Source organism: Cellulosimicrobium sp. G4 BAM 1002 (assembly GCF_057126935.1).
On the sequence record NZ_CP182109.1, the window covers coordinates 4,448,481 to 4,560,791 of the forward strand.

Annotated in this window: 103 protein-coding genes and 1 riboswitch (2 of these 104 running past the window's edge); of the genes, 48 read left to right on the forward strand and 55 right to left on the reverse strand. The window is 73.3% G+C overall.

Annotated elements, in window-relative coordinates:
* Positions 1-12, reverse strand: the 5' end (the start) of a protein-coding gene (locus tag ACMXGY_RS19800) for a pyridoxamine 5'-phosphate oxidase family protein (protein WP_483774681.1). Its footprint begins 576 nt before the window's first position; 12 of the gene's 588 nt are visible here — the first part of the coding sequence; its start codon is at positions 10-12; the stop codon falls past the left edge of the window.
* 100 nt (positions 13-112) lie between these two features.
* Positions 113-571 carry a hypothetical protein gene (locus ACMXGY_RS19805; RefSeq protein WP_483774682.1) on the reverse strand — a complete coding sequence of 153 codons (459 nt, stop codon included), beginning with the start codon at positions 569-571 and terminating at the stop codon, positions 113-115.
* Positions 572-693: 122 nt separating this feature from the next.
* Between ACMXGY_RS19805 and ACMXGY_RS19810 the strand changes: the two genes are divergently transcribed.
* Positions 694-1,749 (forward strand): App1 family protein, encoded by a 1,056-nt coding sequence (locus tag ACMXGY_RS19810; protein WP_483774683.1) that lies wholly within the window; start codon positions 694-696, stop codon positions 1,747-1,749.
* Positions 1,750-1,796: 47 nt separating this feature from the next.
* Positions 1,797-2,651, forward strand: a complete 855-nt coding sequence (locus ACMXGY_RS19815; RefSeq protein WP_483774684.1) for a hypothetical protein — start codon at positions 1,797-1,799, stop codon at positions 2,649-2,651.
* An 11-nt stretch (positions 2,652-2,662) separates the two neighbouring features.
* Here the strand turns inward: ACMXGY_RS19815 and ACMXGY_RS19820 are convergent, their stop codons facing one another.
* The 5 genes from ACMXGY_RS19820 to ACMXGY_RS19840 all read right to left on the reverse strand — a co-directional run bounded on the left by ACMXGY_RS19820 (position 2,663) and on the right by ACMXGY_RS19840 (position 7,435).
* Entirely contained in the window at positions 2,663-3,649 is a 987-nt protein-coding gene (locus ACMXGY_RS19820) for a hypothetical protein (RefSeq protein WP_483774685.1), read from the reverse strand.
* 237 nt (positions 3,650-3,886) lie between these two features.
* Entirely contained in the window at positions 3,887-4,333 is a 447-nt protein-coding gene (locus ACMXGY_RS19825) for a DoxX family protein (protein WP_483774686.1), read from the reverse strand.
* A gap of 67 nt (positions 4,334-4,400) precedes the next feature.
* Positions 4,401-5,063, reverse strand: coding sequence for a response regulator (locus ACMXGY_RS19830; protein ID WP_483774687.1), 663 nt, complete (start codon positions 5,061-5,063; stop codon positions 4,401-4,403).
* Entirely contained in the window at positions 5,060-6,421 is a 1,362-nt protein-coding gene (locus tag ACMXGY_RS19835) for a sensor histidine kinase (RefSeq protein ID WP_483774688.1), read from the reverse strand. Before ACMXGY_RS19835 ends, ACMXGY_RS19830 begins: the two co-directional genes overlap by 4 nt.
* 81 nt (positions 6,422-6,502) lie before the next feature.
* Complete coding sequence (locus ACMXGY_RS19840; protein ID WP_483774689.1) at positions 6,503-7,435, reverse strand: alpha/beta fold hydrolase; 933 nt, start codon at positions 7,433-7,435, stop codon at positions 6,503-6,505.
* A gap of 62 nt (positions 7,436-7,497) precedes the next feature.
* On the opposite strand from ACMXGY_RS19840, the gene ACMXGY_RS19845 reads away from it, so the two are divergent.
* On the forward strand, positions 7,498-8,160 hold the full coding sequence (locus ACMXGY_RS19845; protein ID WP_483774690.1) for a TetR/AcrR family transcriptional regulator C-terminal domain-containing protein: 663 nt from the start codon (positions 7,498-7,500) through the stop codon (positions 8,158-8,160).
* Positions 8,161-8,166: 6 nt separating this feature from the next.
* Here the strand turns inward: ACMXGY_RS19845 and ACMXGY_RS19850 are convergent, their stop codons facing one another.
* Positions 8,167-8,811, reverse strand: a complete 645-nt coding sequence (locus ACMXGY_RS19850) for a lysophospholipid acyltransferase family protein (RefSeq protein ID WP_483774691.1) — start codon at positions 8,809-8,811, stop codon at positions 8,167-8,169.
* Positions 8,812-8,964: 153 nt separating this feature from the next.
* Between ACMXGY_RS19850 and lgt the strand changes: the two genes are divergently transcribed.
* Entirely contained in the window at positions 8,965-9,912 is a 948-nt protein-coding gene (gene lgt, locus ACMXGY_RS19855) for a prolipoprotein diacylglyceryl transferase (RefSeq protein ID WP_483774692.1), read from the forward strand.
* 116 nt (positions 9,913-10,028) lie between these two features.
* Here lgt and ACMXGY_RS19860 read toward each other — a convergent pair whose 3' ends face one another.
* Entirely contained in the window at positions 10,029-11,627 is a 1,599-nt protein-coding gene (locus ACMXGY_RS19860; RefSeq protein ID WP_483774693.1) for a nucleobase:cation symporter-2 family protein, read from the reverse strand.
* Between the two features lie 130 nt (positions 11,628-11,757).
* Positions 11,758-13,116: an 8-oxoguanine deaminase gene (locus ACMXGY_RS19865; protein ID WP_483774694.1), complete on the reverse strand. Its 1,359-nt coding sequence runs from the start codon at positions 13,114-13,116 to the stop codon at positions 11,758-11,760.
* A 268-nt stretch (positions 13,117-13,384) separates the two neighbouring features.
* Here ACMXGY_RS19865 and ACMXGY_RS19870 point away from each other — a divergent pair, with 268 nt between their 5' ends.
* Positions 13,385-14,587, forward strand: coding sequence for a cation:proton antiporter (locus ACMXGY_RS19870; RefSeq protein WP_483774695.1), 1,203 nt, complete (start codon positions 13,385-13,387; stop codon positions 14,585-14,587).
* Between the two features lie 75 nt (positions 14,588-14,662).
* On the opposite strand, the gene ACMXGY_RS19875 is transcribed toward ACMXGY_RS19870, so the two are convergent.
* Positions 14,663-15,247, reverse strand: coding sequence for a TetR/AcrR family transcriptional regulator (locus ACMXGY_RS19875; RefSeq protein ID WP_483774696.1), 585 nt, complete (start codon positions 15,245-15,247; stop codon positions 14,663-14,665).
* A 103-nt stretch (positions 15,248-15,350) separates the two neighbouring features.
* Here ACMXGY_RS19875 and ACMXGY_RS19880 point away from each other — a divergent pair, with 103 nt between their 5' ends.
* Positions 15,351-16,193 (forward strand): alpha/beta fold hydrolase, encoded by an 843-nt coding sequence (locus tag ACMXGY_RS19880; protein ID WP_483774697.1) that lies wholly within the window; start codon positions 15,351-15,353, stop codon positions 16,191-16,193.
* Between the two features lie 91 nt (positions 16,194-16,284).
* On the opposite strand, the gene ACMXGY_RS19885 is transcribed toward ACMXGY_RS19880, so the two are convergent.
* On the reverse strand, positions 16,285-17,622 hold the full coding sequence (locus tag ACMXGY_RS19885; protein ID WP_483774698.1) for an NYN domain-containing protein: 1,338 nt from the start codon (positions 17,620-17,622) through the stop codon (positions 16,285-16,287).
* Between the two features lie 134 nt (positions 17,623-17,756).
* Here ACMXGY_RS19885 and ACMXGY_RS19890 point away from each other — a divergent pair, with 134 nt between their 5' ends.
* The 4 genes from ACMXGY_RS19890 to ACMXGY_RS19905 all read left to right on the forward strand — a co-directional run bounded on the left by ACMXGY_RS19890 (position 17,757) and on the right by ACMXGY_RS19905 (position 21,258).
* Positions 17,757-18,563, forward strand: coding sequence for an alpha/beta fold hydrolase (locus ACMXGY_RS19890; RefSeq protein WP_483774699.1), 807 nt, complete (start codon positions 17,757-17,759; stop codon positions 18,561-18,563).
* A gap of 188 nt (positions 18,564-18,751) precedes the next feature.
* Entirely contained in the window at positions 18,752-20,053 is a 1,302-nt protein-coding gene (locus ACMXGY_RS19895) for an MFS transporter (protein ID WP_483774700.1), read from the forward strand.
* On the forward strand, positions 20,050-20,646 hold the full coding sequence (locus ACMXGY_RS19900; protein ID WP_483774701.1) for a sugar O-acetyltransferase: 597 nt from the start codon (positions 20,050-20,052) through the stop codon (positions 20,644-20,646). The genes ACMXGY_RS19895 and ACMXGY_RS19900 overlap by 4 nt, the downstream gene beginning before the upstream one ends.
* A 3-nt stretch (positions 20,647-20,649) precedes the next feature.
* A complete protein-coding gene (locus ACMXGY_RS19905) occupies positions 20,650-21,258 on the forward strand; it encodes a TetR/AcrR family transcriptional regulator (protein WP_483774702.1) in 609 nt (202 codons plus the stop codon).
* Here ACMXGY_RS19905 and ACMXGY_RS19910 read toward each other — a convergent pair.
* From ACMXGY_RS19910 to ACMXGY_RS19920, 3 genes are all read right to left on the reverse strand, one after another.
* Complete coding sequence (locus ACMXGY_RS19910; RefSeq protein WP_483774703.1) at positions 21,224-21,808, reverse strand: GNAT family N-acetyltransferase; 585 nt, start codon at positions 21,806-21,808, stop codon at positions 21,224-21,226. The two genes, ACMXGY_RS19905 and ACMXGY_RS19910, sit on opposite strands and share 35 nt — an antisense overlap.
* A gap of 36 nt (positions 21,809-21,844) precedes the next feature.
* On the reverse strand, positions 21,845-22,528 hold the full coding sequence (locus ACMXGY_RS19915) for a hypothetical protein (RefSeq protein WP_483774704.1): 684 nt from the start codon (positions 22,526-22,528) through the stop codon (positions 21,845-21,847).
* 94 nt (positions 22,529-22,622) lie between these two features.
* Positions 22,623-25,391, reverse strand: coding sequence for an LPXTG cell wall anchor domain-containing protein (locus tag ACMXGY_RS19920; RefSeq protein WP_483774705.1), 2,769 nt, complete (start codon positions 25,389-25,391; stop codon positions 22,623-22,625).
* 197 nt (positions 25,392-25,588) lie between these two features.
* On the opposite strand from ACMXGY_RS19920, the gene ACMXGY_RS19925 reads away from it, so the two are divergent.
* From ACMXGY_RS19925 to ACMXGY_RS19940, 4 genes are read left to right on the forward strand one after another with little or no spacing between them, the layout of a single operon-like run.
* Complete coding sequence (locus tag ACMXGY_RS19925) at positions 25,589-27,889, forward strand: carbon starvation CstA family protein (protein ID WP_483774706.1); 2,301 nt, start codon at positions 25,589-25,591, stop codon at positions 27,887-27,889.
* Entirely contained in the window at positions 27,886-28,188 is a 303-nt protein-coding gene (locus ACMXGY_RS19930; protein ID WP_483774707.1) for a YbdD/YjiX family protein, read from the forward strand. The genes ACMXGY_RS19925 and ACMXGY_RS19930 overlap by 4 nt, the downstream gene beginning before the upstream one ends.
* Positions 28,189-28,226: 38 nt before the next feature.
* The gene (locus tag ACMXGY_RS19935; protein WP_483774708.1) at positions 28,227-28,745 is read left to right on the forward strand and encodes a hypothetical protein; all 519 of its coding nucleotides are present in this window, start codon (positions 28,227-28,229) and stop codon (positions 28,743-28,745) included.
* A gap of 59 nt (positions 28,746-28,804) precedes the next feature.
* Positions 28,805-29,425: a hypothetical protein gene (locus ACMXGY_RS19940; protein ID WP_483774709.1), complete on the forward strand. Its 621-nt coding sequence runs from the start codon at positions 28,805-28,807 to the stop codon at positions 29,423-29,425.
* Here ACMXGY_RS19940 and ACMXGY_RS19945 read toward each other — a convergent pair.
* Positions 29,403-30,329 carry a siderophore-interacting protein gene (locus tag ACMXGY_RS19945; RefSeq protein ID WP_483774710.1) on the reverse strand — a complete coding sequence of 309 codons (927 nt, stop codon included), beginning with the start codon at positions 30,327-30,329 and terminating at the stop codon, positions 29,403-29,405. The genes ACMXGY_RS19940 and ACMXGY_RS19945 overlap by 23 nt on opposite strands.
* Entirely contained in the window at positions 30,316-31,284 is a 969-nt protein-coding gene (locus ACMXGY_RS19950; protein WP_483774711.1) for an ABC transporter substrate-binding protein, read from the reverse strand. Before ACMXGY_RS19950 ends, ACMXGY_RS19945 begins: the two co-directional genes overlap by 14 nt.
* 87 nt (positions 31,285-31,371) lie before the next feature.
* On the opposite strand from ACMXGY_RS19950, the gene ACMXGY_RS19955 reads away from it, so the two are divergent.
* The 4 genes from ACMXGY_RS19955 (at position 31,372) to ACMXGY_RS19970 (ending at position 35,547) form a co-directional block, all read left to right on the forward strand.
* On the forward strand, positions 31,372-32,586 hold the full coding sequence (locus tag ACMXGY_RS19955; protein ID WP_483774712.1) for a histidine kinase: 1,215 nt from the start codon (positions 31,372-31,374) through the stop codon (positions 32,584-32,586).
* Complete coding sequence (locus ACMXGY_RS19960; protein ID WP_483774713.1) at positions 32,583-33,470, forward strand: LytR/AlgR family response regulator transcription factor; 888 nt, start codon at positions 32,583-32,585, stop codon at positions 33,468-33,470. Before ACMXGY_RS19955 ends, ACMXGY_RS19960 begins: the two co-directional genes overlap by 4 nt.
* Positions 33,471-33,553: 83 nt before the next feature.
* Positions 33,554-34,003 carry a heavy metal transporter gene (locus ACMXGY_RS19965; RefSeq protein WP_483774714.1) on the forward strand — a complete coding sequence of 150 codons (450 nt, stop codon included), beginning with the start codon at positions 33,554-33,556 and terminating at the stop codon, positions 34,001-34,003.
* A complete protein-coding gene (locus tag ACMXGY_RS19970) occupies positions 34,000-35,547 on the forward strand; it encodes a sodium/solute symporter (RefSeq protein ID WP_483774715.1) in 1,548 nt (515 codons plus the stop codon). Before ACMXGY_RS19965 ends, ACMXGY_RS19970 begins: the two co-directional genes overlap by 4 nt.
* Positions 35,548-35,549: 2 nt before the next feature.
* Here ACMXGY_RS19970 and ACMXGY_RS19975 read toward each other — a convergent pair whose 3' ends face one another.
* Complete coding sequence (locus tag ACMXGY_RS19975; RefSeq protein ID WP_483774716.1) at positions 35,550-36,479, reverse strand: alpha/beta fold hydrolase; 930 nt, start codon at positions 36,477-36,479, stop codon at positions 35,550-35,552.
* A 120-nt stretch (positions 36,480-36,599) separates the two neighbouring features.
* A riboswitch (SAM riboswitch) is annotated at positions 36,600-36,702 on the forward strand.
* 5 nt (positions 36,703-36,707) lie between these two features.
* Between ACMXGY_RS19975 and ACMXGY_RS19980 the strand changes: the two genes are divergently transcribed.
* Together ACMXGY_RS19980 and metE are read left to right on the forward strand one after the other, a co-directional pair.
* Positions 36,708-37,769, forward strand: a complete 1,062-nt coding sequence (locus ACMXGY_RS19980) for a methylenetetrahydrofolate reductase (RefSeq protein ID WP_483774717.1) — start codon at positions 36,708-36,710, stop codon at positions 37,767-37,769.
* Positions 37,770-37,802: 33 nt separating this feature from the next.
* Positions 37,803-40,295, forward strand: a complete 2,493-nt coding sequence (gene metE / locus ACMXGY_RS19985) for a 5-methyltetrahydropteroyltriglutamate--homocysteine S-methyltransferase (RefSeq protein ID WP_483774718.1) — start codon at positions 37,803-37,805, stop codon at positions 40,293-40,295.
* Between the two features lie 106 nt (positions 40,296-40,401).
* Here metE and ACMXGY_RS19990 read toward each other — a convergent pair whose 3' ends face one another.
* Both ACMXGY_RS19990 and ACMXGY_RS19995 read right to left on the reverse strand, forming a co-directional pair.
* On the reverse strand, positions 40,402-40,653 hold the full coding sequence (locus ACMXGY_RS19990) for a hypothetical protein (protein WP_483774719.1): 252 nt from the start codon (positions 40,651-40,653) through the stop codon (positions 40,402-40,404).
* A 57-nt stretch (positions 40,654-40,710) separates the two neighbouring features.
* The gene (locus tag ACMXGY_RS19995; protein WP_483774720.1) at positions 40,711-40,959 is read right to left on the reverse strand and encodes a DUF2630 family protein; all 249 of its coding nucleotides are present in this window, start codon (positions 40,957-40,959) and stop codon (positions 40,711-40,713) included.
* 146 nt (positions 40,960-41,105) lie between these two features.
* On the opposite strand from ACMXGY_RS19995, the gene ACMXGY_RS20000 reads away from it, so the two are divergent.
* Both ACMXGY_RS20000 and ACMXGY_RS20005 read left to right on the forward strand, forming a co-directional pair.
* Positions 41,106-41,507, forward strand: coding sequence for a VOC family protein (locus tag ACMXGY_RS20000; RefSeq protein ID WP_483774721.1), 402 nt, complete (start codon positions 41,106-41,108; stop codon positions 41,505-41,507).
* Between the two features lie 613 nt (positions 41,508-42,120).
* A complete protein-coding gene (locus ACMXGY_RS20005; RefSeq protein WP_483774722.1) occupies positions 42,121-42,627 on the forward strand; it encodes an FBP domain-containing protein in 507 nt (168 codons plus the stop codon).
* Positions 42,628-42,697: 70 nt separating this feature from the next.
* Here ACMXGY_RS20005 and ACMXGY_RS20010 read toward each other — a convergent pair whose 3' ends face one another.
* Positions 42,698-44,983 (reverse strand): MMPL family transporter, encoded by a 2,286-nt coding sequence (locus ACMXGY_RS20010; protein WP_483774723.1) that lies wholly within the window; start codon positions 44,981-44,983, stop codon positions 42,698-42,700.
* A gap of 277 nt (positions 44,984-45,260) precedes the next feature.
* Positions 45,261-48,587, reverse strand: coding sequence for a 3-keto-alpha-glucoside-1,2-lyase-like domain-containing protein (locus ACMXGY_RS20015; protein ID WP_483774724.1), 3,327 nt, complete (start codon positions 48,585-48,587; stop codon positions 45,261-45,263).
* Between the two features lie 177 nt (positions 48,588-48,764).
* Here ACMXGY_RS20015 and ACMXGY_RS20020 point away from each other — a divergent pair, with 177 nt between their 5' ends.
* From ACMXGY_RS20020 to ACMXGY_RS20035, 4 genes are all read left to right on the forward strand, one after another.
* The gene (locus ACMXGY_RS20020; RefSeq protein ID WP_483774725.1) at positions 48,765-49,724 is read left to right on the forward strand and encodes a PhzF family phenazine biosynthesis protein; all 960 of its coding nucleotides are present in this window, start codon (positions 48,765-48,767) and stop codon (positions 49,722-49,724) included.
* Positions 49,725-49,849: 125 nt separating this feature from the next.
* A complete protein-coding gene (locus ACMXGY_RS20025) occupies positions 49,850-51,193 on the forward strand; it encodes an MFS transporter (protein WP_483774726.1) in 1,344 nt (447 codons plus the stop codon).
* A gap of 146 nt (positions 51,194-51,339) precedes the next feature.
* A complete protein-coding gene (locus ACMXGY_RS20030) occupies positions 51,340-52,113 on the forward strand; it encodes an LPXTG cell wall anchor domain-containing protein (RefSeq protein ID WP_483774727.1) in 774 nt (257 codons plus the stop codon).
* A 94-nt stretch (positions 52,114-52,207) separates the two neighbouring features.
* Complete coding sequence (locus ACMXGY_RS20035) at positions 52,208-53,056, forward strand: alpha/beta hydrolase (protein WP_483774728.1); 849 nt, start codon at positions 52,208-52,210, stop codon at positions 53,054-53,056.
* Between the two features lie 58 nt (positions 53,057-53,114).
* Here ACMXGY_RS20035 and ACMXGY_RS20040 read toward each other — a convergent pair whose 3' ends face one another.
* A complete protein-coding gene (locus ACMXGY_RS20040) occupies positions 53,115-54,005 on the reverse strand; it encodes a sigma-70 family RNA polymerase sigma factor (protein WP_483774729.1) in 891 nt (296 codons plus the stop codon).
* Positions 54,006-54,111: 106 nt separating this feature from the next.
* Here ACMXGY_RS20040 and ACMXGY_RS20045 point away from each other — a divergent pair, with 106 nt between their 5' ends.
* Positions 54,112-55,449, forward strand: coding sequence for an FAD-binding oxidoreductase (locus ACMXGY_RS20045; protein ID WP_483774730.1), 1,338 nt, complete (start codon positions 54,112-54,114; stop codon positions 55,447-55,449).
* 22 nt (positions 55,450-55,471) lie between these two features.
* On the opposite strand, the gene ACMXGY_RS20050 is transcribed toward ACMXGY_RS20045, so the two are convergent.
* The 10 genes from ACMXGY_RS20050 to ACMXGY_RS20095 all read right to left on the reverse strand — a co-directional run bounded on the left by ACMXGY_RS20050 (position 55,472) and on the right by ACMXGY_RS20095 (position 71,212).
* Complete coding sequence (locus ACMXGY_RS20050) at positions 55,472-56,623, reverse strand: WxL protein peptidoglycan domain-containing protein (protein WP_483774731.1); 1,152 nt, start codon at positions 56,621-56,623, stop codon at positions 55,472-55,474.
* Between the two features lie 167 nt (positions 56,624-56,790).
* Positions 56,791-58,071: a hypothetical protein gene (locus ACMXGY_RS20055; RefSeq protein WP_483774732.1), complete on the reverse strand. Its 1,281-nt coding sequence runs from the start codon at positions 58,069-58,071 to the stop codon at positions 56,791-56,793.
* A gap of 35 nt (positions 58,072-58,106) precedes the next feature.
* Positions 58,107-59,132 (reverse strand): TIM barrel protein, encoded by a 1,026-nt coding sequence (locus tag ACMXGY_RS20060; RefSeq protein WP_483774733.1) that lies wholly within the window; start codon positions 59,130-59,132, stop codon positions 58,107-58,109.
* 96 nt (positions 59,133-59,228) lie between these two features.
* Positions 59,229-62,906, reverse strand: a complete 3,678-nt coding sequence (locus ACMXGY_RS20065; RefSeq protein ID WP_483774734.1) for a PQQ-dependent sugar dehydrogenase — start codon at positions 62,904-62,906, stop codon at positions 59,229-59,231.
* Positions 62,907-63,373: 467 nt separating this feature from the next.
* Complete coding sequence (locus ACMXGY_RS20070; RefSeq protein ID WP_483774735.1) at positions 63,374-64,357, reverse strand: sugar phosphate isomerase/epimerase family protein; 984 nt, start codon at positions 64,355-64,357, stop codon at positions 63,374-63,376.
* Positions 64,358-65,291: 934 nt separating this feature from the next.
* Positions 65,292-68,294, reverse strand: coding sequence for an FAD-binding and (Fe-S)-binding domain-containing protein (locus tag ACMXGY_RS20075; RefSeq protein ID WP_483774736.1), 3,003 nt, complete (start codon positions 68,292-68,294; stop codon positions 65,292-65,294).
* Positions 68,291-69,178 carry a MurR/RpiR family transcriptional regulator gene (locus tag ACMXGY_RS20080; protein ID WP_483774737.1) on the reverse strand — a complete coding sequence of 296 codons (888 nt, stop codon included), beginning with the start codon at positions 69,176-69,178 and terminating at the stop codon, positions 68,291-68,293. Before ACMXGY_RS20080 ends, ACMXGY_RS20075 begins: the two co-directional genes overlap by 4 nt.
* Positions 69,179-70,216 (reverse strand): N-acetylglucosamine kinase, encoded by a 1,038-nt coding sequence (locus ACMXGY_RS20085; protein ID WP_483774738.1) that lies wholly within the window; start codon positions 70,214-70,216, stop codon positions 69,179-69,181.
* Between the two features lie 118 nt (positions 70,217-70,334).
* Positions 70,335-70,700 carry a nuclear transport factor 2 family protein gene (locus tag ACMXGY_RS20090; protein WP_483774739.1) on the reverse strand — a complete coding sequence of 122 codons (366 nt, stop codon included), beginning with the start codon at positions 70,698-70,700 and terminating at the stop codon, positions 70,335-70,337.
* 68 nt (positions 70,701-70,768) lie between these two features.
* Positions 70,769-71,212, reverse strand: coding sequence for a MarR family winged helix-turn-helix transcriptional regulator (locus tag ACMXGY_RS20095; RefSeq protein WP_483774740.1), 444 nt, complete (start codon positions 71,210-71,212; stop codon positions 70,769-70,771).
* 129 nt (positions 71,213-71,341) lie between these two features.
* Between ACMXGY_RS20095 and ACMXGY_RS20100 the strand changes: the two genes are divergently transcribed.
* Positions 71,342-72,166, forward strand: coding sequence for a Rossmann-fold NAD(P)-binding domain-containing protein (locus tag ACMXGY_RS20100; RefSeq protein ID WP_483774741.1), 825 nt, complete (start codon positions 71,342-71,344; stop codon positions 72,164-72,166).
* A gap of 24 nt (positions 72,167-72,190) precedes the next feature.
* Here the strand turns inward: ACMXGY_RS20100 and ACMXGY_RS20105 are convergent, their stop codons facing one another.
* Positions 72,191-72,595, reverse strand: coding sequence for a DUF2000 domain-containing protein (locus tag ACMXGY_RS20105; protein WP_483774742.1), 405 nt, complete (start codon positions 72,593-72,595; stop codon positions 72,191-72,193).
* 121 nt (positions 72,596-72,716) lie between these two features.
* Between ACMXGY_RS20105 and ACMXGY_RS20110 the strand changes: the two genes are divergently transcribed.
* Positions 72,717-73,175, forward strand: a complete 459-nt coding sequence (locus ACMXGY_RS20110) for an Lrp/AsnC family transcriptional regulator (RefSeq protein WP_483774743.1) — start codon at positions 72,717-72,719, stop codon at positions 73,173-73,175.
* Between the two features lie 57 nt (positions 73,176-73,232).
* On the opposite strand, the gene ACMXGY_RS20115 is transcribed toward ACMXGY_RS20110, so the two are convergent.
* From ACMXGY_RS20115 to ACMXGY_RS20130, 4 genes are all read right to left on the reverse strand, one after another.
* Positions 73,233-73,631 (reverse strand): nuclear transport factor 2 family protein, encoded by a 399-nt coding sequence (locus ACMXGY_RS20115; RefSeq protein ID WP_483774744.1) that lies wholly within the window; start codon positions 73,629-73,631, stop codon positions 73,233-73,235.
* Positions 73,628-74,323, reverse strand: coding sequence for a DNA alkylation repair protein (locus ACMXGY_RS20120; RefSeq protein ID WP_483774745.1), 696 nt, complete (start codon positions 74,321-74,323; stop codon positions 73,628-73,630). Before ACMXGY_RS20120 ends, ACMXGY_RS20115 begins: the two co-directional genes overlap by 4 nt.
* A 41-nt stretch (positions 74,324-74,364) precedes the next feature.
* Positions 74,365-75,159 carry an SDR family NAD(P)-dependent oxidoreductase gene (locus ACMXGY_RS20125; RefSeq protein WP_483774746.1) on the reverse strand — a complete coding sequence of 265 codons (795 nt, stop codon included), beginning with the start codon at positions 75,157-75,159 and terminating at the stop codon, positions 74,365-74,367.
* 93 nt (positions 75,160-75,252) lie between these two features.
* Positions 75,253-75,882, reverse strand: a complete 630-nt coding sequence (locus ACMXGY_RS20130; protein ID WP_483774747.1) for a DUF6993 domain-containing protein — start codon at positions 75,880-75,882, stop codon at positions 75,253-75,255.
* A 146-nt stretch (positions 75,883-76,028) separates the two neighbouring features.
* Between ACMXGY_RS20130 and ACMXGY_RS20135 the strand changes: the two genes are divergently transcribed.
* Positions 76,029-76,511 carry a glutathione peroxidase gene (locus tag ACMXGY_RS20135; protein WP_483774748.1) on the forward strand — a complete coding sequence of 161 codons (483 nt, stop codon included), beginning with the start codon at positions 76,029-76,031 and terminating at the stop codon, positions 76,509-76,511.
* A gap of 27 nt (positions 76,512-76,538) precedes the next feature.
* Here ACMXGY_RS20135 and ACMXGY_RS20140 read toward each other — a convergent pair whose 3' ends face one another.
* Positions 76,539-77,189 (reverse strand): nucleoside/nucleotide kinase family protein, encoded by a 651-nt coding sequence (locus ACMXGY_RS20140; protein ID WP_483774749.1) that lies wholly within the window; start codon positions 77,187-77,189, stop codon positions 76,539-76,541.
* 161 nt (positions 77,190-77,350) lie between these two features.
* Between ACMXGY_RS20140 and ACMXGY_RS20145 the strand changes: the two genes are divergently transcribed.
* Positions 77,351-78,580: an MFS transporter gene (locus ACMXGY_RS20145; protein ID WP_483774750.1), complete on the forward strand. Its 1,230-nt coding sequence runs from the start codon at positions 77,351-77,353 to the stop codon at positions 78,578-78,580.
* Between the two features lie 9 nt (positions 78,581-78,589).
* Positions 78,590-79,024: a VOC family protein gene (locus tag ACMXGY_RS20150; RefSeq protein ID WP_483774751.1), complete on the forward strand. Its 435-nt coding sequence runs from the start codon at positions 78,590-78,592 to the stop codon at positions 79,022-79,024.
* A 36-nt stretch (positions 79,025-79,060) separates the two neighbouring features.
* Here ACMXGY_RS20150 and ACMXGY_RS20155 read toward each other — a convergent pair whose 3' ends face one another.
* Positions 79,061-79,708 carry a FadR/GntR family transcriptional regulator gene (locus ACMXGY_RS20155; protein WP_483774752.1) on the reverse strand — a complete coding sequence of 216 codons (648 nt, stop codon included), beginning with the start codon at positions 79,706-79,708 and terminating at the stop codon, positions 79,061-79,063.
* Positions 79,709-79,782: 74 nt separating this feature from the next.
* Here ACMXGY_RS20155 and ACMXGY_RS20160 point away from each other — a divergent pair, with 74 nt between their 5' ends.
* The 3 genes from ACMXGY_RS20160 to ACMXGY_RS20170 all read left to right on the forward strand — a co-directional run bounded on the left by ACMXGY_RS20160 (position 79,783) and on the right by ACMXGY_RS20170 (position 83,611).
* On the forward strand, positions 79,783-81,027 hold the full coding sequence (locus tag ACMXGY_RS20160) for an MFS transporter (RefSeq protein WP_483774753.1): 1,245 nt from the start codon (positions 79,783-79,785) through the stop codon (positions 81,025-81,027).
* A gap of 107 nt (positions 81,028-81,134) precedes the next feature.
* On the forward strand, positions 81,135-82,346 hold the full coding sequence (locus ACMXGY_RS20165) for an AAA family ATPase (RefSeq protein ID WP_483774754.1): 1,212 nt from the start codon (positions 81,135-81,137) through the stop codon (positions 82,344-82,346).
* Entirely contained in the window at positions 82,343-83,611 is a 1,269-nt protein-coding gene (locus ACMXGY_RS20170; protein WP_483774755.1) for a tetratricopeptide repeat protein, read from the forward strand. The genes ACMXGY_RS20165 and ACMXGY_RS20170 overlap by 4 nt, the downstream gene beginning before the upstream one ends.
* 169 nt (positions 83,612-83,780) lie before the next feature.
* Here ACMXGY_RS20170 and ACMXGY_RS20175 read toward each other — a convergent pair whose 3' ends face one another.
* From ACMXGY_RS20175 to ACMXGY_RS20190, 4 genes are all read right to left on the reverse strand, one after another.
* Complete coding sequence (locus ACMXGY_RS20175; protein WP_483774756.1) at positions 83,781-85,331, reverse strand: alpha/beta hydrolase; 1,551 nt, start codon at positions 85,329-85,331, stop codon at positions 83,781-83,783.
* Between the two features lie 312 nt (positions 85,332-85,643).
* On the reverse strand, positions 85,644-89,027 hold the full coding sequence (locus ACMXGY_RS20180; RefSeq protein WP_483774757.1) for a CARDB domain-containing protein: 3,384 nt from the start codon (positions 89,025-89,027) through the stop codon (positions 85,644-85,646).
* A 378-nt stretch (positions 89,028-89,405) separates the two neighbouring features.
* Positions 89,406-90,119 carry an SDR family oxidoreductase gene (locus ACMXGY_RS20185; protein ID WP_483774758.1) on the reverse strand — a complete coding sequence of 238 codons (714 nt, stop codon included), beginning with the start codon at positions 90,117-90,119 and terminating at the stop codon, positions 89,406-89,408.
* Between the two features lie 34 nt (positions 90,120-90,153).
* Complete coding sequence (locus tag ACMXGY_RS20190) at positions 90,154-91,230, reverse strand: alkene reductase (protein WP_483774759.1); 1,077 nt, start codon at positions 91,228-91,230, stop codon at positions 90,154-90,156.
* A 163-nt stretch (positions 91,231-91,393) separates the two neighbouring features.
* On the opposite strand from ACMXGY_RS20190, the gene ACMXGY_RS20195 reads away from it, so the two are divergent.
* Positions 91,394-91,996, forward strand: coding sequence for a TetR/AcrR family transcriptional regulator (locus ACMXGY_RS20195; protein ID WP_483774760.1), 603 nt, complete (start codon positions 91,394-91,396; stop codon positions 91,994-91,996).
* A 118-nt stretch (positions 91,997-92,114) separates the two neighbouring features.
* Here the strand turns inward: ACMXGY_RS20195 and ACMXGY_RS20200 are convergent, their stop codons facing one another.
* The 6 genes from ACMXGY_RS20200 to ACMXGY_RS20225 all read right to left on the reverse strand — a co-directional run bounded on the left by ACMXGY_RS20200 (position 92,115) and on the right by ACMXGY_RS20225 (position 96,692).
* On the reverse strand, positions 92,115-92,486 hold the full coding sequence (locus tag ACMXGY_RS20200; RefSeq protein ID WP_483774761.1) for a hypothetical protein: 372 nt from the start codon (positions 92,484-92,486) through the stop codon (positions 92,115-92,117).
* 214 nt (positions 92,487-92,700) lie between these two features.
* Positions 92,701-93,561, reverse strand: a complete 861-nt coding sequence (locus ACMXGY_RS20205) for an alpha/beta fold hydrolase (RefSeq protein ID WP_483774762.1) — start codon at positions 93,559-93,561, stop codon at positions 92,701-92,703.
* Between the two features lie 53 nt (positions 93,562-93,614).
* Positions 93,615-94,610 (reverse strand): NADP-dependent oxidoreductase, encoded by a 996-nt coding sequence (locus ACMXGY_RS20210; protein ID WP_483774763.1) that lies wholly within the window; start codon positions 94,608-94,610, stop codon positions 93,615-93,617.
* Positions 94,611-94,651: 41 nt separating this feature from the next.
* The gene (locus ACMXGY_RS20215) at positions 94,652-95,521 is read right to left on the reverse strand and encodes an alpha/beta fold hydrolase (RefSeq protein WP_483774764.1); all 870 of its coding nucleotides are present in this window, start codon (positions 95,519-95,521) and stop codon (positions 94,652-94,654) included.
* Positions 95,522-95,898: 377 nt separating this feature from the next.
* On the reverse strand, positions 95,899-96,228 hold the full coding sequence (locus ACMXGY_RS20220) for a hypothetical protein (protein WP_483774765.1): 330 nt from the start codon (positions 96,226-96,228) through the stop codon (positions 95,899-95,901).
* A gap of 95 nt (positions 96,229-96,323) precedes the next feature.
* The gene (locus ACMXGY_RS20225; protein ID WP_483774766.1) at positions 96,324-96,692 is read right to left on the reverse strand and encodes a hypothetical protein; all 369 of its coding nucleotides are present in this window, start codon (positions 96,690-96,692) and stop codon (positions 96,324-96,326) included.
* Positions 96,693-96,843: 151 nt separating this feature from the next.
* On the opposite strand from ACMXGY_RS20225, the gene ACMXGY_RS20230 reads away from it, so the two are divergent.
* Together ACMXGY_RS20230 and ACMXGY_RS20235 are read left to right on the forward strand one after the other, a co-directional pair.
* Positions 96,844-98,124 (forward strand): PDDEXK nuclease domain-containing protein, encoded by a 1,281-nt coding sequence (locus ACMXGY_RS20230; protein WP_483774767.1) that lies wholly within the window; start codon positions 96,844-96,846, stop codon positions 98,122-98,124.
* A 530-nt stretch (positions 98,125-98,654) separates the two neighbouring features.
* Positions 98,655-99,464, forward strand: coding sequence for a hypothetical protein (locus tag ACMXGY_RS20235; RefSeq protein WP_483774768.1), 810 nt, complete (start codon positions 98,655-98,657; stop codon positions 99,462-99,464).
* Between the two features lie 312 nt (positions 99,465-99,776).
* Here the strand turns inward: ACMXGY_RS20235 and ACMXGY_RS20240 are convergent, their stop codons facing one another.
* A complete protein-coding gene (locus ACMXGY_RS20240; RefSeq protein ID WP_483774769.1) occupies positions 99,777-100,982 on the reverse strand; it encodes an SLC13 family permease in 1,206 nt (401 codons plus the stop codon).
* 370 nt (positions 100,983-101,352) lie between these two features.
* On the opposite strand from ACMXGY_RS20240, the gene ACMXGY_RS20245 reads away from it, so the two are divergent.
* Positions 101,353-101,517, forward strand: coding sequence for a hypothetical protein (locus ACMXGY_RS20245; protein ID WP_483774770.1), 165 nt, complete (start codon positions 101,353-101,355; stop codon positions 101,515-101,517).
* Here the strand turns inward: ACMXGY_RS20245 and ACMXGY_RS20250 are convergent.
* Both ACMXGY_RS20250 and ACMXGY_RS20255 read right to left on the reverse strand, forming a co-directional pair.
* Complete coding sequence (locus tag ACMXGY_RS20250; RefSeq protein WP_483774771.1) at positions 101,496-102,236, reverse strand: cation diffusion facilitator family transporter; 741 nt, start codon at positions 102,234-102,236, stop codon at positions 101,496-101,498. The genes ACMXGY_RS20245 and ACMXGY_RS20250 overlap by 22 nt on opposite strands.
* Positions 102,233-102,568 (reverse strand): ArsR/SmtB family transcription factor, encoded by a 336-nt coding sequence (locus ACMXGY_RS20255; RefSeq protein WP_483774772.1) that lies wholly within the window; start codon positions 102,566-102,568, stop codon positions 102,233-102,235. The genes ACMXGY_RS20250 and ACMXGY_RS20255 overlap by 4 nt, the downstream gene beginning before the upstream one ends.
* Before the next feature lie 96 nt (positions 102,569-102,664).
* On the opposite strand from ACMXGY_RS20255, the gene ACMXGY_RS20260 reads away from it, so the two are divergent.
* Together ACMXGY_RS20260 and ACMXGY_RS20265 are read left to right on the forward strand one after the other, a co-directional pair.
* Entirely contained in the window at positions 102,665-103,042 is a 378-nt protein-coding gene (locus ACMXGY_RS20260) for an ArsR/SmtB family transcription factor (protein ID WP_483774773.1), read from the forward strand.
* A gap of 5 nt (positions 103,043-103,047) precedes the next feature.
* The gene (locus ACMXGY_RS20265) at positions 103,048-104,058 is read left to right on the forward strand and encodes a cation diffusion facilitator family transporter (RefSeq protein ID WP_483776910.1); all 1,011 of its coding nucleotides are present in this window, start codon (positions 103,048-103,050) and stop codon (positions 104,056-104,058) included.
* A 15-nt stretch (positions 104,059-104,073) separates the two neighbouring features.
* On the opposite strand, the gene ACMXGY_RS20270 is transcribed toward ACMXGY_RS20265, so the two are convergent.
* The gene (locus ACMXGY_RS20270; protein WP_483774774.1) at positions 104,074-104,763 is read right to left on the reverse strand and encodes a hypothetical protein; all 690 of its coding nucleotides are present in this window, start codon (positions 104,761-104,763) and stop codon (positions 104,074-104,076) included.
* Between the two features lie 137 nt (positions 104,764-104,900).
* On the opposite strand from ACMXGY_RS20270, the gene ACMXGY_RS20275 reads away from it, so the two are divergent.
* The 6 genes from ACMXGY_RS20275 to ACMXGY_RS20300 all read left to right on the forward strand — a co-directional run bounded on the left by ACMXGY_RS20275 (position 104,901) and on the right by ACMXGY_RS20300 (position 111,425).
* Positions 104,901-106,490, forward strand: coding sequence for an ATP-dependent DNA ligase (locus ACMXGY_RS20275; RefSeq protein ID WP_483774775.1), 1,590 nt, complete (start codon positions 104,901-104,903; stop codon positions 106,488-106,490).
* A gap of 382 nt (positions 106,491-106,872) precedes the next feature.
* On the forward strand, positions 106,873-107,640 hold the full coding sequence (locus ACMXGY_RS20280) for an ABC transporter ATP-binding protein (RefSeq protein ID WP_483774776.1): 768 nt from the start codon (positions 106,873-106,875) through the stop codon (positions 107,638-107,640).
* Positions 107,637-108,530: a hypothetical protein gene (locus ACMXGY_RS20285; RefSeq protein ID WP_483774777.1), complete on the forward strand. Its 894-nt coding sequence runs from the start codon at positions 107,637-107,639 to the stop codon at positions 108,528-108,530. The genes ACMXGY_RS20280 and ACMXGY_RS20285 overlap by 4 nt, the downstream gene beginning before the upstream one ends.
* A 6-nt stretch (positions 108,531-108,536) precedes the next feature.
* Positions 108,537-109,310 carry a hypothetical protein gene (locus tag ACMXGY_RS20290; protein ID WP_483774778.1) on the forward strand — a complete coding sequence of 258 codons (774 nt, stop codon included), beginning with the start codon at positions 108,537-108,539 and terminating at the stop codon, positions 109,308-109,310.
* A gap of 16 nt (positions 109,311-109,326) precedes the next feature.
* Complete coding sequence (locus ACMXGY_RS20295; protein ID WP_483774779.1) at positions 109,327-110,733, forward strand: sensor histidine kinase; 1,407 nt, start codon at positions 109,327-109,329, stop codon at positions 110,731-110,733.
* Positions 110,730-111,425: a response regulator transcription factor gene (locus ACMXGY_RS20300; RefSeq protein WP_483774780.1), complete on the forward strand. Its 696-nt coding sequence runs from the start codon at positions 110,730-110,732 to the stop codon at positions 111,423-111,425. The genes ACMXGY_RS20295 and ACMXGY_RS20300 overlap by 4 nt, the downstream gene beginning before the upstream one ends.
* A gap of 46 nt (positions 111,426-111,471) precedes the next feature.
* Here ACMXGY_RS20300 and ACMXGY_RS20305 read toward each other — a convergent pair whose 3' ends face one another.
* Positions 111,472-112,014: a DapH/DapD/GlmU-related protein gene (locus ACMXGY_RS20305; protein WP_483774781.1), complete on the reverse strand. Its 543-nt coding sequence runs from the start codon at positions 112,012-112,014 to the stop codon at positions 111,472-111,474.
* 201 nt (positions 112,015-112,215) lie between these two features.
* Here ACMXGY_RS20305 and ACMXGY_RS20310 point away from each other — a divergent pair, with 201 nt between their 5' ends.
* Positions 112,216-112,311, forward strand: the 5' portion of a protein-coding gene (locus ACMXGY_RS20310; RefSeq protein WP_483774782.1) for an MHYT domain-containing protein. 693 nt of this gene lie beyond the right edge of the window; 96 of the gene's 789 nt are visible here — the first part of the coding sequence; its start codon is at positions 112,216-112,218; its stop codon lies off the right edge, out of view.

The window sequence follows — 112,311 nt, forward strand, 5'->3', positions numbered from 1 at the left end:
CGTGCCGGTCATCGTGTCCGTCCTCTCGTCGGTCCTGTGGGGACCGACCGACGAGCCGGAACTCATCGGCGGGCACGACCCCGCCTCCGACCGACGGGAGAGACCACTGCTGTCAGTCGACGTCCTCCGGACCCGCCTCGTGGCCCGGACGGCCCGCCGTGCGACGCTCCTGCTTCATGCGCGCCTCGAAGAGGTGCCGCACGCCGTCCGCGAGCTCGTCGCGCGCCCGGCGCTCGTGGTCGCGGAAGAGGGACCAGTAGCCGTCGTCGTACTCCTCGACGAGCTGGAACGTCCACCGACCGGGAACGACGTTGCGCCCCACGAGCTCGGTGGCGATCCGGTCCGCGACCTCCGCGTGCCCCGCCGCCCGCAGCTTCTCGACCGCCTCGCCGAGCGCGAGGTCCGCCTCGCCGGTGAGCTGGTGGAACGTGTAGAGGTGGCCGCGCGCCCGCTCGGTGGTCTCGAGGGCCTCGCTCAGCGCCCCGAGCGCGTCGACGGTCGCCTCGCTCACCCCGGCGGGCACCGGTCTCGACGGCAGGTCGGGCGAGGTGGGGCGCGGCTCGTCGGTCACGCGGCCACGCTAGGCCCGCCTCGCGGCCCCCGCACGCGCGACGGTCGGACCGCCCGAGCGTCGGCAGGCTGTGACACAGTGAGCACAGCCCCGAGACGTCGACCGGAGACCGCCGCGCCCTCATGCCCTCGAACCCCGTCGAGCACGCCGTCACCCAGCGACCGCACCGGGCGGCCCGGATCGAGGACCGGTGGCGCGCCGTCGTCTCCCGGTTCCAGAGGGCGCGGGGGTGGCGCCCGCGCGTCGAGGCCTTCGCCGGCTACGGGACCCCGCGGCGCGTGCGCGTCCTCGCGCGCGTCCTGCTCGCGAGCCCGGCCTACGACCCGGCCCTGCACGAGCAGCGGTCCGCCGACCGGCGCGGCTGGCGCTACTTCTTCACGGCCCCGGCGCCGCGTGAGGAGGTCCGCGTGCACCTCGGTGACGTGACGCTCGACCTCGTGTCCGACCGCAGCGGGTACCTCGACGCGTCGTTCGACGTCGCGCTCGAACCCGGGTGGCACGACGTCACGTTCCGGACGGCGTCGGGCGCGGTCGCGACTGGTCGCGTCGTCGTGGTGGCGGACGGGCGCCGGCTCGGCGTCGTCTCGGACATCGACGACACGGCGATGGTCACCGCAGTGCCGCGCCCGCTCATCGCTGCCTGGAACACGTTCGTGCGGCACTCGAGCGCGCGCGTGCCCGTGCCGGGGATGGCGGCGATGTACCGCGGCATCGCCGCCTCGCAGCCGGGGACGCCGTTCGTCTACCTGTCCACCGGCGCGTGGAACACGGCGGCGAACCTGCGCCGGTTCCTCCAGCGGCACGGGTTCCCGCCCGGTCCCCTGCTGCTCACCGACTGGGGCCCGACGAACACGGGCTGGTTCCGCAGCGGTCCGGAGCACAAGAACACGTCGCTCGACCGGCTCTTCCGCGAGCTGCCCGACGTGGACTGGCTCCTCGTCGGCGACGACGGACAGCACGACCCCGAGATCTACGCGCGCGCCGCGCGGCAGCACCCGGGCCACGTCGCCGCCGTCGCGATCCGGGAGCTCACGCCCGCGCAGCAGGTGCTCTCCCACGGGTCGCCGCTCCCCGGGCCGGGCAGCCTTCCGGGCCAGGCGGGGACGGGCGTCCCGACGGCGCACGGCCCCGACGGCGACGCCCTCACCCGGTCTCTGGCCCGGGTCCTGCGGGGCTGACCGCAGGCCAGGATGCCCGTGTCGCCGGTCGATGGTTGCCTGGCGGCATGACGACTCCCGACGACCCCTTCCCCACCCCGAACCCCGACACCCGGACGAACCGCCGGACGTGGCCGTGGATCGTCCTGACCGTCGCGGCGGTCCTCGTCGTCCTGGTGGTCGTCTGGCTGGCCAACCGCCCGGCGGCGAGCGACCCGGCGACCGCGACCCCGCCGCCGTCGGGCACGACCACGAGCCCGGCGCCCACCGACAGCACCTCCCCCACCGACGACCCGTCGACGCCCGCCGCCGCGGGCTGCCCGGCGACCGACGACGGTCCGCCCACCGACGCGAGCACGCACGAGATCGTCGACGTCGACGGCGACGGCCGCCCGGACTCGGCCTGGCTCACGGGCGGCGCGGACCGCGCCTTCGGCATCACCACCGCGTCGGGTGCCACGTTCTCCGCGCCGGTCGAGTCCGCGAGCCCGGTCCCGGCGAGCGCCGTCGTGAACGTCGTCGCCGCGGGCGACGGGACCGCCCCGGTCGCGCTCGTCGACACGGGCCGCGAGGTCCTGCTGCTCTCGGTCGCGGACTGCGCGGCGACCCCGACGCAGAACGCGCAGGGCGAGCCGTACACGTTCGACAAGGGCTTCACGGGCTTCGGCACCGGCGTCGGCTGCACCGAGGTCGACGGCGCGCTGCGCCTCGCCGGCCTGAACGCCGTGTCCGACGACGGCTCGTCGTTCACCGTGTCCCGCACCTTCGTCGACCTCGACACCGCCGCCCGCACCGCCACCAACGGCGAGGAGGAGACGGTGGCGCAGGACGCGGCACCGGACGACCCCGTCGTCACGACCGCCCAGGAGACGAGCTGCGGCGACCTCGTCGCGGGGACGGACGGCCCCGTCGAGCCCCAGTAGCCCGACCCGACCTACGGCCGGCCGCAGGAGCGGCACGTGCCGCGGCGGCGCAGCCAGTAGGCGTAGGTCGCCGCGCCGAGCGCGACGGACCACAGCGGCCAGAGCAGCATCGGGCCGATGGCGCCCCACCGGTCGGCGGTGAGGGCGAGCTCCCCCGACTCGAGTCCGACCGCGATGAGGGACAGACCTGCCGGGAGCACCGCGACGGCGACGACGGAGGCCGGCACCACGGCGAGCAGGACGGGCACGCGACGCCCGGCGAGCCCGAGCATCCAGCGCGGGAAGACCTCGCCCCAGCGCTGGAACAGCCCGAGCGTGAGCACGGCGCCGACGAGCGCGAACGCGCCCAGGCCGAACGCGGCGATCCAGCCGTCGTCGCCGGCGAGGTCGGCGACGTCGTCGGGCGAGAAGCCGAGCGGGATCCCGAGCACCCAGGCGATGCGCGTGAGGGCGTAGAACGTGGGGACCGCGGCGGCGACGATCGCGGCGGTACGTCCCCAGCGCGCGGCGGCGGCCGGTGCGGTCCACGCGGGGTCGTGCCCGTCGAGGCGGCGCCCGCAGGACTCGCACGCCGCCGCAGCGCGCCGCGCGAACCGGACGGTCGACGCGGCGAGCAGGGTCCCGCCCCCGAGGACGGCGAGCTGGAGGACGGTGCCGGGCGTGACGAAGTCTGCGAACGCCGCCCGCATGAGGGGGTCGAACGGCGCCATGACGACCGTGACGGGCAGATAGCCGAGGCGCGCGAGGATCGACGCGTCGACGAACGTCACGGCCGCGGCGAGGACGAGGACCACCCCGACGACCGTCGTCGTGCGGACCGCCGGCGTGACCGGGGACCCGTGGCTCCCGCGCCACGTCCAGACCGCGAGCGCCGCGCCCACCACGGCGACGACCGCGAACCACGGCGTGAGGTCGGTCGCGGGGACGGAGTGCCACATGCCGAAGCCGGACGGGTCATCGGCGCCGACGGGCAGAGCGCGGCCGGTGAGCGTGACCACGAGAGCGACGGCGGCTCCGAGCGCCCACCAGAGTGCGGCGGTCGGGGCGATCCACCGGCCTCGGGAGGCGTGCGCGGGGGGTGGTGCTCCGGCGAGGGATCCGACGACGACCGGGGAACGGCCTGGTCCTGCGGGGCGGGGTGTCTGTGACGTAGGGGTGCTCATGCCTCGACCCTCGTCGCCGCGCGCCGACGGCGGATCCCCCGTGACGGCGGTCCGCCTCCCCCGCGTGGGGGATCAGTCGCGCGAGCGCGCCTCGCGCACGGCCCGGAGCGCTCCGGTGGACCACAGCGCCCAGGCCACGAGCACGGGCTGGAAGAACAGGCGGCCGAGGCGCTTGGCGTCGGTGTCGAGGCCGAACCCGTCCTTGCCCTCGGCCCACTGGGCGACGTTGCCCGGGAAGATGACGACGAAGAACGCCGCGGCCACCAGGCCGACGGCGACCTTCCAGCGCGACAGCGCGACGAGCGACCCGCCGAGCACGATCTCGACCGCGCCGGACGCGAGCACGGTGACGTCCTCGTCGACCGGGAACCAGCTCGGCACCTGGGCCTGGAACTCCTCGCGCGCGACGGTGAGGTGGCTGATGCCCGCGCCGACGAGCGCGAGCCCGAGCACGACGCGCGCGATCGTCGCCGCGGGCGAGGTGCGGGGAGCGGGGCCGGTGAGCGCGGAGAGGTCCATGGAGCGATCGTCGCACCGCCCGGGCCCGCCCGCAGGAGCCGGCACCCCTGCACCCCGACGGGCGTCGTCAGCCCGCGCGGACGAACCCCGACTCGTACGCCCGCACGACGGCCTGCGTCCGGTCGCGCACGCCGAGCTTGGCGAGCACGTTGCCGACGTGCGTGCGCACGGTCTCGACGCCGAGGTACAGCTCTGCCGCGATCTCCGCGTTCGACAGCCCGGCCGCGACGAGCCGGAGCACCTCGCCCTCGCGCTCGGTCAGCCGCGCGTCGCGGAGCTCGTCCCCGGACGGCGGCCGGGCGGTCGCGAGGCGCCGCACGGCATCGGGGAACAGGAGCGACTCGCCGCGCGCGACGACGCGCACCGCCTGCGCGACCTCCTCCGGCCGCGCGCGCTTGAGCAGGAACCCGTGCGCGCCCGCGCGCAGCGCGTCGAGCACGTGGTCGTCGTTCTCGAACGTCGTCACGACGAGCACGCGCGGCGCCGGCTCGCGCGCGAGCAGCGCGCGCGTGGCCGCGATGCCGTCGACGCGCGGCATGCGCACGTCCATGAGCACGACGTCGGGGCGTGCGTGCGCGACGACGCCCGGCACCTCGGTCCCGTCCCCCGCCTCGCCGACGACCTCGAGGTCCGGCTCCGCGTCGAGGATGACGCGCAGCCCCGCGCGCACGAGCGGTTCGTCGTCGACGAGCACGACGCGGATCGGCTCGTCCCGCGGCAGTACGGTCATGCGCTCGATCCTGCCAGCGGGAACGACGCGCGCACGACCCACGTGCCGCCGTCGGGCGTCGGGCCTGCGGCGACCTCGCCGCGCAGCAGGCGCGCGCGCTCGCGCATGCCGGCGATCCCGCGACCGCCGGTCGACGGCGCCGCTCCTGTGCCGTCGTCGGGCAAGGTGCTGCCCGGACGACGACGCGGGGCCGGCCCGACCGGGTTGCGCACCTCGACGCGCAGGACCCCCGCCTCGGTGGCGACGTCGACCGTCACGGGCGCGCCGGGCGCGTGCCGCAGCGCGTTGGTCAGCGCCTCCTGCACGAGGCGGTACGCCTCCTGCGACGTCGCGCGGGAGGCGTCGGCCGGCGCCCCCGTCGCCGCCGGCGCTCCCTCGGGCCGTTCGACGCGGCGGACGTCCGCGCCGGTGCGGCGCGCGTCGTCGAGCAGGGCGTCGAGGTCGGCGAGCGTGCGCGCCGGATGGCGCGGCGACGACGCGGAGGAGGGGGCGGTCGAGGCCGTGCTGCCGTCGGCCCGGAGCAGCCCGAGCACGTGGTCGAGGTCCGCCATCGCGCCGCGACCGGTGTCCTCGATCGCGGCGAGCGCGCGGCGGGCGGCGTCGGGGTCGGTGTCGAGGAGGCGCGCCGCGGCGGCGGCCTGGAGGGTCGTGATCGTGAGCGCGTGGCCCACCGAGTCGTGCAGCTCGCGCGCGAGGCGGCCCCGCTCGGCGGCGCGGTCGGCGGCGGCCTCGAGCTCGGCGATGCGCTCGGACTGGTCCGGCCCGAGCAGCGGCCAGGCGGCCTGCTGCAGCACGAGCCGGGCGAGCGCGACGACGTACGGCAGCACGAGCAGCACGACCACCGCCGTCACGACCCACGCCCACGTCGGCAACGCCTCCCACGGGCGCCAGTCCGTGAGCAGCATCGGCTCGATCCCGGTCGCCGAGAGCACGAGCTGGGTCGCGACCGGGACGCCGAAGAGCACCGCGACGAGGACCGCGGCGCCGAGGGTGAGGTGCAGCCCGTACCAGGCCGCCGCCCGCCAGCGGGTCGCGGGGGCGAGCGCGCCGGTCTGCGCACCGGGGAGCGGCACGTCGACGTCGAGGAACGTGCGCGCCGCCGCGATCTCCAGCGTGCGCACCGGCACGAGGAACGGGGGCGTGCAGACGATCACCGCCGACACGGCGGCGAGGACGAGCGTCGCGACCTTCGGCGTCTGCGCCGAGGCGAACATCTGCACGAACCCCGCGACGAGCGCGACGTAGGCCCCCGCCACCACGCCGCCGATGACGAGGAACACTCCCGCCCGGACGGTCGACGCGCTGCGCAGCGGGCCGAGGAGCCGGCGCAGCGGCGAGCGGGCGTCGTCGGGCAGCATGGCCACCAGTCTTCCCGTGGCACGGCGCGGGCGCCTCCCCCTGCGGGGTGAGCCCCGCGGTGCGGGTCGCTCCCGTCGCGATCAGGGACGCGAGCGGCGAGCCGAGCCCTGGCTGCGCGCCTGGTCGGCGAGCGCCCGCACCTCGCGCGCGTACGCGGTCCACAGTGGCGCCGGAAGATCGTGTCCGAGGCCGGGGAAGACGCGCAGACGAGCCCCCGGGATCGCGGCAGCGATCGCGCGCGCGGCGCTCGGCCTCACGATGGGGTCGTCCTCACCGTGCACGACGAGCGTCGGCGTGGCGACGTCGGCGAGGCGTCCGCCGCTCCAGGAGGCGCCGATCTGGCGGCTCTGCGCCTTGGCGTCCCGGGGGCCGCTGTCGGACTCGCGCTCCGCCCAGGCGCGGACGGCCTCCTCGTCGATCGGATAGGTGGACGAGGCGATGAGTCGCGCCACCGCGACGGAGGCGTCGATGTCGCCCTGCCGGCCTTCGGGAAACGTCGTCCGGGCGAGGCGGACCATCGTGCGTGGTCGAAGGTGCCTCCAGACGGCGAGGCCCGAGGCGTCGGAGGGGACGGCGCCTCCGGTGACCAGCCCGAGCACCCGGTCCGGATGGCGGATCGCGAGCCGCTGCGCGAGGAGGCCGCCCATCGAGTGTCCTGCCACGAAGGTGGCCGGGATGTCGACGGCATCGAGGACCGCGACGGCGTCGTCGACCATGTCCTCCGCGGTGTAGGCCGCGCTCTTCGCGCGGGAGAGGGCAACGAAGGGGTTCGTCGTGCGCACCTCCGGCATGCGCGTCGACTCACCGGCGTCGCGCTGGTCGTAGCGCAGCACCTGGAAGCCGACGTCGGCCAGGGCCGCGCAGAGCCCGTCCGGCCACCAGAACCTCGACGCCCCGAGCCCCATGACGAGCATCAGCGGGTCGCCCGCGCTGCCGAGGAACGTGTCGTACGCGATCTGCACCTGCCCGTTGTGTGCGTACCGGGTCGCCGTCCACCGTGCGTTGCTGACCATGCTGACCTCCGGTAAACTGCGATCATTGTTCGCAGAAGGCTAGCAGGACGAGGGAGGACTCCGTGGTGCCGAGCGTGTGGGACCGCCCGGAACGTGGCGCGCGTGGCCCCGCGCCCGCACTGACACGTGAGGGTCTCGGACGCGCGGCGGGAGCCGTCGCGGACGTCGACGGGCTAGACGGGGTGACGATGCGGTCCGCGGCGACGGCAGCGGGCACGGCCTCCGCATCGCTCTACCGCTACGTGACGGGGCGGGACCAGCTCGTCGACCTCATGGTCGACGAGGCGTTCGCCGACCTGGACCTGACGCTCGAGCACGAGGGCGTCGCGGGGGTCCTGGAGCTCGCCCGCCGGGTTCGTGCGCTGCTCCTCCGTCGGCCGTGGCTGCTGGACGCACTCGCCACCCGGGTCGCGACGGGACCGCGGACGATGGCGTACGCCGAGCGCGCGCTGGCGGCCCTCGCTCCCGTCGACGCGCCGGGCTCCGTGAAGCTCGAGGCCTTCGCCGTCGGGAGCACGGTCGTCCGCGCGCTCGTCGACGCCGAGGTGCGACGGGGCGCCGAGACGGAGCTCACGGCGCGCCTGGTCGCCGTCGCGGCCGACGGCGAGCACCCGAGCATCGCGGCCGCGCTCGGCGCGACGTCGTCGCCGGAGCCGCCGGACCTCGAGACCCGGTTCGACCGGCTCGTCCGGGGCGTGCTCGACGGTGTTCTCGGTCAGAGCTGACCGCGGTCAGGCCGCGAGGTCCTGGCCGCTCATGCGGTGGATCGACGCCATGACCTCGTCGGTGAGCTCCCGGCGCGCCTGCGCGGGCTTGGTGCCCGCCGTGATCTGGCGCTGCGGGTCGATGGGCTTGCCGAAGTGCACCTCGACGCGGTGCAGGCGCGGGATCCGCTTGCCGATCGGCTGCACCTTGTCCGTGCCGCGCACCGCGACCGGCACGACGGGCGCGTGCCCCGCGAGCGCGAGCCACGCGACGCCCGTCCGGCCCTTGTGCAGCTTGCCGTCGCGCGAGCGCGTCCCCTCCGGGTAGATGCCGAACGCGCCGCCGCGCTGCAGCACCTCGAGCGCGTCCTCGAGCGAGCGCTGCCCGGCGCGAGGGTCGTCGCGCTGCACCGGGATCATGCCGATCGTCGTGAAGAACCATCGCGAGAGGCGGCCCTTGAGCCCGCGGCCCTCGAAGTACTCGGCCTTGGCGAGGAACGTCACGTGCCGCGGCGCGACGATCGGGATGAGGAGCGAGTCGATGAACGACAGGTGGTTGCTCGCGAGGATGACCGCGCCGTTGCGGGGGATGTTGTTGCGTCCCGTCACCTGCGGTCGCAGCAGCACGTAGGCGAGCAGCGACAGGATGAGCCTGAGGACGCGATAGGTCATCCGTTCATTGTGCACCGTCGCCGACGCACGCCCGTGCACGACGACCCCGGCCCGGGTGCCCGGACGACGCCGCCTCCCGGCGGGCGAGCACGACCAGAACCGCCCGTCGGACGGTGGGATAGGGTCGCGGGCAGCCGACACCTGGAGCCCCGCATGCGCCTCGGAATCCCGAGCCCCGACCTCTCCTGGGCGTCCGTGAGCCTGGGCCCGCTGACCCTCCACGTCTACGCGCTCTGCCTCCTCGCGGGCATCGTCGCCGCCGTCTGGCTCACGTCGCGACGCCTCACCGCACGCGGCGGCCACCCGGGCGCCGTCGTCGACATCGCGATGTGGGCCGTGCCGTTCGGGATCGTCGGCGCCCGGGTCTACCACGTGCTCACCCACTACGGCGACTACTTCGGCGCCGGCCAGGACCCGCTGCGCGTGCTCTACGTCTGGCAGGGCGGCATCGCGATCCTGGGGTCGCTCCTGGGTGGGGCGCTGGGTGCCTACATCGGGTGCCGGCGTGCGGGCATCCGCTTCTGGTCGTTCGCGGACGCGCTCGCCCCGGCGATGCTCCTGGCGCAGGCGATCGGCCGCCTCGGCAACTGGTTCAACAACGAGCTCTTCGGCGCGCCCACCACGCTGCCGTGGGGACTCGAGATCCCGACGAGCAACCCGGCCTTCCCGGACGACCTGCCCGCAGGCACCCTGTTCCACCCGCTCTTCCTCTACGAGATGCTGTGGAACGCCCTGGGGATCGCGGTGATCCTCCTGCTCGAGAAGCGGTTCGGGCTGCGGTGGGGCCGGGCGTTCGGGGCCTACCTCGTCTGGTACGGGTCCGCGCGCGTGTGGCTCGAGGCCCTGCGGATCGACCCGACGAGCGTCACCCCGCTCGGCCTGCCCGCCAACATCTGGGGAGCGTTGGTCGCCGTCGCGCTGGGCCTCGCGATCATCGTCGTCCGCGGCCGCCAGCACCCCGAGCCCGAGACGTCCGTGTACCTCCCCGGGCGCGAGCCGGCCGAGCCGGACCCGGCGAGGGCGACCGCCGACGGCTCGGCGCCCACCGCCGTCGGCGACGCTCACGACACCGGGACGACGCCGAGCGCCTCCGGCTCCTAGCCGCAGCGGTCCGCGGTGCGGCCCCGATAGACGACGAACCCCGCGCCCGAGGTGGAGCCCACCTCGGGCGCGGGGTCGGTCGGGCACGACGCTGTGCCGGGACCGGTACCGCTCGGCTACGGCGTCGCCGTCCTGGGCACCGGGGCCGGGGCCATGCGACCGGGCTCCGGCGTGGGAGCGGACGCCGGTCGGTCGGGCTGCGCGCCGTCGTCGGGCCGGGCGTCGCCGCCGTCCTGCCCTGCGGGCTCCTCGCCGGGCAGCGCACGGCGCGTCGAGCCGTTGAGGACGCCGTCGTCGGTGAGGTCCTCGAGGTCCTCGTCGTCGACCGAGCTCGCTCCGCGCTCCGCGCCCTCGGCGAAGACGGACGGGTCCGGCGGCGTCCCCGCCTTGATGTGGTTGAACAGGATGTTGAGCAGGATCGCCATGATGGCCGCCGAGCTGATGCCCGAGTGGAAGATGATGCCGAACCACGTGGGGAACTGGTCGTAGAAGTCGGGCTTGGCGATCGGGATCATGCCGAACGAGATCGACGCCGCGACGATGATGAGGTTCATCGAGTTGGAGTAGTCGACCTTCGCGAGCGTGCGGATGCCCGACGCCGCGACCGAGCCGAACAGGACGACGCCCGCGCCGCCGAGCACCGGCGTCGGGACGGCGGCCACGACGCGGCCCAGGACGGGCAGCAGGCCGAGGACCACGAGGATCGCGCCGCCCGCCGCGACGACGAACCGCGACTTCACGCCCGTGATGGCGACGAGCCCGACGTTCTGCGCGAACGCCGACTGCGTGAACGAGCCGAAGAACGGCGACACGACCGACGAGGCCATGTCGGCGCGCAGGCCGTTCGCGATGCGCTTGCGGTCGACCTTGGTGTCGACGATCTCCCCCACCGCGATGATGTCCGCCGTCGTCTCGGTGAGGGTCACGAGGATGACGATGAGCATGGAGACGATCGCGGCGATCTCGAACGTCGGGGCGCCGAAGCCCAGGAACGACGGGAACGCGGCGACACGACCCTCGCCCACGCCCGAGAAGTCGGCCATGCCGAGGGCGAGCGCGACGAGCGTGCCGATCACGATCGCGAGGAGGATCGACAGGCGCGAGATCGTGCCGCTGCCGACCTTGGAGAGCAGGATGACGATCGCGAAGGTGAGCGCCGCGAGCCCGATGTTGCTCACCGAGCCGTAGTCCGCGGCCTCGGCGTCGCCGCCCATCGCCCAGTTCGCGGCGACCGGCATGAGCGTGAGGCCGATCGTCGTGATGACGACGCCCGTGACCACGGGTGGGAAGAACCGGATGATCTGCGCGAAGAACGGCGTGATGAGCAGTCCGACCGCGGACGCCACGATCACCGCGCCCAGCACCCCCGGGATCCCACCCCCGCCGTTGACGATCGCGACCATCGTCGACACGCCGGCGAACGACACTCCCTGCACCAGCGGCAGCTGCGACCCGAAGAACGGGATGCCGATGGTCTGCAGGATCGTCGCGAGGCCGCCCATGAAGAGCGACGCCGCGACGAGCGTCCCGATCTCGGCCCCGGTCAGCCCTGCGGCCGACCCCACGATGAGCGGCGGGGCGATGATGCCGCCGTACATCGTGAGCACGTGCTGGAACCCGTACCCGAACGTCGCCCCGAGGGGCAGCCGCTCGTCCTCGGGGCGTACCGGACGGCGTTCGGCGTCGTCCGTGACCCTCGTGGCTCGCGCGTTCATAGCGGACCTCCTCGTCAGCTATCGTTCCGCTTGGCGGAAAACTACTTCCACCATTCGAACGCCAACTGTGACCTGTGTCAAGTCCGTGGCGGCAACTCGTCCGTGGCCTGCGGCGACACGCGGCCGGTCTTCAGCCGGCCACGAGTCGGCGGGCCGCCGCGGAGTGCTCGGCGACGAGCGCGCCGAGGTCGAGGTCGGGGATCGCGCCCTCGACCACGCGCCACCGCCCGCCGACCATGACGCGGTCCGCTCGGTCGGCGCCGCACAGGAGGAGCGCCGCGACCGGGTCGTGCGAGCCGGAGAAGCGGAGCTCGTCGAGACGCCAGAGCGCGAGGTCGGCCTGCCTGCCGACGGCGAGCACACCGACGTCGTCGCGCCCCAGGACGCGCGCGGACCCGCGCGTGCCCCAGCCGAGCGCGCGGGTCACGGGGATGTCGGCGCCGTACCTGAGGCGCTGCAGGTAGAGCGCCTGACGGGCCTCGAGGATCATCGTCGAAGCGTCGTTCGACGCCGACCCGTCGACGCCCAGCCCGACGGGCGCCCCCGCGTCCTCGAGCTCCACGGCCCGGGCGATGCCGGACGCGAGCCGCATGTTCGACGTCGGGCAGTGCGCGACGCCGGTCCCCGCCGCCCCGAGGCGACGCACCTCGTCGTCGTCGAAGTGGATGCCGTGGCCGAGCCACGCGCGGTCGGTGAGCCAGCCGACGGACTCGAGGTAGTCGACGGTGCGCAGGCCGAAGCGCTCGCGGCAGAAGTCCTCCTCGTCGATGGTCTCGGCGAGGTGGGTGTGGAGCCGGACGTCGAGCTCGGTCGCGAGCGCCGCGCTCTCCCGCATCGCCTCGGTCGTCACGGAGAAGGGCGAGCACGGCGCCAGCGCGATCTGCACCTGCGCGCCGGCACCGCGCTCGTGGTACGTCTCCACGAGGCGGCGCGAGTCCTCGAGGATCACGTCGAGGCTCTGCACGACCGACTGGGGCGGCAGTCCGCCGTCGTCCTGGCCGAGGGTCATGGAGCCGCGCGTGAGCGTCGCGCGCATCCCGAGGCGCTTCACCGCGCCGACCTGGATGTCGATCGCGTCGTCGAGACCAGCGGGGAACACGTAGTGGTGGTCGGCCGCCGTCGTGCAGCCCGACAGCAGCAGCTCCGCGAGCGCGACGGTCGTGGCGAGCTCGTGGTCGCGCGGCGTCAGGCGAGCCCAGACGGGGTACAGGCGCTGCAGCCAGGGGAACAGCGGGGCGTCGGCGACCGGCCCCCAGGCGCGGGTGAGGGTCTGGTAGAAGTGGTGGTGGGTGTTGACCAGCCCGGGCGTGAGCACGTGCTGCGACGCGTCGAACGTCTCGTCGACGGGCGTCGTCGGCTGCGCGCCCGCCGCCACGACCTCCGCGACCACCCCGTCCTCGACGACGACGCCGCCGCGCGCGTCGGGCGCGTCCGGGGCGTCGTCCGCGGTGAAGACGCCGAGCGGGTTGCGGATCCACGTCCTGGTCATGGTGCCTCCTGGTGGCTTGTGCGTCACCGAGCGCCTCGGCGCCACGGTGCGCCGGCTCAGTGGTCCTGTCTGCCGATCCAGGTGCCGCGACGACCGCGGCTGGGGCGACCGTAGGCCGGGGCGGGACGGGCCGTCAACCGGCGCGAGCGCCGTCGGGCACGTCCGCGCACCCACCGGGCGAGGTGCGCCGAGGCTGCCGCCGCGCGCCGGTGCGCCGCCTGCGGCATGCTGATTCCCGCCGTCCGCCGACCATCCGGGGAGCACGCCCGTGAACGTCTACGCCCCGCTCGTCCCGGTGTTCGTCGTCGCGCTGCTGGCACCGCTCGTCGCCCGGCTGATGCCCGCGCGCTCACGCCTGCCGCAGGTCGTGCTCCTGCTGCTCGGGGGCGTCCTCATCGGTCCGGCGCTGCTCGACCTCGCCGGCCCCTCCGACGTCACGCTCCTGTCCGACCTCGGGATGGGCTTCCTCTTCCTGCTCGCGGGCTACGAGCTGGAGCCGAGCGTGCTGCGCGAGCGGAGCGGACGGCGCGCGGGTGCGGCCTGGCTGACGTCGCTCGTCGTCGGAGCCGCCGTCGTCGTCGTGCTCTTCGAGCGGGAGTCGGTGCACACCATCGCGGCGGGCGCGATCGCGCTCACCACGACCGCGCTCGGCATCGTGCTGCCGATCCTGCGCGAGGGCGGCCAGCTCGGCTCACGGCTCGGCCGCACGGTGCTCGTCGTCGGGGCCGTCGGTGAGCTGGGGCCGATCGTCGCGATGGCCCTCCTGCTCGGCACGCGCGAGACGGGCGTGGCCGCGACGTTGCTCGTGCTGTTCGCCGTGGCCGCCATCGGGCTCTCGGCGCTGCCGGGCACGTTCAACCTCCCCGGGGGCGGCCGGATCCTGCTCGCGTCCGAGCACGGCACCGGGCAGAGCACGGTTCGGCTGACGGTCCTGCTCCTCGTCGCCCTGCTCGCCGTCGCGGCGGCGATGGGGTTCGACGCGGTCCTCGGCGCGTTCGTCGGGGGCATGGTCCTGCGCCGCTGGGCACCCGGTGACGTGGAGAGCCTCGAGAAGAAGCTCGACGTGGTCGCGTGGGGCGTGTTCGTCCCCGTGTTCTTCGTGAGCTCGGGCATGGGGCTCGACGTCGACTCGATCGTCGCGTCGCCGCTGCTGCCGATCCTGATCCTCGCGCTCATGCTCGTGGTGCGCGGCGGCCCGGTGCTGCTGTGGTTCCGCCGCGGGCTGCCCCGGACCGAGCGCGTGCAGACCGCGCTGTACTCGGCGACCGCCCTGCCGCTGCTCGTCGCGCTCACCGAGATCGCGGTCGACGAGGGCGCGATGACGTCGCGCATCGGGGCGGCGCTCGTCGGAGCCGGCGTCCTGTCCGTGATCGTGCTGCCGATGGTCGCGAGCCGCCTCGGCCCGCAGAGCCCGAGCGCCGAGACCGGTGCGGACGGCGATCCGGCGAGTGATGCACATACGGTCGAATGATGCACGGGGAAGTGCATCACTCGACCGAACGTGCATCACTCGGCCCAGGCCACCGGGGCGCGGCGCGGGCGTGGCTCAGGCGCGGCTCACGACCGCTGACGTCGCTGCGTCCAGCAGGGACTCGGCCGCCCGGCGGGCCTGCCGCGCGACGTCGGCGTCCTGCGTGATGGCGGCCGTCGTCTGCGCGCCCTCGGCGAGCAGCACGACCTGGAGCGCGACGTCGTCGGGCAGGTCCGCCTCCCGCGCGACGTCGCGCGCGTACCGCTGGAACGACTCCTTGTGCTCCCGCACGGCCGCGGCGACGGCGGGCGACGTCGCCCCGAGCTCGCCGAACGAGTTGATGAACGCGCACCCGCGGAACCCGTCCTCGCGGAACCACGAGTCGAGGAAGTCGAAGACGGCGAGCAGCCGCTCGTGCGGTGTCGTCGACCTCGCGGCTGCGGCCTCGATGCCGTCGGCCCACTGGCCGGTGCGGCGTCGGAGCACCGCGACGACGAGGTCGTCCTTGGAGGGGAACAGGGAGTAGATCCGCTTGAGCGACACCCCGGCCTCGGTGCGGACGGCGTCCATGCCCACGGCCCGCACACCCTGGGCGTAGAACAACCGGTCGGCGGCCGCGACCACGGCCTCGCGAGCGTGCGCGTCGTCGAGCATCGTCATCTCCCGTCCATCTCGTGCGGCTTGCGCTGAGAACCATCGTTCTCTAGTGTAGCGACCAACGGGAGAACGACCGTTCTCTCATCTCCGCGAAGGGAGCACGACCATGGGGTACATCACCGTCGGGCAGGAGAACTCGACCGACATCGAGCTGTACTACGAGGACCAGGGCACCGGTCAGGCGGTCGTGCTCATCCACGGCTACCCCCTCGACGGGCACAGCTGGGAGCTGCAGAAGCGCGAGCTCATCGACGCCGGCTACCGCGTCATCACCTACGACCGCCGCGGGTTCGGCGCGTCCAGCAAGGTCGGCAGCGGCTACGACTACGACACGTTCGCTGCAGACCTGAACACCGTCCTCGAGACGCTCGACCTGCGCGACGTCGTCCTCGTCGGCTTCTCGATGGGCACCGGCGAGCTCGCCCGGTACGTGAAGACCTACGGGCACGAGCGCGTCGCGAAGCTCGCGTTCCTCGCCTCGCTCGAGCCGTTCCTCGTCCAGCGCGACGACAACCCCGAGGGTGTGCCGCAGTCCGTGTTCGACGGCATCGCCGACGCCGCGCGCTCCGACCGGTACGCGTGGTTCACCCAGTTCTACGGCGACTTCTACAACCTCGACGAGAACCTCGGCTCGCGGATCAGCGAGGAGGTCGTCCGGGCGAGCTGGAGCACGGCCGTGGGCTCGGCGCCGGTCGCGGCGTACGCCGTCGTGCCGACGTGGATCGAGGACTTCCGCCCCGACGTCGAGGCCGTGCGGGCCGCCGGCAAGCCGACGCTCATCCTGCACGGCACGAAGGACAACATCCTCCCGATCGACGCGACCGGGCGCCGCTTCCACGCGCTCGTGCCCGACGCGGAGTACGTCGAGGTCGAGGGCGCGCCCCACGGTCTCCTGTGGACCCACGCCGCCGAGGTCAACGCCGCGCTGCTCGGGTTCGTCGGCCGCTGACCGGCGCTGACCGGCGCCGTCGAACCCCGGGTTGCGGGTCACACCAGCGGGTGAACGACCCACAACCCGGGGTTCGACGCGTTCCGGTCGATCAGGGAGCGGTCACGAGGTAGTCGTCGGCGTCGTCGTCCCACGCGAGGTCGACGGCGCCCGCGGCCTGCGCCGCCTTGCAGAACTGCAGGAAGCCGCGGTAGCCCAGCGCCTTCTCGCTGAAGTCGGGGCGCCGCTTGCGGATCGCGTTCTTCAGACCCGAGAGCGCAGCGGAACCGCCCTCCTCCTGCACGACCGAGCGCAGGAGTGCGAAGGTCTGGTCGGTGTCGCCCTGCGCGGGCAGCGAGACCTCCGGGTCGCCGGTAGCGGGGCCAGGGGCCAGCTCGACGAAGCCGCGGTCCGCGAGGAACCGCAGGAACTCGCCGAACGTGCGGAATCCGTAGTCCGCCTCGCTGAACGTCGGGTCCTTGCGCAGCAGCGTCCGCTTGAGCACCGACGCGGTGACCGCGCCGCTCGTGGAGGCCTCCAGGTCGGCGAGCGTCTGCGCGACGCGCACCTCCATCGGGACGTCCTCCCCCGCGGGCGCGTCGTCCTCCACCTCGTCCGCCGGCTCAGCGGCCGCCGCCGCCGGAACCTCGGTGCCCGACGTCGTCCCCGACCCGGCGAGCGAGGTCTCCTCACCGTCCACCTCGTCAGCGCGCGTCGTCACGGGCTCGCCCCGACGCGATGCGCGGCCGACGGCCTCACCGAGCTCCGCGAGCGCCGCCTCGGGCGTCTCGGCCGCGGGCTCGGCGATCTCGGTGGCCGCCCCCGTCGTCGTGATCGTGTCCGCGCCGTCGCTCGCCTTCCGCCGTGTCGTCGCGCGGCCCCCACGACGCGCCTTGGCACCGCTGCCGGCCGCCGCGGCCTTGTCGGCGCCGGCGCGCGACCGCACGCTGCGCGGGGCCGGCTCGTCGGGGACGTCGACGCCCTCGAGGCGGTCGTAGAAGAGGAACTCGTCGCACGCGGGCGGCAGGAGGCGCGACGTCGACTTCTCGACGCCCACCCCGATGACGCGCTTGTTGAGCTCGCGCAGCTTGTGGACGAGCGGGGAGAAGTCGCTGTCCCCCGTGCACATGACGAACGTCGAGATGTAGTCCCGCTCGAACGCCATCTCGATCGCGTCGACGACCATCTTGATGTCGGCCGCGTTCTTGCGGGACGCGCCCATGCGCTGCGGCATCTCGATGAGCTCGACCTGGTGGCGGGTCAGCGAGCGCCGGTCCTCGTCGAAGTACGACCAGTCCGCGTAGGCGCGCCGGACGACGACACGTCCCCGCACTGCGAGCGCGTCGGCGATCGGCCCGAAGTCGAACGTCATGCCGCCCAGGTGCTCGCGCGCGCCCAGCGCGAGGTTCTCGTAGTCGATGAAGACGGCCAGGCGTTCCTCGGTGTCCATGCCCCGAGCCTAGGGGGCGGGGATGCCCGCCGCCTCGCCGGCCCCTCGCGATGAGTCCGGACCCGCCCGCCGGTCCATCCTGCGACGGTCGGCCCTCGAGGACCGACCAGCGGGACCGTACCCAGGGAGCACCCATGACCGAGCACGTGACCACCAGCCGCGGCGACACCGTCGCGTACGACCGCCGCGGCGAGGGACCCGGGCTGGTATTCGTCGCCGGCGCCGGTCCGTCCCGCGCGAGCGACCCGTGGACGACCGAGACCGCCGAGCTCGTGTCGGGTCACGGGATCAGGTCCGTCGTCTTCGACCGGCTCGGCAGGGGCGAGAGCCCGGCGGAGGGGACGCTCGACCTCGAGCGTGAGCTCGCCGCGGTCGCCGCGGTCATCGCCGTCGCCGACGGCGGGTCGGGGCGCGGCGCGGTGCTGTGCGGGCACTCGTCGGGCTGCTCGATCGCTCTGGCAGCCGTGCACGCCGGGCTGCCGGTCACGGGGCTCGTGCTGTGGGAGATCCCGCTCGGCGACGACGCGGCCGCGACGAAGGCGTGGATCGACGAGTTCGAGCGCCGGCTCGACGCGGAGGACTACGTCGGCGCGACCGAGCAGTACATGAAGGACATGCCGCCGGAGTGGCTCGACGGCATGCGGCAGTCCCCCGACTTCGAGCAGCTCGCGCGCGGGTCACGGAGCCAGCGCGCCGACGGGCAGTCGCTCGTGTGGGCGACGGCCGCGGTCGAGGACGGCTCGCTCGCGAGCGTCGACGTGCCGGTGCTCGCGATCTACGGGACGTCGACGTACCCCGAGATGCCCGCATCCGCCGAGAGGATCGCCTCCGCGGTACCGGCCGGCGAGTCCCGCGCGGTCGCGGGGGCGGGCCACATGTGGGAGCCGGAGGCGGTGGCGGACGAGCTGGTCCGCTTCGTGCGCGCCACGACCGGCGACTGAGCCCGGCCGTCGCGCCCCGTACGAGTCGTCGAACCCGGGGTTGCGGGTCGACCCGGCCCCGAGACGGCCGACAACCCCGGGTTCGGCGGCGAGCACGTCCGCGCGAGGGCGGGAGAGGGCGGGTGCGGGGGCGGTCTTCTCACGCGCGCTCGTGTACGTTCGTACGCATCATGTGTACGCTCGTCCGCATGACCTCGACCGGCGTCCTGCGCCCGACGCCCGACGTGCGCCGTGCACGGCGCGCCGTCGGGATGCTCTTCCTCACGAACGGCGCGCTGATCGCCAACCTCGTGCCGCGCTACCCGGAGATCAAGGCCGGGCTCGAGCTGGGCAACGCCACGTACGGCCTGACCGTCGCGGCACTGCCCGCGGGCGCCATCGCCGCCGGTCTCGCGGCCGCGTCGCTCGTCCGCCGGTTCGGTTCGGCACGCGTCGCCGTCGCGGGCACGGTCCTGACGGCGACGGGCATCCTGCTCGCGGGCCTCGCACCCGTCCTCCCGCTGCTCGTCGTGGCGCTCTTCGCGGCAGGGGCGACGGACGCGTTCACCGACGTCGCGCAGAACGCCCACGGGCTGCGCGTCCAGCGACGCTACGGCCGCTCGATCATCAACGGCTTCCACGCCCTGTGGTCGGTGGGCGCGGTGCTCGGCGGGGCCATGGCCGCCGCCGCGATCGCCCTCGACCTGCCGCTCGGAGTCCACCTCGGCGTCACCGGCGCGCTGTTCTCCGTGGTCGCGCTCGTCGCGCTGCGGTGGTGCCTCCCCGGCCTCGACGGCGTCGTGCCCGACGCCGCAGCCGCAGACGCGGGGACACCGACCGGTCCGGCGGCCGGTGGCCGGACGACGGCGGTCCTGGCCGCGCTCGTCCTGGTCGCCGTGGCCGGCACGCTGGTCGAGGACGCCGGCAGCACGTGGGCGGCGGTCTACCTGTCCGGGTCGCTCGGCGCGCCCGCGACGCTCGCCGCGACCGGGTTCGTCGCTCTCGTCGGCGCGCAGTTCGTCGGGCGCCTCGTCGGGGACCGGCTCGTCGACCGGTTCGGGCAGCGCGCCGTCGCGCGCGCAGGCGGTGCACTCGTCGCCGTCGGGACGGGCCTCGCCCTCGCGTTCCCCTCCGTCCCCGGGACGATCGCGGGGTTCGCCGCGGCGGGGTTCGGCGTCGCGACGCTCGTCCCCGCGGCGATGCAGCAGGCCGACGAGCTGCCCGGGTTGCGCGCCGGGACGGGCCTCACGCTCGTGTCGTGGCTCATGCGGCTCGGGTTCCTGCTCTCGCCGCCGATCGTCGGGCTCGTCGCCGACGCGACGAGCCTGCGCGCCGGGCTGCTCGTGCTGCCGCTGGCGGGCGTCGTCGTCGTGCTCGTGGCGGGCGTGCTCGCTCCGCGACGCCGGCCCGCAGGCCGGCCGGACGCCGTCGGCCAGGACCCCGACCGACCTCACGACCGGCAAGATGACCCGCATCGCCGCACCCCCGAGCCCGAGGAGGCCACCGCATGACCACCACCGACTACTTCGCCGGGGACGACCGGACGAGCTACGAGCGCATGGCCGCGGGCGACCTCTACGTCGCCGACGACCCGGCGATCACCACCGGCGTGCAGCGCGGCCTGCGCCTCGTCGACGCGTTCCACCGGGCCGTGCTCGACGGCGACGGCGACAACACCCGTGCGCACGAGATCCTCACCGAGCTGCTGGGCTCCCTCGGCGAGGAATCCTGGGTCAAGCCGCCGCTCGCGGTGGACTTCGGCAGCAACGTGCACCTCGGTGCCCGCACGTTCGTGAACTCGGGCCTCACCGCGCTCGACGTCGCGGCCATCACGATCGGCGACGACTGCCTCATCGGCCCGAACGTCCAGCTCCTCACCCCGACCCACCCCGTCGACCCGCAGCCCCGGCGCGACAAGCTCGAGGCCGCCGAGCCCATCACGCTCGGCGACAACGTGTGGCTCGGCGGCGGGGTGATCGTGTGCCCGGGCGTGACGATCGGTGACAACACGGTCGTGGGGGCGGGCTCCGTCGTGACGCGCGACCTGCCCGCGAACGTCGTGGCCGTCGGCAACCCGGCGCGCGTGATCCGCGAGAACATCTGACCGATGAGCGCACCGGACTCCCCGCAGGCGCCGCGGACGCAGCGTCCGCGGCGCCACGACCCCGACCGGCGCAACCGCATCGTCGAGGCGTGCCTCGACGTCATCGCCGAGCACGGCGTCGCGGGCACGTCGCACCGCCGGGTCGCCGCCGCGGCGGACGTCCCGCTGGGCTCGATGACGTACCACTTCGCGGGGATGGACGAGCTCCTCCGTGAGGCGTTCGGACGGTTCGCGCGCGACGTCGCAGCCCAGCTCGAGCGCCGCATGGCCGAGGCCGGGAGCCCCGAGGAGGCCGTCCAGGCGGTGACGGCACTCATCACGCACGACGTCTTCGCGACGCAGCGCGACCTCGTGCTCTCGCACGAGCTCTACACGCTCGCGGCGCGCGAACCGGCCTACCGCACGCTGACGAACGACTGGATGCGCCGCAGCCGGGACGCGCTCGGCCGGCACTTCGACCCTGCGACGTGCCGCGTCCTCGACGCGTTCGTCGAAGGGATGACGATCCACCGCGCGCTCGACACCGAGCCGCACGACGACGACGACGTCCTCGAGGCCGTCCGCCGCCTCACGCAGGTCACGGCGCCGACGACGCCTCCCGCGACGCGCTGACGTCGAACAGCTCGCACGTCGTGCCGTAGTAGGCGTCGGTCGTGCCGCGGTGGGTCATCCCGATCCGGCGGCACACGGCCTGCGACGCCGCGTTGTCGGCGTGCGTGACCGCGACGACACGGTCGAGCCCGCGCGCGAACGCGTGGGCGAGGACGGCGGACGCCGCCTCGGTCGCGTAGCCGCGACCCCACGCGTGGGGGTGGAAGTGCCACCCGATCTCCGTGTCCCCCGAGGGCTGGAGCGGGTCGCCCGTGCCCGACGCCGGGATCGGCTTGAGCAGGATCGTCCCCACGGGCACGTCGTCGGTCGGCGCACCTCCGGACGCGCCCGGGTTCGCGCGCGGCACCACGGCCCAGATCCCGTGCGTCCCGTCGTCGACGGCGTCCCACCGCTCCACGCGCGCGGCGGCCTCGTCGAGGGTGGTCAGGACCTGCGGCGTCGTCCCGATGAAGCGCATGACGTCCCAGCGGGAGTAGATGTCGAGGATCGCCTCGGCGTCGTCGACGGTCCACGGGCGCAGCAGGAGGCGTTCTGTCGTCAGGGTGAGCATCGCGCCAGGCTATGAGACCGCTGCAAGGTCTTTCCCTCAGACGATCTTGGGGAAGCTCAGCAGGAGACCCACGCCGACGACGAGCACGACGCACGCGACGCCGACCATGCCCCAGGACGCGCGCTCGGAGCGGAACCGGCTCGCGAAGGCACCGAAGAACAGCACGAGGGCGAAGAGCACGGTCGTCAGGGTGTAGTTGTCACCCCGCTGGTTGTTCCGCAGCGCCTGCTCGAAGTACTCGTCGGCCCGGGCGTCCGCCTCGACCGCCTCGACCTGCCCAGGCGGCACATACGTGTCGTGCGCGAAGGGGCTCGGCGCGGCGTCGGGGTTCTGGAGCGGCCGCGACGCGAACCACTCCTCGAACGCGGGCTCGAAGTGCGGCGTGAACCGCTCGCGCGCGAACTCCTCGAGCTCGGTGTTGCCCTCCGCGTAGCCCTGGAGGTAGAGGGCGAAGATCTGGAGGTCGATCTCACGGGCGGTGTCCGCGTGCGCCCGCTGCGTGGACGCCTCGATGCGCTGGGTGGACGCGCGCGAGAACGCGATCGACATCTCGCCGCCCCACTTGCTGGCCTCGAACCCGCTCCACGCCGTGAGCACCGCCGTGATGGAGAGCACGACCACCGTCACGGTCTCGCGCAGCGACCTGCCCTCGTGGCCGGCTTCCCGCGCGCTGCTCCGCTCGCCACCTTGCTCGCCGCCCCGCTCGCCACCGTCGCTCACGGCAGGACAGTAGCCCGGGAGGCAAGCCGGCGCGCGGCGGACGGCGCGCCCTCGGCCACGCGCACGGACGGTCGACGCGCGGTCAGACGCAGGGTCAGCCCTGGCGCCGTCGGACGGCGAGCAGCATGCCGCCGACGAGGAGCGCGGCGACGGCGAGGGCCAGCAGCGTCCCGACCTGGGTGCCCGTGGCGGCCAGGTCGTCGTCCCCGTCGGCGTCCATCGGCGGACCGTCCGTCGTGGGACCGTCCGTGGGCGGGACGGTGGGGTCCGTCGGTGTCGGTGTCGGTGTCGGTGTCGGTGTCGGCGGGTCGAGGACCGTGTTCACGATCGTGCACTCCACGTCGGCGCCGTCGTCCACCTGCACGGTGTCCGCGTCGACGAGCGTGCCGCCGTCGCACACCCACTCCTCCTGCGTGTAGTCCCAGTCGCTGCCCGACTCGGACAGGTCGTACGTGCCCTGGGCGACGGGCACGGAGCTGACGTCAGCGCTGCCGTCGAAGCCCGAGATCGCCGTCGGCCCGGCCGCGGTGAGCTCCCAGTCCGTGACGGGCACGACATCGTCGACCACCTGCTTGTGCAGCGTGAGGTTGCCCGCGAGCCAGTGGTTCGTGACCGTGCACGTCACGTCGTCGCCCGGCTCGACGACGACCGTCGAGACCAGCGACCCGCCGCTCTGCGGTGTCTGCACGACGCGCGCGCCGTCGCACACCCAGCGCAGCGCCGTCCACCCGTCCGGGCCACCGCTCTCGCCGAGCAGGTAGCGCCCCGGCGGGACGGCGGCGTGGGAGACCTCGGTCGACCCTGTGACGCCCGAGAGCTCCGCGCCCTCTCCGACCGCGGTGAGCGTCCAGTCGGTCGCGACGGCGTCGCCCGTGTACCCACGGTCGTCCAGCTCCTTGACGAGCGTGAGGTGCGGGAGCTCGGCGCGGTTCGTCACGACGCACGTGACGTCGTCACCGGGGCCCAGCGTGACCGTCGAGCCGTCGACCGGCGCAGGTCCGCAGCTCCACCCCTCCGACACGTAGCCGCCGTAGCCACCCGACTCGGTGAGGTCGTAGCTGCCCGGCGGGAGCGGGACGGACGTGACCTCCGCGCTTCCAGCGGCACCCTCCGCCACGGTCTCCCCGGCGGAGTCGGTCGCGCTGAGCGTCCACGCGGCCGGGTCCGCGGAGCCGCCGACGACCACCTTGACGAGCGTGAGCGTCGACTCGACGTACGTGTTCGTCACCGTGCACACGACGTCCTCGTCGGCACCGATCACGACGCTCGCGCCCTCCTGCACCAGGGCGCCCTCGCACACCCAGCCCTGCGACTCGTAGCCCGGCGGGCCACCCGACTCGGCGAGCGTGTGCACGCCCTCGCCGACGTCGACCTGCGTCACCGCGACGCTGCCGGAGGGCCCCGAGATCGTCCCGGGCTCGCCGTCGGCCTGGGGCCCCGTCGCGGAGAGGGTCCAGTCCTCGGGCGCGGCCGGGCCGCCGTCGACCTGCTTGACGAGCGTGAGGAGCGACGGGAGCGGGGTGTTCGTGATGGTGCACTCGACGACGGCGCCCTCGCCGATCGTCACGACGTCGCCGTCCACGGCGGCGCCCGTGCACTCCCACGGCCCGGCCTCGAAGCCGCTCCACCCGTCCTCGGTCAGCGTGTAGTCGCCTGCAGGGACGAGGGCGTTCGTCACCGCCTCCGAGCCGGACGGGCCGCTGACCGTCACCGGCTCGCCCTGCACCGGCTCCCCGGTCGCGGTGAGCGTCCAGTGCGAGGGCTGGGCGAACAGCTCGCCCTCGAGCTCCTTCGTCAGCGTGAGCGTCGCGCCGACCCACGTGTTCGTCGCGGTGCAGACGACGTCCTCGCCGTCGCCGACCGTCACGGCGCCGTCCGACCCGTCGCCGGCGGCTGCGCCGGTGCAGGACCATGCGCCGTCGTACCCGGGCGGGCCGGCCTCGGTGAGCCCGTACGCGCCCGCCTCGACCTCGGCCGCAGTGACCGCCGCGTCGCCCGTGGCGCCCGTGATCGTGGAGGGGCCGGTGGCCGTGAGAGCCCAGTCCGCGGCCGTGGCCGGCCCGCCCACGACCTCCTTCACCAGGGTGAGGGTCGGCACGGTCGGCGTCACCGGGCCGACGTTCGTCACCGTGCACGTCACCGAGTCGGCGAGGTCGATCGTCACGGTGCTGCCGACCACCTCGGCGCCTTCGCACGTCCAGCCGTCGTCGCGGTAGCCGTCCGGCCCGCCCTCCTCCGAGAGGGTGTACTGGCCGACGCGGACCTCCTGGTTGGTCACGGACTCCGACCCGGAGGGTCCGCCGATCGACGACGGTCCCTGCGCGCGCAGCGTCCAGTCCTCGGGCGACGCCGTGCCGCCCACGACCTCCTTGACGAGCGTCAGCGTCGGGGAGATCGCCTCGTTGTCGACCGTGCAGGTGAGGGTCCCGCCCGCCGGGACGACGACCTCCGGCGTGGGGTCGAAGATGTCCTCGGCGCCGCAGTTCCAGTCCTGGAACCGGTAGCCCGCGACACCCCCCGACTCCCAGATCTGGTAGGTCCCCGCCGGCACCGGGCGCGACTGCACGCCGTTGAGACCGTCGCCCTCGATCACCTCGCCCGTCTCGACGTTCCGCGCGTGCATCGTCCACAGCTCGCGGCGGCCCTCGGACGAGCCGGTGTCGAGGTTCTCGATGCGCTTGAAGAGGGACAGCGTCCCCGTGTCGGCCTGTGCGGACGCGCCACGCGCGCCCGTGATCGCGAGGACGGCCACCACGACCACGGTCAGGAACGCGGCGACCGCCACCCTGACCCGCTCAGGGAGGACCGACGGCACGGACGCCGCGGTCGTCGCACGGCCAGGGGGACGGGGGGACGTCTGCACGCTCGGTACCTCCACGGGTCGGCTCCGAACGTAACGCCTGAGCCCCGCCGACGCTCGGCACGACGCGACCGTTCGTCGCACACGGGCCACCGTTCGTCGCACACCTCGACCGTCCGCCGTCGTGACCTGGATCACGTCCGCACGCCTCCCTAGCCTTCCGGGGTCGGACCGCAACGACGCGACCCTGGAGAGGCTCGATGACCACAGACACCCGCGCGGCGCGGAACGCCGCCCCCGACGACGAGCCGGACATCGTGCCGGACGCGTCGCTGCCCCCCACCGCCGTCCCGGACTCCGTTCCCGGCGCAGGCACCCGCACCCGGTGGACGCCGCAGAAGATCGCGCTCTGGGCGGCGATCTCGCTGCTCGGCGGCATCGCCTGGGTCATGCTCGCCGTCGTGCGCGGCGAGACCGTGAACGCGATCTGGTTCGTGTTCGCGGCCGTGTGCACGTACCTCATCGGGTACCGCTTCTACTCCAAGGTCATCGAGCGCTACATCACGCGCCCCGACGACCGCCGGGCGACGCCCGCCGAGTCCCGCGAGGACGGCAAGGACTACGTCCCGACCGACCGCCGCGTGCTCTTCGGCCACCACTTCGCCGCCATCGCCGGCGCGGGCCCCCTCGTCGGCCCCGTGCTCGCGGCGCAGATGGGCTACCTGCCGGGCACGATCTGGATCATCGTCGGCGTCGTGCTCGCAGGCGCCGTGCAGGACTACCTCGTCCTGTTCTTCTCGATGCGCCGCGGCGGCCGGACCATCGGCCAGATGGCCCGCGACGAGCTCGGACGGGTGGGCGGCACCGCCGCGATCGTCGCGTCGCTGCTCATCATGATCATCATCGTCGCGATCCTCGCGCTCGTCGTCGTCAACGCGCTCGGCGAGAGCCCGTGGGGCGTGTTCTCCGTCTCGATGACCATCCCGATCGCGCTGTTCATGGGCGTGTACCTGCGCTACCTGCGTCCCGGGAAGATCACCGAGGTCTCGCTCATCGGGTTCGGCCTGCTCATGGCCGCGATCGTCGGCGGCGGCTGGGTCGCCGACACCGCGTGGGGGGCGGAGCTCTTCCACCTCGACCGTACGACGATCGCCGTCGGGATCATCGTCTACGGCTTCGTCGCCGCGGTGCTGCCGGTGTGGCTCCTCCTCGCGCCGCGCGACTACCTGTCGACGTTCATGAAGGTCGGCGTCATCGTCGTCCTCGCGGTCGCCGTGATCGTCGTTCGGCCCGAGATCACCGTCCCCGCGATCAGCGAGTTCGCGAGCGGCGAGACCGGCCCCGTCGTCTCCGGCGCCCTCTGGCCCTTCCTCTTCGTGACGATCGCGTGCGGCGCCCTCTCCGGGTTCCACGCGCTCATCGCCTCGGGCACGACGCCCAAGCTCGTCGAGAAGGAGCGCCAGACGCGCTTCATCGGCTACGGCGGCATGCTCATGGAGTCGTTCGTCGCGATCATGGCGCTCGTCGCCGCGATCTCCATCGACCGCGGCATCTACTTCGCGATGAACTCCTCCGCCGCAGCCACGGGCGGCACGGTCGAGGGCGCCGTCGCGTTCGTCAACGGGCTCGGTCTCATGGGCGTCAACCTCACGCCGGACATGCTCACGTCCACCGCCGCGGCGGTCGGCGAGCCGTCGATCGTGTCGCGCACCGGTGGAGCGCCGACACTCGCGCTCGGCCTCGCGCACATCATGCAGCAGCTCGTGGGCGGCACCGCGATGATGGGCTTCTGGTACCACTTCGCGATCATGTTCGAGGCGCTGTTCATCCTCACGGCCGTCGACGCCGGCACGCGCGTCGCCCGGTTCATGCTCCAGGACACGATCGGCAACGTCGCGCCGAAGTTCCGCGACGTCACGTGGCGACCCGGGGTCTGGTTGTGCACCGCGATCATGGTCGCCGGGTGGGGCAGCATCCTCTACCTCGGCGTGACCGACCCGCTCGGCGGCATCAACACGTTCTTCCCGCTGTTCGGCATCGCGAACCAGCTCCTCGCCGCCATCGCGCTCGCCGTGGTGCTGGCGATCGTCGCCAAGCGCGGGCGCAGCTACCAGCGCTGGCTGTGGATCGTCGCGGCGCCGCTCGCGTTCACCGCCGTCATCACGATCTGGGCGTCGATCGAGAAGATCTTCTCCCCCGTCCCCGCGGTCGGGTACTGGGCCAACCACAACGCGTTCAAGGACGCGCTCGCCGCCGGCGAGACGTCGTTCGGCACGGCCGGCTCGGTCGAGGCCATGGAGGCCGTCGTCCGCAACACGTTCGTCCAGGGCACGCTGTCGATCGTGTTCGTCGTGCTCGCGATCGTGGTCATCGTCACCTCGGTGCTCGTGACCGCCAAGGCCCTGCGCGACGGCGGCGGCGAGAACCACGAGGACCCGCCCGTGGCCTCGCGCCGGTTCGCCCCGGCCGACATCGTCGCGACGAAGGCCGAGAAGGAGATCGAGAAGGAGTGGGCGGCGCTGCCGCCCGAGAAGCGTCCTGTCGCGACGGGGCACCGGTGACGGTGCGACAGGGCACGCAGGGTCCCGCCACGACGGTCCGCGCGACCGTCGTGGCGGGGCGCTCGGCCGGCCGGGCAGCCCGCCTGTCCGCGGTCGCGTCAGGCGTCGTCCGGCGCGTGCACGACGGCGCCGCGTCCGTCCGCTGGTACGTGCGGCAGGTCATGGGCGACGACGCGTACGCCACGTACGCCGCGCACCAGAGCTCCGTGCACCCGGGCTGCGTCGTGATGACCGAGCGCGAGTACTGGCGCATGCGCCACGCCGAGCAGGACGCCAACCCCGGGTCGCGCTGCTGCTGACGCCATGTCGTCGAGCATGGCCCGCTAGCGTGACCGACGTGCCACGCCGCCCCGTCCCCATCACGTCCGACCCGCCGCGGGGGACCTTCTCCGCGTGCACCGTCGTGCTCGCCACCGACCTGGAGACGGCGGCGAGGTGGGTCGCCGACGCGTTCGGCGCGCTGCGCTGGAAGCGACGGGCGTCCGACACCGCGCACCGCGAGGGCGCGTCTCTGTGGGAGGTCGGGGGCGCAGCCCGTGCGTTCCTCCTCGACGACCTCGACGTGCTCCGCCTCGTCACCCCGCGCGCGGCGGCCTTCTTCTCCCACGGGCGGGCCGTCGCGACGATCCAGCCCGACGGCCCCGCGCACCGCACCGTCGTCACGCTATCCCTCGTCGAGGGGCAGCTCTCGTGCCGGGAGAGCTTCGGTGCCGTCGCTCGGCACCTGCACGAGACCGCGGGCGGCGCCCGGGCCCTCCCGCCCGGCGACGTCCCGGTGTGGACGAGCGCGTACGACCTGCCCGTCGGCTCCCCCGGCGACCCGCGGTCGCGCAAGCGCCTGTTCCGCGGCTCCTGAACGTCCACCCGGGCGGGCCGCCCGGCGCGGGTGCGAGAGGCCGTGGGACGATGGCGCGCGTGACGGAGCTGACGCTGCACGACGACGCCAAGCGCCGCGTGGTGCGCGCCAACCTCACGTACGTCGCGATCCTCGTGCCGATCCTCGGGCTGACGGCGGTCTCCGTGGGGATCGGCACCCGCAACCTCGCGCTCGCGCTGGGCTACGGGGCCCTCGTGCTCACGATGATCCCGCTGACGTACGTGCTCGCGCGCCGCTTCACCGACCGCTCTCGCGTCACCTTCGGCGACGGGTCCGTGACGGTCCAGGGCTGGGGCCGGCCGCAGCGGTTCACGGTCGCCGACGTCGAGCGCGTCGTCACCGTCGACAGCTTGGGGTTCGCGGGCACGACGCCGACGCACCACCTCATCGTCGTGGGGCCGACGAAGCGCCTGGCCCTGCCCGTCGGGCAGATGTGGGACCGCGGGCAGCTCTCGGCCCTCGCGCTCGACCTGGCGCACCGCGGCGTCCCGCTCAACCCGATCCACCAGCCCGTGACGCCCGCGCAGCTGCGGGCGATGGACCCGCGCCTCGTGCCGTGGCGTCAGGCGCACCCGGTCGCGCTGGGCCTGCTCGTCGGGCTCGGCGTGCTCCTGTTCTTCCTGGTCGCGTTCGTCGTCATGGTCGCGATCCTCGTCTGACCGGCGCGTCGGGCCGAGCGCGGTCGTGCCAGTAGCCCTGCGCGTGCACGCGCGACCGCTCCACGCCCGCCGCCACGAGCTCGGCCCGCACGCGCGCGACCGTGGCGCTCTCCGTCGCGCACCACGCGTAGAAGCCGCCGCCCGCCGCGGCCGCGGACCGGCCGTGCTCCGCGACCCAGCCGCGGACGGCGCCCAGCACCGCCCGCTCGACGCCGCGCCGTCGTCCGCGAGGCACGTGATCGACGCGCACGGTCGCCGGCACGTCACCCAGCGGGGCGTCCGCCGGGTCGTCGGCCTCGACGAGCGCGTGCGCCCGGACGTCGGGGCCAAGGCTCGCGAGGATCCCGCGCACCGCGGGCGCCGAGGTCTCGTCCCCGACGAGGAGCACGTGCCCGACGGCGGGCCCAGGGTCCCACTGGGTGCCGTGGTCGGTCACGCCGAACCGTGCGTGCGGTGCCGACAGCAGGACGCGGTCGCCGGACACCGCACGACGCGCCCAGGCGCTCGCCGGGCCCGCCGGCTCGTGCAGGTAGACGTCGAGGTCGACCTCAACGTCCTGTGCCCGCACCGCTGCGGGCGTGTACGAGCGCATGACCGGTCGCAGGTCGTCGTCGAGCGCGGACCACTCGCGCCGCCACGTGCTCTCGTCCGCCAGCCGTGCGCGGTGCGCGAGCCGGTCCGCACCCGGCCCGGGGAGCAGGATCTTCACGCGCTGGTCGAGCCCGACGTCGGCGCACCCCGCGAGGTCCGGCCCGGCGAGCGTCACGCGTACGAGGCGCGGCCCGACGTCGAGCACGCGCGCGACCGTCGTGGGGAAGAGGACGTTGGGCGACCGGTGGAACCGGCACCCGGACGGGCTCCCGGCCGTGGCCGAGGGCCCGTCCGCCCGGTCAGGAGCCGGCACGGTCCTGCAGGAACCGCTCGATGTCGTCCAGCACGGCCTGCCCGCCGAGCGGGCCGACGCCGCTGATCCACGACGCCTGGTCCACGACGCGCACGTCGGGGAACGACCCGGCGTTGAGCGGAATCTCGGCCGGGACCGCGGACGCGTCGTCGGGGTCGGCGGCGGAGACGAGCACGAGGTCAGCGGCGGCCTCGGTCACGCGCTCCGGGGACAGGTCCACGGAGATGTCCTCGCCCCAGTCCTGCTCCGGGGTCGTGAACCCGACGCACTCGAGCGTGCTGCCCGCGAACGACCGCGGCCCGTAGGCGGAGACGATGCCGTCGCGCGGGCGCAGGAGCTGCGCCGTCCCGGAGACGTCGTAGTCCTCCTGGAGCTGGGCGCAGCGCTCGTCGTAGGCGTCGAGCAGGGCCTGGGCGTCGGCCTCGCGGCCGAGCGCGCGCCCGACGAGCAGCACGTTCTCCTGCCACGGGTCGGTCTGCGTCGCCATGAAGACGGTCGGCGCAACGCTCGCGAGCTGGTCGTAGAGGTCGGCGTGCCGCGACTCGGTGCCGAGGATGAGGTCGGGCTGCAGCGCGGCGATCGCCTCGAGGCTCGGCTCGGGGACCGTCCCCACGACCTCGATCGCCTGCGCCTCCTCCCCCAGGTACGCGGGCACCCCGGCCTCGACGCTCAGCACGGCGGCCCCCACCGGGACGACGCCGAGCGCGACGGCGGTGTCCGTCTCGACGGGCTCGAGGGTCACGACACGCTGCGGGGCCACGGGGATCTCCGCGGTGCCGCGCGCGTGCTCGACGCTGTACCCCGACCCGGTGTCGTCCGGTGCCGGCGTGCCGGTCGCAGCGGGCTCGAGGTCGGACGAGCACGCCGCGAGCAGGGCGGAGGCGAGCACGAGAGCGGTGGCGAGGGCGCCGCGGCGCACGCCGGGGCGGGACGCCGAGGTCCGGGAGATCGGCACAGAAAGTTCCTTTGTCGATTGGGATAGGGCTGCCTTACCTTATCTGGGAAGTCGGGTGCCGGATGCCGCGCTGGTTACGATCGCTGCATGTCCGGGCCCGTGTTCGCCGGCGCCGTCGCCGGTCTCGTCGTGGGCGTCCTGCTCACGCTCGGGCTCGTGCTCGCCTGGCGGCTCGCGCGCGGGTCGCGCGAGCTTGGGAGCGACTCCGACCGGGCGACGTTCCGCACGCTCCACCTCGCGTCACGCGCCGCGACGCACCTGCGTGGCGGGCTCGACGGCGACGACGTCGGGCGGGCGGCACGGTCGCTGCGCCAGCTCCTCGGCGCGGACGCGCTCGCCGTCGTCACCGCCGAGGGTGCCGTCGCGCTCGACGGCAGCTCGACGCTCGAACCGGACGCGCGCCGCATCGCCGAGCGGGTGCTCACCACGGGTCGCCGCCACGTCGAGAGCGACGGACGGAGCGGTGACGTCGTGCGCGGTGACGTCGTGCGCGGTGACGTGGCCGACGCCGTCGGGGTGCCGATCGTGGCGGCCGGGCGCGTCGCGGGCGTCGTCGTCGCGTTCGCCGACCGGGTGCGCCCACCGCTGGTGCGCGCCACGGGCGAGGTCGCGCAGTGGTGCTCGGCCCAGCTCGAGCTCGGCGAGCTCGAGGCGTCACGCACCGCGCTAGCGCAGGCCGAGCTGCGCGCGCTGCGCGCCCAGATCAGCCCGCACTTCGTCTACAACGCCCTCGGCGCGATCGCGGCGTTCATCAGCACCGACCCCGAGCGGGCGCGCGACCTCGTGCTCGACTTCGCCGACTTCACGCGCTACTCGTTCCGGGGCCGCGGGGACTTCACGACGCTCGCCGACGAGCTGCGCTCCATCCACTCCTACGTCGAGCTCGAGCGAGCCCGGTTCGGCGAGCGCCTCACGGTCACGCTCCAGATCGCACCCGAGTCGCTGTCGACCGTCATCCCGTTCCTGTCGCTGCAGCCGCTCGTCGAGAACGCCGTGCGGCACGGGCTGGAGCCGAAGGAGCAGGGCGGCACCATCGTCATCACCGCGCTCGACGAGGGCACCCAGACAGCGATCACGGTCGAGGACGACGGCGTCGGGATGGAACCCGCCGTCGTGCGCGAGCTCCTCACGTCGCGGGGCACGGCGCACGTGGGGCTGCGCAACGTCGACACCCGTGTGCGCCAGCTCTACGGCGACGACCACGCGCTCGACATCGAGACCGCGCTCGGCTCGGGCACCCTGGTCCGGCTGCGTGTGCCCAAGTCGCAGCCGCTGCACGAGACGGAGGTGAGCGTGCCGTGACGACCCCGGACCAGGGCGCCTCGCGCGCCACGGCGAGCGCCGCCGTCGGGCTCGACGTGCTCGTCGCGGACGACGAGCGGCCGGTGCTCGACGAGCTCGTCGCCCTGCTGCGCCGCGACCCGCGCGTGCGGTCGGTGCTCGGGGTCGCGACCGGGTCCGAGGCGCTGCGCGAGCTCTCGACCCGCGCCCTGGACGCCGCGTTCCTCGACATCCACATGCCCGGTCTCACGGGCCTCGACCTCGCCCGCGCGCTCACGCGCTTCGCCGACCGCCCCGCGGTCGTCTTCGTCACCGCCGACGAGGCGCGCGCCCTCGAGGCGTTCGACGTCGAGGCGGTCGACTACGTGCTCAAGCCGGTGCGCCGCGAGCGCCTCACGCGCGCCGTCGACCGGGTGGTGGAGCGGCTCGCCGACCGCACGGGGCGTGGCGGCGGGTCCGGGCGTGGCGCCGGGTCCGGGTCCGCCGCGCCCGACGGCGCGGGGTCGCCTCCCGCGAGCGCCGCGCCCGTCGGGGGTGCCAGCGCCGCGGAGCGTGACGTCCCCGACGACGAGACGCTCGTCGTGACGGTCGGGACGACGACCCGGCTCGTACTCCGCAGCGCCGTGCGGTGGGTGCAGGCGCAGGGCGACTACTCGCGGCTCGTCACGGACACCGAGCACTTCCTCGTCCGCGAGCCGCTGTCGGACCTCGAGGAGCGGTGGGCGCCCGCCGGGTTCCTGCGCGTGCACCGGTCGTACCTGGTGGACCGCACCGCCGTGACCGCGGCGCGGTTCGGCGGGGCGCAGCCCGTGGTCGTCGTCGCGGGGCGCGAGGTGCCCGTGAGCCGTCGCATGGTCCCGGCGGTGCGCGAGGCCCTCCTGCGCCCGCACCGGGGCGAGCCGTGACGGCCCCGCCGCCGTCGCCGTCGGGCGAGCCGCCCGAGCCGGTCGACGAGAGACGCACCCCGGGCCGAGAGATGCACTCCGGCGTGCATCTCTCGACCGAAGGTGCAGCACTCGCCGCCCCCGGGTCGGCGCGCGTGCGCGTGCGGTCGACGGACCCGGTGCCCGACGGCGGTCGCGCACCCCGCGGTGACGTGCCCACCCGGGCCGGTGATGCTGCCGAGACGGACGACGCCACCCTCTACACGCGCGGGCTCGTCCGGGCACAGCTGCGCCTGGGGCTCGCGTGCGTCGTCTCGTTCCTCGTGGCGGTCGCGCTGCTCACGCTGACCATGACGGGGGTGCCGGCGCTGGACGACGTGGTGCTGCTCGGCGTCCCGCTGCCCTGGATCCTGCACGCGTACGGGTTCTACCCGGTGATCCTCGCGTTCGCCGTCGTGTTCGCCGTCGCGGCGGCACGCAACGAGCGCCGGTACCGGGCGCTCGTGGAGGGCGGGTCGGGCGACCCGGGCACCGACGACGGCGGTGGCGCATGAGCACCGCACTGCCCCTGGTCGCCGTCGGGCTGCTCCTCCTCGCGACGGGCCTCATCGGCTTCTACGGCCTGCGCATCTCGCGCACGACGAGCGACTTCTTCGTCGCGTCGCGGACCGTGCGGCCGGTGTGGAACGCGTCGGCGATCAGCGGCGAGTACCTGTCCGCGGGGACGTTCCTCGGGCTGTCCGGCCTCGCGCTGCTCGCGGGCGCCGAGGCGTTCTGGTTCCCCGTCGGCTACGCGGCCGGGTACCTGCTCGTGCTGCTCTTCGTCGCCGGGCCGCTGCGGCGCAGCGGCGCGTACACGATCCCGGACTTCGTGCACGCGCGGCTCGACTCCGTGGTCGCGCGCCGCCTCACGAGCGTGCTCGTGCTCGTCATCGGCTGGCTGTACGTCGTGCCGCAGCTCCACGGCGCCGCGCTGGTCATCACGAGCGTCGCGCCGGTGCCGCCGTGGGTCGGGTCGGTGGGGATCGCGGTCGTCGTGAGCGCCGTCGTCGCGGCCGGCGGCATGCGGTCGATCACGTTCGTCCAGGCGTTCCAGTTCTGGGTGAAGCTCACCGCGCTCGCCGTGCCGCTCGTGGTCGTGCTCATGGCGATGGGTGGTGCGTTCGAGCCCGGTGGCGCGCCGGGCGTGACCTCAGACCCCGCCGCAGCCTTCCCCCACGAGGCCGGGCCGGCGGGCCTCGACGCCTACGCGACCGTGTCGCTCCTCCTCGCGCTGCTGCTCGGCACCACCGGCCTGCCGCACGTCCTCGTCCGCTTCTACACCTCGCCCGACGGCGGCTCGGCCCGCCGCACCACCGTCGTCGTGCTCGTGATGATCAGCGTGTTCTACATGGTGTCGAGCACGCTCGGGCTCGTCGCGCGCGTCGTCGCGCCGGACCTCGCCCGGCCAGGCGTCGCCGACACCGTGGTCCTCGAGCTGCCCGCGCGGCTCGTGCCGGGGCTCGGGGGCGAGGTGCTGACGGCGCTCGTCGTCGCGGGCGCGTTCGCCGCGTTCCTCGGGACGTCGTCCGGGCTCGTCGTGGCGCTCGCCGGGGTCGTGAGCCAGGACCTCTTCGGCGGGACGGTGCGTTCGTTCCGCTGGTCCGCCGTCGTGTGCACGGCCATCCCGCTCGCCGTCGCGCTCGTCACCATCCCGCAAGGGCTCGTGACGAGCGTCGGCACGGTGTTCGTGTTCGCCGCGTCGGCGCTGTCCCCGGTGATCCTGCTCGGGGTGTGGTGGCGCGGGCTCACCGCGCGCGGCGCCGTGGCCGGCATGGTCGTCGGGTCGGTCCTGTGCGCGACGGCGCTGCTCGCCTCGTCCGGTCTCGCCGCGGCCGGGTACGCGACCGGTGCGGGCGTCGACGGCGCCGCGGCCGTCGTGCGGTCGCTGCTCGCCCAGCCCGCGGCGTGGACGATCCCGCTCGCGACGGCGACCGTCGTCGTCGTGTCGCGGCTCGACCGGCACGGCCCGCCCCTGCGCACCGACCGCTTCCTGCGCCGCCTGCACGTCCCCGAACGGCTCCAGTGGCCGGGCGCTGCGCCGTTGCGCGAGCCGTGACGCTACGTCCGCCCCGGCTCGGGGCCGGGTCCGCGGCGAGGTCGTGCGGCGGTCTGCTCGCGTTCGAGCACGTCGTCGACGAAGATTGCGAGCAGTTCGGCGACCTCCGCCGAGTGCGTCTCGAGCAGGAAGTGCCCCGCGTCGTAGACGTGCACCTCGAGCGAGGCCATGACCTCGTGGTAGGCGAGGATCTCGCGGATGTCGAAGAACGTGTCGAACCGCCCCCACAGGACCAGGCACGGCGGCTGGTGCTGCCGGTGGTACTCCGCGATCTCGTCGAAGCGCGCCACGTGCGTGCGGTAGTCGGTGAACAGCCGGAACTGCAGGTCGGTCATGCCGGGCTGCGACAGCCGCTCCCAGTCGAGGTGCCACGACTCGGGCGGGTGCAGCTCCTGCACCTCCGGCGGTGACCCCGCGAGGTACTGGTCGCGGGTCCCCTCGAAGGTCAGCCACTCCGGGAGCAGCTCCTTGTTCTCAGCGCTCGGGTCCGCCCAGAAACGTCGCGCCGTGTCCCACGCCTCGCCGAGCCCGGCGTCGTGAGCGTTGCCGTTCTGCACGACCAGTCCCAGGACCCGGCGCGGGTGTCGCAACGCCAAGGAGTACCCGACGGGAGTGCCGAAGTCGGTGACGTAGAGGACGTACCGCTCGATCCCGAGCGCCGCCAGGAGCGCCTCGATCACGTCCGTCAGGCGCTCGAACGTGTACTCGTCGGGCGGGAGGGCCTCCGAGAACCCGAAGCCCGGGAGGTCGGGTGCGACGACGTACGCGTGCTCGCCCAGCACCGGGACCACGTCGCGGAACGAGTGGGACGACGCAGGGAAGCCGTGCAGCAGCACCACACCGGTCGACGAGCGCACACCGGCCTCGCGGAGGTGGACGCGCACGCCGTCCACCTCACGCACGAGGTGCCGGGGCTTGGCAGAGTGCTTCATCGGACTCCTCTCGACCGGACGGCCGACCACCTGCCCGCCATCATAGGAACGAGCACTCGGCCACGCGTCTCACGGAGCGAGCATGCTCGACCAGATGGCGGATGCCCCGTAGGATCGGGTGAACCATCCAGAGCGGTCGAGAGTCCTGGCTCGACGACACCGCAGCAACCCGCCGACGGAAGCCTCCCGAGGACAAAGGTGCTAACGCCAGGGTCGATGGAGTGACGCATGGTCTCAGAGGCATCCTTCGCGCACCGCCCGGGCAGTCCCCGGCCGACGGTGTCGTTCGAGCTCATGCCCCCGCGGCGCCCGGACGCCGCACCGAAGTTCTGGGAGACGGCGCGGCGGCTCGTCGCGACGCACCCCGACTTCATCTCCGTGACGTACGGCGCCGCCGGGACCGACCGGGCCACCGCCCGCCAGGTCGTCGGGCGGCTGCTGCAGGGCACCCCCGTGCTGCCCATCGCGCACCTCACGTGCGTGGGGGCGTCGCGCGAGGACGTCGAGGCGGTCATCTCCGACTTCCTCGACGAGGGCGTGCGCTCCTTCCTCGCGCTGCGGGGCGACCCGCCGCGCGACCAGCCCGACTGGCGGCCCGCGGCCGACGGCGTCCGGTCGTCCACCGAGCTCGTCGCGCTCCTGCGCGAGGTCGAGGCGTCGCGCTGCGCGTCCGACCCGGCCGTCGCCCTGCGCAGCGCCACGCGCCCGCTGACGATCGCCGTCGCGACGTTCCCCGACGGGAACCCCGCCGCCGGGACGACGCGCACGCAGGAGGTGCGCCGCCTGTGGCAGAAGCAGCAGGCCGGCGCGAGCTTCGCGATCACGCAGCTCTTCTACGACGCGTCGTCGTACACCGACTTCGTCGCCGAGGCCCGCGCGGCTGGCGTGACGATCCCCATCCTCGCCGGGCTGCTGCCCACGACGGAGCCCGCGCGGCTCCGTCGCGTCGAGGAGCTCACGGGCGTGCGCGCGCCCCAGCACCTGCTGGACGCGCTCGACGCCCTGCCCGACCCGGAGGCGCAGCACGCCTACGGGATCGCGTACTCGGTCGACCTCGCGCAGCGCGTCCTCGACGCGGGCACGCCCGGTCTGCACGTGTACACGTTCAACAAGCACCGCGCCGCACTTGACCTGCTCGAGGGTGTCCACCTCGGCGGCGGGTCGCGCGGGACCGGGGGCAGCACCAGCGCTGCCGCCGCCCCGCTCGCCCCGGACCTGGCCAGCGGGCCGTGGGTCACCGGCACCTCCCTGCCCACGACGAGCGCAGCCACGCACGGCACGCCCGTCTGATCGGTCCTGAAGGACCAGCAAGAGGTTTCGATCATGGCCACCTCCCTACCCTCCCCTACCCAGAACCCGGTCCCGTTCCCGGCCGGCACCGTGCTCGGCTACCCGCGCATCGGGCGCCGACGCGAGCTCAAGAAGGCCGTCGAGGCCTTCTGGGCCGGGCGCACGAACGCCGACGAGCTCGAGGCCACGGCCCGCGAGCTGCGGCTCGCGACCGTGCGCCGGCTCGTCGAGCTCGGCCTCGGCGCCGACGACGCGTCCGTCCCCGGGTCGTTCTCCTACTACGACCAGGTGCTCGACGTCGCAGCGTCCCTCGGGGCCGTGCCGTCGCGGTTCGCGTCGCTCCTCGGCACCGGTCCGGACGATGCCGGTCGCCTCGACCTCGCCGGCTACTTCACCGTGGCGCGCGGCGCCGGCGATGACGCCCCGCTCGAGATGACCAAGTGGTTCGACACGAACTACCACTACCTCGTGCCCGAGATCGGCCCGGACACCCCGATCCGGTTCGTCGACGACCGCGTCGTGCGCGAGTTCGTCGAGGCCAAGGAGGCCGGGGTCGTGACGCGGCCCGTCGTCGTCGGGCCGGTGACGTTCCTCGCGCTGTCGAAGGCCGCCGACGACGCCCCCGCGGGGTACTCGCCGCTCGACCGTCTGGACGACGTCGTGGCTGCCTACGCCGACCTCCTGCGCGCGCTCGCCGCGGCCGGAGCGCCGTGGGTCCAGCTCGACGAGCCCATCCTCGTCACCGACCCCGCGAACGCCGAGGAGCTCTCCGCGGCCGTCGAGACGGCGTACCGCGCTCTCGCGACCGACCTCCGCCCGGTGCCGAACCCGGGGTCGCTCCCTACGGAGCCCTCCGGGTCGGGAGACATCCAGGGTTCGGCACGGGACGCGCGGCCCGCCATCCTCGTTGCTGCACCGTACGGTCGACTGGAGACCTCGCCCAGCCCCGACGGCCGCTACCACGACTTCCTCTGGGTCCTCTCGGACACGGACGTCGAGGCGATCGCGATCGATGCGGTGCGGGCGGACATCCCCGACGGTCTGGCGCACGACGGCCTCGCGCGCAAGACACTCGTCGTCGGGCTCATCGACGGGCACAACGTCTGGCGCGCCGACCTCTCCGCGAAGCTTGAGGTGCTCGGTTACGCGAGCAACTTCGCCGGTGGCGCCGTCTCCGTCAGCACGTCGACGTCGCTGCTGCACGTGCCGCACGACGTCGAGGACGAGACCTTTGCCGAGCCGGGTGCCGCGACCGGCACGACGCTCGACCCGCGCCTGCGCGACTGGCTCGCGTTCGCGGACCAGAAGGTCGGCGAGGTCGCGACGCTCGCCCGCGCGCTCACGGAGGGTCGCGACGCCGTCGCGACCGAGATCGAGGCGTCCCGCGCGGCGGTCGCGTCACGCGCCGCGGCGAGCGGCGTCGTCGTGCCGGCGGTGCGCGAGCGCGCGGCCGCGCTGACCGCCGCGGACTTCGCGCGCGGGGACTACGCCGAGCGTGCGGCCGCCCAGCAGGAGCGTCTGAACCTGCCGCCGCTGCCGACGACGACCATCGGGTCGTTCCCGCAGACGCCGGAGATTCGCCGCGCCCGCGCGCAGTGGACCAAGGGCGAGCTCTCGGACGCGGACTACACGGCCGCGATGCGCGCGGAGATCGCGCGCGTCGTCGCGCTCCAGGAGGAGCTGGGCCTCGACGTGCTCGTGCACGGCGAGCCCGAGCGCAACGACATGGTGCAGTACTTCGCGGAGCACCTCGACGGGTTCGCCGTGACCGCGAACGGCTGGGTGCAGTCGTACGGGTCGCGCTGCGTGCGCCCACCGATCCTGTGGGGCGACGTGACCCGCCCGGCGCCGATCACGGTCGAGTGGTCCGCGTACACGGCCTCGCTCACCGAGAAGCCGGTCAAGGGCATGCTCACCGGCCCGGTGACGATCCTCGCGTGGTCGTTCGTGCGCGACGACCAGCCGCTCGGGGACACCGCCAACCAGGTGGGCCTCGCGCTGCGCGACGAGATCGCCGACCTCGAGGCGGCGGGCATCGGGATCGTCCAAGTCGACGAGCCCGCGCTGCGCGAGCTCCTGCCCCTGCGCAAGGCCGATCAGCCGGCGTACCTCGACTGGTCCGTGGGGTCGTTCCGGCTCGCGACCTCCGGGGTGGAGGCGGCCACGCAGATCCACACCCACCTGTGCTACTCGGAGTTCGGCGAGGTCATCGGCGCGATCGACGGCCTCGACGCCGACGTGACGTCCGTCGAGGCGGCGCGGTCGCGCATGGAGATCGTGCCGGAGCTGCGCGACGCCGGGTACTCGCGCGGCATCGGGCCGGGCGTCTACGACATCCACAGCCCGCGCGTGCCGTCCACCGACGAGGTCACCGAGCTCCTCGAGCTCGCGGTGAAGGCCATCGACCCGAAGGTCGTGTGGGTCAACCCCGACTGCGGCCTCAAGACCCGCCGCTACGAGGAGACCGTGCCGTCGCTCGAGCACCTCGTCGCGGCCGCGAAGGCGGTCCGGGCGACGCTGGCCTGACCCGGTCCCGCCGAGGTAGAGGCCTGGTCCGCCGAGGTAGAGGCCTGGTCCAGCGAGGTAGAGGCCTGGTCGCGACCAGGCCTCTACCTCGCGGGGTCGGTGCCCGTCAGCGCTCGGTCGTGCCCGTCCACGACATGGGCCACATGAAGGCGAGGGTCGCCGCGGCGAGCCCGCCGACGAAGAGCCACACGCCGCCGTCGACGCCGGACATGCCCGCGCCCATGAGCACGAGGCCCCCGACGAACAGCACGAACGACACGACGAAGCGCGCGAACGCGCCCGCGTGGCCCGGGATGTCGCGACCTTCGGTCCCGGTGGGCAGGGGGCTGTGCTCCGCCTGCTCGCTGCTCGTGGTCATGGACGTTCTCCTTCTGCGGCTGTACGGGGAGTGCTGGGGCCGGTCCCGCTGGCGGGATCAGTCCAGGTAGTTCTCCACCGTACCGGGATCGCGCACCGTGGCCGCATCCGGGTCGCTCCCAAACTCACGCGCGGCGTCGCGCTGGCGCAGGAGGTCCCAGCACTGGTCGAGCTCGACCTCGATCGCCCGGAGCCGCTCGTGCGCCTGGCCGCCACTGATCGCGTCCTTCGCGAGCTGCTCACGGAGCTCGCGCTCCTGCGCCACGAGGTCGCTGATCGTCCTGCGGATGCCACCGTCCGTCGTCATGCGGTCCACGGTATGCCCGACGGCGCCCGCGCGCCCTGCCTGCGAACGCCGTCGTGCGGTGGTTGCGAGCGACGCCGGGCGGCCCGCGCGGACGCTCGCCCCGGACATCCGCGTCCGTGGCGCGGCCGGCCCCTACCCTCGAGCACATGACGACGACGATCGGCCGCACGGTCCTGCTCTGCCGCGACCTCGACGCGAGCGCCGCCTTCTGGACCGACGGCTTCGGGTTCGGCACGCTGTTCCGCGGCGAGACGGACGGGTTCCCGCTCCTGCACGTCGGTCCCGGGCGCGTGGACGAGCCCGGGCTGTGGCTCGTGCCTCTGCCCGACGGCGCCGCTCCCCTGACACGGTTCGGCCTGCCGAACCTCGTGCTCTACGTCGACGACCTCGATGCTTCCCTCGCGCGGCTCGCGGCGATCGGCGTGGACCCGTTCGTCGGACCGGACGAGGACGCGGGCGACCGGTTCGCGCACGTGAACGACCCGGACGGCCACCGGATCGTCGTGGTCCAGCTCGGGGCACCGTCGTCAGCACAGCCCTCGGCATAGCACCGGGGCCCACCGTTCTCGCCGAACCCGGGGTTACCGGTCACACGGACGCTCCGGTGACGCGAGATCCCGGGCTCGGCGGCTGCCTGGCGGGGATCGTCCGGGCCGGCGCCCCCTCCTCGGCCGACGTGGCCGCTTTCACGTTGACGGCGACGCCCCGCGAGGCGCACCATCGACAGGGACGGTTGCCGAGGGCAGCCGTCCGTCGTGCCGGACGCGCACGACAGGTCAGGTCGCGCTCAGGGCGCGCCGTACGGGACGAGGAGGCGCGGATGCACGGCACCGCAGGCTGCGAGGTGGCCATGACGGCCTGCTCGGGCACGTCCCGCTCCCGCACCGTCCTCCGCTGAGCCACCGGGCCGTACCCCGACTCCGGTGACCGCCCGTGCCGAGCGCTCGGTCGGCGTCGTCCAGACTCTGCGACGACGCCTTCCCCAGCACTCCGCGGGTCTCGGCGACAACGGTTGCGGGCACACCGCCCTCCCCGCCTCGTCCAGCCACGCCCCGCCGCGCCGTCGTGCGCCCGGGCGACCCCGTCGTCGTGCACGCCGGCACTCTGCCGCGCCGCGCCGTCGGACGGGCGGGACCGTACCGACACGGAAGCCGTGAACCCATGAACCCCCTGACCGAGAAGCAGCTCCGCGCGTCCTTCGTCAACGCGTCCAAGCGCGAGGCCGCGCAGGCGACCCTCCCCGACCTCGACGCGCTCGACTGGGACCGCCTCGACTACCTCGGGTGGCGCGACCGCAAGTCGCCGCTGCTCGCGTACGCCGTCGTCGAGGTCGACGGCGAACCGCGCGGCGTCCTGCTGCGCTCGACCGACGCCAAGACGGGCGGCATGCGCAAGCGCGCCGTCTGCGCGTGGTGCGAGGACGTCGTCGTGACGGAGGACGTCAGCCTCTACGTCGCACGCCGCGCCGGCGCCGCGGGCCGCCGCGGCAACACCGTCGGCACGCTCATCTGCACGCACTTCCTGTGCTCGCAGAACGTGCGCCGCGCCCCGACCCGCACGGAGATGGGCGACGACGAGTCGATGCGCGAGCTGTTCGTCGAGCTCCGCGTCGACGGCCTCCGCGAGCGCTCCGCCCGCTTCGTCACCGAGGTCATGCGCGACGCCTGACCAGCGTTCTACCTCGCCGACCACGGTTCTACCTCGCCGAACCACGGTTCTACCTCGGCAGACCGGGGTTCTACCTCGGCGGCGCAGAAGGTGACGCCGAGGGAGAGGCCGAGGGCGGAGCGGGGGTGGGGCGGGTCGTGGTGGGTCTGGCGGGAGCCCGCGAGGAACGAGCGGGCGGATGGTAGACCCGCCCCGCCCCCGCTCCGTCGTCGGCCGGGGTGACCCCCGAACCGGCCGAACCGACGCCCGGCCACCAGTTCCACCGCCCGAGCAGCGTCATCGTCGCGGGGAGCAGGAGCCCCCGGACGACCGTGACGTCGAGCAGGACGGCGACGGCCATGCCGATGCCGACCTCCTTCATCGCGACGAGCTCGCCCGCCGCGAAGCCGAGGAAGACGATGCCGATGGCGACGGCCGCCGTCGTGACGACCGGGCCGGACGCGGTGATGCCGCGGAGGACGGCCCGGTCGTTGGCGACGCGCGGGTCCTCGCCGGGGCGGCGCGCACGCCACTCCTCGGCGGTGCGGGAGAGGAGGAACACCTCGTAGTCGGTCGACAGGCCGAACACGAGCATGCCGACGAGCAGCGGCGTCGTGACGTCGAGCGCGCCCCACGGCTCGAACCCGAGCAGCGAGGCGCCGACGCCGTGCTGGAACACGGACACGAGCACGCCGAGCGTCGCGGCGAGCGTGAGCAGGTTGAGCAGCAGCGCCTTGAGCGGCACGACGAGCGAGCCCGTGAGCAGGAAGAGCAGGACGAACGTGGCGAGCACGACGACGCCCGCGGCGAGCGGGAGACGCTGCGCGAGGTGCCCCTGGGTGTCGACGACCTCGGCGGCGGGACCGGCGACGTGGACGTCGAGGTCGGTGTCGAGGGCGCGGATCGCGCGCACGAGGTCCTGCGCCTCGGCACCGGTCGCGTCGCCGCCCGCTCCGACGTCGGGGGTGATGTCGACGACCGTGACCTCGGGCGGGTAGCCGGTGTCCTGCATGGCGTCCTCGACGCCGGGCAGCGCGGCGACCTCGTCGAGGTGGTCGGCGACGCCGGGAGCGTCGACGGGTGCTTCGACGAGCACCGTGATCGGGGTGACCCCGAGGTCGGCGAAGCGCGAGGTGGTGGCGTCGGCGGCGAGGCGTGCCTCGGCGTCGGCGGGCAGCGACCGCACCTCGGAGCTGCCGAGAGTGAGGGAGCCGAGCGGCGCGGCGAGGGCGAGGAGGAGGGCCGTCGCGCCGAGCGTGACGAGGACGGCGTGCCGCTGCGCGGTGCGCGCGAGGCGTCCGAGCAGCCCGGCACCGCCGCGGCCGGCCCACGGGTGGGACCACGTGCGCGCGCCCGGCGCGGGGATCGCGCGGTGCCAGGTCGCCACGAGAGCGGGGACGAGCGTGAGGCCGGCGGCGGTCGCGACGAGCACGACGACGGCGCCCCCGACCGCCATCCCGGAGAGCAGGGAGTCGCCGAGCAGGAGCAGGCCGGCGAGCGAGATCGCGACGGCGAGGCCGGAGGCGAGCACCGCGCGGCCCGCGGTCGCGAGCGTCCGCCCGACGAGCTCGTCCACGGGCGCGTCGGGTGCGGTGGCGCGTTCCTCGCGGAACCGCGCCAGGACGAGCAGGCTGTAGTCGACCGTCAGCCCGAGCCCGAGCAACGTCACGACGTTCACCGCGAACTCGTTGACGGGCACGATCCCCAGCAGGCCGCTGAGGACGAGCAGCGCGACGGCGATGGACGCGAGCGCGGAGACCAGCGGGAGCAGGCCCGCGCGCAGCCCGCCGAGGACGATGACGAGCACGACGAGCAGCACGACGATCGCCGCACCCTCCCCGACGGCGGCGTCGGTGATCGCCTGCTCGACGAAGGCCTCCTCCGCCAGCAGGGAGCCGCCGACGAGCACCTCGGGGGTGTCGACCGTGTGCAGGCGGTCGGAGATCTGGTGGGCGAGCGCGAGGGCCTCGTCGTCGCTCAGCGCGGGGTCGAGCTCGGCGACGACGAGCGAGCCCTGCCCGTCGTCGGCGATGAGGCCGCCGCCCGTGTAGGCGTCGGTGAGCTCGACGACGCCGGGCAGCGCACGGATCCCGTGCATCACCTCGCTCGCCTGCGCGACGAGCTCGGTCGAGAAGTAGTCGCGGCCGGACAGCACCGCGACGACGGTCTCGCCCTCGGGCGAGAGCTCGTCGAGGCGCTCGGCCGCGAGCGCGGACGCGCTGCCGGGCGGGGCGGGCTCGACGTCGGTGGTCTTGTCGAACACGGCGCCGCCGAGCACGGCACCGAGCACGAGGAGGATCGCCCACACGGCGAGCACCACGGCCCGACGCCGGGCGGCGAACCGTCCGGTCCGGTGCAGCAGGCGTCCGAGCGCCATGGCGTGACTCCCCTCGTCGGGATCCGTCGTGTCAGGAAACAAGCCCCCGCGCGAGCGCGCGAGGGCATGAGGTGAGCACCCTACGCGAGGACGGAGCGCCGTCGGACCACGCTCCGTCCCCCGCGGGACGTCTCTCGGTGCGGCCGGGCGGGGGCAGGATCGCCCCCGCCCGGCCGGGTCCCGGGGCGGTCGGGCGGGGGCAGGATCGCCCCCGCCCGGCCGGGTCCCGGGGCGGTCGGCTCAGGCCGACCGCCCCGGGCTCCGGTTCACCCGCAGGTCACCCGCACGTTCCGGCGTCGTAGGCGACGTCCGCCTCGAACGTCCGGCCGTCGCCGGTCGCGGACACCTGGGCGGCACCCGCCTCGACGGAGGTCGAGCGCGTCGCGAACGACTGGTACGCCGACGCGCCCGGCTGGACGCCCGTCACCGTCTTCGTGCCGAACGGCGTCGTCAGCGTGATGTCTGCCGGCACCGTGTCGTCGTTCGTGGCGCGGACGGCCACGTACGCCTTGCCCGCGAGGCAGCGGGTCTGGGCCGTCGTCGAGATCGCGAGCTCCTCGACCGGCTCGTCGGTCAGCGGCTTCACCCGGATGTTGCGGTAGTTGACCCGCTCGCCGTTCCCGTGGTTCTGGACCCCGAAGAAGCTGCTCACCATGCGCGCCGGGTCGGTGCTCGTGAAGTCGTTGACGAGCACGTCGTTGAGGTAGATGCGGATGCGGTCTCCCTCGACGCGGATGTCGTACGCGTTCCACTGCCCGACCGGGTTGAGCGCCGACTCGACGGCCTCCGCGTCGGCGCCCTGGAACGTGTAGACCGCTCCGGTGGTGCGGTCCGCGGCGTCCGTGGCGTCGATCTGGATCTCGTAGCCCTGGTTGACGGCCACCCACGGGTCGTCGCCCGGGTTCGGGAACCCGACGAACACGCCGCCGTTGTCGTCCTTCGAGAGCTTCCAGTCGAGCTTGAGCGAGTACGCGTCGCCGAGCTCCTCCTGGGTGTACCAGAGCAGGCCCATGCCGCCGGCGCCCTGGATCGAGCAGTCCTCCTGGCGGCCGAAGCCACCCGGGCCGGCCATGCGCCAGCCTGCCTGGAGGCTCGCGAGGGTGCCGTCGTAGAGCGCGGTGTAGCCGTCCTCGACCTCGCCCGGGGTGCAGATGTCCGGGTTCTCGCCGATCGACAGCACGTCGACGTTGATGTTGCCCTCGTCGCCGGTCTCGTACTTCAGCGTGATGGTGTTCGCGCCGGCCTGGAGCTCGAGGTCGCGCGTCTGCACGCCCCAGTCCTTCCAGCTGCCCGTGGTGGGGAAGTTCCACTGGCCGAGGTCCTGCCCGTTCACGTGCAGCGACACGTTCTTGGAGCGCAGCTCGGTGTAGGGGTGGATGCCGTTGGCGAACCGGACGTTCACCGGGTAGGTGCCCGCCTCGGGGACGTTCACGGAGAAGGTGCGGCCGGAGCCGACGTTCGTCATGCCGGCCGCGAAGCCAGAGCCGGAGTAGTTGCTGTGGTCCGAACCGATGCTCGACCCGCCGAGCGGCTGCGCCAGCTCCGCCTCGTACCAGCCGCGGTCGGCCGGGGCGACGTAACCGGGCAGCGAGTTGAGCGTGTACCACGCCTCGGTGCTGAGGAGCTCGGTGCCCTCGGCGGACGCGAACGGACGCGGCGAGCGGACGTAGACGACGTGGCCGGGCTTGAGGCCGTCGATCTTCAGCGTGACGGTCGTGCGGTCCTCGGACACGGTCGCGTCGGTGACGAAGAGGGGCTCCTCGTCGACCTTCGGGCCGCCGTACTGCTGCGTCGGCACGTAGCGCCACTGCTTGACCTGGTAGGCGTCCTCGAGCTTCGCGACGACCTCGTCGGAGACCGGGTCGGTGTACTCGATCTCGAAGCCGCCCTCGACGACGCGCATCTCCTTCATGTCGAAGGAGTCCTCGCCCGCGGGGACGAGCTTCTGCAGGCCGTACCGGAGCTTGCCGGACTCGCCCCAGTTGCCGCCCTCACCGGTGCCGCCGGCGTAGAGCGCGCCGTCGGGGCCGTAGACGACACGGTTGACGCCGACCTCGAGGCCCGCGGTGTGGCGGAAGACCGCACCCTGGAACTCACCGTCGACCTTCTCGAGGAACGCGCGCTGGATGCCGCCGTACGTCACGTCGCCGATGAGCATCTGCCCGGCGAACTCACCGTCCTGGACGAGGAGCGGGTTGCCCGGGGAGTTGGCGATCTCGTTCTGCGGGAGCCACACGGCGGGCGGCGACACGGGGTTCGCGTCGAACATCCCCGCCGGGTTCGTGTAGTGGTTGAAGAACTTGTCCTGCTCGATGTGGACCAGCTTGTTCGACGGCAGCCAGGCACCCTGGTTGTCCGTCCCGAAGATCGCGCCCTCGGGGCCGAAGCCGATGCCGTTGGGCGTGCGCAGGCCGCCGGCGACGTAGGTGACCTCACCCGTGTCGCGGTCGATCTTGATCGACGTGCCGCGGTTGGCGCCGGGCTGCGGGTTGGTCGTCGCGCCGCCGTTGTCGATCGCGACGGACAGGTTGACGTAGAAGTAGTCCTCGTCGTGGATCAGGCCGAACGCGAACTCGTGGAAGTTGCCGCCGTCGGGCCACTCCGCGATCTTCGTGTGCGTGTCGTAGAAGCCGTCTCCGTCGGGGTCGGTGAGCTGCGTGAGCTGGTACCGCTCCGAGACGAAGATCGAGTCGTCGATGACCTCGATGCCCATCGGGTTGAGCAGCTCGTCCGCGACCTTCGTCGCCGTGACGTCCTCGGGGCCGTCGGCCTCGACGACACCGTCGAGGAAGTACACCTCGCCGGACACCGGGTCGGGACGCCAGCCTCCGGAGCTCACCTCGCCCGTCGTCACGACGGCGAGCTTCTGGTCCGGTGTGAACGCCAGGCCCGAGACCTTGGGCTCGAAGCCCTCGGGGCGCAGGTCCACGAGGTCGTAGTTCGGGTTCACGCTGTCGAGGCGCAGACCGTCACCGGCGGTGTCGGTCGCGCCCTCGCAGTACTTGTACCCGGGCGCGGTCACGCGCACGACGCCCGCCTCGGTGCTCAGCACCGAGGTCGGGACGGTCACGAACTCCGTGCTGCCCGGCGTCTTCCAGGCGAGCGTGAGGCGCTGGTTGTAGCCACCCTCGTAGTAGTCGACGCGCAGCTCGTGCACGCCCGCGGTGAGCGTCGCGGCACCCTCGACCGACGTCGAGTCGTTCGGGCCGTCGTTCTCGATGACGAGCTGCCCGTCGATGTAGACGAGCGCGCCGTCGTCGTTCGTGACGCGGAACTGGTACTGCCCGTCGGCGGGAACGGTCAGGTTGGCGGTGACCTGGGAGATGAAGTTGTCCTCGCCGCCGAACTGCTCGGCGGTCGACCAGTCGATCGTCGGCATGAGCTTGTCGACGTTCGGCGTCTGGCCGGACTTCAGGGTGCAGACCCCTCCGGGGTCCTGGGCGAGCTGGAAGGTCCGCAGCGTGACGCCGGGCTCCTGCTCGGGGAGGTCTGCCGCGGCCGGCACAGCCCAGCCCGCGACGACCAGGGCGCCGAGGGTGAGGGCGGCAGCACCGCGGCGGTGCCTGGCCCGGCGGGTCGCCGGCAGGCTCGTGCGTACGAGCATCGTTGCTCCTTCTTCGTATGGATCATCGGGTCGACGAAGCTGGCCCCCCAGTGTCACCCGCTCCACGCCCGTGCTTTGACAACGCTGTCGATCGTAAACCGGTTCTGTCAGACCGTCTACAACTTCCGTGTAACGATCGGCGAAAGTGCGGTCGGCCGCCGTCGTAGGCTCGGCGGCATGAACGCACGCCACGGCGACATCGCCGACGCGACCGTCTCGCGGCCGTTCGCGCAGGTCGATGTCTTCTCCGACCGCCCCACGCTCGGCAACCCGGTCGCCGTCGTGCTCGACGGCGATGGCCTCACCGACGAGCACATGGCCGCGTTCACCCGGTGGACGAACCTCTCGGAGACGACATTCCTCCTGCCGCCCACCGCCGACGGAGTCGCTGGGGGCGCCGACTACCGGCTGCGGATTTTCACCCCCTCCGGCGAGCTGCCGTTCGCCGGCCACCCGACCCTCGGCTCGTGCCACGCGTGGCTCGAGGCGGGCGGGCAGCCCCGGGCGGGAGACGTCGTCGTGCAGGAGTGCGGCGTCGGCCTGGTGACGATCCGCCGGGAGGGCCCGTCGTCCGACGGGGGCGCGCCACGCCTCGCGTTCGCCGCGCCGGACCTCCTCTCGGACGAACCGGTCCCCGCCGACGAGCTCGCGGCGATCGTGGCGGCGCTCGGCATCCCCGACGACGCGGTGCCCGGCCAGGTGCTCGATCACCGCCTGCTCGACAACGGGCCCGGGTGGCGTGTCGTGCTGCTCGACTCGGCCGCGCGCGTCGCCGAGCTCGCTCCCGACTGGACACGTCTGCGCGTCGATCACCCCGACCTGTCCGTCGGTGTCGTGAGCCTCTACGGCGACGCGCCCGAGGGTGGTCCGGGCGGTGGCGGGCCCGACGGCGTCGCGGTCGAGGTCCGCGGGTTCGCCCTGGGCATGGGCATCCCGGAGGACCCGGTGACGGGGAGCCTCAACGCCGTCGTCGGCCAGTGGCTCACGCGCGACGGACGGCTGCCCGACCGCTACGTCGCCGCGCAGGGCGCCGCGCTCGGCCGAGCCGGACGCGTCCACGTCGAGCGCGACGACACCGGCACCGTGTGGGTCGGCGGCGCGAGCGTGACGTGCGTCGCGGGGACCGTCCGCCTCTGAGCGAGCGCCGCCGAGGTCGCCGAACCCGGGGTTGTGCGCCGTCCGAGGCGCTGATCCACACGTAACCCCGGGTTCGGCCGGAAAGGCGGCCACCCTGAACCTGGTGGCTCCGTAGACTGCGGCAAGTGTCAACAACCCCAACAGTTCCCGGGCCCGCTCGCGCCCTGACGGACGCCGTCGTGCAGCGGGCGCGCTGGGCGCTCATGGTGCAGTTCGGTCTGTTCGGAGTCATCGGCGCGTCGTGGATGAGCCGGCTGCCCTCGGTGCGCGAGGCGCTCGGGATCAGCGCGAGCCAGCTCGGCCTGGTGCTCGTCGTGGGTGGCGTCGGCACGCTCACGGCGGTGGTGGTCACCGGGGCGGTCGTCGCGCGGTTCGGCAGCCGCACGACGCTCGTCGTCGCGACGGCGGGGAACGTCGCCGGGTTCGGCCTCGTCGCGCTCGGCACCGGGACGGGCAGCGTCGGGTTCTTCGCCCTCGGCGCGCTCCTCAACGGCATGTGCGGCGCGCTGACCAACGTGCCCATCAACATCTGCGCCGCGTCCGTCGAGCAGCACGTCGGCCGCGCGATCCTCCCCCACTTCCACGCGGCGTTCTCCATCGGCGCCGCAGGCGGCGCGCTCGTCGCCGCCGTGTTCTCGTGGGCGCAGGTCGGCATCACCGCACAGGTCGTCGTCGTCACGCTCGCGGTCACCGCAGCGCGCGCCCTGCTCATCCGCCCGGCGACCGCGCTCGCGCCCGAGCGGGCGTCGTCGGGAACCACCGACCTGCCCGACGACGGCGCCTCCCCCGGGCCGGTCGTCCCATCCCGCCGCGGGGCAGGCGTGCGGGCCGCGCTCTCCGCGTGGCGCGAGCCGCGCACGCTGCTCATCGGGCTCGTGCTGCTCGCGTCGTCGCTCTCGGAGGGGTCGGCCGGGAACTGGCTGTCGATCGCCGTCGTCGACGGGTTCGAGGTGCGCGAGGCGCTCGGCGCCGTCGCGTACGGGACGTTCGTCGGGGCGATGACGGTGTGCCGGTTCGCCGGGACGGGCCTGATCGACCGGTTCGGTCGCGTCACGGTGCTCCGCGTGTCCGGGGTCTCGGCGCTCGTCGGGCTGCTCGTGTTCGGGCTCGCCCCGGGCCTTCCCCTCGCCTGGGTCGGCATCGTGCTGTGGGGCTGCGGCGCGGCCCTGGCCAACCCCGTCGCGATCGCCGCGGCGTCGGACGACCCCGCGCACGCGGCGCCGCGCGTCGCCGTCGCGACGTCGTTCTCGACGGTCGCGATGCTCACCGCGCCACCGCTGCTCGGCCTGCTCGTCGACGGGGTCGGCGCGCGGCACGCGCTCCTGGTGATCTGTGCGGCGACGGTGCTCAGCCTCGCCGTGGCGGGCGCCGTCCGGCCGTCGGGCACGACGCCGGGCGCCGGGGCACCCGCCGACCGCACCGAGACTGCCGGAGCACCTACCCCGCGGCCGAGCACCCGCTCGACGTGACCTTGCTCACACCCTCGGACCGCACACCGCTCTGACCTGCGTGAATGCGTCGTGGTAGCGCGTCCATGGATCCCGTCTGCGGCCGCATTCCCTAGGTTTGTCGCGGTCAGCCTGAGATGCCTCGTCCGTGCGAAAGGTCCTGTTCCGTGCGCCTCACCCCCGCCGTCGTCGTCGCCTCCGCCCTCGTCCTCGCCGGCCCGGCGGGTGCCGCCGCCGCGGGGGGTTCGGACGGCCCCACGCCCTACACCGTGACCGCCGACGGGGTGACCCTGCCCGAGGGCCGTGCGTTCGCCGCGCACGGGCACGTCAACTACCGCGTCGTGCCGGTCGGCGGAGGGGCGTCGGTGCAGCTCAACGTGCACCTCGACCCGAACAACGACCAGCCGGGCGGCGCCTACGTCGGCGCCCGCACGCTCGACTTCGCAGAGGCCGCCGAGCGGTTCTCCGAGGGCTACTGCGTGACGTGGGTCCAGGTCGAGGGCTTCGACGAGCACTTCGGCGAGGGCGGCCAGGAGCCCGTCTGCACCACCGTGCCCGAGGAGCCCGCGACGCCCGTCGAGCCGGGCCGCCCCGCGACGCCGCCCGCGGAGGTTCAGGTGCCCGAGGCCCCCGCGAACCCCGTGGCGCCGGCTGCCGAGGAGCCTGCCGCGACGCCGCCCGCGGAGGACGAGGCCACTCCCCTCGCGCCGAGCACGGCTGACGACACGGCGCCGTCGCCCGTGGCCGACGCCGCGACGCCGGTGACGCTCGAGCTGGAGGCACGGTCTGCGTCGGGTGCGACGGCCGACGCCGCCGAGCCGTCGGACGAGACCGGGCTCGCGAGCACCGGGACCTCGACGATCGTCGCCCTCGTGGTCGGGGCCCTGCTCGTCGCGGCGGGCGTCGCGCTGCTCGTCGTCCGGCGCGTGCGACGCGCCTGACCCAGGCCGTCGGCCCGGTCGACGCCGAGGTAGAACCGTGGCCCCGCGAGGTAGAACCGTGGTCCGCGACGTCGCGACCGTGGACGATCGGTCCGTGAACCACGCCGAGATCTCCCGCCTGCGGCACGACGCGCGGGAGCGCGCCCGCAGCCGTCCGCGGCTGCCGTTCGACGGGTCGGTCGTCGACACGTCCCACGACGGCGTCGCCCTGCGCCGCTACGTGCCGACGGACCACGACCCGCGATCCGCCACCGTGTTCCTCCACGGCGGCTACGGCGTCCTCGGTGACCTCGACCTGCAGGACGGCGTCTGCCGCCGCACGGCGTCGACGCTCGGCACCGTCGTCGTCTCCGTCGACTACCGGCTCGCCCCCGAGGCCTCGCTCGAGGACTCGGTCGCGGACGCGCTCGTCGCGCTCGACCTCCTCGCGGCCGACGGCGTCGAGCGGCTCTCGCTGCTGGGCGACTCCGCGGGCGGCACGGTCGCGATCGCTGCCGCGCGGCGCCTGGACGGCATGCGCCGCTACCTGGCCTGGCTGGCGCTGACCAACCCGAACCTCGACCTCACGCTCGGGTCGTTCGACGCGGCGCGACCGGGCGGGCCGGACCCCGCACTGTCCGCCGAGGCGTTCCGCGCCTGGACGCGCGTCGAGACGCTGGCCGACGCCCCGCGGTTCGACCTCGGTGCGACGGGCCTCCCACCGACGTTCCTCGCCGTCGGCGACCAGGACGCGCTCCTGCCGGAGGCCCGCACGCTGGTGGCCGCGTGCGAGCGTGCCGGCGTCCGGTCGCAACTCGTCGTGCTCGCCGGTGCGGGCCACGGGTTCCTGGGCGGTGACGACGCACCGACGGTCCTCGCCGCGCTGCGGGACTTCGCCCGCGGCGTCATGCGAGACGACTCCGCGGGGCCGGGCGCCGCCGTCGGGCCCGACGCGGCGACCTGACGGCGACCGCAGGACACACCTCGTGCGCGCCGGCCCCCGCGGCGAGCCCGGTCCACGGTCACCCCCCGGCCGCGAACCCGTCGTACGCGGCGAGGCGCTCGCGGTCGGAGAGGAGGTCGATCCCGAGCACGCGGCCGTCGCGCACGGTGAACGCGAGGACGGCGCGCACCTGGCCGTCGCGCACCGAGACCAGCCCCGGGGACCCGGCGACGAGCGCCGGGCGCGAGAACCGCGCGCCGTCGAAGTGCAGGCGCGCCTGCTGGGCGACGGCCTGCGCACCGCGCAGCACGCGGGTCAGCTCGCCCGGGCCGTAGTCGAGCCGCAGGGTGATCTCGGGGTCGAGCAGGGCGAGGAGCCCGTCGAAGTCACCCGCCTGCGAGGCCGCGAGGTAGGCCGCCACCACCTCGCGACGGCGCGCGACGGCGTCCTGCCGCGGGACGCCGTCGCGCACCTTGCGCCGGGCCCGGCTGGCGAGCTGGCGCGTGGCCGTGACCGACCGGTCCACGATCGGCGCGATCTCCTCGAAGGGCACCGAGAACTGGTCGTGCAGGACGAAGGCGACGCGCTCGGCCGGTGCCAGCGTGTCGAGGACGACGAGCAGCGCGGACCCGAGCTCGTCCGACTCGACGGCCCGCCGGGCGGGGTCCTCGGGCCCGTCCAGGGGTGCGACGTCGAGGTCGGGAAGGTGCGCGCCGCGGGGCGTCTCCCACGTCGACTCGCGACGCGAGGAGCGCGAGCGCAGCAGGTTGAGCGCGACCCGGGCGACGATCGTGGTGAGCCAGCCGCCGAGGTTCTCCACGCCCGCGGTCCCGGCCGACTGCGCCCGGAACCACGCGTCCTGCACGGCGTCCTCGGCGTCGGCGGCCGAGCCGAGGACCCGGTACGCGACCGAGCGCAGGTGCGGGCGGAACGACTCGAACTGCTCTGCCGCGAGCTCGTCGGTGCTCACCGGTCACACTCCTTCGTCGGGACGTGTCAGAGGGATGACAGCACACGCTGCCGGTGCTCACCGAACCACGGAACCGACGCGCCGGCCACCTTCGAAGGAGCCTGTTTTGCACACCCTCACCTCGGCAGACACCCTCGCCTCGACGCTCGACGGCCGCCTCCTGCTCCCCGGTGACGCGGACTTCGACCGCGCCGCGACCCCGTGGAACCTCGCCGTCCGGCAGCCCGTCGCGGCGGTGGTCGAGGCCGCGCACGCCGACGACGTCGCCGCGACCGTGCGGCACGCTGCTCGCGCCGGTCTCGCCGTCGCCGCCCAGTCCACCGGGCACGGCGCCTCGGGCGCGGCCGCGGGGACGGTCCTGCTGCGAACGGCCGCGCTCGACGACGTCGAGGTCGACCCGGCCCGGCGCGTGGCCCGGGTCGGCGCCGGAGCCTCGTGGGGCGCGGTCCAGGCGGCGGCCGCGCCCCACGGACTGACGACCCTGCTCGGCAGCGCGCCGGGCGTCGGCGCCGTCGGGTACACGCTCGGCGGCGGCATCGGCTGGTTCAGCCGCGCGCACGGGCTCGCGGCGGACAGCGTGCGGTCGTTCGACGTCGTCGGCCCTGACGGCGAGCCGGCCACGGTCTCGGCGGACTCCGACCCCGAGCTGTTCTGGGCGCTGCGCGGTGGCGGCGGCGACCTGGCCGTCGTGACGTCGATGGAGATCGACCTGGTGCCCGTGCCCGCGTTCTCGGGCGGCCGGCTCGCGTGGCCGGCGGAGCAGGCGGGCCGGGTCCTGGACGTCTACCGCGCGGTCACCGCGACAGCCCCGCCCGCGCTGAGCCTGTGGCTCTCGCGCGTGGAGGCACCCGGTGCTCCGGCGGTCGTCGTGGTCCACGCCGCCTTCCTGGGCGACGACGCCGAGGCCCGCGCGCTGCTGCGGCCGTTCGCCGAGGTCCCCGGTGCCCTCGGCCCCGCGCTCGACGACGCCGTCCGGCCCGTCGGACTGGCGGACGTCGGTGACATCACGGGCGACCCGACCGACCCGGCGGCAGGCCGGTCGCGCGCCGCGCTGCTGTCGCGGATCGACGACGCGACCGTCGAGCACCTGTTCACGTCCCCCGTCGCTCCGCTGCTCCTGCTGCAGCTGCGCCACCTGGGCGGGGCGCTGGCGGACCCGGGAGCCGGTGCGGGGGCGCTCGGTGCGCTCACCGAGCCGTACCTGCTCTACGCCTTCGGCCTCGCGTTCGAGCCCGGGATCGCCGCCGCCGTCGGGGAACGGCTCGACCACCTGCGCGACGACGTCGCCGACGTGGCCACCGGCCGCATCCCGACGACGTTCCTGGCCCCGGGGGACACCGCGGCGGCCGCGTTCGACCGACCCGCGCTCGCCCGGCTCCAGGAGCTCAAGAGCTCGCGCGACCCGCGGTCGGTGATCCGCGGCGCGTACCCGCTGCGGGGCTGACCCGTGACGCCCACCTCGTCCGTCAGGGGGTCTCGACCCGCGGCTGCTCGCTCTCGCGCTGTGCGGTCGTCGCGCCGTCGCGCTCGGCGAGCGCCGCGGCCACGGCCTCGTCGACGGCGCGCTGCTGGGCCGTACGGGCGCGGCGGCGGGCCCGCACGCGCCACACGACGAGCAGCACGACGGCGACGAGCAGCCCGAGCGCGACCCACGGCACCGCCCAGACGGAGGCGGACGCCGTGACGCCGGGCACCACGACCTCCGGGTCGGGAACCGTGCCGAGCAGCGGCACGACCTCGCCGCCGACGGTCAGCGTCACCACCTCCCGGAACAGCGGCCACACGCCGTCGACCTCGACCGAGCGCTGGACCGCCGACCCGGGCAGGAGCTCGGGGACCTCGACGTCGACCGCCGACGTCCCACCGAGACCGAACGGCCCGGCGACGCGGACCGCCGTCTCGGGCGCGACGCGCGTGTTGCCCTCGTTCGTCACGGTGAAGGTCACGGTCGCGCTCCCGGGCGCGAACGGGTTGAGCGTGCCGTCGTAGGTGACCCGGACGTCGTCGACGGCGAGCGCCGGCGCGAGGTCGCCCTGGACGCGCAGGTGGACGCGCGAGCCGAGCCGACGGTCGGTCGTGACGCCGTCGTCCGCGACGACGACGAGCGACGACACGACGCCGGCGGCGTAGTCCCCCGGCGTCGCGTCGTCGGGCACCGTGACGGTGAACGGGACCTCGGCCTGCTCCTGCGGGGCGACGACGATCTCGGGCTGCTCGAGCGCGATCCAGGACCCGAGCGCGGAAGACTCCTCGCCCGCGGGCAGGAGGTCGAGCGTGCCGTCGTCGGTGAGGTAGCCGTCGGCGGCGTAGACGCCGAGGGTGAGCGGGGCGTCGCCGTGGTTCGACACGACGATCGAGTCGGTGAGCGATCCGCCCGGCGCGAGCGAGTAGGCGAAGTTGGGCCGGTCGACGCCGTGCGCGGTGTCGCCGGGGCGGACGCCCCACTGCACGGTCTGCTCCGGCTCCTGGGCAGGCTCGGCTTCGGGTGCGACTTCGGCGGTGACGGACCCCGGGACGGGCGTGGCACCGAGCCCGACCGCGGAGGCGGCGGGCGCGGCCAGCAGCGCGGCCGCGAGCAGGGAGGCGGCGAGCGTGAGTCGGGGGCGTCGGTGGGTCATGCCACGGTCCTTCGTCGGTGAAGATCGGGGCGGCTCGTCGAGACGGTTGCCGCCGGGTGGGCCGGCCGCCACGGCGCTCGTGGCGGCCGGCCGTGCCCCGCTCCCTCGGCCTGAGGGCGGGGCGGGTGTGCCGGCCCGGGTGCTGCCCGTCACCCGGGTCGGCGGGATCAGCCCAGCGCGGTGAGCGTGATCGTCGCGGTGTACGTGCCGCGCGGGGTGTCGAGCGGGAGCTTGAGGTCGAGCTCCGCACCGATCACCGACGCGCCGCGCGCGTGGCCCTCGTCGGCCCGCGCGAGGGTGCGGGCCTGCTTGAGGCCCTCGCCCTCGTCGAACCCGGACGCCACGTGGTCGCCCCCGACGGCGTCGCCACCGTTCTCGAGGACGCCCGGCGTCCAGCCGAGGTGCTTGCCGTCCACGGTCTGCCCGCCCGCGGCGAAGTCGGACACCTGGCCCGTGACCGACCACGCCGGGTCGCCCGCGCGCGTGTCCTGCACGCGGACCGGGACGAGCTGTCCCTGGGCCTGGTAGTACGACAGCTCCTCGTTCGCCACACCGAGGTCGACGAGGCTCGACGAGCCCTCGAGCGACCACGTGAGCTCGCCGCCGGTCTGCTGCGGCACGGTGACCGCCACGGCCTGGTCGCCCTCGGGCGCCGCTCCCGGCTCCTCGCCGGTGTGGTCGCCCTCGACGGCACCGGCCGTGTTGCCCGGGCCGAACGCGGCGGCCGGGTCGTTGCCCGACGTCCGGATGGTTCCCTGCACCGCGGTGCCGGCGACCCGGAGGTTGCCCGCGTTGTCCGTGAGCACGAGGTCGCCCGCGACGGCGTTGCCCCACTCGTCGGCCTCGCCGTCCGCCGTCGCGCCGACGAGCAGGTCGCGCGCACCGTTGCTCACGGTGAGCGTGCCGCCGACGACGGCGCCCGCGACGGTCACACCGTACGCGGAGCCGTCGAGCGTGGCGTCGCCGTGCACGGACGTGCGGAGCAGGTCGACGTAGCTCGCCGACTGCGTGAGCAGCGTGCCGGTGACCGTCGAGTCGCTGATCTCGACGTCGACGCCGCCCGCCGCGAGGTCGCCCCCGACCGTGAGGTCGTTGACGTAGAGGAAACCGTTGCGCGAGCCCTCCGAGTAGACGCTCACGTCGCCCGCGACGCTCGAGCCGTCGAGCAGGACGCCGTACGCGTCGGTCGCGACGACGTCGCCCCCGACCGTCACGGACGTCGCGTCGAGCCAGCCGTCGGGGTCGACGATGACGTCGCCCTCCACTGTCGCGCCGCCGAGGACGCAGTCGACGCCCGCGGGCACGACGAGGTCCCCGCTGATGGTCTGGTCACCGAGGTCGCCCGTGCAGTCGACGTCCGCGGCCTGGGCTGCCGGTGCGACCGCGGTGGCCGTGGCCACCGCGAGCAGGGCGGCGGCCGGGACCTTCCACTTCCACTTCCACTTCATGTGATGCTCCTTGTCCGGTTGTGGTGAGGTCGCCGTCAGCCGCGCAGCGACGAGATGGCGTCGTAGCTGCGGCGGGCGTTGCCCAGGGAGTTGAGCTCGTTTCCGGGCTCTGCGACGGTCGCCGCGTTGTCCTGCTCGTACATGCCGAACCGCTGACCGCGGTCACGCAGCTGGGAGAGGAACGCCTGGTACGGGATGTCGCCGGCGCCGAACTCGATGATGTCGAGACCGTTGACGCTCGCCTCGTTGGTCTTGCCGTCCTTGAGGTGCAGGATCGGGAAGCGGCGCGGGTCGCGCTTCACGTAGTCGATCGGCTCGAACCCGGGGTAGAGGTGACGCCCGACGTACGCCCAGTAGACGTCCATCTCGAAGAAGACGAGCTCGGGGTCGAGGCCGTCCCAGAGCAGGTCGTAGACGCGCGTGCTCGGGTCGTCGACCGGGAAGCTCCACTCCTGCGCGTGGTTGTGCGAGTAGAGCTTGAGGCCCGCGGCCTTCGCCTTCTCGCCCATCTGGTTCCACGTGTCGATGGCCGTGAGCCAGTCGGCCTTCGGGATCGGGCCGCCGTAGCCGCCCGCGATCGGTCCGCCCTGGCCGAGGTGCGGCATGCCGAGCGCGAGCGCGGTCTCGATCTGCGCGTCGATGTTGCCGGGGTTGAGGTTGACGTGGCTGCCGACCGCGCGCAGGCCGTTGTCGTCGAGGAGCTGGCGGATCTCGGGGATCGTGATCGCGCCGACGTTCCCCTGCGTGTAGCCGGCGAACTCGATCTCGGAGTAGCCGATGTCGGCCAGCTCCTCGAACACCGCCCGGAACCCGAGCGAGCTGACCTTGTCGCGGATCGTGTAGAGCTGGATGCCGATGCGGTTGACCGGCACGAGCCGGTTGCGCCCGCCCGACGGCGCGACCGCCGCGGGGAGCGCTCCGCCCAGGGCGTTGGCCGCCGTCGGGCCGAGGGCCGCGCCGACGCCCACGGCGACCGTCGACGCCGCGAGCGCCTTGAGCAGGTTCCGACGGCTCATCGGCTTGGCCGGGACCGTCGGGTGGTGGTGGTGCTGAGAACTCATGTCTCTCCTTCGAGGTGAGCCGCCCCGGGCGTGGCCCGGGGACGTCGGGAGGGCCGGTGGCCCGGGCGCGCGTGCGCCCGGGCCACCGGCGGACGGTCAGCCGCGGACCGAGAGGGCGAACGTCGCCGCGCTCTTCGCGACACCGGCCGAGCCGGCGTACTGGGCCTGCACCTGGTAGGTGCCGGTCTGCGAGAGCTTCGGGAGCGTCACGACGACGTCGCCCGCCGCGTCGAGCGTGCCCGTGGCGGTCGCGACGGTCGTGCCGTTCTTGCGGACCGTCACCGTGACGTCGCCCGTGGGCACGACGCCCGACGAGGACTCGACGTGCAGCGTGGCCTTGGCGGCGACCGCGGGCTTGACCGGGTTGGGCGCGACCGACCCCGTGAGGGTCGACTTTGCCTGGGCCACCGTGAGGCGGGCTCCGGCGGACGAGGTCTTGAAGACGCCGTCGGCCTGGTACGTCGCCTTGACCACGTGCGTCCCGACGGCGAGCGTCGGGTCGATCGCGATCGTCGCGGTGCCCTCGGCGAGGGTGCCCCGACCGATCTCGGTGGCACCCGACGTGAGCACGACCTCACCCGACGGCGTACCGCCCTCCCCGGTGACCGTGACCACGGCCTCGCCCGGGGCACCGAACGTGACGCGGCTCTTGCCCAGGGTGATGCTCGTCGTCGAGTCGACGGTCGGCGCGTCCGGCGCGTCGAGGTCGATCGTGAGCGACGCGCTGCCGACCTCGGAGACGTTGCCCCCGGTGTCGGTCGCCCGGTACTGCAGGTCGTACGTGCCGTTCTCGGAGAACGTGACCGCGTACTGCTCCCGGGAGGAGAGCGCCTGCCACGTCGCTCCGCCGTCGCGCGAGTACTCGACCGACGCGAGGGACCCGTCGTCCGTGGCCGCCACGGCGAACCGCACCGGCTCGTTGAACACGCCGCCGACGCCGGTGGGCGCCTCCGGAGCGAGCGTGTGCTCGACCGTCGGGGCCGTGACGTCGGCGACGCCCGCGCCGACCATGGTGATCGCGTCGAGCGAGAGCTCGTCGGCCGAGGTCACGAACAGCGCACCCGAGCCCTCGGGCGCGTCGAACGTGATCTCGACGTCCTGCCAAGCAGCGCCCGCCGGGACCGCCGCGGTCGCGAACGGCTCGGCGTCGGCCGCACCCCAGCGGAGCTGGACCTCGCCGCCGCCGCTCGCCCGCACGACCGCCCCGTCGATCCCGGCGAAGTTCACCGGGTCGAACCGCAGGAAGTCGCCCGAGCCGAGGCCGCGGACCGCGCTGCCGCCCGAGGCGGTCTCGTCGGCGTACACGTCGACGCCCTCGCGCTGGGCCGCGTGCTCCGGCTGCTGGAGCTTCGGGTTGAGGCGGACCGTCGCCTCGCCCTGGGCCGGCGGCAGGCCGTTGTGGCCGCCGTCGGTGTACGTGACCACGACCGCGCCGTAGAGCTGCGCGCCCGGCCCGTGCTCGGGCGAGTTCGGGTCGGTGCGCCACGCGCCCGTGCAGCCCGTGCCCGTGTTCTCCGGGTGGGCGTGCTCGTCGTGACCGAGGCCGTACGTCCACGCGACGCGTGAGCACACGGTGCCCGCGCCGCTGGTCGGGTTCTCGAACGCGGCCGCGTACGCCGTCATGACGCCCGCGACCATGTCCGCCGTCACCGCGCCGCCGGAGATCGCGACGAGCTCGTTGAGCGTGAACCCGGAGGCCTCGCCGAGCATCTCCGCGTCGACGCCGAGCGTCTCGGTGAGGACGTCGTGGCCGATGGCGTCGGCAAGCCAGGCGCCGATCTGCGAGTCGGCGGTGAGGTGCGGCTCCGGCGCCTCGCCGCCCGCGGCGTCGTCCTCGGCGTCGGTCGTGGTGACCTTGTAGGGGATCGCGTTGCCCCAGTCGAAGAACGCGCCGTTGCCGGGGTACTCGACCGTGACCTCGGGCGCCTGGTTGCCGACCGAGATGACGCGCGAGGTCAGGCCCCGCTTGCCGCTCTCGTCCGTCACGCGCAGGCGCGCCGTGTACGCCGCCACCTCGGTGTACGTGTGGGTCACCGTGACCCCCGTGAGGTCGAACGTCCCGTCGCCGTCGACGTCCCACTCGTACGTGAGGGCGTCGCCCTCGGGGTCCGTCGACGTCGAGGCGTCGAACGTGACCTCGAGCGGCGCCTCGGACGACGAGTACGGCGTGGCGGTGAACCGCGCCTGCGGGGACTTGTTCCCCTCGACGTAGTCGATGCGGTACAGGCCCGCGTCGGGGTTGGCGCGGAAGAACCCGTCGCCGTAGTCGAGCGCGTACATCGAGCCGTCCGGACCGATCTCGAGGTCCATCGGGTTGTCGTGCGTCGGCTGCGCGGCGCTCGTGAGCGCCGTGTTCGGCAGGAAGTCCTCGATGTGCGTGACGTCGAAGGTCTCCCAGTCGACGGTCAGCGCGGCGACGTAGTCCTGCGAGAACTCACCCATGAACGCCTTGCCGTCCCAGTACGCGGGCAGCTTGGTCGGCGACGGGTTCTCGGCGTCGTAGTGGTAGACCGGGCCGCCCATGGGCGCCTGGCCGGTGCTCGTGCCGAAGTTCACCAGCTCGTCCCACGGCTGGTCGCCGGGCTCGTCGCCGTAGTAGACGGTCGCGGGCCGCGGCGCGGGGAGGTCGACGAGGCCCGTGTTCCACCGGGAGGTGTTCTGCAGGTTCTCCGGGTCGAAGAACTCCCCGCCCGTGCCGGTCTCGAAGTCCCAGTCGTTGTAGGCGAAGTTGTCGCCGGTGAAGTAGGGCCAGCCGGCGTTGTGCGGGTCGTCGAGCGACACGACGTTCCACTCGACGTAGCCCATCGGGCCACGGTCGTTGGCGTCGGCGACGGCCTTCGTCGCGTCCGGCCCGTAGTCGCCCCACGAGAGCGAGTTCGTCTCGGGGTCGACCTCGAACCGGAACGGGTTGCGCACGCCCATGACGAAGATCTCGGGGCGCGTGCCCTCGGTGCCGGGGGCGAACAGGTTCCCCTCGGGGATCGTGTACGACCCGTCGTCCTCGACGTGGATCCGCAGGATCTTGCCGCGCAGGTCGTTCGTGTTGCCCGCGCCGCGGCGCGAGTCGAAGCCGGGGTTCATGCCGGGCGCGTCGTTGTTCGGCGCGAAGCCGTTGGCGCCGGGCGTCGAGGCCGGCGTGTTGTCGCCCGTCGTGAGGTAGAGGTTGCCCTCGCCGTCGAAGTCGATGTCGGCGCCCACGTGGCAGCACTGGCCGCGCTGGACCTCGACGTCGAGCACGACCTGCTCGCTCGCGAGGTCGATCGTGTCGCCCGTCCACTGGAACCGGGACAGGCGGTTGACGCCCTTCCACTGGTCCCAGTAGCTCTCGTCCTCGCCTGCGGGGAGCGAGTTGGGGGCGTTGCCGGTCGGGGTGTCCGCGACGCCGTCGCCGTCCGCGTCGCGCGGCGCGTAGGCGAGGTAGACCCAGCCGTTCTCCTCGAACGCGGGGTCGAGGGCCACGCCCTGGAGCCCGTCCTCGGAGTTGGCGTAGACGTCGAGCGTCGTGATGACGCGCGTGACGCCGGTCGCCGGGTCGGTGAGCCGGACGTCGCCGTTGCGCGCCGTGTGCAGGACGCGCGAGTCGGGGAGGATCGCGAGGTCGATCGGCTCGCCGACGTCCTTCGTGAGCAGGACGCGCTCGTAGTTGGACCAGTCGAGCGCCGCCTCGGCGCCCGGCTCCGTCCCGTGGTCGATGCCGTCGTGCGCGACGGCGGGTGCGGTGGTGGCGCCGAGCGCCGTGAGCGTGAGCGCGCCCGCGGCGAGTGCCGCGGTCACGCGTCGGCCACGGCGCGTACGCCGATGGATATCCTTCATCTGATGCCGCTCCTATGAGGTTCAGTCGCCTTCGAGGGGTCATCCGGACCGGGTCGCCCACCGTCGCGCCAACGACGGATCACTGGGTGGCCCGGTCTGTGTCGTCTCCGGTCAGAGCTCCGTGAGGTGCCCTGCGTGCGTCCTCCTCGTCTCGTCGTCGAGCGCGGTCCCGGCGACGTCGTCGTGCGTCGGGTGAGTGCCGCGTCGCGTGCCGGCGCGTGCAGGACGGCTGGGTGAACCAGCCGGTGGGTGAATCATCACCTACCACTCGGTCGACATCCTACGAGGCTTTTGACAGGTGTCAATCAAAAGTCGAAAGTTCGTCGATAGTTGAGACGGACGGGTCGACCAACCCGTCCGCGCGTGGCGCACCCGGACGCGAAAGGGCCCCGCCCGCGGGTGCGGACGGGGCCCTGGACCGTTGCGGCTCAGCCGCGCAGGCCGAACAGCGACGTGTAGCTGCGCCGCGCGTTGCCGAACGAGTCGACCGGGTTCGGCGGGACCGCCGACGTCGGCGCGTTGTCCTGCTCCCAGATGCCGTACCGCGTGCCGCGCGCCTTCGTGGCCCGGAGGAACTCGCGGTAGGGCAGGTCGCCCGCGTCGAACTCGATGATGTCGAACCCGTTCGGGTTCGCCGCGTTGCGCGCCCCGTCCTTGAGGTGCAGGAGCGGGTAACGGTGCGGGTTGTTCCGCACGTAGTCGATCGGCTCGAAGCCCGGGAAACGGTACTGACCCACGAAGGCCCAGTACACGTCCATCTCGAGGAACACCGCGTCCGGGTCGGTGTTGTCGAAGAAGACGTCGTACAGGCGCACCTCGGGCTGGTCCGTCGCGAACGCGAACTCGCCCGCGTGGTTGTGCTGGTACAGCTTGAGGCCCGCCGCGTTCGCCTGCGCGCCCCACGCGTTGAACTCCTCCGCCGCCGCGAGGTACCCCGCGACCGTGTTGACGTTCGTCGGGGCGTTCGCCGTCCCGACGTGCGGCATGCCGAGGATGTTCGCGATCTCGAGCTGACGCGGCAGGTCGTTGCGCAGCGCGTTCAGGCTCACGTGCGAGCCGACGGCGGAGAGCCCGTTGTCGTCGAGGAGCTGGCGGATCTCCTCCGGCGTGATCGCGCCGACCTGACCCTGGTTGTAGCCGGCGAACTCGATCTCGGAGTAGCCGATGTCGGCGAGCTCCTCGAACACGGCCCGGAACCCGAGGCTCGAGACCTTGTCGCGGATCGAGTACAGCTGGATGCCGATCTTGCCCGGCGGCAGCAGCCTGCCGTTGCCGGACGCCGCGACCGGGCCGGCAGCAGTGGCCGTGGCCGCGCCCGCCGTCGGGGCGACGGCTGCACCGAGGCCGACGGCCACGGTCGACGTCGCGAGCGCCTTGATCAGGCTGCGACGTGTCATCTGGGACTTGCTCATCGTCTCTCCTTCGAGGGATGACCGATCTGTGTCCACGCTTGTCAGGGCCCTGTGCGCCCTGCGCCTGGTCCTCCTCGTCTCGCCGTCGAGCGGGATCCCTCGCACGTCGTCGTGCGAGAGCGGTGACCGTGCGCCAACGGTGCCGGCCATCGTTCCGAACCGTGGGCGGAAGGTCGACCTACCACCCGGTCGTCATCCTACGAGCGTTCCGTCGGGTGTCAATCAAAAGTCGCCACTTCATCGATAGACACCCTGAGCAGTGCCGAAGTAGAACCTTGGTCGGGCGAGGTAGAACCGTGGTCGCGCGAGGTAGAACCCCGGTCCCGCGAAGTAGAACGCTGGTCGGCCGAGGTAGAACCGTGGTCACGGCTGCCCGACGGCGCGTGGTCGCCTGGGGTGTCGGGGTGGGTGGGGGCGCCGCGTCTACCATCCGCCGCTCGTTCCTCGCGGCTCCCGCCAGGCCCGACCACGACGCGGCCCCGTCGTCGAGAACGACGTGGCTCGCGGTCGAACACGACCTTGGTGTCGCCACGGCCTGGATAACGACACTGATGTCGTGCTCGGCGCGTGACCACGCCCTGACCGGGCCGACCACGGTTCTACCTCGGCCGACCAGCGTTCTACTTCGTGCGACAAGGGTTCTACTTCGGCTGACCACGGTTCTACTTCGTTGGGGCCCGGCCGCGTGCTGCACGAGGTGCGGTGAGGGCTGAGCGGGTGGGGCGGCGTCGGATGCGAAGGGCGTCAAGGCCGCGCTTCCCAGACCCACGCCCGACAGACCACGGTGACGGCGCGGACAGCCCGAGCACCGACGCCGCCCCGCACGCGGACCCGACCACGAACCCCGGTTCTACTTCGCGCGACCACGGTTCTACTTCGCGGGACCAGGGTTCTACTTCGCGCGACCACGGTTCTACTTCGGCGGACCAGGGTTCTACCTCGCGCGAACAGGGGGCGGGGTGGGGCGGGTCGCGGACTCGAGGAGCTCGAGGACGTGGACGTAGTCGTGGCCCGAGGCGCGGGACATGCCCATCTCGCACGTGCGGTTGTTCGACACGTACGCGTCGAACCGGCCTGCGGGGAGGTCGTGCGCCCGGTCGGCGACCTCGTGGGCCTCGGCGCGGGTCGCGGCCTCGGTGAGCTCGGGGTGGAGCATCCCGCGGTCGCCCGCGAAGCCGCAGCAGCCCCACGCTGCCGGCACGGTCGCGCGGTCGGCGACCGCCTCGGCCACGGCGCGCAGGTCGTCCACGGCGCCGAGGTGCACCGTCGCGCACGTGGGGTGCACGACGACGTCCCCGGCCCTCTCCACGTCGACCCCTCGCGCGGCGAGGGCCGGCAGCACGTCAGTACGGACGAACGTCACCGCGTCGACGATGCGAAGCCGCGCGAACCGCTCGCGCGCCTGCTCGTCGCCGGGGCTCTCCGCGTGGCTACCGAGGTGGCGGGCCGTCTCGGCGAGCCCGTGGGTGCAGCTCGACGCGTCGCACACGACGGGCAGCTCGCCCTCGCGCGTGGCGACCCACAGCGCGTCGACGACCTTGCGGGCCATGGCGGCCGCGCCGTCGGGCAGACCCTTGGACGACCACGGGGTGCCGCAGCAGAGCCCGCCGATGCCCTCGGGGACCGCCAGCCCGATCCCCGCGCGCTCGCACAGCGCGCGGAACGCTGCCTCGGCACCGACGGGTCTTTCCCCACCGGCGGCCACGATCGAGGGTGAGTCGGCTGCCCGGGCCGGCAGACCGCCGTCGGCCGGCGCGAAGAGCTCGCCCATGCACGACGCGAACAGCACCGCCCGCACCGACGTGTCGGGGCGCGATGCTGCCCGGGCGTCCTCTCGCGCTGGCACGCCGTGCTGGTCGCGACGGGGGCCGGGGCCGGGCAGGTCGGCGTCGACGCGGGGGACGACGTCCGTACCGACCACCCCGCGCGCGACCTCGGACGCGACGTGCACGAGCGGCGTCGGGAGTGCCTGGACCACGCCGAGCGCGGCGCGCAGCCCCGAGACCACCGGTCCCCAGTGCTTGGCGACGGCCGCTCCCCCGCGCTGCACGACTCGCGGCTGCGACCGGGCGCGGTGGCCCTTCATGACGACGCCCGTGTCGATGCCGACCGGGCACGCCTCGACGCACATCGAGTCCGCAGCGCACGTCTCGACGCCCTGGTAGGCGTACTGCCGCTCGAGCTCGCGCCGCTCGGCGGGCGGCGCGGCGGCCATCTCCTTGAGCAGGGCGATGCGCTGGCGGGGCGTCGTCGTGACGGTGCGCGACGGGCACCCCGGCTCGCAGTAGCCGCACTCGACGCACCGGTCGACGAGCGGGCCGTCGTCGTCCCCGGCCGACGTCTCGACCTTGAGGTTCCGCAGGTGCTCGTGGTCGTCGTCGGTGATGACCACGCCCGGGTTGAGCAGGCCGAGCGGGTCGAACAGGCGCTTGATCTCGCGCATGACGGCGTAGAGCTCGTCGCCGTACTGCCGGCGCACGAACGGGGCCATGATGCGGCCGGTGCCGTGCTCCGCCTTGAGCGTCCCGCCGTGCCCGAGGACGAGGTCGACGAGGTCGTCGCTGAACGCGGCGTACCGGTCGAGCTCGGCGCGGTCGCCGAGGCGCGGCGTGATCATGAAGTGCAGGTTGCCGTCCTTGGCGTGCCCGAACGTCACGGCGTCGCCGTAGCCGCGGCGCGCGAACAGGGCGCCGAGGTCGCGCACCGTCGCGGTGAGGTCGGCGACCGGGACGGCGACGTCCTCCAGGAGCGCGGTGCTGCCCGCGGGCCGTGCGCCCGCGACGGCGGTGTACAGGCCCTTGCGCACGCGCCACAGGCGCTCGCGCGTGGCCGGGTCGGTCGTCACGGTCGCGGGCACCGCGAGGGACCCGGCGAGCGAGCCGACGACGTCGCGCGCCGCGTCCTGGAACGGCGCCAGCGCCTCGGGCGAGCCTGCGCGGTACTCCACGAGGAGCGCTGTCTGGGTGCGGATCCCGTCCCCGGTGGCCAACGACCGCATCGACGCGTCGGCGGCCGGGTCCGCCGCGGCGACCCGGAGCGAGGCCGCGTCGAGCAGCTCGATCGACTCGGCGCCCGACGCGACGAGGGGCACGAGCGCGTCCGTGGCGTGCTCGAGCGAGTCGAGCACGAGGAGCGTCGTCGCGGCGTGGGCGAGGAGCGGCACGGTCCGGAACGTCACGTCCGCGACCCATCCGAGCGTGCCCTCGGAGCCGATCAGCAGGTGCTCGAGGATCTTCACGGGCTCGTCGTGGTCGAGCAGCGCGTTGACCGAGTAGCCCATGGTGTTCTTCATCGAGAACTGGCGCTCGATCTCGGCACGCATCGCCGCGCTGCCACGCACCCGGTCGCGCAGGGCCAGCAGGCCCCGGTGCAGCTCGGGCTCCGCGGCGCGCAGCCGCGCGTCGGCGTCGGGCACGCCCGTGTCCACGACCGTGCCGCTCGGCAGCACGACCGTCATGGCGTCGACCGTCCGGTACGCGGTGCGCGCGGTGCCCGACGACATGCCCGACGAGTTGTTCGCCACGACCCCGCCGATCGTGCATGCGATCTCGCTCGCCGGGTCCGGCCCGAGCCGTCGGCCGTGCCGCAGCAGGTGCGCGTTGACGAGCCGCAGCGTGGCACCGGGCTCGCACCGGACGCGCGCGCCGCCGTCGAGCACCTCGACACGCGTGAAGCGGGTGCGCGTGTCGACGAGCACCCCGGCGCCCGACGCCTGCCCGGACAGGCTCGTGCCGCCCGAGCGGAACGTCAACGGCAGGCCGCGACGCGTGGCCTCGCGCATCGCCGCGACGACGCCGTCGCGGTCGTGAGCGCGCACGACGACCTCGGGCCGCAGCAGGTAGTGCGACGCGTCGTGCGCGTGGGCGACCCGGCTGAGCAGGTCGGTGCGCAGCTCGAACCCGGGTCCCGCTTGCGGGGCCGGTGGGCGCGACCTCACGGCCGGGCCTTGCGCTCGTACCCGAGGCGGTGGGGCTGCACCGCCTCGTACGTCGCGCGCAGGTTGGCGCTCGTGCGGTCGTAGAGCCGCTGCGCGACGCGCACGAAGAGGAAGTCCACGATCGCGAGCTGCGCGATGCGGCTCGACAGGGCGCCGGACCGGAACTGCGTCTCGCGCGCCGTCGTCGTCAGCACGACGTCCGCGTGCGCGACGAGCGGCGACTCGGGGAAGTTGGTCACGGCGACCGTCGTCGCGCCGCGCTCGTGCGCGATGCGCAGCGCGTCGTTCGTCTCGACGGTCAGGCCGCTGTGCGAGACGCCGACGGCGACCGCGCCCGGCCCGAGGAGCGCGGCCGACTGGAGCTGCACGTGCGGGTCGGGCGACGCGAAGCAGATCAGGCCGATGCGCTGGAGCTTCTGCGCGAGGTCCTGGGCGGTGAGCCCGCTCGATCCCACGCCGAACAGGTCGATGCGCGGCGCCTGGGCCACCGCCGCCGCGACCTTCTCCAGCGCGTCGAGGTCGAGCATGCGCGCCGTCTCCTCGATGGTGCGCGCCTCGTGGAACGCGATCTTGGTGACGACGTCCTGCAGCGTGTCGTCGGGGTCGATCTCGCCGTGGGCGACGTTCGCGCGCTCCTGCTCGACGGCCCGGCGGCTCGTCGCCTGCGCGAGGTCGATGCGGAAGTCCGGGTACCCGCCGTACCCGACCGCCCGACAGAACCGGACGACGGTCGCCTGCGACGTCCCGACGAGCGACGCGAGCTCGGTGATCGTCTTCCCCACGACGGCTGCCGGGTCGGCGAGCACGACCTCGGCGATGCGGGCCTCGGCGGGCCGCAGGGTGGGCAGGGACTGGCGGATGCGGACGAGACCGTCGGCGGCCATTCAGTCCTCCTCGTGGATGGTCGGAGCGAGAGCGGTCGGGGTGGCGGCGGCGTCGCCGAGCGTGAGCCACGGTTCGTGCCCGACGACGGAGCCCGGGTCGGTCGCGAGACGTCCGGCCAGGTGCAGCGCGCCGTCGAGCGGCGTGCCGGCGGCAGGGACGAGCTCGACGTCGGGACGCAGGACGGACAGGCGCGCGCGGAACGCGTCGGTGAGCAGCGGGCCTGACGCCAGCACTCCCCCGGTCGCGGCGGCGAGCGGGGGGACGCCGTCGACCAGGGCGGCGGCGAGCGTCGTCGCGACGTGCGTGCCGGCGCCCGCGAGGATCTGCCGCGCCACAGGGTCGCCACCCTGCGCCGCGACCGACACGTCCCGTGTGAAGGACGCGAGCACCTGGGCGCGGTCCGGTCGGGTGTACAGCTGGCCGGGCCAGGTGTGCACGGGGCCGAGACGGGCCGTCGCGGCAGCGAGCAGCGCGCTCGACCCGCCGTTGTCACGGCCGTCGTGCGCGGCGACCGCCGCCCGGAGCCCGTGGGCCCCGATCCACGACCCCGAGCCCAGGTCGCCGAGCAGGTGGCCCCAGCCGTCGACGCGCTGCCAGACCCCCCGCAGGTCCGTGCCGAGCGCGATCGCGCCCGTGCCGACCGCGACGACCGCCCCCGGCCGCCCGCCCAGCGCACCGAGGTGGGCGGTGAGCGCGTCGGCCGCGACCGCGGTCCGTGAGGTGGGCAGGACGGCTCGCAGCACGGCGTGCAGCTCGGCGGGGTCACGCACGAGCGAGGCGAGGCCCGTGGCGCCGAGCGCGGCGGCCGCGACGCCGTCGTCGAGAACCCCGGGCGCCGTGGCGCGGAGGTGGGCCAGGAGCTCACGCACGACGTCGACGACGTCGCTCCCCTGCGCGGTGACCTGCACCGGCCGGCCTGTCAGTGCGACGTCCTGGGGTGACGCCGCGAGCTCAGGCGCGCGGCCGCTCCGTCGCGCGACGAGGCGGCTGCCCGAGCCGCCGACGTCGAGCGCGACCAGCCACTCGTCGTCCGGCACGCTGCTCAGCACACCTCATTGTGGCATAAAGTTTCACAGTCAATGGGGTGAATGAAGATTCTCACCACACCCGCGGGACCGGCTCTGGCTCAGAGTAGCGCCGGCGCGACCCGGCGCGTCAGTCCGGCACGGGCGTCTGCTGGTAGGAGGCCAGCGCGACGTCGTCGCCCCGGCGCACGTAGACGCTCGTCATGAGGCCGGTGAACGGCGGAGCACCTTCCTCGCGCCAGCCCTGCCCGCGGTAGACGAGCACCGCGGCGTCGTCGCCGAGCGGCACGAGCCGCTCCTCGTCGATCACGTACCGGGCCCACGGAGGCGCGTCCCGCAGCGACACGACCACCTCCGCGCGGTCCCGGACCCGGCCGTCGGCGAGCACCATGACGGCGTCCGGCGTCATGACCCGGCCGTAGAAGTCCGCGCCCGTGCCGTCGCACAGCGAGCGCCAGCCGTCGTGCTCGATCCTCAGCAGCTCGTCGAGAGTCATGCCCGCACCTCCGGCTCCAGGCTCGCGCCCGCGCGCGACCCTCGCCACCGCACCCGAGCATCTTCCGCTCAGCTGCGGTCCGCCGTCGCGCCCGCGAGGGCCTTGCGAAGGAGAGACGTGAGCTGCTGCTGCTCCGGTGCGCTGAGGTGTGCGATGGCGTCGCGGGGAAGCTCGAACGCCTTCTCGAACGCGGCGTAGAGCGCGTCGCCGGTAGCGGTGCGGATGATCTGCCGCGACCGCCCGTCCTCGGGGTGCGCCCGGCGCACGACCAGATCTCGGGCCTCGAGCCGGCTGATGATCTGCGTGACGTTGGAGGCGTCGCAGCCGAGGTCTGCCGCCAGCTCACCCATCCCACGCCACTCGTCGAGACGACCGAGCACGCAGGCCTGGGCCACGCTCAGGCCCAGCTCCGTCGCGGCCAGCTCGAAGCCGCGGTCGTAGGCGTCGACGAAGTCGAACATCGCCCGCTCGGCTTCCGTGCGCGCCCCGACGGGTCCGGGTGAGATCGCCATGAACCCAGCGTAGCAAGGTGCTTGATCGTCTCAAGGATCTGTGCCACGGTGATGCTTGATGCACTCAAGCTTCTGAGGAGGGGCGCTCCTGATGATCGGAACGAACGAGGAACGACGCGGTGAGGCCGCGTGAGCCACACCGTGCTGGTGACCGGGGCGCGAGGCAAGACGGGCAGTGAGGTGGTGCGAGAGCTGCGACGCACGCCGGGGACCTCCGTCAGGGCCGGCTCCTCCATCGACCCCTCGATGGAGGACCACGTCCGACTCGACTGGCACGACCGCTCGACGTGGTCTGCAGCGGTGGACGGCGTGGACGCCGTCTACCTCGTACGCCCAGACCTCCCCGAGGCCCCCGAGCTCGTCGCAGGCCTGATCGCGCTCCATCCGACGGCGCACTACGTCCTGCTGTCGGAGCAGGGCGCCGCACAGCTCGCGCCGGAGCACTGGGCACGCCAGGTCGAGGACGCGGTGATGAGCGGCGCCCGGCGATGGACGCTCCTGCGGCCGTCGTGGTTCCAGCAGGTCCTGACCGATCCGCGGTTCTACGCGGACGAGATCCGGGTCGAGCGCGTGCTGCGCCTCCCTTCGGGCGGTGGAGCCATCGCCTGGGTCGACGTCCGAGACATCGCAGCCGTCGCCCTCGCTGCCCTCCACGCACCGGAGGAGCATCACGGGCGAGCCCTCACCGTCACCGGACCCGAGGCGATCACGGTCTCCGCCGTCGCGGCTGAGCTGTCAGACCACCTGGGCCAGGAGGTGCGGGCACCGGATGTTGCCGTCGAGGGCACGCTGCACGGCCTCGACCCATGGACGCGGGCGATCCTTGCGGATCTCTACCGGCGCGTGCGCGACGGCGGATTCGCGGCGGTCTCGCCGGTCGTGGAGGACATCACCGGGCGTGGGCCGCGGACCGTGGCCGAGTTCGTCGTCGAGCACCTCGAGCACTGGCGGTGAGCCCGAGCCCGTTCCGCGACGTGCTCATGAGACCAGCGCGAGACGCTTGGTGAGCTTGGTGACCTGGTTGCGCGGGCCGTGCAGGATGACGCCCACGTAGTCGATCTCCTCGCTCGGTGTCGCGGCCAGCGCCTCCTCGTACTCCGGGTAGGTCCGTGAGCGGCGCGCGACCTCGTTGAAGCCGACGACGGTCAGGTCCTCACGCGCGACCGCGGCCGCGTAGAGCTGGGCGAGCTGGTCCCCGGACGCGGCCAGCGTGGGTACGGGCACCGGGTTCAGCCCTGCGTGCGACGCCCCGGACGCGTCCGGCCCGTCGGGCGCGACGGAGTCCGTCAACCGTCCGCCCAGAGCCAGCCCCAGCACCGCCGCGGCGTTCGCCGCGTGTGCGCGCGACAGGTCCTCACGAAGCACCAGAACGATCTTCAGCATGTGCGCCCTTTCCACCCAGGAGCATTCATTCGAGCAGCAGAACGGCATCAGACTAGACACCTGAACCGTGCGTTAGGAACGTCACCGAATTTCATTCGGTACGGAGCGGTAGCCTCGACGCGTGGACGAACTTGATTCGGCGATCATCACCGAACTGCAACGAGATGCACGGCAGACCAATCGTGAGCTCGCCCGGCGCCTGGGCGTCGCGCCCTCGACCTGCCTCGAGCGCGTGCGCGCGCTGCGCGCCCGAGGAGCGATCCTCGGCTACCGGGCCGTCATCGCGCCCGCGACCCTGAACCGCGGCGTCGAGGCGTTCGTCTCCACCCGTCTGCGTCCGCTCAGCCGCACCGTCATCGACTCCTTCAAGGCAGCCGCGATCGAGATGCCCGAGGTCCTGGCCGTGTACGTCATCGCCGGCGAGGAGGACTTCCTCATCCATGTCGCCGTCCCCGACCTCGCCCGGCTCCACGACTTCCTCGTCGACCGCCTCAGCAAACGCCGCGAGGTCCTCAGCTTCCGGAGCCAGATCGTCTACCAGAGCGCACACAAGGACGTCGTCGAACGCCTCCCCGAATAGCACCCGAGCCGGTCGAGCCGGCAGGCGCTCCTGGGCTGATCCGGGTCGGCCGCGCGGTCAGGCGCCGGGCCGTGGGCCGGACGCCGGGACGATCGCCGTGTGGAGGCAGCGCCACGTCTCGCCGCGCCGCACGAACGTGTCGACCGACCACTCGTCGTCGCGGAAGGGGGTCCCACGCCACGTGCCGGCGGAGACTCCGCGCGCGAGGGTCACGGCGACGTCGTCGTGCACGCTCACGGAGACGAGGTCCGACGACATCTCGGTGTGCACGAGGTCCCCCGACGCGACGCCGGCGAGGAAGCCGTCGCGCTCCTGCGCGTTCCCGTCCGTGCCGACGAGCACCCAGCCGGGCTCGACGAACGCGTCGATCGCGGCGGGGTCGTTCGCGACGAGCGCGTCGCCCCACGCGCGCAGGAGCGCGGCGAAGCCGTCGGGCGCGTCCGACGGCCGGCTCATCGCGCCAGCCACTCCTTGCGCTCGGCGGGCGCCAGCTTCTCGACCGACGCGCGGAGCACGTCGCGCGGCATCGTCGCGGCGTGCTCCTCGAGGAACGCGCGCAGCCGTTCGGGCTCGACGTCGCCCGCGTGGCGCAGCATCCAGCCGACGCCCTTCTGCACGTAGGGCTCGCGGTCGTCGACGAGGACCTCGGCGAGCCGGAAGGTGTCGTCCACCTGGCCGCGCCGCAGGAAGGCCGCCGTCGCGACGATCGCCGTGCGCCGGCGCGGCCAGTCGGGCGCGCGCGCGAGGTCGTCGAGGACGCGGCGGGGCCGGTCGAGCAGCCACGAGCCCAGGACCTGGTAGGCGGTGAGGTCCACGAGGTCCCACGTGTCGACGCGGTCGTGCCGTCGCAGCAGGAGGTCGACCAGCTCGGCGTGCCGGTCGACGGTGACCCGGCGGGCCGTCGCGGACTTGCCCATGATCGAGCACGCGCCGGCGCGGACCTCGTGGACGCGGTCCTCGAGCAGGAGCTCGATCTCGGCGACCGGCAGGTCGAGCGCGCTCTTGGCGAGCGTGAACACGTCGCCCATGCGCACGCCGGCGAACGAGTCGTCGCCGGGGAAGTACCGGGTGTAGGAGCGGCGCTGCGCGGTCGTCGCGCGGGCGAGCAGCGCGTCGCGGAACTCGCTCGCCGTCGTGAGCTGCGGCATCGTCGCTCTCCTCCCCGCACCGGCCCGGGGCATGTCGCGCGTCATCGCGGCGCCATGCGGATCGCGCCGTCGAGGCGGATCACCTCGCCGTTGAGCATCGGGTTCTCGACGATCGCGCGCACCAGGTGCGCAAACTCCTCCGGGAGCCCGAGCCGGCTCGGGTGCGGGATCTGCGCGGCCAGCGACTCCTGCGCCGCGTCGGGCAGCGACGCCATCATCGGCGTGCGGAAGATGCCCGGTGCGATCGTCATGACGCGGATGCGGTGCTGCGCGAGGTCGCGCGCGAGGGGCAGCGTGAGGCCGGCGACCCCGGCCTTCGACGCCGCGTACGCCGCCTGGCCCACCTGCCCGTCGTACGCCGCGACCGACGCGGTCTGCACGACGACGCCGCGCTCCTCCCCCGCAGAGCCCTGGCCGCCCGGCCCGTCCGGACCGACCGGGTCGAGGGCGAGCATCCGCTCCGCAGCGAGGCGGACGACGTTGAACGACCCCACGAGGTTGACGTCCACGACGCGCCGGAACGCGTCGAGCGCGTGCACGCCCGACTTGCCCAGCACGCGCTGCGCGAGCACGATCCCCGCGCAGCCCACGACGACCCGCGCCCCGCCGAGCTCGTCGGCCGCGTCGAGGGCCCGCGCGACGTCGTCCTCGTCCGTCACGTCGGTGGGGACGAACCGTGCGCTCCCGCCGAGCGCGTCGGCCACCGCCGCGCCGTCGGACGACGCGAGGTCCGCGAGGACCACCCGTGCGCCCGCCGCGACCAGGCCCTCCGCCGTCGCGCGCCCGAGGCCCGAGGCCCCGCCCGTCACCAGGGCGACCGCGCCCTCGATCCGCATGTCTCACCCTCCGTCACCGGCGCGGGCACCGTCGCCCGCCCTGCTGACCGTACCCAGGTCGAGCCGCAGGCCGCGAGGCCGACCCGCCGACGGTCAGTGCGACGGCATCTCCAGGCAGCCGCCGTCGGCGATCGGGCCGCCCGCCTCGAGCGTCACGGCGCCCGGCGCGACGGTGCCGTACACGCACCCGCCGGGGACCCACACGCCCACGCCGACGACCGGCGCGACCTCGCCGCCCGCCGTCCTGTCCGCGACCTGCACGCTCTCGTCGAACCCCGCCGCGACGAGCGCGTCCCAGATCTCGTCATCGTCGACGGGCGACCCGTCGGCGAGCGGGTCGAGCGCGGCCTGGACCGCGGGCAGCGAGAGCGCCGCCTCGGCGTGGTTCTCGGGCGTGCCCATCCGCTGCCGGTACGCCTCGTTGGACGCGTCGAGCCCGGAATCGAGCCCGGTCTCCTGCTCGACGGCGGTCGTGTCCTCGGCCTGCGCGGTCGTCGGCCCGCCGCGTTCCGGGCTGTCGTACGAGTCCGCCCACTGCTGCATCCCGAACGCGACGACGGCGTAGAACCCCACGACGCCGACGAACGCGAAGATCGCCAGCCCCACGACGACGCCGACGACGCCGCGGGCCAGGCGGGAGGTGCCGTCGGCGTCGTCCGGGGAGCCGGCCGCCTCGACGGCACCGTCGGGTCCGTCGACTCGTCCGACTCGTCGCGTCGTCATGCGGCGAGTCTCGTCGCGCGGGCGGCGGGCGGCGACCGCGGGCGCGGCACCGCTCCAGGATCTTCACATCTCGGGCGGCCCAGGGTGCAGGATGGGAGGGCGACCCGGGCAACCGTCCGTCACCCGCGACCGTCAGGAGACATCGCATGAGCCTGTACGACATCCCCTTCGACGCGATGGACGGGACGACGCACACCCTCCGCGAGCACGCGGACGAGGTCGTGCTCGTCGTCAACGTCGCGTCGCGGTGCGGGCTCGCGCCGCAGTACGCGACGCTCGAGGCGATGCAGGAGAAGTACCGGGACCGCGGGTTCACCGTCATCGGGTTCCCGAGCAACCAGTTCCTTCAGGAGCTCGGCTCGAACGAGGCGATCCAGGAGTTCTGCTCGCTGACGTACGGCGTGACGTTCCCCGTGGTGGACCGCGTGCGGGTCAACGGGCGGCAGGCCCACCCGCTCTACCAGGAGCTCAAGAAGGCACCGGACGCCGAGGGCAAGGCCGGTCGCGTGACCTGGAACTTCGAGAAGTTCCTCGTCCTGCCGGGCGGCGACGTGCACCGGTTCCGCCCGCGCACGCTGCCCGACGACCCGGCGATCGTCGACCTCGTGGAGCAGCACCTCCCCCGCTGACCCCTCCCCGCCCGGGTCGCGGGGCGCTCAGCGCACGACGAGCGCGGGGTGCCGCGCGTCGTCGACCCGTGCGACGACGTCGGCCGCCTCCGCGGGCCGGACCTCCCGGTCGTAGCGCGCGTACGCCGCGAGCGTCCAGGCCACGTCCGCGTCCGTGCGGCGAGCGAGCGTCGCCTCGCGCAGGGCGAGATGGACGGTGAGGTCGGTCGTGAGCCCGCGCCCGAGGGAGAGCGACCCGTCGAGCACGACGACGAGCCCCGGTTCCGCGTCGACGTACACCGCGCGCGTGGAGCGGTCGGTCTCCGGGTCACGCAGGCTCGGCACGTAGCGGCCCGACCCGCCCGGGCCGACGGCGTCGAGCACCTCGCGGTTGAGCCCCGCCACGTCGATCCACTCGTCGAGCAGCGCGTCCGGGTCCGAGCGACCGCGCTCGAGGCGCAGCGACGCGGGGCGCCAGAAGTCGCGCACCCGGATCCGTGCGACCGGTCGCCCGGCCGCGCGGAGCGGTGCGACGAGAGCGTCCGCGAGCGCCTCGGGACGCGTCGAGGGGTGTCCGTCGACGAGGAGCCGGACCGCGTCGTCGGGCTCGCGGCGGGCGCGGCCGTCGCCACCGGGGCGGAGCACGAGGTCCACGACGCGGTCCACGAGGACGGCCTCGGTCACCGGTTCGACGCGCACCGCGTCAGGATGCCACGCCGCCGCGGAACCCTCAGGTCACGCGCGGTGTCCTCCACCCGCTGACCGGCGCGGCAGGCGACGTGCACTCCCTAGGGTGGGGGCATGCTGCGCACCGTTCCCGACGCGACCCAGACCCACGGGTGCACGGGCGGGCGGGACGCGTGACTGCCGCGTTCCGCCCCGGGACGGTCCGTGAGGCCACGGGCGGCATCGTCGCGCTGGGACTCGCGACGTTCGTCGCGATCACGACCGAGCTCGTGCCCGTCGGGCTGCTCCCGCTCATCAGCGCGGACCTGGACGTCACGGAGTCCGTCGCAGGGCTGCTCGTCACGGCGTACGCGGTCATGGTCGCCGCGCTCGCCGTGCCGCTGACGCTCGGCACGGCACGGCTCCCGCGCAAGGGCCTGCTGCTGGCGACGCTCGCCCTGTACACCGTGAGCAACGTGCTCGTGGCGGTCGCGCCGACGTTCGCCGTCGTGGCGGCCGCCCGCGCCCTCGGGGGCGCGTCGCACGCGGTCTTCTTCTCGGTGAGCATCGGCTACGCGTCCCGGCTCGTGCTGCCGCACCTCACGGGACGCGCGCTCTCGCTCGTGACGGCGGGTGCGGCGGTGGGGTTCGTCCTCGGGGTCCCGCTGACGACGGCGCTCGGGACGGCGGTCGGCTGGCGCGCCTCGTTCGCGGTCCTCGCCGGCGCGTGCGCGGTGACCGCCGTCCTCATCGCGTTCCTGCTGCCGCCCGTACCGGGCGGCGGGGCGCCGCCGTCCGACGCCGCGCGCGCCAGCCGGCGGACCGCGCTCGCCGTGGTCACGACGACCAACGCCCTGGCCTACCTCGGCCAGTACACGGTCTACACCTACGTGTCGCTGCTGCTCCTCGGCGCGGGCCTGCGGGAGTCGGCGCTCGGGCCCGCGCTGCTCGTCCTGGGCGCCCTCGGGCTCGTCGGCACCGCGTTCGCCGCCGCACGCCTCGACCACAGGCCGCGCCGCACGACGGTCGTCGCCGTCGTGGCGGTCGCGGGGGGCATGCTCGCCGTCGGGCTGGCGTTCCCCGCGACGGCCGGGGTGCTGGTCGCGATCGGGGTGTGGAGCGCGGGGTTCGGCGCGATCGCACCAGTGTTCCAGTCCGCCGCGATCCGCACGCACGGCGCGTCGCCCGACCTCACCGGCGCGCTCGTGAACGCGACGTCGAACGTCGGGATCGGGGGCGGTGCCGCGCTCGGCGCGCTCGTCCTGGCCCGGTCCGGGCTCGACGTCGTCCCGTTCGTCGGGGCCGGCATCGCCGCCCTCGCGCTCGTCGTGGTGCTCGTCGCACGGCGCGCGTTCCCTGCGGCGCCGGCGGCGCCCACCTCCGGCGCCGAGATGCACTCCGACCCGGTCGGACCGAGGTCCTAGGGTGGCTCGATGACGTCGGTCAGGCAGGTCCAGGTCACGTTCGACTGCAGGGCGCCGGAGCGCGTCGCCCGGTTCTGGTGCGAGGTGCTGGGGTACGTCCCCACGCCGCCGCCGGACGGGTTCGCGACCTGGGACGAGGCGAACGCCGCGCTGCCGCCCGAGCAGCGGGACGCCTGGTTCGCGTGCAGCGACCCCACGGGCGCCGGTCCGCGGCTGTACTTCCAGCGCGTCCCCGAGGGCAAGGTCGTGAAGAACCGGGTGCACCTCGACGTGCGGGCCGGCAGCGGGCTCGTGGGCGCCGAGCGCCTCGCGACGCTCGAGGCCGAGCGCGACAGGCTCGTCGCACTCGGCGCGACCTGCGTGCGCGTGATGGTGGCCGACGAGGAGAACGAGTCGTGCATCGTGATGCAGGACGTCGAGGGCAACGAGTTCTGCCTCGACTGACGGTGGACCACCGGTGGACCGGCGGCGGGTCCGCGGTCAGCGCATGAACGGCTCGAAGACGGCGGCCACCGACGCGGCGGCGCGGTCGGCGTCCCCGTCGACGATCGCCTCGACCAGCTCGTGGTGGTGTCGGTGCGCAACATCCTCGTCGTCGACCTCGTCGTCGCGCATGTGGACGGCGAAGACGTCGAGCATGCTGGAGTAGAGCGTGACGTACAGCGGGTTGTGCGTCGCCGCCACGATCGCCCGGTGCAGGTCGAGGTCCGCGTTCGCGCGCGCACCCAGGTCGTCGGTCGACCACGTCGCCTCCCGGCGGTCGCGCAGCTCGCGCAGCAGCGCGACGTCGGCGTCCGAGCGGCTCTCCGCCGCGAGCGCCGCCGCAGTGAGGTCCAGAGCGAGGCGCAGCTCCAGGTAGTGGCGTCGGGTGCCGCCGGCGAGCTGCCGTCCGAGCGTGCCGTTCAGCTCGGAGCGGGAGATGACGAACGTGCCGCGGCCCTGCTCGCGGCGCAGCAGGCCGGCGTGCACCAGCGACTGGAGCGCCTCGCGGACGGTGTTGCGCCCGATCCCGAACTCCGCGACCAGGGCGGCCTCGGTCGGGATCCGCTCGCCGACCGGCCAGCGCTCGGAGACGACCTCCTCGCGGAACCGCGCGGCGGCCTGGTCGATGAGTCCTACTCGACGCATCGGCTGCTGTGTGTCAGACTCCTCGCGATTCATCCCATGATCCCATCATCGCCGATCTCGCAGTGGAGTTTAGCGTGACGACACTCTCCCGACCGCGGGTCCCGGTGCACCGCGGCCACCTGACTGTGTGGGCGGGGCTCGCCGTCGCGCTGACGGCCGTCAACCTGCGGACCGCCGTCACCGGGTTCACGCCGCTCCTCGAGACGATCGGAGCGGACCTCGGCTTCGGGGTGGCGCTGGCCGGCCTGCTCGGCACCGTGCCCGCGGCGTCGTTCGCCGTGTTCGGGTTCCTCGCCCCGGTCGTGACGAGACGGTTCGGGCTCGAGCGCACGGCAGCCGTGGCGCTGGGCCTCACCGCGCTGTCGCTCGTGCTGCGCGCCCTCTCCCCGACTCCCGCCCTGCTCGTGGCTTCCACCGTGCTGGCGCTCGCCGGCATCGGGGCCGCGAACGTCGTCATCGTCCCCCTGGTGAAGTCCTGGTTCCCCGACCGCATCGCGCTGTGGACGTCGCTCTACCTGCTCCTCCTGCAGACAGGTCAGTTCGTCGCCCCGCTCCTCGCGGTCCCGGTCGCGGAGGCCTCGACCTGGCGGGTGTCGGTCGGGATCTGGGCCGGACCGGCGGCCCTGGCCGCCGTCGTCTGGCTCGTCCTGGCAGCCAGGCTGCCCGCCGACCACCACGCGCCCGCCGCCGCCGTCGGCGCGAGACCGAGGATCAGCCGGTCGTCGACCGTGTGGGGCCTGGTCGTCCTGTTCGCGATGATCTCGCTGTCCAACTACGGGATCATCACGTGGGTCCCGGCCGTCCTCACCGACGCGGGGGGCAGCGCGGCCCTCGGTGGCTCGATGGTCGCCCTCTACTCGGCGTGGGGCGTGGTCGCGGCCCTCGTCGTCCCGCAGCTGGCCACGCGCCTGGCGAACCCGTTCGTCGTGGTCGTCGTGTGCGCCGTCGTCCTGGTGGCCGGGTACCTGGGCCTGATCCTCTCCCCGCTCGACGGGACCGTGATCTGGGTGTGCGCGCTGGGGATCGGCGTGAGCACCTTCCCGCTGTGCATGACCCTGATCAACCGCCGGAGCCGGACGCCGCAGACCGCCTCGGCGGTGTCCGGCTACGTGCAGGGCATCGGCTACGGGCTCGCGTGCCTCGGCCCGATCGGCCTGGGCCTGCTGCGCGAGGCGACGGGGTCGTGGTCCGTCCCGCTCCTGGCGCTCGCCGCCACCGCCGTCCCCGGGCTCGTCGCCGGCTGGTTCGCCTGCCGCCCACGCTTCGTCGAGGACACCGCACCACGGGCGCCCCAGGACTCGGCACGGGCCCGCACCTAGGATGTCGCGGGCAAGGCCCTCGACGTACCTCCGAGCGTCGGGGTGACGACGGCCGCCAGCGCGGGGAACGCGAGCCCTGCTGTCGCCGAACGACGAGAGGGCAGCAGATGGCCGACGACGACTTCCTCGAGATGATCGCGACCGAGGTGGGCCGCGACCCGCAGAACCTCGCGCTGCGGGAGGACTTCGTCACCCTGCTGCTGCAGGCGGACCCCGACCGCGCGGCGGAGGAGCTGGACGCGTTCGAGGCAGGGGGCGGCGACCCCGCCCGGGTCCGGGTGCTGCGGGCGCGCCTCGTCGCCGCACGGCTCCGCGGCGACTCCGCACCGCCGCCCAGCGAGCCGGCACCTGCCCCCCGGCCTGCCCCGGTCCGTGCTCCCGCCGACACCGACACCGACGACGCCGAGAGCGACGCCGGCGGTCCCCCGGTCCCCGGGGTGTGGGACGCGGAACGGCCCGCCGTGACCCTCACGGACGTCGCGGGCCTCGCCGAGGTCAAGCAGCACCTCGACACGACGTTCCTCGCCCCGCTGCGCAACCCCGACCTGGCCGCCGCGTTCGGCCAGAAGCCCGGCGGCTCGCTCCTCATGTACGGCCCGCCCGGGTGCGGCAAGACGTTCATCGCCCGGGCGATCGCCGGCGACCTCGGGGCGTCGTTCATCCACGTCACGCTGGCCGACCTGATCAGCAAGTACATCGGCGACAGCGAGAAGGCGATCCGCAGCGTGTTCCGCAACGCGCGCGCCGCCGCGCCGTGCGTGATCTTCTTCGACGAGTTCGACGCGCTCGGGGGCCGGCGGACGTCCGGCGGCGGCGGGTCCCAGTCGATGCGCATGATCGTGACCCAGCTCCTCGAGGAGCTCGACGGCGTCTCGAGCGCCAACGACGGCGTCTACTTCCTGGCCGCGACGAACCGGCCCTGGGACATCGACCCCGCGCTGCGCCGCCCCGGTCGCATCGACAAGACCGTGCTGGTGCTGCCGCCCGACACCGTGGCGCGCGCCGCGATCCTCCAGGGCGACCTCGAGGGCAAGCCGTCCGACGGCGTCGACGTCGTCCGGGTGGCCGCCGCGACCGAGGGGTTCTCGGGCGCCGACATCGCGCACGTGGTGAAGGTCGCGCTCCAGCAGGCGCTCAGCGCGTCGATGGCGGCGGGCGCCGTCGTGCCGGTGACGACGCAGTCGCTGCTCGCCGCCGCGAGCGCCGTCACACCGTCGACCACGTCATGGTTCGACCAGGTCGCGCCGGTCCTCGAGTACGGCGTCGACGACGGGACGTTCGACCAGCTGCGCGCCTACCGCGTGAAGCGCGGCCTATGAGCGGCGTGCCCGGCGAGCCCCGCGTGGACCTGGTCGAGCGGGACGACGACGTCGCGTGGGAGCTGTTCGACGCCCAGCCGACGCACCCCGAGGTCGGGCGGATCGCCCGGCGCGTCCTCGCCCAGGAGCCGTGGCGGAGCGAGACCCGGCGCCTGCTGGCCATGCATCTCATGGCGTGCGGCGAGCTCGACGAGGCCCGCGGGATCCTGCTGACCGTGGTCGGTGCGCGCGACGGCTCGTACCTCGCCGCCGTCGAGGCGCTGTGCGAGCTCGAGAAGTACTCGAGCAACTACGACGAGGCTCGCCGTTGGGCCGAGACCGCCGTCCGGGAGGACCAGGAGTCCTGGACGAACCTGATGCGGCTGGGCGTCACGACGGCGATGGCGGGCGACCCGGAGCTCGGCTGGCAGCTGCTCGACGACGCGGTCGCGCTCTGTGCGCGCACGGCCCCCGACGAGCTGGCCAGCGCGCTCGCCGAACGGACGATCGCGCACTTCGAGAGCGTCGCCCCGGCCGAACGCGTCATCCCGGCGGCCGAGGAGGCGATGCGCGCCGACCCCACCAACGAGTACGTCAGCACGGCGCTCGTCTGGGCTCACGTGCACGCGGGCCGCTACGACGACGCCGAGGAGGTGTCGCTGGGCCTGCTGCGGCTCGACCCGACGCACGCGATCGCCCGGAGCGCGGTCACCGTCGTCCGCGAGGTGCGGGCGAGCGCCGAGAGGCTGGGCATCACGCTGGCCGAGGTCCACGCGTCCGGGGTGGTCCGCAACGTCTGGACCGAGCGGCGCGAGCGGATGCTCGGGATCGACCTGCCCTCCGCGTTGACCGCTCTCGACGACGTGCTGCCCGACGACCTGCGCGCCGCGCTGCGGCCGGGGCTCGGGGACGAGGCCGGGGAGTCCACGATGCGTGATCGGGAGGTCCTGGCCTGGCACGACGGCCAGGAACCCGGCACCGGGGCGCTCTGGCGGGCAGACGGCGACTTCCGGCTGCTGTCGAGCGCGGAGAGCGAGGCGCTGGACGAGGCGATCGAGGCAGACCCCGCCGCCTACCCCGAGTGGAAGCACGACGGCCTGGCCGACGACTACGCCCAGGTGATGACCGACGACCGCGGGGGCTATCTCGTCGTCAAGTACCGCGGCGTCGTGCTCCGGCGTCCGGGTGCCGGCGACGTGGTGGTCGCGCCGACCCTGGCCTCCTGGTTCTGGGACCGGGTCGCGGCGCTCGGCGGACGTGACCCGCGGCCGCGCCCCGGACGGTGAGCGAGGCGCCCGAGACGAGTCAGGCCGGGGCGTGCGCACCGATGACCGAGAGCAGCGCCAGCTTCTCGTAGCCCTCGCTGCCGCGCACGGCGGTGTGGACGAGGAGCTCGCGAGGGTGCCGCTGAGCGATGCCGTGCGAGCGCGTCCTCGTGTCAGCGGGTCCCTCGGGTCACGACCCTGCGAGGGCGCGCGGGGCCGCCACCGTCGGCGTCTCGCCGAGCGGGACCGACGGGGTCTGGAACGGCACGACGTCCTGCGCGCACGTGGCGCCGTCGGTCGCCTCGCCGTCCACGAGGTAACGGGCCACCGCGTCCTCGGCGCACGCGCTCTTGCCGAGGATCGTGTGCCCCCAGCCCTCGACGGTCAGGACCCGCGCGTCGGGCCATCGGTCGGCGTACGGCTGCGTGAAGCCGTACGGGGTCGCGGGGTCGTAGCGGGTGCCGATCACGAGGACAGGGGCCTCGGTCGTCTGGTCCCACGGGCCGGTGAAGGCGTCCTCGTCGTGCGCGGCGAAGAACTCGCACGGCGCGCCGACCCAGCCGCGTAGCCGGCCGAAGTGCGGGTACTGCGCGTCGAGCGCGTCGACCTTCGCCGGGTACTGCCAGGGCCGGCCCGGCGTGGTCGTGTCGACGCACAGGCTCGCGAGCGACCCGCCGATCGAGGGGTAGTCCTCGGCCCAGCCCGCCCGGCGCAGAAGCTCGCCGAGCGTGGGCGCCGCCCCGAGAGCACGCGGCTGGCGCGCGGCGGGCGGCGGCTCGACGGCGCCGCTGAGCACCGCGAGCTGGGCGAGCGTGAGGTCCAGGTCGCCCCAGGCGACGGGCTCGTACAGGTACTGGAAGACGAGCGCGACGGTGTCGGGGTAGCCGATCTCGGCGGTGCTGCCGTCGGGCATCGGCACCCCGACGGGTTCCTCGCGCAGGGCCGCGTACGTGGCCTCGACGACCTCGGCGGGGTCGCCGAGCGACGCGAGCGCGCACGACGAGGGACCGGCCTCCGTGCACAGGCGCGCGAACTCGCCGAACGTCTCCGTCGAGCCCGCCGCCTGGCCGATGCGCGCGCCGAGGAGCTCGTCCGAGCCCACGCCCGACCACGCGTCGACGTCCATCGTGCCGTCGAGCACCATCGCGCCGACCCGGTCCGGGAAGAGTGCCGCGTACGTCGCTCCGAGCACCGTCCCGTACGAGTAGCCGAGGTAGGTGAGCTTCGTGTCGCCGACGGCCTGGCGCAGCAGGTCCATGTCTCGCGCGACGTTCGCCGTCGACGACGACGAGATGCGGTCCGCCGAGAACACCGAGCAGCTCGCGCCGAGCACCGCCATCTGCCCGAGGAAGCGCGCCTCCTCGCGGTCCGTGGCGGGGAACGCCGGGACGTCGGCGAAGAACGCGCCCTCCCGCTCTGCGTCGCGGAAGCACGTCGCAGGGTCCGACGTCCCGACGGCGCGCGGGTCGAACCCGACGACGTCATACCGGGCGAGAACCTCGGGTGCGACGATCGACCCGCCCAGCAGGTGCAGGTTCGCGACACCCGGGCCACCCGGGCCGCCGAAGTTGGTGAACAGGCTGCCGACCCGCGCCTCGGGGTCGGTGGCGGGCAGACGCGTGAGGGCGATCGTCGTCGTGCGTCCGCGCGGCTCGTCGTAGTCGGTCGGCACCTCGACGCTCGCGCAGTCGAAGGCGTCGAGGCCTTCGCCCTCGCAGGGTTCCCACGGGATCTCGGGCACGGGTGCGTCGACCTGGCCTGCCGCCGGAGGTGGGTCACCCCCCGGAGTGGCGACAGCTCCGGCGGGCACGCCGCCGAGGAGGAGGATCGCCGCCAGCGTGGACGCTGCGGCGCGGACAGCTCGTGTCGTCGTCGATCGCGAAGTCATCCCCCTCACCCGAACACGGATATGTCGGGCGCGCCACCTCGGCACGCCGCGCTCCGTCCTCGCAGGTCACGATCTGCACGTCAGGGAGGACCGCGCGACGACCCGGGGGCCGCTGTCGAGGCAGCGACCCCCGGGTCGTGCTCGGCGCCCGAGGGGCGACCTCGGCTACTGGCCCGTGAAGACGAACTGCGAGCCGGGCTCCTTCGCGACGTCGCCGTCGCGGGAGCCGCTGATGGTCACGTTCGACAGGATCGCGTTGCCGCGGGCACCGCCCATCGCGAGGATGCCGGAGCCGTTGTTCGACGTCGAGATCCGCACGTTCGTGATCCTCACGTCCGGCATGTTCCCGCCGCCGTTCTTGAGCTGGATGCCGTCGTAGGTGGAGTCGACGATGTCCGTGTCGCGGATGGTGACGCCGACGATGTCGTGCGTCTGCGGGAAGATCGTGATCGCGCCGAACTCCTGGTCCTCGTTCCAGAACGCCCCGCCGGTGCGGTAGAGCCCGTTGTTGGCGATGAGCGTCGTCCCCGAGAACGGCAGGGGGTCGTGGTCGGTCGCCAGCATGATGCCGGGGTAGTTCATGGTGTCGGAGATCAGGTTGTTCTCGATCGAGTTGTCGTAGCCGCCGTAGATCGCGATGCCGTTGGCGCGCCACGGGAGCTGGACCGTGTTGTTGCGGAACGTGTTGGAGTGCCCGATGTCGACGTTCCGGTCCTTGACGTACGGGTTGGCCCAGACGGCGAGCGCGTCGTCGCCGGTGTTGCGGAACGTCGAGCTCACGACCGTCGAGTTGCGCGTCCCGTTGCTGAAGTTGATCCCGTCCGCGTAGGTGTTGCGGATGCGCATGCCGGAGAAGACCAGCCCGTCGCCCGGGTTCCACAGCTCGGGGATGTTGGAGTAGTCGCGGCCGACCCACACGCCGACGTTCGCGTGCTCGATCCACACGTTGGTGATCTTCGTGCCCTGGCCGAACCGGCCGTTGAGGCCGACGCCGCCCTCCTCCTGGCCGTTGTTCCCGCGGATGGTGCCGGAGCCGAAGATCGCGATGTCGGAGATCTGGGTGTTGTCGTCGATGTCGAACCCGAAGTTGCCCTCGTGCGGGTGGTTGATGACCCCCGGGGCGAGGTGCGGCGGGATGAGGCTGTAGAGCTGCGAGTGCCACATCCCGGCGCCGCGGATCGTCACGTCGCTGATGCCGACCTGGTTGTGCATCCCGCGGTTCAGCGGGTCGTCGGTGAGGATCTTCTTCTCCTGGCGCCACTGCCCCGCCGGGATCCACACGCACTCGATGTCGCCGTTCTGATCCGCGGTCACGGCGGCCTGGATGGCGGCCGTGTCCTCCAGGCCGTCGTTCGGGACCGCGCCGTACTCGGTGATCGACGTGCACTGAGCGGGCTTCGCCGCGGGCGGCGCCACCTGCTCGAGCTCGACGAGGTCGATGACGTAGAACGCGGCGTCGTCGCCCGCGTCGCGCTGGAGCGTGAAGACCGTCCCGGCAGGGAACGACCGCCCGAGCAACGCGTGCGACTCGTCGAAGAGGCGGCGCGCGTCCCCGCCCGGGGTGTTGACGAGGCCCTCAGGCTGGTCGGTCGTGCCGTAGAGCCACGCGTGCTTCGACGAGAGCGTGAGCTTCTGGACGAACTGGCCGTCCGCGTAGAGGCTGATCGTCTTCTCCTGGCCGCCGCCGGCGGGTGCGTCGGGGATCGAGGCCCGCACGACGATCGAGTTCGTCGGGTTGGTCGAGGTGAACCGGACGTACTGTCCGGTGCTCGTCAGGCGCACCGACTCGCGGCCCGACGACTCGGTCGCGAAGTTGGTGTGCCCGAACGTGCGCAGCGCGTCGCTCTGGAGCAGCGTGCCCGAGTACTGGCCGTCCTCCGCCTCGTAGCTCGTGTACGGGACGGCGGCTCCGCGCCCGACCGTCACGGCGAGCGTGCCCGTGTTGTTGCCCTCGTTCGTCTCGGCGACGACGCCGGTCGCGTCGGCCGTCGCGGTCACGGTGGCCCCGCCGTTCGTCGCGGTCCACGTCCCGCTCGGCGTGACGGTGACGGTCGCGCCCGCGGCGACGGCCGGCGTCGTGCCGTTCAGCGTGGTGGACCCGGCGACGACGCGCGCCACCGACCCGGCGGAGACCGGCTGGTTGCCGCGGTTGCGGACCTGGACGGAGAACGTCACGGCGGCACCGACAGCCGGGTTCGACGGGTTCGAGGACACCGAGACGACCTCGAGGTCCGGGCCGGGCGCCTCGCTGACGACGAGCTTCGCCGTGGCCGTGAACGCGTTGTCGGCCTCGTTCTGCTCGGCCACCGTGTTGGCCGGGTCGACCACCGCGCCCACGGTGTACTCCCCCGCCGGCCGGGTCCCGGCCACGACCGGCACCTGGGCGCTCGCGCCGGGCTGGAGCGCGCCGACGGCGGCCGAGCCGGCCGTCGTCCCGCCGACCTTCGCGTCGAGCGTCGTGGCCGACGACGCGCGGTCGCCCGTGTTCCTCACGGTCGCCGTGAGGGTCACGGGGGTCGTCGCGGTAGGCGCCGCCGGGGACGCGGTCACCGCGGTGACGGTGAGGTTCGGGTTGGGCGCCGGGGCGCCGTAGACCTCGAGCTCGGCGACCTGGCCGTTGCCCGCACCGGTGTTGCCGGTGAAGCGCAGGCGCACGTCGGTGACGGTCCCGCTCAGGGGGACGTCGACGAGGTTGCCGCCGCCGGGCGAGAACGCGTAGGCGGCGGACGCCTTGAGCTCCTGCCACGCCCCCGTGCCGGTGCGGCCCCAGACGGAGAACGTCTGCGTGCGCGGGCCCCACGCGGCGTCAGGGTTGAGCCGGACGCGCGCGCTGCTGAGCTGCGTGGGCGCGGCGAGCGCGACGTCGAGGGTCGACGGGTACTGCCCGCCCGCGCCCTCCCAGTAGGTCGTCGCGCTGCCGTCGACCGCGTTCGCGGCGACGAACTGCCACTCCGTCGACGACGCCGTCGCGGGGCGGGCTTTCGCGTAGTTGGTGCCGGTCGGGTCGGTCGGCGGGGCGGTCGGGCCGCCGTCGGTCGGCGTTCCCCAGACCTGCAGCTCGGACACCTGGCCGTTGCCCGCGCCGGTGTTGGCGGTGAACGCGAGACGCACCTCGTCGACCTCGGCGTCGAGCGGGATCTCGACCTTGTTGCCGCTCGCGGGGTCGAAGCCGTACGCCGCCGACGCCTTGAGCGTGCGGAACGACGCCTCGCCGTCGGACCGGCCGAGCACGCTGAACGTCTGCGTGCGCGGCGACCACACCGAGGGCGGCGGCACCGTGACGACGACGCGCTCGACGTCGGCCTCCGCGCCCAGGTCGACGGTCAGGTGCGACGGGTACTGCCCGCCCGCGCCCTCCCAGTAGGAGCTCGCGTTCCCGTCGTTCGCGTGGGCCGCGACGTACGTCTGCGTCACCGACGACGCGGCGATCGGCTTGCCGAGCGCCAGGTTCGTGGCCTCGGCGGCGTGCGCGACGGCGGCGACGCCGAGCGGCGCGAGCAGCGCCAGCGCGGCGCCTGCCACGACCGTGTGCTTCCAGGGGGTTCTCATGGACGTCCTCGTTCTCCGCCGGGGCGGGGTTCGTCCACCCGCGGGCAGCGGTTCCCGACGACGGGCGCGACCGTGCTGGTGCCGCGCCCACCGCGACGGGTGGATCGGGTCGGGCGCGGACCGGACGACGGACCGCAGGGGCGCCACGGGCGACCTGGCGGGGATGGGCGTCGGCCGACCACGTGGCGAAACTCGAGAGTTGCAGCGTGTGCACTGCTTTGTGCTTTCGTTCTGTCAACTTCTTGCGTATCGCAGTACGGACGTTACGAGACGGACATCCGAGGCGTCAAGGGCCGCGCGACGAACGCGGTTCTCGCCCGGCGATGGTCTGCGGCAAGCGGGAGGACGCCGCGAGCACCGTCCTCCCGCTCCAGGGTGCTACGTGGTCGCTGCCAGCTGGGGGTAGACGGCCTGGATCGGGGCGGAGAGCCCGGCCTTGGCCTGGACGGAGGTCTCGTCCGCGAGGACCTCCAGCTCGCCGGCCTCGGTCGCGTCGAGCACCGCGGAGACGAGGACGGCGGGGTCGAGCTTCGGGTCGGTGGTGGCGGCTGCCATCGGGGTGTCGACCCAGCCCACGTGCACGCCGACGACCTGGACGCCGTCGGGCTGGAGCTCGAGCCGGAGGGAGTTGGTCGCGGACCACAGGGCAGCCTTGGTGGCCGAGTAGATCCCGGCGACCGCGTACCAGGCGAGAGCGGAGTGCATGTCGATGATCGCCGTGTCGCCACCACGGGCGGACAGGATCGGTGCGTAGGCGCGGGCGAGGAAAAGCGGGCCGAGGAAGTTGGTCTCGACGTTGCGGCGGATCTCCTCGTCGGAGTGGGTGAGGATGCCCGCGCTGGACACGGTCGCGCCTGCGTTGTTGATCAGCACCGTCACGTCGGGGGCAGCCTCGACGGCAGCTCGGGTCGAGGCGGGGTCGGTGACGTCCAGGGCGAGGGGCACGATGCGGTCGTCGTCCCACTCGCGGGGGTTGCGAGCGGTGGCGTAGACCTTGGCCGCTCCACGGACGAGGGCTTCGCGCACGAAATGGGTGCCGATGCCGCCGTTCGCGCCAGTGACGAGGACGACGGCGCCGTTGAGTGAAGTCATGGGACTGTTCCTTCTCTTGGTGGTCGGGCGGGCGTCAGGCTTGGGCGCGGACCGGGTAGTCGGTGTACCCGTTCGCGCCGCCGGTGTAGAGGGTGGCCGGGTCCACCTCGTTGAGCGGTGCGGCGGCGCGCAGCCTGTCGACGATGTCGGGGTTGGCGAGAGCGAACCGGCCGAGGGGCTCGACGTCGGCGAGGCCGGCATCGATGTCCGCGGCGATGGCGTCGCGCTCGCGCCCGTACCGGACGACGAGGACCGCGGTCGGCCACGCCTCGCGGAAGGAGCGCAGCAGCTCGTCGTCACCGAGGTGGTGCACGTGGAGGTAGACCAGACCCAGCTTCGCGAGCTCGCCCACCAGGTAGCGGTACTGGGCGCGAACGGCCTCGGCGTCGCCCTCGTCGAGGCCGCCGAGCGGGAACGCAGGAGAGATGCGGATGCCGGTACGGTCCGCGCCGATCTCGTCCGCGACGGCCCGGGCGACCTCGATGACGAACCGGGCACGGTTCTCGATCGACCCGCCGTAGGCGTCGGTGCGGTGGTTGGCGTTGGGGGCGAGGAACTGGTGCAGCAGGTACCCGTTGGCGGCGTGGATCTCGACCCCGTCGGCACCGGCCGCGACGGCGGAGGCCGCAGCGTGACGGAACTCGCCGATCACGTCCCGGATCTCCGCCGTGCTCAGCTCGCGAGGGACAGGGGTGCTCTGGGGGCCGTTGGGCGTGAAGATGTCCTGTTCGGCGGAGATCGCCGACGGCGCGACCGGCTGCCGGTGGTGCGGGGTGTTGTCCGGGTGAGAGACCCGGCCGACGTGCATCAGCTGGATGAACAGGTGGCCGCCGTTGTCGTGCACGGCGTCGGCGACCTTCCGCCAGGCGTCGACGTGCTCGGGCGTGTAGATGCCGGGGGTGTTGACGTACCCCTGCCCGTCCTCCGAGGGCTGGGTACCTTCGGTGATCAGGAGTCCGAGGGAGGCCCGCTGGCTGTAGTACTCGGCGGTGAGCTCACCGGGGGTGCCGTCAGGGTTGGCCCGGTTGCGGGTCATCGGCGCCAACGCGAGTCGATGCGGAAGCTCGATTCGGCCGAGGGTCAGCGGCTCCCAGAGGTTCGAGGTGGTCATGGCGGGTGAGTTCCCTTCCTGGCACGGGTCGCCACCGGCTCCGGTTCGCGGCGGTGGCCGCAGACCGGCGTGGAAGGATGAGCACGGCACATCTCGAGTCCACGCGACAGTGACTACACTCAGAACTGAGGTAAGTCAGAGTCTATTCCCGAGGAGGAACGCGATGTCAGTGGAGACGCCACCGCTCGGGCGCCGCGAGCGGAACAAGCAGGCCAAGCTCGAGCGCATCACCGCAGCCGCGAGCCAGCTTTTCGCGGAGCACGGTGTGGACGAAGTCACCACGCAGCAGATCGCGGACGCGGCGGACATCGGCACGGGCACGTTGTTCCTGTACGCGAAGACCAAGGGCGAGCTGCTGCTGCTGGTGCAGAACACCCACTACGCCGCAGCCCTGGAACGCGGCCGCGCCGCGGCCACGGGTGCGGCGACGGCGCTGGACGGGGTGATGGCGCTGGTCACACCGGTCGTGGAGTGCAACCGGGTCCAGGTCGACAACGGCCGCACGTATCTGCGGGAGATGGCCTTCGGAGACCCGAGCGAGCCCCATCACGCCGAGGCACTGTCGATCGTCGCGCAGACCGAAGAGGCTGTCGCCGGCATCCTGACCGGTCGGTCGCAGGTCCCCGCCGCGAAGGCGGCGACGCTGGCCCGGGTCGTCTCGGCCATCCTCCTCCTGGAGCTCGGGGCCAGCGTGAACGCGGACTCGAGGATCCCCGAGCTCCTCTCCGGCATCCGCGCCCAGGTCGCAGCGATCCTCCCTCGCTGAGCCCGTCTCGGGCTCGCACGCATCGGAACGCGATCCTCTCGTGGCGAGGTTCGGTCCAGCTGCGCGATGGCCAGTCAGTCCTCCGGGTGGGGCAGGATCTCGCTGTCCTCGACGAACGTCAGCGCGACTTCCACGTCGTAGGCGTGGATGGCCGACACGTGCGGGGAGAGCAGCTCGGTGAGGTGACCCGCGTGACCGGTGGGGTGTCCCAGGTCTTCTCGTTCCACGGCAGGAACACCTGGGTGCGCAGTTCTCTCAGGTCCCCGGTGGCGATGAGCGAGGGAGTCAGCTCCTTCTTCAGGAACCTTTGGAACCCGACGGTGCCCTCATCCGTCGCGCGGCGCAGGTAGATGATGCCGCGGGATCCGGGCTTCTCGCCGGGGGCGACGTCGTACCGGCGCGAGGTGCCGGGTGGGCCGGCGTGCAGGAGGGTGCGGCGGAAGATGTTGACCTCGTCCTCGTACGCGAGCGCGGTCTGCGCGCGCCCCACGAGGGGTGACAGGGCGTTCTCGAAGGTGACTTCGGCGATCCCGTCGATCCGGCGGTCCTCGGGGATCGTCGTCTCGATGCCGGGGGTGGCCGGCCAGCGACCGGGGTTGTGTGCGGCGAGGTATCGACGACGTGAAGTGCTTCGACACGTCCAGCTTCATCGGGGTGGTCTCGCTCATGATCGCGCGTTCCGTTCTCTTCGCACTCTCGGCGGCTTACGCGGCGAGGAACTTCGCGGCGACGGGGGCGAACTTCTCCCAGTACTGGAAGATGCCGCCGTGCCCGGAGTTGGGGTAGATGATCAGCTCGGACCCCTTGATGCGCTGGTGCAGGTCGGCGGAGAGGATGGAGGGCACCATGCGGTCGTTGTCGCCGTTGGCGATCAGGGTGGGCTGGGTGATCGCGGACAGGTCCGACGGCGCGGAGCGGCCGAACCTCTGGATGGCCCTGAGCTGGGTGTTGAATGCCTTGTTGCTGATGGGCTTGTCCCGGTCCGCGGTGCGCTCCTTGAGCCGCTCGACGAACGCCTTCCCAGCCCTCTTGCCGACCTGGTCCCGGTTGAAGAACAGGAACTCCTTCGGGTCGGAGCGGGTGAGGGTGGCGCGGAGGATGTCCCAGTAGGTCACGCGCACGACCTTGTCGATGTTCCTGCCTCCGCGGGGACCGGTGCCGGTGAGGACGAGCCGGCGCACCAGGTCGGGGTGCTTGACGATCAGGTCCTGGGCGATCATGCCGCCCATGGAGAACGAGAAGACGTCGATCGTGTCGTACCCGAGGCCCTTCGTGATGAAGTCGTAGGCGTCGTCGGCCGCTTCCTCGATCGTGCCGGGCACGGCGCCGGAGGATGCCCCGACGCCGCGCTGGTCAAAGGTGATCACGTGACGGGTCCTCGCGACGGCGTCCACGATCCGGGGGTCCCAGTTGTCCAGGGTCGCGGCCAGGTGCACGAAGAACACCACGGGGATGCCGCCGGTCGGGCCCAGCTCGCGGTAGGCGAACGAGACGCCCCCGGCGGTGAGGGACTTCGCCGGGGCCTTGGCATAGGAGGTGATGACAGGATCGCTGGTTGTGCTCATGACGGTTGCTCCTTCGAGAGTTCGAGAGTTCGGTGCGTGCGGGGCGATGCGGGTCAGGCGCCGGTGATGACGACCTTGCCGCGCAGACCACCCTTGGACAGGGCTTCCAGGGCCTGCGGGGTCTGGTCGAAGGGGAAGGTCCTCCCGACGACGGGTCGGAGGGTTCCGTCGTCGACGAGGGCGGCGATCCGGCGCAGCTGGTCGCCGCTGGCGCTCATGAAGAGGAACTCGTAGCCCACGCCGAGCTTCTTTGCCTGCCGACGGATCTTGCCGCTGAGCCCGGCGATCGCCAGGCGCAGCAACGGGTTCAGGCCGACCTCTTTCGCGTATGCGGGGTCGGGCGGCCCGGCGATCCCGATCGCCTTCCCGCCCGGCTTCAGGATCCGCAGCGACTTGGCGAGGTTCTCTCCGCCCAGCGAGTCCAGGACCAGGTCGTAGCCGGACAGCGCGGTCTCGAAGTCCTGGGTGCGGTAGTCGATCACCTCGTCCGCTCCGAGCTCGCGGACGAAGTCGGCGTTCTTCCCCGACGCGGTGGTCGCGACGTGCGCGCCGAGGTGCTTGGCGAGCTGGATCGCGACCGTCCCGACCCCGCCCGCACCCGCGTGGATGAGGACCTTCTGGCCCCGCTTCACGTTCCCCTTGACCACCAGCGCCTGCCAGGCGGTCAGCGCCACCAGCGGCAGGGACGCCGCCTCGACGGGACTGACCGACGCCGGGGCGAGCGCGAGGTCGGCCTCGTCGACCGCGATACGCTCGGCGAAGGTCCCGATCCGGTGATCCCGAGGCCGGGCGTAGACCTGGTCGCCCGGCTTGAACCCGGTCACCCGCGGCCCGGTGCGGACCACCGTGCCGGCCACGTCGTGGCCGAGGACGAGCGGCGTCTTGTAGGGCAGGTTCAGCTTGAACTCGCCCTCCCGGATCTTCTCGTCCAGCTGATTCACGCCGGCGGCGGCCACGCGCACGAGGACGTCCCGGTCGCCCACTGTCGGCTCGGGCACCTCCGCCTCATGGACGGGCTGCTTGTACCTGTCGAACACGAACGCTCGCATGGTCTCTGCGTCTCCTTCGGATCTGTCGAGGGTGATGGTGGTCAGCGGTGCAGGAAGTGGTGCGCGAGCTCGGCGACGGCTTGCCGGTTCTGGGAGACGGCCCCGTGCCCGGAGTCGGAGAAGATCCGCACCTGCGCATCGGGGAACCGCCGCAACAGGGCATCGGCGTTGCCGACCGGAACCATGCGGTCGCTGTCGCCGTGGAGGAGGAGCACGGGACTACCCGACTCGGACGGCGCCGACGGGGACAGCCGGTGTCCCCACCGGTTCACCGCGCGCAACTGCCCACGAAGCGCTGCGGGGGAGACGGGCTCGTCTCGCCCGGCGCGCCGCCTCCTCAGCCTCGCCTGGTACGCCTTCGCCGCGTGCCTGCCGTTGCGTGTCCGGGTGAAGAACAGCAACGACGTCGGGTTCGTGAACGTCACCAGCCCGCGCGCGACCCCACGCACGAACACTCCGGTCATCCGCGTCAGACCTGGGCCGCCCTGCGGGCCGGCGCTGGCGAGCATCACCCGGTCCACCAGGTCCGGGGCCAGCTCGAGGATCGCCTGGGCGACCATGCCACCCATCGACAGCCCCAACAGATCCACCCGCGACAGGCCCAGCGCCCGGACCGCCGCGACCGCGTCCTCCGCCATGTCCTCGAAGCGGTCACGAACGTTGCCGGTCGAGCCGCCGACGCCCCGGTAACCGATCAGGATCACCCGACGCTCCACAGCGAACAGGTCGACGAGCTCCGGGTCCCAGCTGTCCAGATTCGCCCCGAGATGAGTCAGGCCCACCAACGGCACGCCATCGTCGCCACCTCCGCCGAGGTCGCGGTAGACGAACGCCGTGCCGGCGGCAATGACGACCCGTGTGGGTGCATCGACGAACCGCACCGGTGCGGCAGGTTCTGCTGTGCCTTCCATGTCTGTCCTGTCCGCTCGTTCGCGAGATTGGCGGCTGACGATGGCTCTACCGAGTACACTCAAGCATGAGTTGACTCAGGTATGTTGTCAAGCGGAGGACCTCAGGAACGATCCCGGCGCGACGGACCGGCGCCAGCGAACGAAGAGGGAACCAACGGCGTCGCATCCTCGTCGCAGCCAGTGAGCCGCTCGCCGAGCAGAGATCGACCGCGCGATCATGCAGGAGGTCGCTGACCGCGCCGCCGTTGCCATCGGCACGCGAGTGCGAGTGAGCTAGCGCGAGCCGACGCGATGTTCGCGGCCCACCCGGAGGTTCCGCTCATTGGCTAAGCCGGGTGGCTCCGCAACTCGCACACGTTTGGGGCCGGTAACGAACGTTATGGTGTATCTGACCTATTCGGGCGTGATGCTCTCCTCGAACCTGGGTCGTCATCGTTAGCGCCGTTCGTCTCCCAGTAGTCGAGGGTGACCGTCCACGGCGACGGCAGCGCCTTGCGCAGCGCGGCGAGCAGGCGGTTGGCCTCGGTGCGATGCTCGGCGGCGATGGCTGGGTTGTCCCAGCCGTTGACGTGGTCGTAGTGGGCGTTGAAGACCTGTGCCCATCGGCGAAGCCGGTTCGCGAGCTCTTCGTCGAGCAGGTCTTTTATCTCATGGGCCGCTCCGTTGGACGCTGGCCATAGGGGCCAGTCCGCGGCGTAGTCGTTCATCAGGCGGACCGCGTGTGGGTCGGGCTCTGGCTCGCCATGCTGCGCCGCCGCGGTCGGCGTGCGGCCTGGGCTGAAGACGGTGCCCGAGTGAGGTGCTACGGCGAACCAGTGCGCGTCTGGCGGCGCAGCGGCGGGGGCCTCACGCAGAGGGTCTGCTCGTGTTGACTGGCCGGCATAGAAGCCTTGGCGGTTCTCCCGGCGCGGAGGCGTCGTAGGGCGGCCTCCACGGCGGCGATGTTGGCACGAACCCGTTCGCGTTCTTGCGGCGAGAGGCGCCTGAGCTGCAGGTTCAGGACAGCCTTCTCCTGGTCGGGTGTCAGGTCCACCAGCGGCAACGGGTCGCCTGCCGCGATGGCCGCAGTGATCTCCCGCCATCGAGTCTGTGCGAGCGCGATCACTCGCAGGAAGCCCAACTCTGCCTCGAGTAGCTCCACGTCGGCGTGTGCCGACTGTCGATCCCCCATGAGAGCACAGTAGTGAACGGGCGCAGGAACCTACTGGCTGTCGGCGTTCGTTCCGTCGCGATCTTTCTGATCCAGCCACTGCCACAGGTACGGGGAGGTGCCGGCGCAACTGCGGATCGGACCGTGGGCGCGGTCCGGCAAGATGTCGCGCATGGTGTCGTCGGGGAGTGAGCTGGAGCCAGCCGGGTATGCGGAGCTCCTTGCGGAGCTGAAGGCGCGGGTGCGCGCGACCCGATTCCGCGCTGCCCGGGCGGCGAACACCGAGGTGCTGCGCCTGTACTGGTCGGTCGGGCGCGACATCCTCGAGCGGCAGCGTGCGGCGGGTTGGGGCAGCAAGGTCGTGACCTCTCTGGCCGCGGACCTGCAGCGCGAGTTCCCCGACCAGCGCGGCTGGTCGCGGTGGAACCTGCTGTACATGCGCCGGGCCGCGGAGGCGTGGCCGACCGAGGAGGAGTTCGTCCACCACGTTGGTGGACGATTGCCGTGGCGCCATGTCACGGTCCTGCTCGACCGGCTCAAGACCCGTGAGGAGCGGGACTGGTACGCCGCGAGTGCCGCCGAATACGGCTGGTCGCGCGCGGTGCTCGAGCACCAGATCAAGGCCGACCTGCGGCGCGCCGTCGGGGCGGCGCCGACGAACTTCACTGAAGCGCTCGAGGCACCGGACTCTGAGCTGGCGCAGCAGCTGGTCAAGGACCCGTACGTGTTCGAGCACCTCGCGATGGTCGAGCGTGTGGCCGAGCGTGACGTCGAGCAGGCGCTGATGGACCGGCTGCAGGACACGATGCTCGAGCTCGGACGCGGCATGGCGTTCATCGGACGCCAGGTGCGGCTGACCGTGCCGGACGACGCGAGCGACCGCGTGGACGAGTTCTACGTCGACCTGCTCTTCTTCCACGTCGAGCAGCTGCGCTACGTCGTGGTCGAGCTCAAGATCGGGCCGTTCGAGCCCGCCCACGTCGGCCAGCTCGGCACGTACGTCGCGTCGTCGACGACCAGTTCCGCCGGCCCCAGATCCACGCCCCGACGATCGGGATACTGCTGTGCACGGGCAAGACCGGCCCGACCGTGCGGTACGCGCTGGCCGGCACCCGGGTGCCGATCGCCGTCGCGGACTACCAAGGTCTGCCCGAGGACGCCCGCGGCGTGCTACCGAGCGCTGCCGAGCTCGAGGCGGTCATCGAGGACGAGCTCGACCACCGGGGATGAGCGCCCGAAACCCCTTCTGACCAGCACAAACGAACTGGCAGAGGTGCGTGCTCGAGAGGTGCGAGTTCCCGTCCTGTCGCGGTGCGGCCGAGGCGCCGACGTCTGGGGCAAGTGGCTCCGTAGGCCGCGACCATGGTTCCCGTCAGCACTCTCGCCCTCGAAATCGAGCTGTATCTCGTGCCCGCGGCTCAAGGTGGCTGGCGTACGTCGCTTCTCGGGGTAGCGAGCCTGGAGTCCGCTTCACCTACCGGCCGAACTGGGGTCCTCCTGAGTAGCCCGAGAGCGACCAGACCCGGGGGGTCCGGTTCTCGGCTTCTCCGGGGTCGGCATCCAGCCAAGCGACACGTTCTCGCCGTCATCGTGCCCCTGTTCCCGGTGGAGGTACCGATGCGGCGGGAGGTGATCGCCGGCGACGAACTGAGGATGCACGAGGGCTCGCGGATCTGTGGCCGTGGCTGAGTCGTCTGGGTGCAGGGGCGACTGCCCCATGCCGAAGGACGAGGAAGCGCAATTCGTCCGCTGGCTGACCAAATGACCGCCAGGAGCACGGGGACAGAGGCTCGCTGTTCGTGAGCGTCGTCGGAGATGCGTTTCCCGGTGATCTGCCCCGGCACGGCGAGAGCGCGTGAGAGTCGCCACATAGCCTTCGGTGGCTTCCGAAAGCATGGTGGCGGCTGGACAACGGTAGATTCCAAATGGCGATGCAGTAGAACAGATTCCAGTTAGATCGTAGACGGGAGGTGCTCCAGCGAGATGCAATCCAGCTTCCAGTTTCTTGCCGGCGAACGGCATGGTCCGTACAAGACGGTCGAATTATTTGGCACGCCCAACCCCGAAGATGTCGCTCGAATACGCGAGGAGGAGGTCGCCGGCGTCCTCTTGCATGGAATTAGGGGATCGCGTGCGGCCCTACAGCTCGGTTGGCTGGAGGAAGTGCATGTGCGGTTCGTCCAGATTGAAACGAGCCAACCAGTAGGGCCAATTCCAGAACGCATGCTGAGGAATATCGAGGTGCTTTGGATTCGAGGCAAGGCTCGCGATCCACTCGATGTAGCTTTGATGCCGAATATCCGATCCCTGTCGCTGGAGGGTGTAGATCTAACAGGTAGCATTACCGCACTTCAAGATCTTGAGTTTCTAGGGCTCCATCGGAGCTCGCGCAGTCTCGAGTCGCTTAGTGGTTCCACGAGTCTTCGTCGCGCGATACTGCGGTTCGCGAAGACCCAGCCGCAACCCGACATCGAACTCGACTTGCTCTCGTTGCCCTACCTTGAGGAACTCACCGTATTCGGGCCTGGACTCAGAGATCTTGAGGGCGTCGAACGCATGCCAAGGCTTCGCGAGTTGTTCATCCAGCCGACGACCTCGCGCCCTTTCGATCACCGAGTCAGCCTTTCGCCCCTTGCTTCTTGCGAGAACTTGCAAGTCCTCTTGCTTGACGATTGCGGGCAACTGATTGACGCCGAAGTTCTAGATCACCTTCCTCGACTGCAACGTGTCTCGGCGAGGCGCGGTGGATTGGCTCCATGGCCCGGCGCACGCCCTTGGCTGCGCGTGTTTTAGGTCATTTATGGGTTCCCGCGCGCGAGCGTCGATTTCGTTGCGCGGTGCGAGTCCTCGAATCCGATGCAACTCCCACTAGTCTCGGGCCGATAAGGTATCTTATGTCGCTTTTTATCTGCTGTGCGGCATTTAACAGCGTTGGCCTCAGGCTGCATCAGAGCCGTGGCCTCGGACGAGATCGAGCGATCATCTACGAGGTATGCCGCCGATGGCTTGCTCCCAATCGGGCTATTGAAGGCTGCGGACCAGTCCGCTCCCCGCCCGCGCGCCAAGCGCGAGCCGGCTGAACAACGCCCGGACAGGACTCCGCACCTAGCCCAACGCGACGACGGCGACGCCCGCCGCGACGGCCAGGGGCGCGAGCACGAGGCCCTGCCGGACCACCTGCCACGGCGGTGGGGGGCCGTGCTCGAACGCGTGCCGGCGGTACTGCTGCCACCACAGCACCGTCGCGAGCGACGCCCACGGCGTGATGAGCGGCCCGGCGTTCACGGCGACGAGGAGCGTCGCCAGCCGGTCGACGCCCTCGCCCGCCGCTGGGAGCAGCGCGAGGAACGCGGGAAGGTTGTTGACGAGGTTCGCCGCGACGACGCCGGTCGCGGCGAGCCGCGCGAGGTCGCCCGGTCCGGAACCGGTGCCCGCGACGGCGGCGAGGAGGGCGCCGAGACCGTGGGCGTGCCACGTCTCGACGAGCACGAACAGCGCCGCGACGACGAGCGCCGACCTCCACGGCAGCATCTCCCGCACGGGGACGAGCGGCCGCACGCGCCGCCACCACGTCGCGAGCCCGAGGACCGCCGCGCCGGCGAGCGCCGTCGGGGCGACGGGGAGCTCGACCGCGAACGCGACCGCGAGCAGCGCGACGACGACGGCGGTGACCCGCAGGAGGGTCCGGTCCGGCGGCGTGGGGCCCGTTCCCGAGAGCGTGAAGCGACCGCGCAGGTCCCGGCCGTGCAGCACGACGAGCACGACGACGGTCACGACCAGGACCGCGAGCGCCGGCGCCCACATCACGCCGACGTAGCCGGTGCCGAACCGGTGCGCGGCGAGCAGGTTCGTGAGGTTCGAGACGGGCAGCAGCAGCGACGCCGTGTTCGCGAGCGCGAGGACCGTGAGCGCGAGCGGCAGGGGCCGTGTTTCGGTGCGGCGCGCGAGGGCGAGCACCACAGGCGTGACGAGCACCGCCGTCGTGTCGAGCGAGAGCACGACGGTGCTCGCCGTCGCGAGGACGACGACGAGGCCCCACAGCGCGATCCGCCGCCCTCGGGCGAGCCGTGCCGCCCGGGCTGCGACGGCGTCGAACAGGCCCGCGCCCGCGCACAGCTCGGCGACGACCGTGATCGCGAGGAGGAAGACCAGCACGGGTCCGGTGCGCTCGAGCAGGTCCCGCGCGTCGGTCGCCGGGAGCAGCCCCGATGCCGGTAGCGCGACGACGACCACCGCCGCGACGAGCCACAGCGGCAGGCGGCGCCGACGGCCGCGGGGGCTCGCGGCATGGTCGGGCGGCTCGGTCGTCACGGCGGTCAGCGTACGGCCGGGTCCCGCCGCAGGCGCCCCGGTCCGCCCTCGGGTAGAAAGCCACGAGGACCCCGCAGCCACCGCCCGTCGCGTGGTCGTGGTCGCACCCGCTCCTCGGCCTGGCGTTCGTGGCACCCGCAGCGGTCGTCGCGCTGGCGGTCGGGGCCGAGGCCGGCGCGCTGCTCGTCGGCGGGTCGGCGTACGCGTGGCTCGTCTCGCTCGCGTGGCCTGTTCTGCCGTCCGTCCCGCGGGCCCGGCGCCCACCGCCCACCCGCGCAGCAGCAGCGCTCTACGGACTCCAGATCGGGCTCGCGGGCGCGACCCCCCGCCGTGCTCGCGGCGGTGGCTGCCCGTCTTCTCGGCGCTGCTCGTGCTGTCCCTGCTGCTCGTCCACGACGACGAGCCGCCGGCCCACTGGTTCGTCGAGCGGATCGGCGAGACGCTCGGCGGGGTCGCGCTCGCGCTCGCCTTCGCGTGGGCCGTCCCGCGCCTCGCCGCGCGGTTCTCAGCGCGTCAGCAGCACGAGCACGACTGATCTCCGCCCGCCCTGGTCTCTGGCGCAGCACTCCCCGGAGTCACCGCCGCCTCGCTGGCCACCGCCGTCGTCGCCACGGGGACGCAGCACGCGTCGCCGCGCCACGCCTCGATCCCCTCCTTCACCGCGACGGCCGCGATGACGAGCGCGGCGAGCGGGTCGGCCCACGTCCATCCCACGGTCGAGTTGAGCACCAGGCCGACGAGCAGCACCGCGGACAGGTACGTGCACAGCAGGGTCTGCTTCGAGTCCGCGACGGCGGACGCGGAGCCGAGCTCACGACCGGTGCGGCGCTCGAACCACGACAGGAACGGCATGACGGCGAGGCTGACCGCCGCGAGCGCGATGCCGACCGTCGAGTGCTCCGGCTCGGCGTCGCCGAGGAGCGAGCGGACGGCGTCGACGGTGACGAAGAGGGCGAGGCCGAAGAACGAGACCGCGATGAGGCGCATCGCGACGCGCTCCCGCCGGTGCGGGTCCGGCGCGGCGAACTGCCACGCGACGGCGAAGGCCGAGAGCACCTCGACGACGGAGTCGAGCCCGAACCCGACGAGCGCGGCCGAGGACGCGATGCGCCCGGCGGTGATCGCGACGACGGCCTCGACGACGTTGTACGAGATCGTCGCGGCGACGATCCACCGCACGCGCCGTTCGAGCACGGCACGTCGTGCGGCGGACAGCGAGGGCCGGGGGCGGGGGCCGAGAGAGACCGCCGTCATGCGCAGGTGCAGCCCTCGGGCGCGCAGCACGTCGGGTCGACGGCGACGACGAGCTGCAGCAGGTCCGCGAGCGCCGGCGCGAGGTGCGGGTCGGCGAGCCGGTACCAGGTACGACGCCCGTCCGGGATCGACTCGACGAGCCCGCAGCCGCGCAGGCACGCGAGCTGGTTGGACATGACCTGCCGCGAGACGCCGAGCGCGTCGGCGAGGTCCGAGGGATACGCGGGCGCCTCCCGCAGCGCGAGCAGGATGCGCGTGCGCGTCTCGTCGGACAGCGCGTGCCCGAGACGAGCGAGCGCGGCGGTGTGCGTGAGCGTGACCGTCTCGACCATGGTGTCAACAGTACAGATCTTGCTGTATTCACGTCACCATGTATTCAGACGCCCCGGCGCACTCCCGGAGGCCCGTTCACTCCGTACTATCTTCGTATGAGTGAAGATACGCAGGCGTGCACCTTCGGGGTCGAGAGCCAGTACGTGGAGCTCGCCGCGGAGGTGTTCTCGCTGCTCGCGGACGCGACCCGGGTACGGATCGTGCTCGCGCTGCGCGACGACGAGCTGTCCGTGAACGCGCTCGCGGAGATCGTCGGCAAGTCGCCGACGGCGGTCTCGCAGCACCTCGCGAAGTTGCGGTGGGGTCGCGTCGTCCGCGCGCGCCAGGAGGGCAACCGCGTCTTCTACTCGCTCGTCGACGAGCACGCGCGGACGCTCGTGACGCAGGCCGTCTTCCAGGCACAGCACGCGGTCGACGACCATCCCGCACACCACGCCGACGGCACGCACGGTGCGACCCGGGACGAACGATGAGCGGGATGCGCGCGGCCGCCGTCGACCACGACCACGACCACGACCACGACCACGACCACGACCACGACCATCCTCGCCCCGCGGGCCTGCGCGGCTGGCTGCACGAGGTCTTCGTGCCCCACTCGCACGACGCGGCGGACTCGATCGACGACGAGCTCGTGGCGAGCGGGCAGGGGATCCGCGCGGTCAAGGTCTCGCTGGTCGTCCTGGGAGCGACGGCACTGGCCCAGCTCGGCGTCGTCGCGGTCAGCGGGTCGGTGGCACTCCTCGCGGACACCGTGCACAACCTCTCGGACGCGCTGACCGCCGTGCCGCTGTGGATCGCGTTCGTCCTCGGCCGGCGCGCGGCGACACGCCGCTACACGTACGGCTACGGCAGAGCAGAGGACCTCGCCGGGCTGTTCATCGTCGCGATGATTGCCCTCTCGGCGGTCGTCGCGGGCGTCGAGTCGGTCCGCGGCCTCACCGCCCCGCAGCCGGTCGACAACCTCGGCTGGGTGATCGCCGCCGGGGTGATCGGGTTCGCCGGCAACGAGGCGGTCGCGGTCTACCGCATCCGCGTCGGCCGACGCATCGGGTCGGCGGCGCTCGTCGCCGACGGCGTGCACGCGCGCACGGACGGCTTCACCTCGCTCGCGGTCGTGCTCGGCGCGCTCGGGGTGCTGGCCGGGCTCCCGGTCGCCGACCCGCTCGTCGGGCTCCTCATCACGGTCGCGATCGCGGTGCTGCTCTGGGGCACGGCGCGCGACGTCGGGCGCCGGCTGCTCGACGGCGTCGACCCCGGGCTCACGGACCAGGCCCACCGCGCTCTCGGCGGTGTCGAGGGCGTGCAGGAGGTCGGCGACGTCCGGCTGCGCTGGTCGGGGCACCGGCTCGCCGTCCAGGCCCGGGTGCTCGTCGCACCCGAGACCGAGGTCGGCGCCGCCGACCGGATCACCGCCGCCGCGGTCGCCGCGCTGCGCGACGCGCTCCCCGCGACGGGCCACGTCGACGTCGCCGCGGCACCGCACCGCTGAACGTGCGGCGGCCCGCTACGCCTCGGCGTGGTGCGTCACGACCCGGCGGAAGAGGACGATGAGCGACGCGACGAGCACCCATGCGGGGAAGACGAGGACGAGCGCCGGGGCCGACGTGAACCCGAGCAGCAGCACCGCCGCGACCACGCCGCCGACGACGGCGAACCACCGCGGGACGAGGTGCACGCGCAGCCCGCGGGCCGTCGTCGACAGGACGAACATCGCCGCGACGCGCAGCGCGTAGATCATGAGCACGGTGCTCGTGCCTTCCGTCAGCCCGTGCGCGGCGAGCACGTCCTCGGGGAGCTCGCCCGTGAGCCGCACGGTGGCGAGCGCCGTCGTCGCCAGACCGGACGCGACGAGCGCGAGACCGGCGAAGAGGATCCCCGACGCGAGCTGCACCGTCGAGAGCAGCGGGTCCTCCCGGTGGGCCAGCCGCCCGATCCGCCGCCGGGTCGCCGCGAGGAACCAGACGAAGCACAGCATCGCGATAGGGATCACGTAGTACCCGACGACGAGCAGCGTCGTGCCGCCCGAGCCGCTGTAGTACTCGACGAGGCGGTCGGCGTCGGTCCCCGCCGCCGGGCGCCCGTCCAGGATGAGGATGCTCGCGCCGAAGGCGAGGGCGAACACGATCCCGGCGACGGCCGCACCCGTGCCCTGCAGCAGCGGTCGCCGCGGCGCGGCTCCGTCGTCCTCGCCCACCTCGCCTCCCCTCGTCGACCCGGTCTCATCGTGGCGCCGGCACCGAGGTCGTGCGAGCGGGGACCTGGCACCCGTTCGTGCCGAGCCCCAGGTGGGTTCGGCGCGCGACGCGTGGGTGGGCGGCGTGAGGATGGAGCATGCTCCTCGCCGAGGTCGCCGCCACGTCCGACGCCGTCGCCGCCACGCGCTCCCGGCTCGCCAAGCGCGCGGCCATCGCGGACCTGCTGCGCCGCGTCGCCGACGAGACACGCGAGCGCGAGGTGCCCGGTGAGGTCGAGATCGCCGTCGCGTACCTCGCGGGCGAGCTGCGCCAGCGCCGCACGGGTCTTGGCTGGCGCTCCTTGCGGGACCTGCCTGCGCCGGCCGAGGAGCCGAGCCTCACGCTCACGGCCGTGGACGCGGCGTTCGCGCGCATGGCGGGCCTGTCGGGACCCGGGTCGGCGACGGCGCGACAGGCCGAGGCGGCCGCCCTCTTCGGTGCCGCGACGGCCCGGGAGCAGTCGCTCCTCGCGGGCCTCGTCTCGGGCGAGCTGCGGCAGGGCGCGCTGGACTCGGTGGTCGTCGACGCCGTGGCCGAGGCGACCGGTGCCCCAGCGGACGCGGTGCGACGCGCTGTCATGCTCGCGGGTGCGACGGGGCCCGTCGCCCGGGCCGCGCTCGCGGCGGAGAGCCCGGACGCTGCCGAGAACGCCCTCGCCGGGTTCGCGCTCACCGTGGGCCGCCCCGTGCGCCCGATGCTCGCGCAGTCGGCACCCGACGTCGCCGCCGCGTTCGAGAAGCTCGGCGCCGCGCCGTCCCCGGTGGCCGTGGACGTCAAGCTCGACGGCATCCGGATCCAGGTGCACCGCGACGGCGACGACGTGAGGGTCTTCACGCGCTCGCTCGACGACATCACGGAGCGCGTCCCGGAGATCGTCGCCGCGGTGCGCGCACTGCCCGCCCGGGCGCTCGTCCTCGACGGCGAGGCGCTCGTCGTCGGGCCCGACGGCGTCCCGCGCCCCTTCCAGGAGACCGCCGCCCGGTCCGCGACCCAGGGTGAGCGCAGCGCCGCCGAGGAGGCCGAGCTCGCGGCGTCTCTCGAGCTCTCGCCGTTCTTCTTCGACGCCCTGCACGTCGACGGGCGCGACCTGCTCGACGAACCGCTGCGCGAGCGGCTCGCCGCGCTCGACGCCGTGCTCGCCGGCGCTGGCCTGCTGGCCGTGCGGCGACTCGTCACGGACGACCCCGAGGCGGCCGGCGCGTTCTTCGACAGCGCGGTCGCCGAGGGCCAGGAGGGCGTCGTCGTGAAGTCGCTCGACACGCCCTACGCCGCGGGCCGCCGCGGCGCCGGCTGGATCAAGGTCAAACCGCGCCACACGCTCGACCTCGTGGTGCTCGCCGTCGAGCAGGGATCCGGCCGACGCCAGGGGTGGCTCTCGAACATCTGGCTCGGTGCACGCGACCCCGACGGCGGCTTCGTCATGCTCGGCAAGACGTTCAAGGGCATGACCGACGAGATGCTCGAGTGGCAGACCCGCCGGTTCCGCGAGCTGCAGACCTCCGACGACGGGTACGTCGTGCACGTGCTTCCCGAGCAGGTCGTCGAGATCGCGTTCGACGGGCTGCAGCGCTCCACGCGCTACCCCGGCGGGCTCGCACTCCGGTTCGCGCGCGTCCTGCGCTACCGCGACGACAAGACCGCCGCCGAGGCCGACACGATCGACATGGTGCGGGCGCTCGCGCGGTGACCGACCCGAGCTCCTGAACCAACGTCTCGACCGACTGCTCTTGCCGACCCTGCGGTCCCGTCACCCCGCGCTCGCCCCTGAACCGGCTCCGGAACCACGCGCGCCGCCCGCTCATGCCTGCACCGTCTCGACGATCGCCATCGCGCGCCTCGTCTCTCGGTGGACTGCGGACGGCGGCCATCCTGCAGCACGCCGTCGTCGTGCGGTCGTGCACGTCGTCGGGGACGAACCGGTCCACCTCCGGACGGGCGCCCTCCTCCTCGAGGAGGAGGTCCGCGAGCGCTGGATCTCGGCCGCGGGCAGGTGCTGGCGCCCCGCTCGCCGTTCGTAGCGTCGACGGCGGACGAGCCGAACGGCGTCGTCCGCGACGACGGGAGGACGCATGATCGAGGTGGAGGCGCTGACGAAGCGCTATGGGACGACGACGGCGGTCGACGGGCTGACCTTCTCGGCGCCCGCCGGGACGGTGACGGGCTTCCTGGGCCCGAACGGTGCCGGTAAGTCGACGACGATGCGGATGATCGTGGGGCTCGAGCGCCCGACGTCGGGCACCGCCACGGTCGACGGCCGGCGCTACGCCGACCTGCCCGCGCCGCTGCACGCGGTCGGCACCATGCTCGACGCGCGGTCGGTGCACCCGGGGCGCACCGCGTTCCGTCACCTCCTGGCGCAGGCCCGGACGCACGGCATCTCCCGGTCCCGCGTGGACGAGGTGATCGGGATGACGGGCCTCGAGACCGTGGCCGGCCGCCGCGCCGGGACGTTCTCGCTCGGGATGGGGCAGCGCCTCGGCATCGCGGGCGCGCTGCTCGGCGACCCGGGCACGCTCATCCTCGACGAGCCGGTCAACGGGCTCGACCCCGACGGCGTCCTCTGGGTCCGCCGTCTCGTGCGCGACCTTGCGGCCGAGGGGCGGACGGTCTTCCTCTCCTCCCACCTCATGCACGAGCTCGCGCTGAGCGCGGACCGCGTCGTCGTCATCGGCCAAGGCCGGCTCCTCGCGGACGCGACGGTGCAGGAGATCGTCGACGGCACCGAGGGCGGGTCGCTCGAGGACGCGTACCTCCAGCTCACCGCCGGGGCCGTCCGGTACCGGGGCCGCGGTGCCGACGCTGCATCGGACCGCTCCCCGGCCGGAGGTGCGCGATGAGCACGCCCGCCGTCGTCTCCTCGCCCGCCGGCCTCACCACCCGCACCGGTGGTCGCGGCGCACGGCGCGGTCCCACGTTCGCGCGCGTCCTCGCCGCGGAGTGGACCAAGCTCACGAGCCTGCGGTCCACCTACGCCGTCGCGGCCGTCACGGTCGCCGTGACCGGGGTGCTCACGTACGTCTCCGCCAACGCGTCCTCCGTCGACCCAGGGTTCGACCCGCTCGACTCGCTCACCGCCGGGCTGCTGCTGGCCCAGGTCGGACCGCTCGTCCTCGGTGTCCTCGTCGGGACCGGCGAGTTCAGCACGGGCACGGCACGCACGACCTTCACCGCCGTCCCGCGGCGTCTGCCCGTGCTCGCCGCGCAGACCGTCGTCACGGGGGCGTTCGCGTTCCTCGTCGCGCTGCTGTCCGTGGGCGCGGCGGTGCTCGGCATCCTGCCGGCGGCCGGTTCGCGGGCGATCCGTGTCGACCTGGCCGACGGCGGCACGCCGCAGGTCCTCGCCGGTACGACCTTGTTCCTGGTGGGCACGGCGCTGCTCGGCCTGGCGCTCGGGGCGCTGCTGCGCCGCGCGGTCCCCGCGATGGTCGCGGCCGTCGTCCTGGTGCTGGTCCTGCCCGTCGTGCTCGTGCTCGCCGCCGACGCCGGGACGGACCCGCTCGCCGCGTCCGCGTCCACTGCCGTGCCGACCTCGCAGGCCGTCGTGAACACCGTGACGACGTTCCTTCCCACCGGAGCCGGTTCACTGCTCATGGCGGCGCCCGGCAGCAGCGGCGTCGAGGGCGCCCCGGACCTCGGCCGATGGGGTGGCGGGCTCGTCCTCGCGGGGTGGGTCCTGCTCCCGCTGGCGGGCGCCGCCGTCCGCCTCCGTACCCGTGACGTGGGCTGACCGGTGGTGACCACCGGACGGGTGCTCGCAGCCGAGTGGACCAAGCTCACCGGCCTGCGCTCCACCCTGTGGATCGCCCTGGGAACCGTCCTCGCCGCGGCCGCCGTCGCCTACGGGCTGGGACTCTTCGCCCGGCCCGGCGACGGGCGTTCCGGAGCGTCGCTCGTCGTGGCCGGTTCCGTGCTCGCCCAGCTGGGGTCCCTCGTCCTCGGGGTGCTGGTGGGCACGGGCGAGTACAGCACGGGCACGTCCCGGGCCACGTTCACCGCCGTCCCCCGGCGCCTTCCGGTGCTCGTGGGGCAGGCGCTGCTCACGACCGGCTTCGCGCTCGGTATCGGGGTGGTCGCGCTCGGGGCATCGGTCCTGGTGACGGCGGGACAGCGGGCAGCCCTCGGGCTCTCCGTCGATGTCACGGACCCCGGCACGACGCGCGTGCTGGTCGGGTTCGTGATCTACCAGACCGGCGTCGCGCTGCTCGGGCTCGGGCTCGGGGCGCTCGTGCGGCACGCGACGGCGGCGCTCGTCAGCGGGGTCGTGCTGCTCGTCGTCGTCGACCAGCTCCTCGCGACCAACCCGGGGCGGCTCGCAGACACCGTCCGCACCTTCCTTCCCGGCTCGGCGACGCGCCTGCTGCAGGACGACTCCCGGCTCGCGGTGCTCGACGCCTCGAGCCTGGGCCCGCACCTCGACCCGTGGGCGTCCGGTCTCGTGCTCGGGCTGTGGGCGCTCGGCCTCCTCGTGGGCGCCGGCTACCGGCTGCGCCGTCACGACGTCACGTGATGGGAGAGTGGGCGCCATGGCCACGGCGCTGACAGAGACCCAGGTGCAGCGCCAGGGGCCGCTCGGGCGCGCGGCGGCGGCGCACCCCTGGCTCGCCGACGTGTCCCTCGCGGCGGCGGTGCTCCTGCTCGGGCTCGTCACCGCGGTCCTCGCCCTGGCGACGGTCGAGGGGACCCAAGGCCTGGGGATGTTCGCGCCCGACTCGGTCGTGCTCTGGGCGGTCCCGGTGGTGTGGCTCGCGGGGGCCGTCGTCGGTGCGGCGCTCCTGCTCGCCCGGCGCTCGCGGCCCCTGGTCGTCACGGCGGCGCTCACCGTCCTGGCGGTGACCTCCCTCGCGACGGCGGGCGTGCTCGGCGTGCTCGGCGTGTGCCTCGCGTGCGCGCTCTACGCCGTGGCCGCCGCCCGCCCGGCCCGCACCACGTGGCTCACGTGCGCGGCCGTGTTCGGCATCGTCACCCTCGCGTCGTGGTGGTGGCAGGACATCGGACTCGCCGAGATCCTCCTCTGGAGCGACCCGATCGTCGCGCCCGACGGCGACCCCGCCCGCCGGCTCGACGAGCCGCCCTTCTCAGCGGGACGCCGGTCGGCGTCGGTGTCCCTCCTGCTCGCGCTCCTCCTGCTCGGCGTGGCGACCGGCTCCGCGGCCCGCGCCCGGCGCCTGCACGCCCAGGAGATCGTGGCACGCTACGAGGCGCTGGCCCGCGAGCGCGACCAGAGCGCCGCGCTCGCCCGCGCTGCGGAGCGCGCGCGGATCGCCCGCGAGATGCACGACGTCGTCGCGCACAGCGTGTCGGTCATGGTGGCCCTCTCCGACGGCGCGGGCGCCGCGCTCGACCGCGCCCCAGACCGCTCGCGCGAGGCGCTGCACGAGCTCTCCCGGACCGGCCGGGAGGCGCTGTCGGACATGCAGCGCGTCCTCACCGCCCTCGACCCCGGGGAGGACGCCGTCGGGAGCGACGACGACGCCCGTACCGACAGACGGCCCGAACCGACGGAGACGGACCTGACCGCCGTCGTCGAGCGCTTCCGCACCGCGGGCGTGCCCGTCACCGGGACCGGCCTCGACACTCCGCTGCCGCCGGACACCTCGCTGCGCCTCGCAGTCGTGCGCGTGGTGACCGAGGGACTGACCAACGCCCTGCGGCACGCGCCCGGCACGGCGTGGGCCGAGGTCGTCGTGCGGCGGGGTCCGTCGGCGGTCGAGGTGGAGGTCCTCGACGCGGGCGGCACCCGCCCGGGTACCGGCGGGGGCAGCGGTCGCGGCATCCTCGGCATGCGCGAGCGCGCCGCTCTGCTCGGCGGCCGCGTGGACGCCGGGCCGCGGCCTGGCGGAGGGTGGCGCGTGCACGTCGTCCTGCCGTGGGGCGACGACGACCGGGACGAGGGTGACGGCGTGATCGGTGGAGAGGGAGGCCGCGCATGACGACGGTGCTGCTCGTGGACGACCAGGCACTCCTGCGCATGGGGTTCCGCCTGGTCATCGAGACGGAGGCCGACCTGGAGGTGGTGGGTGAGGCCTCGGACGGACGGGTCGCGCTCGAGCAGGTCGCGGCCCTGGCCCCCGACGTCGTGCTCATGGACGTCCGGATGCCCGGAATGGACGGCATCGAGGCGACCCGGCGCGTCGTCGCGGAGCATCCCTCGACACGCGTGCTCGTGCTGACCACGTTCGACGTCGACGAGTACGCGTTCGCCGCGCTCCGGGCGGGCGCGAGCGGGTTCCTGCTCAAGAACGCCCGCCCCGACGAGCTCGTCGACGCGATCCGCACGGTCGCGTCGGGGAGCTCCGTCGTCGCACCCCGCGTCGTGCGGCGCATGCTCGACCTCTTCGCCCCGCACCTGCCCACCGCTCCCGACGCCGCGGCACCGGACGGTCTCGACCCGCGCCTGCGCTCGCTGACCCCGCGCGAGCTCGACGTGCTGCGGTCGGTGGCCGAGGGGCTGTCGAACGCCGAGATCGCCGAGCGCCTCGTGCTCTCCCCGACCACGGTCAAGACCCACGTCGGCAACGTCCTGGCCAAGCTCGCCGTGCGCGACCGGGTGCAGGCCGTGATCGTCGCCTACGAGACCGGCCTCGTCGCGCGCGGCGACGACCCGTCCCGCGCACGGCGCTGAGCAGACCGAGTCGGTGGCCGAGCGGCGTCCCGCTCATGGCGGGAGGTCACCACGTGCGCCGCACCGCGGCCTTGGCGCCGGTGACGAGGCTGCGCGCCGGGACGTCGTCGGCCACGACGGCCCCGGCCGCGACCACGGCGTCCCGACCGATGCTCACGCCCGGCAGGATCGTCGCGCCCGCGCCGATCCAGACGTTCTCCGCCACGTCGATGGGCCCGCCCGTGAGCCACACCTTGCGGTCGTCGGTGTCGACGGGGTGCCCGACGGTGATGAACGTGACCTTCGGCGCGACCATGACGCGCTCGGCGAGGCGGATGCCGGCGTAGTCGAGGAACGTGCAGCCCTGGTTGACGAACACCCGCTCGCCGAGCTCCAGGTTGAGACCGTGGTCGGTGTAGAACGGCGGGTAGACCGTGACGCGAGGGGGCAGCGGCCGACCGAGGATCTGCTCGAACAGCGCGGCCTTGCCCGCCTCGTCCTCGAACGGCAGGACGTTGAGGCGCGAGGTCAGCTCCGTCGCGCGCAGCACCCGCTCCGACATGGCTTGGAACTCAGGGCTGTGGATGCGCATCAGGAGGTCGCCGGGCATCCCCCGATCATTCCCCGCCCGGGTCGTCGCGTGCGAGCCCGTCCGACTCGCTGGCCGAGCACGCCCCCCGGCTGCCGGGTGCTCGGCCTCCCCTCCGGGCTGCACCGCCCGCGCCGGCGGTCGCGTCCTCTCCGGATGCGCTGACGAGTGCCCCGGGCTACCGTAACGCGTCCTGTTCTGGTGCTTTTGAGGCGGTATGCAATGCTCGAGGTTCATCACTTCACCTACGGGGCCCTCACCCCGGTCATCTCCTACGTGGCTGCGGCCTCGGGGTCGGCGTGCGGCCTCTCCGCCGTC

Excerpts from the sequence above, each read along its gene's own strand:
- ACMXGY_RS19900 (WP_483774701.1), top strand. The coding sequence starts at position 20,050 with ATGACCACCACCGACTACTTCGCCGGGGACGACCGGACGAGCTACGAG.
- ACMXGY_RS20010 (WP_483774723.1), bottom strand. The coding sequence starts at position 44,983 with ATGGCGCTCGGACGCCTGCTGCACCGGACCGGACGGTTCGCCGCCCGG.
- ACMXGY_RS19910 (WP_483774703.1), bottom strand. The coding sequence starts at position 21,808 with ATGCTCACCCTGACGACAGAACGCCTCCTGCTGCGCCCGTGGACCGTC.
- ACMXGY_RS20255 (WP_483774772.1), bottom strand. The coding sequence starts at position 102,568 with ATGGTCGAGACGGTCACGCTCACGCACACCGCCGCGCTCGCTCGTCTC.
- ACMXGY_RS20295 (WP_483774779.1), top strand. The coding sequence starts at position 109,327 with ATGGCCACGGCGCTGACAGAGACCCAGGTGCAGCGCCAGGGGCCGCTC.
- ACMXGY_RS19835 (WP_483774688.1), bottom strand. The coding sequence starts at position 6,421 with ATGCTGCCCGACGACGCCCGCTCGCCGCTGCGCCGGCTCCTCGGCCCG.
- ACMXGY_RS19840 (WP_483774689.1), bottom strand. The coding sequence starts at position 7,435 with ATGGTCAGCAACGCACGGTGGACGGCGACCCGGTACGCACACAACGGG.
- ACMXGY_RS19880 (WP_483774697.1), top strand. The coding sequence starts at position 15,351 with ATGGGGTACATCACCGTCGGGCAGGAGAACTCGACCGACATCGAGCTG.
- ACMXGY_RS20215 (WP_483774764.1), bottom strand. The coding sequence starts at position 95,521 with ATGGAAGGCACAGCAGAACCTGCCGCACCGGTGCGGTTCGTCGATGCA.
- ACMXGY_RS20020 (WP_483774725.1), top strand. The coding sequence starts at position 48,765 with ATGAACGCACGCCACGGCGACATCGCCGACGCGACCGTCTCGCGGCCG.
- ACMXGY_RS20150 (WP_483774751.1), top strand. The coding sequence starts at position 78,590 with ATGACGTCGGTCAGGCAGGTCCAGGTCACGTTCGACTGCAGGGCGCCG.
- ACMXGY_RS19875 (WP_483774696.1), bottom strand. The coding sequence starts at position 15,247 with ATGACGATGCTCGACGACGCGCACGCTCGCGAGGCCGTGGTCGCGGCC.
- ACMXGY_RS20130 (WP_483774747.1), bottom strand. The coding sequence starts at position 75,882 with ATGACGACGCGACGAGTCGGACGAGTCGACGGACCCGACGGTGCCGTC.
- ACMXGY_RS20235 (WP_483774768.1), top strand. The coding sequence starts at position 98,655 with ATGCAATCCAGCTTCCAGTTTCTTGCCGGCGAACGGCATGGTCCGTAC.
- ACMXGY_RS20090 (WP_483774739.1), bottom strand. The coding sequence starts at position 70,700 with ATGACTCTCGACGAGCTGCTGAGGATCGAGCACGACGGCTGGCGCTCG.
- ACMXGY_RS20275 (WP_483774775.1), top strand. The coding sequence starts at position 104,901 with ATGCTCCTCGCCGAGGTCGCCGCCACGTCCGACGCCGTCGCCGCCACG.
- ACMXGY_RS20280 (WP_483774776.1), top strand. The coding sequence starts at position 106,873 with ATGATCGAGGTGGAGGCGCTGACGAAGCGCTATGGGACGACGACGGCG.
- ACMXGY_RS19810 (WP_483774683.1), top strand. The coding sequence starts at position 694 with ATGCCCTCGAACCCCGTCGAGCACGCCGTCACCCAGCGACCGCACCGG.
- ACMXGY_RS19905 (WP_483774702.1), top strand. The coding sequence starts at position 20,650 with ATGAGCGCACCGGACTCCCCGCAGGCGCCGCGGACGCAGCGTCCGCGG.
- ACMXGY_RS19825 (WP_483774686.1), bottom strand. The coding sequence starts at position 4,333 with ATGGACCTCTCCGCGCTCACCGGCCCCGCTCCCCGCACCTCGCCCGCG.
- ACMXGY_RS20055 (WP_483774732.1), bottom strand. The coding sequence starts at position 58,071 with ATGAAGTGGAAGTGGAAGTGGAAGGTCCCGGCCGCCGCCCTGCTCGCG.
- ACMXGY_RS19850 (WP_483774691.1), bottom strand. The coding sequence starts at position 8,811 with ATGACCTATCGCGTCCTCAGGCTCATCCTGTCGCTGCTCGCCTACGTG.
- ACMXGY_RS20185 (WP_483774758.1), bottom strand. The coding sequence starts at position 90,119 with ATGACTTCACTCAACGGCGCCGTCGTCCTCGTCACTGGCGCGAACGGC.
- ACMXGY_RS20070 (WP_483774735.1), bottom strand. The coding sequence starts at position 64,357 with ATGAGCAAGTCCCAGATGACACGTCGCAGCCTGATCAAGGCGCTCGCG.
- ACMXGY_RS19995 (WP_483774720.1), bottom strand. The coding sequence starts at position 40,959 with ATGACGACGGACGGTGGCATCCGCAGGACGATCAGCGACCTCGTGGCG.
- ACMXGY_RS20210 (WP_483774763.1), bottom strand. The coding sequence starts at position 94,610 with ATGCGAGCGTTCGTGTTCGACAGGTACAAGCAGCCCGTCCATGAGGCG.
- ACMXGY_RS20250 (WP_483774771.1), bottom strand. The coding sequence starts at position 102,236 with ATGACGGCGGTCTCTCTCGGCCCCCGCCCCCGGCCCTCGCTGTCCGCC.
- ACMXGY_RS19990 (WP_483774719.1), bottom strand. The coding sequence starts at position 40,653 with ATGACCACGAGCAGCGAGCAGGCGGAGCACAGCCCCCTGCCCACCGGG.
- ACMXGY_RS20080 (WP_483774737.1), bottom strand. The coding sequence starts at position 69,178 with ATGGCCGCCGACGGTCTCGTCCGCATCCGCCAGTCCCTGCCCACCCTG.
- ACMXGY_RS20180 (WP_483774757.1), bottom strand. The coding sequence starts at position 89,027 with ATGAGAACCCCCTGGAAGCACACGGTCGTGGCAGGCGCCGCGCTGGCG.
- ACMXGY_RS19830 (WP_483774687.1), bottom strand. The coding sequence starts at position 5,063 with ATGACCGTACTGCCGCGGGACGAGCCGATCCGCGTCGTGCTCGTCGAC.
- ACMXGY_RS20120 (WP_483774745.1), bottom strand. The coding sequence starts at position 74,323 with ATGCCGCAGCTCACGACGGCGAGCGAGTTCCGCGACGCGCTGCTCGCC.
- ACMXGY_RS20190 (WP_483774759.1), bottom strand. The coding sequence starts at position 91,230 with ATGACCACCTCGAACCTCTGGGAGCCGCTGACCCTCGGCCGAATCGAG.
- ACMXGY_RS19890 (WP_483774699.1), top strand. The coding sequence starts at position 17,757 with ATGACCGAGCACGTGACCACCAGCCGCGGCGACACCGTCGCGTACGAC.
- ACMXGY_RS20230 (WP_483774767.1), top strand. The coding sequence starts at position 96,844 with ATGGTGTCGTCGGGGAGTGAGCTGGAGCCAGCCGGGTATGCGGAGCTC.
- ACMXGY_RS20115 (WP_483774744.1), bottom strand. The coding sequence starts at position 73,631 with ATGAGCCGGCCGTCGGACGCGCCCGACGGCTTCGCCGCGCTCCTGCGC.
- ACMXGY_RS20300 (WP_483774780.1), top strand. The coding sequence starts at position 110,730 with ATGACGACGGTGCTGCTCGTGGACGACCAGGCACTCCTGCGCATGGGG.
- ACMXGY_RS19975 (WP_483774716.1), bottom strand. The coding sequence starts at position 36,479 with ATGAAGCACTCTGCCAAGCCCCGGCACCTCGTGCGTGAGGTGGACGGC.
- ACMXGY_RS20135 (WP_483774748.1), top strand. The coding sequence starts at position 76,029 with ATGAGCCTGTACGACATCCCCTTCGACGCGATGGACGGGACGACGCAC.
- ACMXGY_RS19815 (WP_483774684.1), top strand. The coding sequence starts at position 1,797 with ATGACGACTCCCGACGACCCCTTCCCCACCCCGAACCCCGACACCCGG.
- ACMXGY_RS20095 (WP_483774740.1), bottom strand. The coding sequence starts at position 71,212 with ATGGCGATCTCACCCGGACCCGTCGGGGCGCGCACGGAAGCCGAGCGG.
- lgt (WP_483774692.1), top strand. The coding sequence starts at position 8,965 with ATGCGCCTCGGAATCCCGAGCCCCGACCTCTCCTGGGCGTCCGTGAGC.
- ACMXGY_RS20125 (WP_483774746.1), bottom strand. The coding sequence starts at position 75,159 with ATGCGGATCGAGGGCGCGGTCGCCCTGGTGACGGGCGGGGCCTCGGGC.
- ACMXGY_RS19865 (WP_483774694.1), bottom strand. The coding sequence starts at position 13,116 with ATGACCAGGACGTGGATCCGCAACCCGCTCGGCGTCTTCACCGCGGAC.
- ACMXGY_RS20205 (WP_483774762.1), bottom strand. The coding sequence starts at position 93,561 with ATGAGCACAACCAGCGATCCTGTCATCACCTCCTATGCCAAGGCCCCG.
- ACMXGY_RS20195 (WP_483774760.1), top strand. The coding sequence starts at position 91,394 with ATGTCAGTGGAGACGCCACCGCTCGGGCGCCGCGAGCGGAACAAGCAG.
- ACMXGY_RS20260 (WP_483774773.1), top strand. The coding sequence starts at position 102,665 with ATGAGTGAAGATACGCAGGCGTGCACCTTCGGGGTCGAGAGCCAGTAC.
- ACMXGY_RS20050 (WP_483774731.1), bottom strand. The coding sequence starts at position 56,623 with ATGACCCACCGACGCCCCCGACTCACGCTCGCCGCCTCCCTGCTCGCG.
- ACMXGY_RS19925 (WP_483774706.1), top strand. The coding sequence starts at position 25,589 with ATGACCACAGACACCCGCGCGGCGCGGAACGCCGCCCCCGACGACGAG.
- ACMXGY_RS19980 (WP_483774717.1), top strand. The coding sequence starts at position 36,708 with ATGGTCTCAGAGGCATCCTTCGCGCACCGCCCGGGCAGTCCCCGGCCG.
- ACMXGY_RS20225 (WP_483774766.1), bottom strand. The coding sequence starts at position 96,692 with ATGGGGGATCGACAGTCGGCACACGCCGACGTGGAGCTACTCGAGGCA.
- ACMXGY_RS20265 (WP_483776910.1), top strand. The coding sequence starts at position 103,048 with ATGCGCGCGGCCGCCGTCGACCACGACCACGACCACGACCACGACCAC.
- ACMXGY_RS20060 (WP_483774733.1), bottom strand. The coding sequence starts at position 59,132 with ATGAGTTCTCAGCACCACCACCACCCGACGGTCCCGGCCAAGCCGATG.
- ACMXGY_RS19970 (WP_483774715.1), top strand. The coding sequence starts at position 34,000 with ATGAGCACCGCACTGCCCCTGGTCGCCGTCGGGCTGCTCCTCCTCGCG.
- ACMXGY_RS20005 (WP_483774722.1), top strand. The coding sequence starts at position 42,121 with ATGAACCCCCTGACCGAGAAGCAGCTCCGCGCGTCCTTCGTCAACGCG.
- ACMXGY_RS20155 (WP_483774752.1), bottom strand. The coding sequence starts at position 79,708 with ATGCGTCGAGTAGGACTCATCGACCAGGCCGCCGCGCGGTTCCGCGAG.
- ACMXGY_RS20000 (WP_483774721.1), top strand. The coding sequence starts at position 41,106 with ATGACGACGACGATCGGCCGCACGGTCCTGCTCTGCCGCGACCTCGAC.
- ACMXGY_RS20170 (WP_483774755.1), top strand. The coding sequence starts at position 82,343 with ATGAGCGGCGTGCCCGGCGAGCCCCGCGTGGACCTGGTCGAGCGGGAC.
- ACMXGY_RS20015 (WP_483774724.1), bottom strand. The coding sequence starts at position 48,587 with ATGCTCGTACGCACGAGCCTGCCGGCGACCCGCCGGGCCAGGCACCGC.
- ACMXGY_RS20285 (WP_483774777.1), top strand. The coding sequence starts at position 107,637 with ATGAGCACGCCCGCCGTCGTCTCCTCGCCCGCCGGCCTCACCACCCGC.
- ACMXGY_RS19955 (WP_483774712.1), top strand. The coding sequence starts at position 31,372 with ATGTCCGGGCCCGTGTTCGCCGGCGCCGTCGCCGGTCTCGTCGTGGGC.
- ACMXGY_RS19885 (WP_483774698.1), bottom strand. The coding sequence starts at position 17,622 with ATGGACACCGAGGAACGCCTGGCCGTCTTCATCGACTACGAGAACCTC.
- ACMXGY_RS19860 (WP_483774693.1), bottom strand. The coding sequence starts at position 11,627 with ATGAACGCGCGAGCCACGAGGGTCACGGACGACGCCGAACGCCGTCCG.
- ACMXGY_RS20220 (WP_483774765.1), bottom strand. The coding sequence starts at position 96,228 with ATGAACGACTACGCCGCGGACTGGCCCCTATGGCCAGCGTCCAACGGA.
- metE (WP_483774718.1), top strand. The coding sequence starts at position 37,803 with ATGGCCACCTCCCTACCCTCCCCTACCCAGAACCCGGTCCCGTTCCCG.
- ACMXGY_RS20105 (WP_483774742.1), bottom strand. The coding sequence starts at position 72,595 with ATGCTGAAGATCGTTCTGGTGCTTCGTGAGGACCTGTCGCGCGCACAC.
- ACMXGY_RS20305 (WP_483774781.1), bottom strand. The coding sequence starts at position 112,014 with ATGCCCGGCGACCTCCTGATGCGCATCCACAGCCCTGAGTTCCAAGCC.
- ACMXGY_RS20165 (WP_483774754.1), top strand. The coding sequence starts at position 81,135 with ATGGCCGACGACGACTTCCTCGAGATGATCGCGACCGAGGTGGGCCGC.
- ACMXGY_RS19895 (WP_483774700.1), top strand. The coding sequence starts at position 18,752 with ATGACCTCGACCGGCGTCCTGCGCCCGACGCCCGACGTGCGCCGTGCA.